This is a genomic window from Microbispora sp. NPDC088329 (assembly GCF_040685655.1).
GTDB lineage: Bacteria > Actinomycetota > Actinomycetes > Streptosporangiales > Streptosporangiaceae > Microbispora.
Window position 1 is genome coordinate 57,089 of sequence record NZ_JBFBIP010000002.1, and the last position, 110,361, is coordinate 167,449.

A 110,361-nucleotide genomic window follows, 5' to 3' on the forward strand; every position below is an offset into this window, starting at 1 on the left:
CACGAAGATGACCGGCTACACCGCCCTGGCCGAACGTTACATCGCCGCCTGGAACGAGCGTGATCCCGAGGCCAGGGCGAAGGCGGTGGCCGCGCTGTGGACCGAGGACGGCGGCTACACCGACCCGCTGGCCACGGTGACCGGCCACGAGGGCGTCGCCGCGGTGATCGCCGGGGTGCAGGAGATGTTCCCCGGTTTCGTGTTCACCCTTGGCGGGCCGGTGGACGGCCACCACGACACGGCGCGCTTCACCTGGCACCTCGGCCCCGAGGGCGCGGCCGAGCCCGTCGTGATCGGTTTCGACGTCGTCGCGATCGCGGAGGACGGCCGGATCGGCAACGTGTACGGCTTCCTCGACAAGGTCCCCGCCTGACCGCTCTCTGCGGGCTCCCGGCCGCCCCTCGCGCCGAGAGCCCGCCCGGCCGGGCTGCCGGCCACCTGTCAGGCGGTGGTGAAATGATCTTGCGGTGGTGGCCGGCCTGGTCGGGGTCGGGGTCGGGGTCGGGGGCAGATTCGATCACGATTCGGTCGTTCACTCGTTGATCTATCCGCGATGGAACGGCGACGTTATGTCACCGCGTGGAGCGAGGTGGGCCGGTGGGACTATGGCGTCACTGTCTCTACTCCAGAGTCAGGGCGTGTCGGGTCCGGTCCCCGATCCAGGCCGCTTCGAGGATCGCGGTCAGACTGGCGGTGTCGGCAGGGCCTGGATGGTTCTGGATCAAGCGGGTGACGCCACTGGCCATCTCCGCGAAGCGCGGGAGGTCGGCGCGTGCCACGCCGATGTCCGCCAAGGTGCGAGGGATGCCGATGTCGGCGAGGAGCCCGTCGAGCCAGGTGAGGAACGCATCCGCGGCCTCGGCGTCCGAGGCGTCGGTCACGTCGAGCCCGCACACCCGGGCGAGGATGGCCAGCCGGTCGCTGATGGCATCCCTGGCCGCGTCCAGCGCGTAGGGCAGCAGCAGCCCGACGCCCAGGCCGTGCGGCGTGTGGGTGGCTGCGCCGATGGGGTATTGGAGGGCGTGCGGAGCCGCGGTGCCCGCGTGGGCAAACGCGAGCCCGGCCAGCATGGACCCATAGGACATGTCCGCGCGCGCGTCCTTGTCGCCCCCGTCCCTGACGGCACGGGGCAGGCTGCGGGCGATCCGCTCCGCGGCCAGGAGCGCGTAGTGATCGGTGATCGCGTTGCGGCCGAGGAAGACCTGCTCCACCGGGTCGCGCGGTCCGTGGGGCCGGGGTCGCGCGGTGTAGCTCTCCACCGCGTGACAGAACGCGTCGATGCCGGAGTGGGCGGTGACGGTCGCAGGGCAGGAGTAGGTGAGCTCGGGGTCGACGATGGCGAAGTCGGGCACGATGTGGACGCTGGAGACCCCCACCTTCAGCTCGCGGTCCGGGTCGGTCAACACCGCGACGGGCGTGAGCTCGGAGCCGGTGCCTGACGTCGTCGGGACCGCGACGAGAGGAAACGTCGGCCCCGGCACCTTCGACTCGCCGTAGAAGTCGCGCGGCGTCCCACCGTGGCGCCGGATCACGCCGACGATTTTGGCGAGGTCGATCACCGTGCCACCCCCGATGGCGAGGATCACGTCGGCGTCCACCTCCGCGGCGGCCGAGACGGCCAGGGCGACATCGGCGAGTGGCACATCCGGAGTCGCGTCGGCGAACACCCCGACGACTGCGACCTTCTCCCGCACGGCGGCCACGATCTCGGCCACACCTGGTTGCCCCAGAAGAAACCGGTCGGTCACGATGAGGACTCGCGAGCCACACTCGGCCACCACTCGTGGGATGTTCTGCGCGACCCCTTCGCCCACTATCAGCTGGCGTGGTCCGCGGACGGTCTCAAGCATGTCAGTGCCTCTCTGGAACGTCGGCGGTGATTTGCTGGGCGGACGTCCAGGTCACCTGCGAGACCGGGACGGCGTCGGCAAGGTTGGCCGCCGGGTGGCGCAGGCGCGCGCCGGGCTTCCGAACTCGGTGGTGCCCGGGCGCCCTCGGGTCCATAACGATGCGGGTCCCGCCCCACGGGTGGAGGCCGGTCAGGTCATGTGTGCACGGGGCGCGGCGGTCCTCGGCGGGCACCCTGAGCAGCAGGCCGGTCATGGCAGGTCGATCGCCGCGTAGGTGACGTCGAGGTACTCGAGGATGCCCTCGTGCGACCCCTCCTTGCCGATCCCGGACTGCTTCACGCCTCCGAACGGAGCAGACGGGTCAGAGATCAGACCACGGTTGATGCCGATCATCCCCGTCTCCAACCCCTCGGCGAACCGGAGCGCCCGCTGGAGGTCACGGGTGAAGACGTAGCCGGCCAGGCCGTGCTCGGTGTCGTTGGCCTTCGCGATCACCTCGTCGTCGGACGTGAACGAGATGATCGGCGCCACCGGGCCGAAGATCTCCTCCTGTAGGATCTGCGCGTCCTCGGGCACGTCGACGAGGACCGTGGGCGGGTAGAAGTGGCCCGGCCCATCCAGCCGCTCGCCGCCCACCAGGGCACGGGCGCCGCGACCGACCGCGTCGGTGACGAGCTCGTCGATCTTGGTCACCGAGGGCTCGTCGATCAACGCGCCGACGTTCACGCCGTCGTCGAGACCATGGCCCACCGAGAGCGCGCCCATCCGCTCGACGAAGCGCGCCGTGAACTCCTCGCGCACCGGCTCCTCGACGTAGATCCGGTTGGCCGCGATGCAGGACTCCCCGATGTTGCGCATCTTGGCCACCATGGCGCCGTCGACCGCGACGTCCAGGTCCGCGTCGGCACACACGATCAAGGCCGCGTTGCCGCCCAGTTCCATGGAGGTGCGCAGCACGTTGTCCGCCGCCTGCCGTAGCAGCACGCGCCCGACCTCGGTCGACCCGGTGAACGAGAGCTTGCGGGTCCGGCGGTCGGCCAGCAGTGCTGAGACCACCTCGCCGGAACGCTTGGTCGTCACGACGTTGACGACGCCCGGGGGAACGCCGACCTCCTCCATGATGCGGGCCAGGAACAGCATGGTGAGCGGCGTCTGGGCGGCCGGCTTGGTGATCGTCGTGCAGCCCGCCGCCAGCGCAGGAGCGATCTTGCGGGTACCCATGGCCAACGGAAAGTTCCAGGGCGTCACGAAGACGCACGGTCCGACCGGCTTCGGCACGGTGAGGACGCGATATCCGCCATTGGGAGCGGTGTTGTAACGCCCCTCGACGCGCACCGCCTCCTCGGCGAACCAGCGGAAGAACTCGGCGCCGTAGGCCACCTCTGCCCGAGCCTCGGCGAGCGGCTTGCCCATCTCGAGCGTTATCAGCCGGGCGACCTCCTCGGATCGCTCGGTCAGCGCCAGGTACGTCGCCCTCAACAACTCTGACCGTTGTCGTGGCGGGGTCGCCGCCCACTCCGCCATCGCCGTGCTCGCCGCGTCCAGAGCGGCGAGCCCGTCGACGACGCCGGCGTCCGCCACCTCGGCGATGGTCTTGCCGGTCGCCGGGTCCTCGACGGGAAAGGTGGCTCCACTGGCGGCGTCGCGCCAGGCGTCGCCGATCCGGAGCCGCCGGTGCTCGGGGGCCAGGACGTTCATCGGGTCACTCATTGCGTCGCCTCCTGAGATGTTCTTGGTGATGTCCGGCGTGACCTCGGCGATCGCGCCACGCGCGTCGACGAACGGGTCACACGACCTCGTCGGGGGCCGGGGTTGCCGAGCAGGCCGGACGTGGCCCTGGCGCCGGCGCAGGGCGACGCCCCGCGCCACCGATCGCCTTCTCGGGCCATGGCTGCGTCAGCGTCGTCAGGGCGTGCTCACCCGTGGCGCCGAGGCTCGATCGCCACGTGCGGGCGCAGTCGACCTCGCCGCCCCGCGCTGTTACCTCCCGGGCGGTTACCTCCCGGCGGTTACCTCCCGGCCTCGGACAGCGCCAGCCCGGTGTCCGCGTCGAACAGGTGCGCACGGTCCAGGTCGACCGTCACCTGCAGCCGCTCGCCCGGCGTACCGGTGAAGCTGGGTCGTGCCTTGACCTTGAGGATCTCCGTCCCCACCTGGACGTCGACCACCGTCCGGTCACCGAGCGGCTCAAGGCCGTAGAGCTCACCCGGCAACGACGCGTCCCCGCGCCGCTCGACGGACAGGTCCTCCGAGCGCAGGCCAAGCAGCAGCGGACGGCCGTTCTCAGCCGTGGTCCAGCGGGGCCGCGGCAGCGTCCAGCCTGCCGCGCCGACCAGACGATCTCCCTCGGCGTGGCAGGCGAGCAGACCGATCCGCGGGCTTCCGACGAATCCCGCGACCCACTGGTTGGCCGGACGCTCGTACACCTCGGTCGGCGTACCGACCTGTTGCACCTTCCCCTCCTTGAGGACCGCGACCTGGTCGGCCATGGACAAGGCCTCGACCTGGTCGTTGGTCACGTAGACGAAGGTCGTGCCGAGGCTCCGGTGGATGCGGGTGAGCTCGGTGCGCATCTCGACGCGGAGCTTGAGGTCGAGGTTCGTCAGCGGCTCGTCCATGAGGAACGCGCGCGGGCTACGGACCAGCGCCCGGGCCAGGGCGACACGCTGCATCTCACCGCCCGACATCTGCGCCGGACGACGCTGCAGCAGACGTTCGATGTGCAGCAGGTTCGACATCCGCTCGACCGCAGTGGCGATCTCGCTCGAAGAACGGCGGCGTGCCCGCAGCGGCGAAGCGATGTTCTCGTACGCCGTGAGTTTCGGGTAGAGGGCGTAGCTCTGGAAGACCATGGCCAGGTCGCGTGCGGCCGGGGGGTCGCCGGTCGCGTCCCTCCCGTCCAGGTACACCGACCCGGCGTCGAGCTTCTCAAGGCCGGCGATCGCTCGCAGGGTCGTCGTCTTGCCTGCCCCGGAGGGTCCCAGCACGACGAAGAACGAGCCGTCCGGCACGTCCAGCGTCACTCCGTCCAGGGCCTGGACCTTGTCGAAGGACTTGCACAGCCCGTGCGCTGCCAGGGTTCCCATCAGGCCACCAGCTCTTCCGTGCTCACGTCGTACACCGGCGGGGGCCCGCCGGTCTGCCGCAGCCCGACCGGTGCGTCAGCGGCGAAACGGACAGTCGGGGGCATCCGAACCCGCACGTCGCGCTGACCGCCGTGGTCGACCACGTAGATGATCTCGTCGCCCAGCCACTCCGCCGAGACCACGCGGGCCGGGACCGAATCTTCCGCCCCTGGTTCCGTGACTTCCAGCGCCTCCGGCCGGACGCCCGCGACCAGGCGACGGTCGCGCGGCAGGCCCGGCGGTGGCATGAGGACCAGTCCGCCCTGACCGCGCAGCTTCCCGTCGGCCACCTCCACCTCGATCAGGTTCATCGGCGGGGAGCCGATGAACGCGGCGCAGAAAAGACTCGCCGGGCGGTCGTAGACCTCCAGCGGCGTGCCGACCTGCTCGACGCGGCCCTTGTTGAGGATGGCGATTCTGTGCCCGAGCGACATCGCCTCGACCTGGTCGTGGGTGACGTAGACCATCGTCGCCCCCAGCTCCCCCTGCAGGTGCTTGATCTCCGTGCGCATGTCCTCCCTCAGCTCCGCGTCCAGGTTGGTGAGGGGTTCGTCCATGAGGAATGCGCGCGGTCGTCGCACCAGGGCGCGAGCAAGCGCGACGCGCTGCTGCTCCCCGCCGGACAGCCGGTGCGGTCGCCGGTCCAGGAGCGGACCGAGCCGCATCAGCCGGGCGGCCTCGTCGACCCGCTCGCGCACCTCCGCCTTGGGCAGTCCCTCGGCCCGCAAGGGGAACGCCAGGTTGTCGCGGGTCTTCAGATGCGGGTAGAGCGCGTAGAACTGGAACACCATGGCGATGTCGCGCTCGGCCGGCGGCAGGTCGTTGACCAGCGTGTCGCCGATGCGGATGTCGCCCGTCGTCTGCCTCTCCAGGCCGGCTATGGCCCGCAGCGTGGTCGTCTTGCCGCAACCCGAAGGGCCGAGCATCACGAACAGCTCGCCGTCGCCGATGGACAGGTCGACGTGTTCGACCGCGACAGTCCCGTCCGGGTAGCGCTTGTGCAGGGCGGTCACCTCGATGCCCGCCATCAGCGTCGCACCGCCCCGAGCGTCACACCGGCGACGAGGTGCTTGCGCACCAGGTAGGCGAAGACGAGCACCGGCAGGGCGAACACCACGGAGGCGGCGGCCACGAGACCCCAGTCCACCGTGGTTCCGCCGATGAGGCCGGCGATGGCGGGTGGGGCCGTCCGCACGTTGTCACTGGAGGTAAGGAAGATGGCGAACACGAACTCGTTCCACGAGAAGATCAGTGCGAAGACCGCCGTCGCGGCGATGCCGGGCAGGAGCAGGGGAAGGGTGAATTTCCAGAACGCCTGCAAGCGGGTGTAGCCGTCGAGCATGGCGGCGTCCTCGTACTCGGCGGGCACCTCGTCGACGAACCCCTTCATCATCCAGATCGTGAACGGGACGTTGAACGCGGCGTAGATGAGGATCAGGCCGAGCTTGCTGTCGATGAGTCCGACCTGGCGGTACATGAGGAAGATCGGGATCACGACCACCACGGGCGGCATGAAGCGGGTGGACAGGATGAAGAACAGTTGGTCCTTCTTGGCCTTCACGGAGAAGCGCGAGTAGGCCCAGGCCGCGGGGACCCCCAGCACGGTGGCCAGCGCCGTGGAGACCCCGGCGACCACGACGGAGTTGAGGAAGGAGACGGACAAGGCCGAGCGACCACTGCCGGAGGCGACGAACACGTCCTTGAAATGGTCCAGAGTGACCTTGAAGTCGAAGAACTTGGCCGGGATGGCGTAGACGTCCCGGTTCTCCTTGATGGACGTCTCGATCATCCATAGCACCGGGAAGAGCATCACGACGGCCAGCACGGCCAGCAGCGCGACCTCCAGCACGGCGCGGCCCCGGCCGCCGGAGCGACGCGCGGAGGGCTTGTTGTCCCGGGCAGGACCCGTGGACACGGCCTCGTCGACGGAGACGGCCATCAGCCCTCCTTGAGCTTGTTCAAGTAGCGCAGGTAGAGCTGCGTCAGGACGATGACGATGAGGACCATGAGGATCCCGTACGCCGAGGCGGTTCCGGTGTTGAAGCCCAGGAACCCGACCTTGTAGACGTGGAACGACAACGTCTCGGTGGAGACTCCGGGACCACCGTTGGTGAGGATGTAGACGAGGTCGAACAGCCGGAATGCCTCGATGGCCCTGAACAACACGGCGATGAGGAGCAGCGGCCACACCAGCGGAAGAGTGATGGTGCGGAACCGGAACCACTCGGACGCCCGGTCGATCGAGGCGGCCTCGTACAGGTACTTGGGAACCGCGGTGAGGCCGGCGAGTGCGATGAGCATGATGAACGGCGTCCACTGCCAGGTGTCGACCACGATCAGGGAGAGCAGTGCCGTCCGCTGCTGGGTGAGCCACTCCACCTGTCCCAGGCCGAGCGAGCCGAGCATGCTGTTGATCACGCCGAACTGCGCGTCGAGCATGAATCGCCAGAACAGCCCGACCACGACCGGCGACAGCATCATCGGGACCAGGAACAGAGTGGTCAGCACTCCTCGCCCGTGCGTGCGCCGCGCGATCAGGTAGGCGATGGAGAAACCCAGCACGGTCTGCAGGGCGACCGCGCCGACCACGTAGACCAACGTCGTCAAGGCCCTCAGGTGGACCTGCGCCGAAGTCAGGATGGCGATGTAGTTCTCGAGCCCGACGAAGTGGGCCGGCCCCCCGCGGGTGGCCGAGTAGTCGGTGAAGGACAGGTACAACGCCCACAGCAACGGGAACACCGACATTGCGAGCAACAGCAGCAGCGCCGGAGAGATGAAGGTTACGGCGAGCCCGCGGTCGCCGAAGCGGCGGCGGGCCCGGCCCGGTGCAGGCGGCGTCGCGGACGCCACCTGCCCGTGGTCGGTCGTCAGAGGGACGGGGTCACTCACAGTCCGCCGCCGCCCTTGCGGTTGCCGGAGTCGAGCACGCTCTGCTGCTGCTTGGCGATCTCGTCGAGCGCGTCCTTCGGATTCTTCGCGCCGTTGAGAGCCGCGTTCACGTTGGTGTTCTCGATGTCGACGAGGCGCGCGTACTCGGGCACGTTCCACATGTCCCGCATCCGCGCGACCGAGTCGGCGTACACCTTGTTGAACGGCCCGGCGTTGAGGAACTCGGGCGACTGCAGGGCGTCCGTACGCGCCGGCACGCCACCGGCGGCGGCCCACTTCTTCTGGATGTCAGCCTGCTCGAACCACTTCATGAAGTTCAGGGCCTCCGCCTGGTTCGCCGTGGGCGAGTAGGCCGACACGTGCATGCCCATGCCGCCGAGAGGCACCAGGTTCGTCTTCTGGCTCGGCAGGGGGGCGAAACCCAGCTTGTCGAGAATCTGCTCCCGCGTGGTGCCGAGCGTCGACTGCTTCGGGTCGAGCAGGCCGCCGCTCGCGGCGATCCAGTTGAACGCGATGCATGCCTTGCCCTGGGCGACCGCCGCGTTCACCTCGTCGATGAACCAGTTGCCGGAGCCCTTGGCGGTCAGCGGCTTCATCTTGTTGACCAGGACGTCCATCGCCTCCTGGCCCGCGGCGTCGTTGATGACGCCGTCGATCTTGCGCGTCTTGGCGTCCCAGAGGTTGCCGCCGTAGATGCCGTTGACCGTGTTGTAGGTGACGGCCGCGGCGTCGGAGCCGTTGGCCTGGTGGAAGGCCAGCCCGCTGACTCCGGGGTGGTCCGCCTGGCACTTCTGGGCGACCGAGATCATCTCGTCCCACGTCTGCGGTGGCTTGTCGCCGATCAGGTCCTTGCGGTAGATCATCGTCCAGGTGTCGCCGAGCAGCGGCAGTCCGTACAAGCTGGCGTTCTCGTCGCGCTTGCCGGTCTCCGCCTGGGGGTACTGGCCGTAGGCCGCCAGGAGGTACGGGTTGTAGGCCTTGACATCGATGTTCTTCTTGACGAAGTCGGTGATGTCGAGGATGTTGCCGTTCGTCACGGCCTCGCCGATGTGCTGCGAGTCCAGGATCGGGATATCGAAGTCGGTCTTGTGCGCTGCGAACTGGGTGAACATCGCGTCGTGCCAGTTCGCGTTCGGCACGGTGTTGACCTTGACGGTGACGTTCGGCCGCACCTTCTTGTACTCCGCGTTCGCGAAGTCCTCCAGCGCGTGGGCGGGCGGCCAGTCGAACCAGATGAACTTGAGGGTCAGCGGGTCCTTGGTGAGCTCGGGGATGGTCGCCGGCGCCTTAGGGGCGCCCGCCTGCGCGCCGTCGTCCTGGCCGCAAGCCGCCATGGTCGTGGCCACCAACATGGCCGCCGTGGCCAGTCGCACCGTTCGACCGGGAACGGACAGTCGTCCTATTCGCTTCGGATACCGCATCCTCTTGCCTGCTTTCTGGGGGTGGGGACGTCTGGAGCCCTGCTGCGTGCTTCGCCGGGCAGTCTGGGGGGTGTTCAGGCGTGTTGCCGGCTGTCGCAGGGGCTGACCCGCAGACCGGCGTCACGAGTACGCCGCGACGTAATCGGGCTTCAAGCAGTCGAGAGGTCCTTCGGTCCTCGTGCGGTCCAGTGACGGATCGAGTAGGACCGACGTCGACATGCTCATAGAAGCTCCAACTGATCGAAGCGGAGCGATGACGGGCGGTTTCGTAATGGGTGGAGGATGGCTGGCATCCGGCACCTTTCCTATACGATCCGCGTGGGGGCGTCAATATCCCGCAGCGTTGCGATTGACGTCAACAGGTTCCCGAAAACCCAAGAAAGGACCTCACGTCACGATGGACGACGAAGTGATGATCGCGCGGCGCCGTGGGGCCATGACGGACGGAACGCCCCCGCGAAGATCTCGCGGCCGGCTTGCCGACGAGGTGTACGACACGCTGCTCGGACAGCTGATGTCACTACGGATCGAGCCTGGCTCCCGCGTCACGATCGACGTCCTGGCGCGGGAGCTGGGGGTCTCGCAGACGCCGATCCGAGACGCTCTCAACCGCATGGAGGCCGAGGGCCTGGTCGTGCGTGTGCCCCATGCCGGCTATCGCATTCCCCCGCAAATCACCCGTCAACGATTTGAGGACATGCTTGAGCTCCGCCTGCTCCTCGAGCCGGCGGCGGCGCGCAGATGCGCCGAACGCGCATCCCCCCAGCAGGTGGCCGGTCTGCGACGAATGCTGGAGGAGATGGCGGAGCTGGAGGGGGGCAACGGGATCATGGCCTATGGCGCCTTCGGGCTACGCGACGCCGCTTTTCACGATCTCGTCGCCCTGAGCGCGGAGAACCAGGTCATCCGCGAAGCGCTCGCTCGCCTGCACACGCACGTGCACCTGTTCCGGCTTCTCCACGACACCCAGGTCACCCACTTGGCCATGGCCGAGCACGAAGAAGTCGTGGCCGCGATCGCCGCACGCGACCCCGACGCCGCCGCCTACGCTATGCGCCGGCACATCCTGCTGTCCGGCGAGCGGTTCCGACGCTTGTTCGACGAGGTCAAGGATACGGACGAATAGCGGTAAAGGCTTGACGGGCGGGCCGGGCCGAGGAATGCTAACCAAATCAGATCGGATCGGATCGGATCGGATCCACCTCACCCGCCTCAGATGCGAGGAGAAGCAGGTGCCCAGAGCACTGCTCCTTACCGGCGACGCCGCCGAGGAGCTCGACACCATGTATCCCTACTATCGCGTACAGGAGGGCGGCTGGGACGTCGACGTCTCGTCACGGACGTTGCGTGACGTTCAGCTGGTCATCCACGAGTTCGACCCCAACTCCGACGCCTACGTGGAGAAGAACGGCCGAAAGCTGCCGGTCGACGTGCCCTGGGCCGAGGTCGACGTCGAGCGCTATGACGCCCTCATCATCCCCGGAGGACGCGCCCCCGAGTGGATCCGGGTCGACCCCGACGTCAGGCGCATCACCGAGCACTTCTTCGCGCGCAACCTCCCGATCGCGCTGGTGTGCCACGGCGCGCAGGTGCCGGCTGTGTACGGGCTGCTGAAGGGTCGCAAGACGGCGTGCTTCCCCCCCATCACCGGTGACATGGAGAACGCGGGCGCGACGGTCATCGACGCTCCCGACGTCGTGGACGGAAACCTCGTCTCCTGCCGCGGCTGGCCCGACATGCCGCAGTTCGGCCGGGTGATGATGGAGGTCTTCTCGAAGTCCGTCAACTCCGCATCGGCATGAGCACCTGAGGTGTCTCGGTGACGACACTTCGGACCGTCACAGTCGACGGCTCCCCCGTCCACGTCATGGAGAGCGGCACCGGGCCCGCGGTGCTGATGCTGCACGGCTCCGGACCCGGTACGACCGGATCCGGAGCCTGGGCGGCGACGGCACAGGCGCTGGGCACGTCCTGGCGCCTGGTGGCTCCTGACCAGGCGGGGTTCGGCCGTACACCGATCCCGGCGGGCTCCAGGGGTGGGCTCCGGCTGTGGACGGAGCAGGCCGCGGGCCTGATGGACGCTCTCGGTGCCGAGCACTACGCCGTGGTGGGCCACTCCATGGGCGGTGCCGTGGCGCTGGCGTTGGCGGCCGCGCGTCCCCAGCAGGTCACCCGTGTCGTGGCGGTCTCGACGATGGGCGCCCCCGGGGCGCCGCTGTCCGCCGATCTCGACGCGCTCTGGGCCGCCCCCGCCGGCCCGGTCGGGGCACGAGACATGTTGAGCCGCCTCGTCCTCGACCAGGCGCTCGTGACCGAGTCGGCCGTCGCGGCCCGTGCGGCCGCAATGGAAGCGGGGGCGGCCGCATACGCGTCGTTGTTCCCGCCACCCAGGGCACGCTGGGCCGAGGATCTCACCCTCTCGGCGCAAACGCTGGCAGGGATCCGCGCGCCCGTGCTGCTCGTCCACGGCGCCGAGGACCGAGTCACCCCGCTCGGGACGGCAGCCCTGCCCCTGCTCGAACACCTGGCCGATGTCCGTCTGCACGTGCTCGGCCGATGCGGGCACGTGCCGGCGCTCGAGCACCCGCACGACTTCAGGCGACTCCTGTCGTGCTTCCTCGGCCGGGAACGAGATCACTGATTGCTGCGACAGGTCCCACCCGATCTGCTGCGTCACGGGCGTGGTATCCGCCACATCCGGAGTGCGGGACGCCCACTTCCGCCCGGGTGAGGCGAAAGTGGCCGTGCCGAGACGCCGGCCACCCCAGGGCTGGGTCCACCCCAGGGCTGGGTTGACCGCGGGCGATCGACGAGGATCGGACCACGGCCTGGCGCGGTCAGGCCGTGTCGCAGACGGCTCCGTTCAGGGTGAAGCCGGCCGGCTTGCCGTTGGTGCTGCCGGCAGTCGTGACGAGGAAGCCGAAGGCGGCGCTGCCGCCGGGGGCGATGCTCCCGTTCCGGCTCGCTTGTCGCGGTGGCCGTGCAACCGCTCTGTGAGAGGTCGGCGTTCCACCCTGGCTGATCTGCTGACCATTGGCGAACGTCCACTTGAGGTTCCACCCGTTCACCGCGCTGCTGCCGGTGTTGCGGATGGTCACGTCAGCCTGGGAACCGCCCGCGCACTCCCGCTGATCGTGCGCCGAGCGACGTCGCCTGATCTGCACACCGCCTCGGCGCACCTGTCACGCCTTCGGCCTGGAAGTGCGTGACGATGCCGGCCAGGTAGGTGGCCCCTTAACCGCAGGTAGCGGACCCGAGACAAGATTCGCGATGGTTGTCCACCGATTCCCGCTTTTGTAATCTTCACGAGTGAGCAATGTCGAGAGGACCGATGGGCGGTTGTGGGGCGTCAGCGACCTGCACGTCGCCTATCCCGACAACCGTGAGATCCTCGAAGGGGTCCGGCCGGCGTCCGACGCCGACTGGCTCCTGGTCGCCGGTGACGTCGGCGAGCTGACGCCCCACATCGAGTGGGCGCTCACCCGCCTCAAGGAACGTTTCGCCACCGTCGTCTGGGTGCCCGGCAACCACGAACTGTGGACGCTGGCCGACGACCCCGTGCAACTGCGTGGCGACCTGCGTTACAAGTACCTCGTCGACATGTGCCGGCGTATTGGTGTGCTCACGCCCGAGGACCCTTATCCCGTGTGGCACGGCCCGGGGGGCCCGGCCAGAATCGCCCCCCTGTTCCTGCTCTACGACTACTCGTTCCGACCGCCGGGGCTCTCCCAGCAGGCGGCGCTCGCATGGGCGGAGGAGGCCGGCATCGTCTGCACCGACGAGTTCTTCCTCCACCCGGATCCGTACCCGAGCAGGCAGGACTGGTGCGCGGCGCGCCTGGCCCTCACCGAGCAGCGCCTGTCGGCACACCAGGACGGTCTGCCGACCGTCCTGGTCAACCATTTCCCGCTGACCCGTGACCCGCTGAAAGTGCTGCACCACCAGGAGTTCGCCCAGTGGTGCGGCACCACACGCACTCACGACTGGCACCGCCGCTTCAACGCGTCGGTCGTCGTCTACGGCCACCTTCACATCCCGCGGACCACCTGGGCCGACGGGGTGCGCTTCGAAGAGGTCTCTCTCGGTTACCCGCGCGAGTGGAAACAGCGGCCGCGCCCGCTGCTGCAGAGCATCCTTCCCGCAGAGGAACCCTTAGGATCGAGCTGATCCTGCCTTCGCACATCGTGGCCGTCGACACCCGCGAGGAGCTCCTGGACGGCGCCTCGTTCGCCGAGGAGGAGGCCGTCATCTCCCGCTCGGTGGACAAGCGCCGCAGGGAGTTCACGACGGCCCGCGTGTGCGCCCGCGAGGCCCTGCGCATGCTGGGCCGTCCCGCCACGGCGATCCTTCCCGGCGTACGCGGCGAGCCGCTGTGGCCGGACGGGGCCATCGGAAGCATCACCCACTGCACCGGCTACCGGGGCGCGGTTCTGGGGACGAGGTCGGTGGTCGTCGCGATCGGCATCGACGCCGAGCAGAATCAGCCGCTGCCTGACGGCGTGCTGGCCGCCATCGGGGTGCCGGAGGAGCGGCGGCTCATTCGCGAGCTGCTGCGCGAGCATCCGTCGATCCGCTGGGACCGGTTGCTGTTCAGCGCCAAATAGTCGGTGTACAAGGCGTGGTTTCCGCTGATGAACAGGTGGCTGAGCTTCGAGGACGCGTCGATCGACATCAACCCACTCACAGCAGTCTTCTCCGCGCAGCTGCTGGTCACCGGGCCGCGCGTGAACGGGCAGCGCATGGACGTGTTCTCCGGACGCCGGCTGGTGCGCGACGGGCTCATCCTGACCGCGATCGTCATTCCCGCCGCCGCGCCCGCGGTATTGACCAGAGGCGGCCGCTCCGGTTACGCCGCGGTCTGAGCGCCCGCGGCAGTCGTTCCGAGACGAGCGAGCCCGGCCCCCTCGACGGACGGCCGGGCGGCACCGGGTCACACGTCCTTGATCTCACAGATGACGGTGCCGGACGTGACACTCTGCCCCACGGCCGAGACGAGCCCGGAGATCACCCCGGTTCTGTGGCCGACGAGCCGCTACTCCATCTTCATCGCCTCCAACACCACGATGGTCCGCCCAGGCGTTCAGTGACGCGGCCGCGAACGGCTTTCCCTCCCTCGCCACTCCGGCGGTGCTTCCGACTGGACCTCGGTCAGTCGATGCCTTCGACGATGCGGAAGTCGCGCTCGACGCCGTCGGAGAGGGCGGCCAGCGCCTCCTGGTAGGCCGCACTCTCGTACGCCGCGACGGCCTGCTCGAAGCTGTCGAACTCGACCAGGACGGTGCGCTCGGCGATTCCGGCGTCATGCGCCACGACCCGACCTCCACGAACGAGGGTCCGACCGCCCCCGGCCCGGACGGCCGGACCGGCCAGCTTGTTGTAAGCAGCCAGCTTCTCAGGGTCTGAAATGGTGCGGTAGACGCTGACCCAGTAGCCCTTGGGCATGGAACCTCCAGTGCTGGGATGAGTGCATCCGACTTACGGATTGGTCTCGGACGAGCGTCGGCGGGCGAGAGCGAGGCTTGTCAGCGTCGTGATCGCCATGGCGCCGATGCCGACCAGCGCCGCGGTGGTGTAGGCGCTGTCGTCGGGGAAGAGGTGGCCGGAGCCGGTGCCCGCGGCGAGGATCAGGCCGCCGATGGCGCTGCCCAGGGAGTATCCGACGCTGCGGACGACGTAGTTGAAGCTCATGGCGCTCGACGTCTCGCTCTTGGGGGTGACAGCCAGGATGACGCCGGGCATCGCGGCCGAGAAGCCGCCGACGCCGAAGCCGAGCACGCCCATCGCCGCGAACAGTTCGGCCAGGTCCGACCGGGCCGCCGCGAACAGGGCGAACCCGCCGCCGACCACGACGGCGCTGCCGGCCAGGAGCAGGGGGTCGGTGATCCGCGTCCGGACCCGCGGCGTGAGCTTGCCGGCGACGAACCCCAGCACCGAGAACGGGATGAGGACCAGCCCGGCGACGAAGGTCGTCAGCCCGAAGCCGTAGCCGGCGCCGTGCGGCGTCTGCGCGTACCGGGTGATGAGCGTGAGCAGGAGGTACATGCCGATCCCGCCGACGAACATGGCGAGGTTCGCCCCGGCGACCGCCGGGTGCCGCACCGCCCGCACATCGACCAGGGGCGTCGTGCTGCGCAGCTCGACGACGGCCCAGACGCAGAGCAGCACCACCGCGACGACCGCGAGGCCCGCCGCCACGGCGAGGTGCCGGCTCCACAGATTCCGTTCGCCGGCGAGGAACAGCACCAGGAGCAGCGCAGCGGCCAGGACGACCGTGCCTGCCACGTCCACGCGGGCGGAGCGGCCTTCGGGGGCTTCGGGCATGGAGCGCCACGCGGTCAGGAGGGCGGCGGCGGTGACGAGCAGGCCGAGGCCGTAGGCGGCCCGTACCCCGCCGAGCTCGGCGAGCAGTGCGGCCAGCGGGTAGCCGACGCCGGCCCCGATGATCGAGACCACCGAGATCAGGGCGATCACGGCCCCGCTGCGCTCCTCGGGGAGGTGGTCCCGGGCCACGCCCATCATCAGCGCCGTCAGCCCGAGCCCGACGCCCTGGGCCGCCCTGCCGGCCAGCAGCCACGCGAACGGCAGCGGCAGCACGGTGAGCGCGCTGCCGGCGACGACGACCGCCAGCGTGGCGAGGATCGTGGCCCGCCGGTGCGGGCCGGCTCCGAGCCGGCCCAGGACGGGCGTGGCGACGGCGCCGCTGAGCAGCGCGACGGTCAGTGTCCACTGCGCGCTGCCGAGCGAGACGTGGAACGAGGTCGCCACGCTGGTGATGAGCGGCGTCCCGAGGCTGGCGACCGCCGCCACGACCAGAGCGATGAAGATCAGGGCGGCGACCAGCAGCCGCGCTTCGGAACGCGCCACCGGGAACGCCTTCACCGCGACCCGCCGACCGGCTGCCCGGTCACTGCTTCGGCCCTTCGCGGTCCTGGCTTTCGAGCTCTGCCAGATGCTTCAGCGCCGGAAGGGCCGCCACCAGCGCCTCGACCTCGTCGCCGGTGAGTTCGCCGATCAACCGCTCGAACGCGTGGACGCCCGCCTGGTGCCGCGTCCGGACATAGGAGGCGCCGGCCTCGGTCAGGCACACCAGCGTGACCCGCTTGTCGGACGCGTCGCCCCGCCGCTCGACCAGGCCCGACTCCTCCATCACCCGGACCAGGGCGGTCATCGCGGGCTGGGTGACGCCCTCGACCGCGGCCAGATCGGTGATGCGCCGCGGGCCGGTCCGGTCCAAAGTGGCCAGGGTGGCGGCGGACGTCAGGCTCATGTCCCGGGGCAGGCGTCTCACGGCCCTGGTAGCCAGGCCGTAGAGGACTGCTCCGATGGCGGCGGACGCGCCAGGAGCGGTGTCTTGACGACTCATGCTCGAAGCATAACATTTTTATATTCACAGTTTATGGAAATCGACCGCTGGGAGGCGTCGGTGATCCGGTTGGCGGTCTTCTGGCCGGTGGTGAGCTTGCGGGCGCGGATGGCCTCCGGGGCTCACATCACCAGCTGGGAGTTACAGCACTCGAGGGACGTCACCTGGCGTCGTCTCGAGAGGTAGGCCTCAGCCCCAGAGATTCTGACAGCGGCCGCCGCTGTGAGGGCACCGCATCCAGGGTGGACAGCACATGCTTTCGCCACCCGGCCGCCACCACATAGCCACGATGAGCCATCGGTGCCGACAAGCTTGATCCGAGGAACCTTGCCCGCCAGGTCGCAACGCTCCGCCGGTTCCAACCAGCGTGATCCGGCTCACCGGGGTGAGGCGGGAGATCCCTCCACGGTGTGATCCGGATGATCGGCGGTCTCCCTAGACTGGCCGGATGGCTTCTCCCCCCGCCCAGCGGGCGCGGCTGCGGCCAGTCGCCCGGCTGGGCCGCGCGCTCACCGCGGCCGTGTGGACCGGCAGGGCCGGTCCGCCGCCCCCCCGCCCCCGGCGGCTGGCCCCCCGCGTGCCGGGGTTTCTGAGTCTGCTGCCGTTCCGCACGATCGACCTGGTCCTCGTCGCCGATCTCGTGCTGGCCTTCATCCTGTTCCGCGCCGTGCAGGCGCTCATGAGGGACGAGTCGCTGTATATGGCGACGCCTCTGGACGAGGGAGAGATCGCGTTCATCGCCGTGACCTCCTCGCTGCCGCTGGCGCTGCGCGACCGCTGGCCGCTGACGGCCTGGCGGCTCGCGGTGGTGCTGATTCCCTGGGGGATCGCCACCCGCGGCCAGGACCTGGAGGCGGCGTTCTCCGCCGACGCCGTGATCATGTACCTGCTGGTGGTCTACGCGGTCGCGGTCCGCTGCGAGCGGCACGTCATCATCGGCGTATGGACGGTCTCGGCTGCCGCCCTGTGGATCCTCGGCATCCAATCCGGCCCCAACCTGCCCGGCGTGATGCTCATCGGCATCGCCATGGTGACCGTCACCGTCCTGTTCGGCTACAACGTCCAGGCCAGGAGGACGGCCGCCGGGCGGCTGGCCGAGGAGGAACGGCGCAGCGAGCAGGCGCTGGCCGGGCAGGCCGTGCTGGAGGAGCGGGCCAGGGTCGCCCGGGAGCTGCACGATGTGGTGGCGCACCACATGTCGGTGATCGCCATCCAGGCGGAGGCCGTACCGCTGAAGGCGCGGGGGGACGCGCGGATGCTGGAGGAGGGGCTCGGCGAGATCCGCGCGCTCTCGCTGGCCGCCATGACCGAGATGCGCCGCGTGCTGGGCGTGCTGCGCGACGGGGACGGGCGTACGGACACCGCGCCGCAGCCGAGCCTGGGCCGCCTGGACGAACTCGCCGCCACCGCGCGCTCCGCCGGGCTCGCCGTGGAACTCAAGCTGGGCGGCGACCTGCTCGAACTGCCCACCGCGGTGGATCTGTCCGCCTACCGGATCGTGCAGGAGTCGCTCAGCAACGCCATGCGGCACGCGCCCGGCTCGGCCGTCACGGTGAAGATCTCCCGATCCGGCGACGAGCTGAACGTCCACGTGGCGGACAACGGCGGGGACCGCGCCGCCGCGGAGGCGGCGAAGGCGGGGCGCGAGAAGCACACGGGACACGGCCTGATCGGGATGCGGGAACGGGCCGCCATGCTCGGCGGGAGCATGTGGGCGGGGCCGGCGGGAAAGGGCTTCGTGGTCACCGCGATACTTCCGATCACTGAGGAAGCATGACGATCCAGGCGATCACGGAGGACGCGTGACGATCAGGGTGCTCATCGCCGACGACCAGGGCATGGTCAGAACCGGCTTCACCGTGTTCCTGGACGCCCAGCCCGACATCGAGGTCGTGGGCGAGGCGGTGAACGGGCGGGAGGCGATCGAGCGCATCGCCGAGCTGCGGCCGGACGTTGTCCTGATGGACGTGCGCATGCCGGTCATGGACGGGCTGGCCGCGACCCGGGAGATCCTCTCCCCCGGCCCGCGCGAGGAGCGCGGGGAGCGGACCGGTTCCGGCGAGGACGACGGGCGCCCGCCGAAGATCCTGATCCTGACCACGTTCGATCTCGACGACTACGTCTACGAGGCGCTGCGGGCCGGGGCCAGCGGGTTCCTGCTCAAGGACGCCTCCGCGCAGCAGCTGGCCGAGGCCGTACGGGTGGTCGCCGCCGGGGAGGCGCTGCTGGCGCCCTCGGTGACCAGGCGGCTCATCGCGGAGTTCGCCCGCGTCGGGCCGCAGCGCCCGCGCGTCCGCCTGGACGGCATCACCGAACGCGAAACCGAGGTGCTCGTCCTCATCGCCAAGGGCCGCTCCAACCAGGAGATCGCCGAGGAGCTCGTACTCTCGGAGCAGACGGTCAAGACCCACATCGGCCGGATCCTGGCCAAGCTGAACCTGCGCGACCGGGCCCAGGCGATCGTGTACGCCTACGAGTCCGGGCTGGTCCGCCCCGGAGAGTGAGGTCCCCAGGGGACCGTCCCACGCCCCGCTCCCCGTGATGGCGCCGCCTCCCTCCGGGGGGTGACGTGAAGGTGAGCACCGCGGTGTGACGCGAGTTACCGATCTTGATTCGTAGCGTCCTGTCTCGTTCCCCCGAACCGGACAGGAGGCCCCCGTGCTCCGCTCCTCGCTCGCCGTCGCCACCGCCGCGGCGCTCACCTACCTGGTCGTCCCCTCACCGCAGGGTGACCGGATCATCCGGGTCTATGGCGATCTCAGTACTGCGGAGCACGTGGCCGTCATCGTCCCCGGCGCCGACACCACGTCCGCCACCTTCGACGGCGGGCGGGCCAAGCCGTACAGCACCCCCGGAGGCGGAGCGCGGGCGGTGCTCGCCCAGGCGCGGGAACTGGATCCGGCAGCCCGGCTGGCCGTGGTCGCCTGGCTCGGGTACGACAGCCCGGCGACCGTCAGCCTGGGGTCCGCCACCGGCTGGGCCGCGGAGAAGGGCGCCCCGGCGTTGCGGCGCTACGTGAACGAGACGCTCCGCGGCAAGCGGGTCAGTCTGCTGTGCCACAGCTACGGGTCGGTGGTGTGCGCCAAGGCCGCGCCGGGGATCCGGGCGGACAACCTGGCCGTGTTCGGCAGCCCCGGGCTCGGCGTCTCCTCGGCGGCCGAGCTGGGCGGGGTCCCGCTCTGGGCGGGCAGCGGCACGGAGGACTGGGCGCGCGACATCCCCAAGATCAAGATCGGCCCGCTGGGCTTCGGCCGCGATCCCGCCGAGCCCGGCTACGGTTCCCGGGTGTTCGCGGCCGGCGCCGCCGGGCACAGCGACTACCTCGCCCCCGGCGGCGAGTCCCTGCGCAACCTCACCCTGATCGCCCTTGGGCGGACCGCCGAGGTCTCCCATGCGTGACCCGGCCGGGCGCGGTACGGCGGCGCGGGTCGAGGCGATGACGCCGCCGGGGCGGGACCGGGGGGTGGACGCGCTGCGGGCGCTGGCGATCGCCGGGGTGGTGCTGGGGCACTGGCTCGTCACGGCGTGGGTGCCCGGGCCCCGGGGGACGGTCGCCGTCTCCAGCCCGCTCGCGTTCATGCCGGAGCTCGCGCCGCTGTCGTGGGTGCTGCAGACGCTGGCGGTGTTCTTCTTCGTGGGCGGGTACGCCGCGGCACGGAGCCTGCGGACTGCGGATGATCGGGCGCGAGCGGAGACGGCGGGTCCGGCGCGGGCGAGAACGGACGGTCCGGCGCGGGCGGCGGCGGGTCCGGCATGGGTGCGGGCCAGGATGGGGCGGCTGCTGCGGCCGGTGGTCCCGCTCCTGCTGGTCTGGGCGGGGATCGCGGCGGGGCTGGCGCTGCACGGTGCGCCGTACGCGACGGTCAGGGCGCTGGCGCTCCCGGCGCTCGGGCCGATCTGGTTCCTGGCGGTCTTCGCGGCGCTCACCGCCGCCGCTCCCCTGCTGCTGAAACTGCGGCCGGGCGTCACCGCCGCCTCGGCGGCCGCGGTGGTGCTCGCGGTGGACGCGGTCAGGTTCGGCCTGGGCGGACCGGCCTGGCTGGGGTGGGTGAACCTCGCGGCCGGGTGGCTGGTGCCGTACATGCTGGGGGTGGGCTGGGCGGGCGGCGGGCTCGCCTCCCGGCGGACGGCGGTGGCGCTGCTGGCCGGAGGGGCGGCCGGGGCGGCGGTCCTGGTGGCCGGGTTCGGCTATTCCGCGAGCATGGTGGGCGTGCCGGGGGCGGGGGTCTCGAACCTCAGCCCGCCCACGCTCGCCGCCGTCGCCTTCGGGCTCGCCCAGGTGGGGCTGGCGCTGCTGGCGCACGGGCCGCTGGGGCGGCTGATGCGCCGGCCCCGGCTCTGGGCCGCGGTGGCGCTGCTCAACCTGTCCGCTATGACGATCTTCCTCTGGCACCTGACAGTGGCTGCCGTGACCGCCCTGGCCGCACTCCGCTTCGGCGCCGTCCCGGGACTGCTCACCCCGCCCGCCCACCTCTCCTGGCTGCCGGAGCGCCTGGGCTGGCTGCCGGTGTTCGGAGGGCTGCTCGCCCTTGGCGGGGGTCTGTCCAATCAACGGGTCTGTCCCATAGTCGGTGGTGGCGCTCAGTGATCTTCAGTGCAGCGGGATGCGGTGGCGCAGGAGGTCGAACCCTGCCCGGCCGTGCATCTGCCGCATGATTCTCTTCGTTCGCGTGTTGACGCCTTCGGTCCGGCCGTTGTGGTGCGGCAGGATGATGCCGGCGTTCACGGCCTCGCGGTCGAGTTCGAGGCCGTTGGCGAAACCATGCAGGTGGGGCAGGTTGGCGGCCCGGGCGTCGGTGAGCCAGGCGGTGAGCTTGGCGTCGTTCCCCGCGGCCGGGGACAGGAGCTCAGCGAAGGAACGGATCAGGGTGGCGAGCTCGGCCAGCTCAGGGCACGCACCCACGAGTTCCTGCAGCAACGCGGTGTCGGCCTCGCGCAGCCTGCCGGGGCGGGTGAGCAGGAGCCGAGCCAGACGGCGAAGGAACCGGCGGGCCAGGCGGCCGACCGGGAATCGAAGCAAGCCGACGATTGACGCAGCCGGCGCCGGTCAAAGGCGGGACGACCTCGCGGCTACACCGGAAGGGCGGTGCGCGACCCGAACAGGCGAGTCATCGCCTGCGCCGACCGGAGCGCACGGAATGATGCGGCGTACCCCGGGATGGCATTCCGCCTTGCCGCCCGATCGCGGCACAGAGGCAGGAAACGCCTATCAGAGACGTCGACAGATGTCAGCCGGCCAGGATGGACACAGGCGGCCCACGTCGGTGGATCGCCGAGACGATCTCCCGCCTGCCGCCGTGCGCCCGCGCACACGCGATCGGCGAGACCTGCTTCACGGGCGTCGTCACCGGCGTGGCGCCGCCGAGCAGCCAGCGCAGAACCGTGACCGAACCCATGGCCAGCAGGCACAGCAGGAGCCAGATCGCGACCTCGCCGCGGTAGAGCCACCAGCCGGAAATCGTCCCGATCACGAGATGCACCAGCGCCATGCCGATGCCGAGATGCCCGTGGTCGGTGTGCGCGCCGTGGGCGAGCTGTTCCGCGCTTGACTGTCGCCGTCCGGGCGAACAGCTCGTGAAGAAGTGCCTGAGTGCCGATACTCGCTGTGAGCAGGACCTCGATCCGGGGCTCACGTCCGCTGAGCGCGTACGCGAGCACCATGGCCACCAGGGCCCCGGCGCCCAGGATCCCCGGCGGCACGGAGCCGCCACCGGCGAAGGCATGGCCGCCCGCGGAGATGACGACGCACAACCGTCGCGAAGACGAGGGCTCGCAGCACGCGCAGCACCGGATGCCGGGGGGACGCGAACATCACCTGTCAGCCTGACGCCCCGCCGAGAAGACCCTCGGCATCGGCGTGGTGAACATCGCCTGTGGACGTACGGACGCATTGAGCCTCGCGGCCCCGTCGCACCGTAGGTTTCCCGGATATCGGCAGGTGGCCGGGGAGCGACCGGAGAGCCGGTCGTTCCCCGGCGAACGGTGCTACCAGGCGACCGGCAGACAGTCGAGACCGTAGACGATGGAGATCTCGCGGAACGCCAGCTGCTCGAACGGCACGGCCAGCCGCAGACCGGGAAAACGCCGTAGCAGCGCGGGGAAGGCGATCCGCATCTCCATCTGTGCCAAAGGAGCCCCGATGCATCTGTGGATGCCGTGTCCGAAGGCGACGTGAGGGCTCACCTTGCGCCCCGGGACGGCCCGGTCCATGTCTGGGCCGAGGGCGGGATCGCGATTGGCGGCGGTCAGCGAGCACAGCACCATCTGCCCCTTGGCGATGGGCTGCCCGGCCACCACGAGATCCTCGCGGGCGAAGCGCGGGAAGGCGACCTGAACGACTGTGAGGTACCGCAGGAGCTCCTCCACGACTTTGTCGACGTGGTCGTCGGTTTCGCGGACCAGGGTGGCCTGCTCGGGATTGCCCAGCAGCCACAGCGTGCCGAGAGCGAGCATGCTGGTGCTGGTGTCGTGCCCGCCGGTCAGCAGGCCGTCGGCCAGACCGGCCAGCTCGCGATCGCTCACCTCGTCACCGTGCTCACGCAGCAGCGTGCCCAGCAGGCCGTCACCGGGGTTCGCGCGTTCCTTGGCGACCAGATCGGTCAGGTAGGTGATCGAGTCGTTGACCGCCTGGATGGACGCTTCGGGACCGGCGGACAGGTCGAACCTGTCTGCACTCATCCGGAGAAAATCGGACCGGTCGCCGTACGGCACACCCAGCAGTTCGCAGACGACGAGCGACGGGATGGGAAGGGCAAACGACCGGACCAGGTCTGCTTCACGCCCGCTCCGCTCCATCGCGTCCAGATAGTCGTTGACGATCTTCTGAATGCCGCCGTCCAGCCGCCGCAGCCGCCGCATGGTGAACTCGGGCGTCAGCAGGCGCCGCAGCCGCGTGTGCTCGGGCGGGTCGCGGAAGCCGAGACCGCCGGGGTCTTCCTGGTTCGCCCCGGCGGCGAGCACGTTCGCGAAGTCGTTGCTGAACCGGGTCGCGTCGCCCAGTACGGCCCGGACGTCGTCATATCGGGTCACCAGCCAGACAGTGGACCCGTCGGGCATCCGCATCGGGAAGACGGGCTGCTCGGATCGAATACGTCCGAGCTCCGCCACAGGATCGAAACCTTGGCGGAGGAACTGCATGAGGGGAAATCCGTCATCGGCCATCGAAGATGATCCTTCTACGAAAGGCGCGCCGGCTGTCACATCGGCCGGAGGCCGGCGCGGAGGATGGGAGGCCGGAGGAAGACGTCGCATCAGCGGCTGTCCGGTCCGGAAACTGGTCTTGGGCAAATGCCGGCGATCAGGAAGGTGTGTTCCCGCCGGCGGGTTTCCTTCTCCGCCGCATCAGCAGTGCCACGGCTCCGGCGAGTGCCAACCCGGCCATGACCGCCCATGTCCAGGCGGGGAGGCCGCCCTGCTCGTCCGTCTCGCCCGTCGCGCTCACGGGTGTGCGGGCCGGAACCGGGCTGGACATGGGGACGCCGGACACCGGGGTGCTGGACACGAGGGTGCTCGGCAGCGGAGCCGACGAGGAACCCACGGTGAAGGGGATCTCTCCTTCGAGGGGGCGGCCATCGGCGGAGACGACCCGCCAGACGACGGTGTAGCTGCCGTGGGGAAGCGGCTCGTCGACGTCCACGAGCACCTTGGCGCCGCGGGTTCGGGGTGTGCCGGAGGGGAAGCGCTGCCCGGCCGCGTCGTGCAGGAGCACGACGGGATAGCGCACGTTGTTGTTGAACTCCAGCTCGATGAGGTCGAGGCTGGAGACCACGGCGTTGCCGGCGGGTGTGCTCGATCGCAGGGTGTCGTGTGCCAGCGCCGGTGCGGCGAATGCTCCCAGGACGGCGCACAGAAGGCCGAGGAGGAGAATCGCTCTGGCTGTTTTCTTTGTCACTCGTGCTCACCGTTCTCGGAACCCGATGGGCGGTCCGCCACGGCGTCCGGGAGCGGCGGCGTCGACGGTTTGCCGCCCCGCGCCACCAGGACGGCGGCCGCTCCGAGAACCGCGACCGCGGCCACGACCGCCCAGATCCAGCCGGGTACGCCGGTCTCCTGATCCGGGCGGTCCGCCATCGCCACCGGGGCGGCGGGCGCCGTCCCTCCGGCCGATGCCGCCGACGAGGATCCGACGACGAACGGTATCTCCCCTTGGATGGGGTGGCCGTCGGAGGAGACGACCCGCCAGGCGATGGTGTAGCTGCCCTGGGGAAGCGGGCCTGCGACCGCTTCCACCACTGTGGAGTCGTCGACGCGTGGAGTTCCAGATTCGAAGCGGCGTCCGGCTGCGTCATGAAGGAGGACCGTGGGAAAACCGACATGCGCGCTGAATTGCAGCTCGATCTTTTCGAGGCCGGAGACGACGGCGTTCGCGGCGGGTGTGCTCTTCTTCAGGCTGTCGTGCGCGGACGCGGGTGCGGCGAACACCACCGCGAACAGGCACGAGATACCGAACAGGAAGACCGCTATGACCGAGGGATGCTTCACGACAGGCTCCAGGGATGCGGGGAGGTCGTGGCCCGGCGTGTGACGGCGGACGGCGGTGTCATCGGTAATCTCCAGTCGTCGTGTGCGGGTACCTGCGGGCGCGCGGGCCGTACGGACCGGCATGGAGGTCCGCGGGTCGTCGAGGCGAGCCGCTGCGGGCAGGCGTGACGTCCAGGCGGGCAGGCCGCGCGAAGAAACCTCAGAAGGGCTCAGAGGAGCTAAAAGAGGATCACAGGAACACGAGAACCGGCGGGCCGCGCCGTACGACGGCGTGTCGCAGGACAGCCTCACGCCGAGGTTCGCGGTCAAGGTTGTACGACGCGAGCCGGGGGCGGGGGCGTATGCGGGCAAGGAACCGGAACAGCGTGAGCAGCGCCCGGAGCCAGTGGATCGCGCCCGTGCCGATCCTGTGCAGGATCGACCACAGCGCCGCTTCGCCCCGCGACAGCCACCACCCCGTGATCAGCGCCGCGGTGAGATGCGCGGTGAGCATCCCGGTGCCCACCCCCAGCCGGTGCGTGTGCGCCACGGCCGTTGTCTCCGTCGAGAGCGCGAGTGACCCGAGGAGTTCGTGCAGGAAGACCTGTGCTGCCAGGAGCAGGCCGATGACGACCAATGGTGACCGCTCCCGGCCCGCCGTCGCCGCGGCGACGGTCATGACGCCTGCTCCGCCGATGAGAAGTGCCTGGGGAGTCGGGGCGGCCCCACCGGCGAACCAGTGCGCGCCCACGGCGAGGAGCACGCAGACGACCGAGAAGGCGGCCGACCGCGCGAGTCGCAGGGGTAAGGCGGCGCGCATGACGAAGACGACTATCGCACAGAGGCCGGTCGGCCCCAAGACCGCCGCCATCCGTTCGCTCGGTCGGGCTCGGTCGGTACACGAAGGGGAGAACCGGTGCCGGGCGACAGGGTGAGCGCCTTGGTTCCTTCGTCCTCATCGACCGCTCGCGCTCCTTCACGAGGCATTCGGCCCGGTTATCACGATTTGCGTCGCATGCACTGAGGGGCGGGGAGGCGGTGTGCGATGATTGCGGCGCCATGACAGCCACCATGCCCTTCCGCGCCGTACGAGCCGCCGCGTTCGCCGCGGTCTCGGTGGCGCTCGGCGTGGGGGCGCATGCTGTCGGCGGCGGGTCGGTCTCCGTGGTCGCCGTTCTCATGGCCCTGCTCATCGCCTTCCTGCCCGCGCACGCCCTCGCGCGGCGTGAGCGGACGCTGGCCGTGATCCTGCCGGCGCTGGTGGCCTCGCAGGCGGCGCTCCACCTGCTGTTCACGTTCGCGCACACCCTGGAACCGAGCGTCGCCGGCTCCGCGATGAGCGGCGGGCACGTCCATTCCGGGTTGGTGCCCGGCCTGGGCATGCTGGTCATGCACGGCTGGGCGGTCGCGCTGACGGCGGTCTGGCTGGCGCATGGTGAGGCGCTGCTTTGGGCCCTGCTGCGCCGGCTGGCCGTCCGGCTGCGGATCGTGTTCGCCGTCTTCCTGAACCCGGCGTACGGCGCGATCGTCGTCCCGGTGATCGAGCCCCGGGTGGTCGCGCGGTCGGTCCTGCTCGGCCATTCGATGGGTCGGCGCGGCCCTCCTGGCACCGTTCGCACTGTTCCCGCCTGACCGGAATCTGGTCGGCGGGCTCTTTCTGATGTGACCGGCACCCCGGTAGTGGCGGGGTGCGTCCGGTGTGCGCTCGCGCGCGCCGAATTCGTTCAGTGCAGCGGTACCAGTACCGGCTCTCAGCCGGGTGAAGGGATCTTCATGTTCTTCCGCGTCATGCTCGTCGTTCTCAGCCTGGGCGCAGTGACGGCCACGGCGGCCTGCGGCTCTGAGGAGGCGCCCTCCGTCTCAGCGACTGCTTCGCCCGTTGCGGTGGCGGCCTCCCCGTCGTCCACCTCTGCCGCGCTCAGCATCACCGACCCGTGGGTCAAGACCGCCAAGAAGGGGATGACCGCCGCTTTTGGCACCCTGGTCAACAACTCCGATTCGGATATCACCGTCATCGCCGGCAGCACTCCCGCGGCACCCATGGTGGAGTTGCACGAGGTCGTGGAGTCGAAGGGGAAGATGGTCATGCGGCCGAAGGAGGGCGGTTTCGTGGTCCCTGCCCACGGCTCCCACGTCCTGCAGCCCGGCGGCGACCACATCATGGTCATGGACGTGCCTTCCGAGATCAAGCCAGGGTCCGAAGTGCCGTTCACGCTGGAGCTTCAGGGGGGCGGCACCTACACTTTCACGGCTCTGGGCAAGGACTTCGCCGGAGCCAAGGAGAACTACCAGCCGGGCGCCGACATGGGCGGCATGAATGAGTGAGCGGCATGATGAAGCGGAGCGTCTCCCTCGCCCGCGTCTGAGCCGCAGGGCGCTGCTGTCCGGCGGCGCCATGGTGGCCGCCGCCGCAACGAGCGGGGCCGTCGTGGCGCGGGCGAGCGCCGACACCGACGACACGCGTACGGCCGGCCGTACCACCGGCTCGGACGTGAACTCGCCCCAGGCGACGGCGGTGGAGCCGTTCTACGGAGCCCACCAGGCCGGTGTCGCGACGCCGCCGCAGGCGCACGCCGCGTTCGTGGCGTTCGACCTGCGGGCGGGCTCGGACCGTGAGAGCGTGGCGCGGCTGATGCGCGTGCTCACCGACGACGCCCGGCGCATCACTCAGGGACAGCCCGCGCTCGCCGACACCGAGCCCCATCTGGCCGTCCTGCCCGCCCGATTGACCGTCACCTTCGGCTTCGGACCGGGTCTGTTCGCGGCCACCAAGACCTCCGATCAGCGGCCGGAGTTCATCGCTCCCCTCCCCGCGTTCGGCATCGACCGGCTGAAGAAGCGGTGGACGGGCGGCGACCTGCTCGTCCAGATCTGCGCGGACGACCCGCTCACCGTTACCCATGCGCTGCGGGTGCTCGTCAAGGACGCCCGGTCGTTCGCAAAGGTCCGCTGGACCCAGCGGGGCTTCCGGCGGGCCGCGCACTCTCAGCAGCCTCACACCACCCAGCGCAACGTGATGGGACAGCTCGACGGGACCGTCAACCCCGTCGCCGGCACACCCGACTTCGATCGGGCGGTCTGGTTTGCCGGGGCGCAGGAGTGGCTGCGCGGCGGGACCACCCTGGTCCTACGGCGCATCCGCGCGGAGATGGAGACCTGGGACGCCGCCGACACCGTGGCCAAGGAGTTCACGATCGGCCGCCGCCTCACCGACGGCGCTCCGCTCACCGGCGCCCGCGAGCACGACGAACCGGACTTCGCGCGGCTCACCCCCGCCGGGCTGCCGGTCATCTCCGAATACGCCCACATCCGGCGAGCACACGTGGCCGACCCCGGCACGCGTATCCTCCGTCGCGTCTACAACTACGACGAGGGCGTTTCGCCCGACGGCACCGCCGACACCGGGCTGCTGTTCGCCTCCTACCAGGCCGACATCGCCCGGCAGTTCATCCCGGTACAGGAGCGACTGGCCGAGGCGGACCTGCTGAACGAGTGGACCACACCGATCGGTTCCGCCGTGTTCGCCATCCCTCCCGGCTGCGACCCCAATGGGTGGATCGGAGAAACCTTGCTGTCATGACGCGGTGCCGGCCAAGGGTCCATCACGTCAGGCAGCGTGATCCCGAGTCCGCACGGACTTCGACCCGTGTCCAGTTCGCTCCTGTGATCCTCGGTACATCACAGACCTATGCCGTTCAAAGGGCTGCTGCGCTCGGCCTCTGTCAGCGGTCCATCAAAGGATCCTGGACCAACAACCGGTCCAACTATCGGATCGGCCAACTGTGCGCGCTCCGCCTGTTCCGGCGGAGATAGCGATCAAGCACGAAACCTGGACACCGTATCCCGAAGATCATTAACGAGGTGTAAAGACACGTCTCAGGCCAGGCTTGCGGTGTCGGGCCTGGTGGTGCCCGGTGCGGGAGGCACCGGGCACCACCGGGTGTCTTACTCCGTTCGGGCTTCACCGGCGCGCATCAGGCGTGGGTCAGGTACGAGCCTGCGGCCTGTGCCGACGGCCGGCCAGGGGCGGGTGCCGTCGCGTGGGGTGCCGGAGCCGGGTGCCGGGGCTCGGTGGTGATCAGCTGTACCACGTGTGCTGGACCACACCCCTGCTGGTGACGAACACGTCCATTCTTCCCAGTCCCCAGGAGAGGGCCGGATAGCCGTCGCCGGGGACGATCAGCCAGTTGGACCAGCTGCCGTTCTCGTACCTCTGGTGCCGGAGCCCGTAGCCGTAGGCCACCGCGACAACGTCCAGCCGGCCGGGTCCCGGGGAGGCGATGGACGGCTGGACGTTTTCCACAACCGGGGCGGTGACCCAGGCGGACCAGCTGCCGTTCTCGTACCACCGGCGGAGTATCGTGCGGCGGAGGCTCCCGGCGACGACGTCGATCCGGCCGGGCCCCCAGGAGACGGCCGCCGGCGGGGACCCCAGCACGCCGCCCAGGTTCTCCCAGGCCGACCATCCGCCGTTGTCGTAGACCCGGTGTCGCAGGGCGTCGTCGGAGCCGCGGATAAACAGGTCGAGGCGGCCGGGGCCCCAGGAGGAGACGGCGGGGGTGTCAAGCGATGACACTCCGCCCAGATCCTCCCAGGCCGACCAGCCGCCGCTGCTGTCGTACCACCGATGGATCAGGCGCCCCCCGGAGCTCACGGCGAAGATGTCGAGGCGGCCGACTCCCCAGGAGACGGCGGCCGGCGAGGACCATAGGTTGCCGCCCAGATTCTCCCAGTCGTGCCGGCGGCCGTTGTCGTACCACCTGTGCTGCAGGGTGCCGTCGGAGCTGCGGGTGAAGAGGTCGAGGCGGCCCGGCTCCTAGGAGGCGGTGGCTGGGGTGTCCCGCAAGTCCTCGCCTCCCAGGTTCTCGTAGCCGGACCAGCAGCTGGTCGCCACCGTGGCGTCGGTGGCCGACTTGAGGCCGGCGGGCTGTGCGGCCTGCGCCGTGGGCGCGATGAGCGTGGCGGTGAGTAACGCGGAGAGGGTGGCGAGGGTGACGGACAGTGGGTGTCTCAGCATGGTGCTCTTCCTTGGATCTGCGGACATTGTCCGCCATCGGGCACGTCGATGGGTCATACAAGTAACCGGCAGTCGTCCGGTAGGCCGACGACTTCCGCAAGCACTGATGCGCGGACCGCGATCTCCCGTTCGCCGGCCTGCTGGAGTGGCCGCTGCTGCGCGACCGAGGCCCAGCAAGCTGGACGATCTCGAGTTGCTCTGAGGCATGTCCGCAGGAGTCTGGGAGACGGCTCAGGTGCGGGCCTGAGGCATGCGCGAGCGGCGTGGGAGTCGGCGTTGTCGTCTCCTGATCGGGTACTCCAGGCCAGGCTCATGATCGCCGGTCCGGAGAAGAGGCATATCGGTCAGTAGGTGGTCCAGTCGCGGTTGAACCAGCGGCGGATGCGGCTGGAGCCGAAGACGGACTTGTCCGCCGCGGACGTCGCGGACGGGTGGTCGAATCGGCCGTGGGGGCGTTCGCCCGTCTTGAAGGTCACTTCGACGCGGGCCACCTGGCCGTGACCGAACTCGATATAGCAGACACCCGTCCCGTTGTAGGCCGCGGCGGACTCGCCGCGGCGGTGCCGGGCGATGATCTGGTCGGCGACGACCGCGGCCTGGCCTTCGGCGAAGACACCGGCCTTGGGGGTGCCGACGCTGGTGACATCGCCGACCGCGTAGACATCGGGGTAGGCGGTCTCCAGGGTGAGGGGGTCTACGGGGATCCAGCCGTCGACGCACATCCCGGAGTTCAGGACGACGTCGGGCGCCCGATGGACGGGCACGCCGAGGAAGAGGTCGAAGGGGATCTCTCCACCGTCGGCGAGTACGGCCACCCGGCGTCGCGGATCGAGGGCGCGGACGAGGCGATCGGGATGCCAGGCGATACCACGTTCGGCGAACGCCGCCAGCAGCGCCTGCGACGCCGCCGGGGACGGCGGGATCGGCGCGCCCAGCGGCATGACCAACGCGATCTCGGAAGTGTCGCGCACGCCGCGTTCCACCAGGAAGTCGTGGACCATCAGCGCGGTCTCGCTCGGCGCGGGCGGGCACTTGAACGGGGTCGAGGTCACCCCCACGACGACCCGGCCGCCGGGGAAGCCGCGCAGGACGTCCCGGACCGCGAACGCGCCCTCCACGGTGTAGAACTCGTGGCCCGCCTCGACGAGTCCCGGCGTCGCCGCGGGATCGAGGGCGGCGCCGAGGGCGACGACCATCACGTCGGCCTCGAAGGGCCCCGCGTCGGTCTCGACGCGCCGCCGCTCGGGGTCGACGGCGCGGATGGTGGTCTGGACGAACCGCACGCCGGGCCGGACGACGTCCGCGTAGGGGTGCCGCACCGCGTCGGCGGTGGTGCGGCCGAACATCACATCGAGCTTGGAGAAGCCGAAAACGAACCCCTCGGACTTGTCGATCAGGACGATGTCGGCGTCGTCCCCCAGTTCCTCCGAGAGCCGGGCCGTCAGCTCCAAGCCACCGAAACCGGCGCCGAGCACGAGGATCCGCATGGTCTGCGCTACTTTCCTGAGATTTCCTCGAATCCGTCAGATCACTTCGGCTGAGGGACGATCCGAAGGTAGGGCTTGGGCTCGTCCCAGTCGCCGAAGAGGTCCTTGGCCTGGTCGTAGGAGACCGATCCCGCGATGACGACGTCCTGGCCCTGCGTCCAGTTCGCCGGCGTGGCCACTTTGTGTCTCGCGGTGAGCTGCAGGGAATCGATCACTCGCAGGATCTCGTCGAAGTTGCGGCCGGTCGTCATCGGATAGAGCAGGATCAACTTGATCTTCTTGTCCGGGCCGATCACGAAGACGCCGCGCACGGTCTGGTTGTCGGCGGCCGTACGGTCCGCCGGGTCCCCGCTGACGTCCGCGCCGAGCATCCCATAGGCCTTGGAGATGGCGAAGTCGGCGTCACCGACCATCGGGTAGTTCGGCGCGGTGCCCTGGGTCTCCTCGATGTCGGCGGCCCAGGCGGCGTGCTTGTCGACCGGGTCGACCGACAGCGCCATGATCTTCACGCCGCGGCGGTCGAACTCACCCTTGATCGCAGCCATGTAGCCGAGTTCGGTCGTGCAGATCGGGGTGAAGTCCTTGGGGTGCGAGAAGAGCACGGCCCAGGAGTCGCCGATCCAGTCGTGGAACCGGATCACGCCGTCCGTGGTGGCGGCGACGAAGTCGGGGGCGGTGTCACCAATGGTCAGGCCCATCGTCGATCTCCATTCGAGAGAAGCGTCCTGCTTCCGGGTGAAGCCGGACGCCCTGTCGTCGACGACACTAGGACGGCCGCGTTCCCTGAACGTTCCTTCGCTGGAGGCCGTCCCGCACGCTGTTCGCCTGAGCCGTCGCCCGGTCGGCCCAGAAGGAATGCCCGACCTCCGCGTAGAGCGCGGCCGCCGACTGGAACCGCTCGCGGGCCGCGTACGGGTCGCCGTCCGCGACCGCGGCGCTCGCCGCCGCAGACTCGGCCATCGCGCTCCAGGCCGAGCTCGCGAAGGAGCCGGCGAACTGGGCGGCCGCCGCGGCGTGGGCGTGCGCGCCCTCCCGATCGCCGACCAGGGCGCACGCCTGGGCGCCGACCGGGTGGAGTAGCGCGCTGCAGGTCGGGCAGTCGCCGTAGCGGGCCGCCGCGCTCTGGGTCGCGCGTACCGCCCGGAGCACCTCCTCCGGCCTGTCCCGCTCCAGGGCGGCGAAGGCCGCGGTCGCATGCAGCCGGGCCCACGCATGGCGCGCCATCGGGGTGACGGTCGCGATCGCCGCCGCGCGCTTCAGATAGATCGCCGCGTCGTCGTGCGCGCCCCCGCAGGTGGCCAGCTCCGCCCGCCGCAGCCACGGCAGCGCGACCGAACGGCTTCCCAGCGGCGCGTACAGCTCGCAGCTCCGTTCCAGGCACGCCTCCGCCTCGTCCCATTGGGCACGCAGCAGCAGCGACTCGCCCAGCAGGCACCAGGCGAACGCCTGCGCCGGGATCGCGTCGGCTCGCTCAGCGATGGCCAGCGTCTCGCGGGCGTACTCCTCGACGTCGCCGGCGAGCCCGTCACCGTAGAGCTGGTATTGGCTGAGACAGTGGTTGAAGTCGCAGAAACGGGCGACCCGGACCCCGAGCGCCACACCGGCGAGCCCTTCGATCTGCGCCTGCAGCCCTGGCCGCCAATCCCCCTGGACGTGCGCGATGAACGCCAGCGCTTCCAGCGCCGCCGCGACGTCGGCCGAGTCTCCGTCGGCGCGGGCGATGGCATGGGCCCGCTCAGCGAGGCGGCGTGCCGTGGCGAAGTCGCCGCGTTCCCAGGCGAGGTTCGCTCTCAGGCAGACGAGCCGCCCATGCTCGGCCTGGTCGGGCGCGAGGCCGTCCGCGGCGGCCAGATGCGGTTCGGCCTCGTCGGGCAGGTGCTGCATCAACCACGCACTCGCGCATTTACGGTGGATGCGACCGGCCTCCGCGGGATCCGCCGAGTCGGCGAGGGCCTGGCCGAACGCCTTGACTGCCCCCGCCGGATCGCCAGACTGCACCCGGAGGTCGCCGACCCGTTCCCACAGGTCCGTTGTCAGCTTCGGATCGGACGTCTGCCCGCTGTTGATCTCCTCGAACTGGCGTTGCGTCTCCGGACGGGGCTCGACGCCGAGTTCCACGTCGAGCAGCTCCCGCAGGCGCGCGTACTGGCGTCGTGCCTCGTCCCGCCGGCCGGCCAGCGCGTACAAGCGCATCAGCCAGGCGTGCGCGTCCTCCCGCAAGGGATCGGCCGCGACCAGCTGCTGCACCGCCCGTGCCGCGCGGTTCAGCTCGCCTCGCGCTTCCAGCAGCGCGGCGAACTCCTCGACGACGCCCAGCCAGTCGAGCCGAAGCTCCTCCCGTGGCGCCGCGGCCCAGTCCTCGTACAGGTCCTCAGGAAGCAGACCGTCTCGATAGACCTCGATCGGGACCTGGTACGCGTCGGGCTCCCTGGACCTGCGGGCCACGGCCACGAGCGACCAGTAGTCGGCCACATCCACCGAGGTCCCATCAGGCAGGCACAGCAGATCCCCGACCGACACGATCAGCTCGTTCCCGTCGTCGGTACCAAGACTGCGCCGTGCGGAATGCAGCGCCTTGCGAAGATTCGCCCCCGCCGCCCGCTGGTCGAGTTCCGGCCACAGCGCCTCCATTATCTGTTCCCGCCGCAGCCGGTGCCCAGGTGCCAGGGCGAGCAGCTTCACCAGCGCCGCGGGCTTCCGCTGAGACCACGCCTCCGGTACGACAGGCACCCCTCCCACCGAGACCCGAAAACCCCCGAACAGCCCGATCCGGAAATCCATTACATCGTTCCAAAGGAGGACGTGATCAGCACGATGCAGATCATTTCACAGACATCCCTGAATCGCGCCCGTACGCACTAGATTCGCCGCTTGACCTGACCGACGCGGCAAGGACGGTGCGCAGCGGCCGGCCGGGGTCCGTCAAGTCTCCAGATCCATCGGGCCGACGGTCAGGTTTCCCTCTCGGGCCGCGGTGGCTCGCTACAGGTGACAACGCACTGCTCCCCCAGCCGCGGCTCGTAGCTTTCCGCGCTACTCGGCGTCGGCGTGGCGAGCGACGGTCACCAAGCCGTAGCCAGGAAGGTTGCCACGGCAGCCATGGGCGTCTGCGATGGCCCCCGCAGAGGATGCGTTGTCGATCAAGATGAATCGCTCAGGAGCGACACCTTTACGGTGTAGATCTGCCAGTCCGTTAGAACACCAGGCGCTCCCCCGGCCAGAGGACCGGCGAATGCGGTGACACGCTGGACATACATCTGTCACCGGGCGGCGCGGTCGGGGAGGGCGACTCTTGATGACACCTGGGTGACACAACAGAAAAGCCACAATCCCCGATCTTGGGAACTGTGGCTCTGACCTGCTACAACAGTGTCGGGACGGCGGGATTTGAACCCACGACCCCTTGACCCCCAGTCAAGTGCGCTGCCAAACTGCGCTACGTCCCGTTGCCCTGGTCTCCCTGGGCACATCCAAACCTTAGCGCAGATTCCGCCCTCGTGCGTACACGAACCGCGCCGGTGGGCCTAGGCTGGCGATCATGGGGAGGAAGGCGCGCATCGACCAGGAAGAACTCGTCCGGCTGGCGGCGGAAGGATGGACCAACGCCCGCCTCGCGGAGCACTTCGGGGTCACGGAGTCGGGCGTCCTGCAGGCGAAGCGCGCGGCCGGTCTGTCCAAGCCGATGACGGACCACAGCCGTGCCCTGCCGTGGAAGCTGCGGCGCGAGCACAGCCAGAGCGGCCCCGCCACCAACCTGCGGAGCCTCTCCGCCGCGGCCCAGGGGCGCCAGGTCCCCAAGGACAAGCTCAACACCGCTCTACGGTGGGCGGGCCGGCTGGTCGACAACGGGCTGGACATCGCCTACGACCCCGAGCAAGGCTTCCACGAGGTGCCGGCCCGGGACGACTCGCACGTCGCCCGGGTCCTCACCGAGGCCCGCGACGCCACCAACGCGGCGGGCACCACTCCCTGACCATACGGCTCACACACCGTCGCGCGGCAGGGGCGTGGTCTCCTCGCGTACGTGCACGTGGCGCTCACCCGGGTGAACGGCGGTGTGCGACTGGGTCTCCTGGACGTGGACGTGCGGTTCGGCCGCCGGGTCCACCGTGTACATCGTGTCCGGCTCGATGGTCTCCACCGTCTCCTCCGTCCGCGGACGGCGGGTGTAGCGACCGGTCAGCACCATTCCGACGACCCCCACGGCCATGAGAATCCAGCCGATCATTTGAAGGTCGATTCCAGGAACGTCCCATTTGACGGCGAACGCGAGGACCGCGCCGACCGCGATGAAGGCGAGACTGGCCCCGAAGCCCATGGCTACCTCCTCTGCTGGTCAACGGCCCTTTACCCCGAGAATTCGCGATTACGCAAGGCGTGAAGGCCGTATTCCCGGGCAGTGCGGATGAACAACGCACTCACCCCTGGAGGCAGATATGAACGCCGCAGCATGGGTGGCCGTGGTGATCGTCGCCGTGCTGGTGATCCTGGCAGTCGGCTACCTTGTGTCGGCACGCAACCGTCGGCGCCACCTGCAGGACCGTTTCGGACCCGAGTACGAGAGGACGGTGCGGGAGAGCGACAGCCGCCGGGAGGCCGAGCAGGACCTGCGCGCCCGTGAGGAGCGCCACGCCAAGCTGGACATCCGTCCGCTCGACCCGCGGACCCGCGACCGGTACGCGAGGAAGTGGACCGAGGTGCAGGAGCGGTTCGTCGACGCTCCCGGCTTCGCCGTGACCGAAGCGGACGCGCTGGTCACCGCCGTCATGGCGGAGCGCGGCTACCCCACCGACGACTTCGAACAGCGTCTGAGCGACCTGTCGGTGGCCCACGCCGCCACGCTCGACCACTACCGCAACGCTCACGACATCAGCAGCCGCGCCGCCCGGCAGGACGCCACCACGGAGGAGCTCCGCCAGGCGATGGTCCACTACCGCGCGCTGTTCGAGGAGCTTCTCGGCGACGGCGCCGACGCCGAGGTGAACGGCCACGTCCACGACACCCTGAACGGCGACACCCACGTGACCGACGGCTATGACGGCGCCTCGATTGGCCGTCACGCGGACGTACGGAAGGCGGGACGATGACGATGCGGACGAACAAGTACGACGAGCGCGGCGAGGTCGCCGAGCAGCCGACTCCCGAGACCCCCGAGCCCCTCGAGGAGGAGGCGCGCAGGGAAAGGGCTCTCGCGGACGCCGAGCGGGACGAGCACGAGGGTCCCGGCCCGGTCTACTCCCCCAGCGACGCGTACACCGCCGGCTACGCGGACGGGACTGCGCAGGACACCGGCGCCCACGACCGTGCGCGCGATGACGCGGTGACGGACGGGACGGCCGACGCGGATGCGGAGGGCCCCCGCTTCCGGGAGCCGTACGGCCAGGCGGGCGACGACGTCCTCACGTCGCCCCGGACCGGCGGCAGGCACACGGAGGAGAGCGACCGCCTCGTCGCGGGCGGCCCTGTGGACGCCGACGACCCCTCCCCCGCTCCCGCCACCGGCGCGTACGAGACCCGCGGAGACGACCCGGACACGGCCGGCACCGGATACGCCCGGGACGACCTGACGGCCTCCGGCACCGCGACCTCCGCCGACGCCACGACCGGCACCGGCACCGATGCCACGGCTGACGCCACCGCCGCTACCACGACCGGTCTCAGCGTGGACGGCCCCGTGGCCTACCCCGTCACGACCACGACCGCCGCCTCGGGCGCGGCGTCCGTGCTGGACGAGGCGCTGGAGGGCCGGTGGCGCGAGATCAAGACGGGCTTCGTCGACGATCCCCGCCGGTCCATCAAGCAGGCGGACGCACTCGTGGAGGAGGCTCTGTCGGCCCTCACCAGCCGCCGGCAGGCGCTGCTCGACAAGTGGAAGGACAACGAGCGGGGCGACACCGAGGCGCTGCGCCTGGCCCTGCACGAGTACCACGCGTTACTGGCCCACCTGACCCGGAAGTGAGGTAACAATGCTCGCCATCGCCGCGGCGGTCGTCTTCGGGATCGCCTTCCTCCTCGATCTCCTCAACGCGAGCATCGGCATCGGCCTGACCGCGCTGCTCGCCCTCGGCCTGTGCCTGCTCTCCCTGCACCAGGCCGGCGTCGGAACCGCCGGGGTGAACTCCTGGCGCGGCGGCTGGCGCGGCGGACGCGTCCGTCGCTGACCCCGGCCACTCCCTCTGCCGAAGACTCACGGGTCTCGCGGGACACCGTCCCGCGAGACCCGTTGTACGCGCGGTCGCGCCACCGCTTGACGGCGTCCGGACGGCCGGATTTCTCGGCGGCGATCGGGCGACGGCCCGTGTTCGCTCCTGCCGAAAATCATGGGTGACCGAGCTAGCTGCTCATATACCGTGTTCCGCATGATTTTGCCCCTCCTGCGACGCGATCCTGGACCGCGGCCATGCTGAGCCGGCTGCTCCGCACGTACCTGCGGCCCTACTCGCCGGCGCTCACATTGGTGGTGCTGTTCCAGCTCGTCGGCACCATCGCCTCCCTGTACCTGCCAAGCCTGAACGCCGACATCATCGACCAGGGCGTCGCCACCGGCGACACCGGCTACATCGTGCGCACCGGCGGCTGGATGCTGACCGTGTCCCTCGTGCAGATCGCCTGCTCGATCGCGGCGGTCTATCACGGCGCCCGGGTGGCGGCGGGGTTCGGCCAGGACGTCCGGTCGGCGGTGTTCCACCGTGTGAGCGGCTTCTCCGCGCGGGAGGTCGCCCACTTCGGAGCGCCCTCGCTGATCACCCGCAACACCAACGACGTGCAGCAGATCCAGATGCTCGTGGTGATGACCTGCACGATGCTGGTCGCCGCGCCCATCATGGGAGTCGGCGGCATCATCATGGCCCTGCGTCAGGACGTCGGGCTGTCCTGGCTCATGCTGGTCTGCGTGCCCGTGCTGCTGATCTCGATCGGGCTGATCGTCTTCCGCATGGTCCCGCAGTTCCGCGCCATGCAGACCCGCATCGACGTGGTGAACCGGGTGCTCCGCGAGCAGCTTTCCGGCATCCGCGTGGTGCGGGCCTTCGTCCGGGAGCGTGAGGAGACCCGCCGGTTCGCCGAGGCGAACGACGCGCTGACCGGGACGGCGCTGCGCGTCGGGCGGCTGACCGCGCTCATCTTCCCCACCGTGATGTTGATCCTCAACGCCTCCAGCGTCGCGGTGCTGTGGTTCGGCGCCGCCCGGGTGGACAGCGGTGAGATGCAGGTGGGCGCCCTCACCGCGTTCCTCATGTACCTGCTGCAGATCCTCATGTCGATGATGATGGCCACCTTCATCTCGATCATGATTCCGCGTGCCGCGGTCTGCGCCGAGCGCATCGCCGAGGTGCTGGACACCGAATCGTCGGTGCGCCCGCCCGGCGATCCCGTACGGCAGGTGGACCGCCGGGCCGACCTGGAGTTGCGTGACGTCGAGTTCCGCTATCCGGGCGCGGCGGCGCCGGTGTTGTCCGGTGTCTCCTTCCGCGTGACCGCGGGACAGACCACCGCCGTCATCGGCAGCACCGGGTCGGGCAAGACGACCCTGGTCTCCCTGGTGCCCCGGCTGTTCGACGCCACGTCGGGCGCCGTCCTGATCGACGGGGTCGACGTACGCGACCTCGACCCCCAGATGCTCTGGACCCGCATCGGCCTGGTGCCGCAGAAGCCGTACCTGTTCACGGGCACCGTCGCGAGCAACCTGCGGTACGGCAACCCGGACGCCACCGACGAGGAGCTGTGGGAGGCACTGGAGATCGCCCAGGCCCGCGACTTCGTCGAGGCGATGCCCGAGGGCCTGCAGGCGCCGATCTCCCAGGGCGGCACGAACGTGTCCGGCGGGCAGCGCCAGCGTCTGTCCATCGCCCGCGCGCTGGTCGCCAAGCCTGAGATCTATCTGTTCGACGACTCGTTCTCGGCCCTCGACCTGACGACCGACGCCCGGCTACGCGCCGCGTTGCGCCCGTACACCGCCGACGCCGCCGTGGTGATCGTCGCCCAGCGGGTCTCCACCATCGCCGACGCCGACCAGATCGTCGTCCTGGACGACGGCGTCGTCGCCGGCATCGGCACCCATGAAGAGCTGCTCGGCTCCTGCCCGACGTACATCGAGATCGTCGAGTCCCAACTGACCGCGGGGAGTGCGGTATGAGCGACCGGCCCACAGCACCGGCACGACCGCGGCCCGCCGGAGGTGGCGGTTTCGGGCCCTTCGGCGGCGGGCAGATGCCGGCGGAGAAGTCGATGAACTTCGGCCCCTCCGCCCGGCGGCTGCTACGGCGGCTGAATCCCGAACGGCCGAGGCTCCTGGCCGTGGTCGGCCTCGCGGTGATCAGCGTCGTGTTCTCCGTCATCGGGCCGAAGCTGCTCGGCCGCGCGACTGATGTGATCTTCAGTGGTGTGATCGGCGGACGGTTGCCCGCGGGAACGACCAAGGAGCAGGCCGTGCAGGCGCTGCGTGCCTCCGGCCACGGCGATTTCGCCGACATGCTCGCGGGGATGGACGTCGTCCCCGGCCACGGCATCGACTTCGGCGAGCTGGGCACCGTCCTGGCGTGGGTCCTCGGGCTCTACCTGGCCGCGTCGCTGTTCATGTGGCTGCAGGGCTACTTGCTCAACGACGTGACGCAGCGTACGGTCTTCCGCCTCCGGGCCGACGTCGAGGACAAGCTGAACCGGCTGCCGCTGAGGTTCTTCGACGGCCAGCCGCGCGGCGAGCTGCTCAGCCGGGTCACCAATGACATCGACAACGTGTCCCAGACGCTGCAGCAGACGCTGAGCCAGCTGCTGAGCTCGCTGCTCACCGTGATCGGCGTGCTGGTCATGATGTTCGTGATCTCGCCGCTGCTCGCGGCGATCGCCCTGGTCACGATCCCGGTCACGATGATCGTCACCGGGCAGATCGCCAAGCGTTCACAGAAGCAGTTCGTCGCGCAGTGGGCCCACACCGGCACGCTGAACGCCCACATCGAGGAGGCGTTCACCGGTCACGAGCTGGTGAAGGTCTTCGGCCGGGGCCCGGAGGTCGAGCAGGTGTTCCGGGAGCGGAACGAGGCGCTGTACAAGGCGAGCTTCGGCGCCCAGTTCATCTCCGGGATCATCATGCCCGCGATGATGTTCATCGGGAACCTCAACTACGTCGCCATCGCGGTCGTCGGCGCCGTACGGGTGGCCGGCGGGTCGATGAGCCTGGGCGACGTCCAGGCGTTCATCCAGTACTCCCGGCAGTTCACCCAGCCGCTGACCCAGGTCGCCTCGATGGCCAACCTGCTGCAGTCGGGGGTGGCCTCCGCCGAACGGGTCTTCGAGCTGCTGGACGCCGAGGAGCAGAAGCCCGACCCCGCCGACCCCGCACTGCCCGCCACCCGGCGAGGGCGCGTCGAATTCGAGCACGTGTCCTTCCGGTACGAGCCCGAGCAGCCCCTCATCGAGGACCTGTCGCTGGTGGCCGAGCCCGGGCACACTATCGCGATCGTCGGCCCGACCGGCGCGGGGAAGACCACGCTGGTCAACCTGATCATGCGCTTCTACGAGCTGGACGCGGGCCGCATCACCCTCGACGGCGTCGACATCACCGCGATGCGCCGCGAGGACCTGCGTTCCCAGATCGGCATGGTGCTCCAGGACACCTGGCTGTTCGGCGGGACGATCCGCGACAACATCGCCTACGGCGACCCCCGGGCGACCGACGAGGAGATCCAGGCCGCGGCGCGGGCGACGTACGTCGACCGGTTCGTCCGCACCCTGCCCGACGGGTACGACACGGTGATCGACGAGGAGGGCGGCAACGTCAGCGCCGGCGAGAAGCAGCTGATCACCATCGCCCGCGCCTTCCTCGCCAACCCGTCCCTGCTCATCCTGGACGAGGCGACCAGCTCGGTCGACACCCGCACAGAGGTCCTGGTGCAGCACGCGATGGCCGCGCTGCGCAGCGACAGGACGAGCTTCGTCATCGCCCACCGGCTGTCCACGATCCGCGACGCCGACCTCATCCTGGTGATGGAGGCGGGGAGCATCGTCGAGCACGGCACCCACGACGAGCTGCTCGCCGCCCGGGGCGCCTACCACCGGCTGTATTCGGCCCAATTCAACGGGGCGCTGGTCGCCGGCGCCCTGGCCGGCGACGACGCGACCACCGCGGCGCAGTGAGCGGTGCCGCGTGACCCCGGGTCACGCGGCACCGCTCGACAGGCCAGGTCACGAACGGGCGGACAGGGTGAACTCCTTGCGCGGTTCCTCGATGGCCCCCATCGCGATGATCTCCCGGGGGAAGAACAGCCCGAGCGTCCAGTCCATGAGGATCCGGGTCTTCTTGTTGAAGGTGGGCATCCGCGTCAGGTGGTAGGTGCGGTGCATGAGCCAGGCGGGGAACCCGCGCAGCTCCCGGCCGTAGATCTGCGCGACGCCCTGGTAGAGCCCCAGGGTCGCCACCGACCCGGCGTACTTGTGCCGGTACGGCCGCTGGGGATGCCCGCGCAGCGCCGCCAGCAGGTTGTCGGCCAGCCTTCTGGCCTGCCGTACGGCGTGCTGGGCGTTGGGCGGGCAGAACTCGCCCGGCCGGGTGAGATCGGGCACGGCGGCTGAGTCGCCCGCGGCGAAGGCGAAGTCGGCGCCGTGCACGCGCAGGTATGGATCGACCCTGATCCTGCCCTTCTTGTCCAGGGGCAGGTCGCCCGCGGCGACCAGCGGGTTCGGCTTGACGCCCGCCGTCCAGACGAGGGTGTCGGCGTCGAACTCCTCGCCGTCGCTCAGCACGATGTGGCAGCCCTCGGCGGACTTCAGCAGTGTGCTCATGCGGATCTCGATGCCGCGCTCGCGCAGCTGCTGGACCGTCCACTTGCCCATGTCGGCGCCCACCTCGGGCAGGATCCGGTCGGTGGCCTCCACGAGGATCCAGCGCATGTCCTCGCGGTTGATCCCCTCGAAGTACTTGAGGGCGTCGGCCGCCATGTCCTCGAGCTCGGCCAGGGCCTCCACGCCGGCGTAGCCGCCGCCCACGAACACGAACGTGAGAGCCCTGCGGCGGACCTCGGGGTCCGGTGTGGACGCCGCGATGTCGAGACGGCCGAGCACGTGGTTGCGCAGGGCGATGGCCTCTTCGATGGTCTTGAAACCGATGCCGTGGTCGGCCAGGCCGGGCACGGGCAGCAGCCGTGAGATCGAGCCCGGCGCCATGACCAGGTAGTCGTAGTCGATGGTGAGGTCGGGCCCCTCGTGCGGGGTGAACTCCGCCCTGCGGTCGGCCAGCCGCACCTGGGTGATCCGTCCGCTGAGGATCTGGCACCTGTTCAGCACCCGCCTGAGCGGGACGACGACGTGCCGGGCCTCGATGTTCCCGGCGGCCGCCTCCGGCAGGAAGGGCTGGTAGGTCATGTAGGAGTCGAGGTCCGCGACGGTCACGAGCGCCTCGCCGCGGCGGAGCCTGCGCTGCAGGCGGAGTGCTGTGTACATGCCGACGTATCCGCCGCCGACGATCAGAATCCGTGGGACAGCCATGGCTGTCCCCTACCCCTACTCAAGGAGGAAACGCATCGTCACCCTGGTTCCCCTGGGGCCGGTGGTGACCTGGAGGTCGTTGCTCAGCAGGCGCGCCACCCACAGCCCCATGCCGCTGGTCGCGTCCTCCGGAGGCGGGTCGTGGCCCGGCTCGCCCTCCAAACGCCACTCCCTGCCGTCGTCGCGGACGGCGACCACCAGGGCCGGCCCCTCCCGCCAGATACCCAGCCGGGCCTTGGTCGACCCGTGGGTGACCGCGTTGGTGGCGACCTCGTTGAGCGCGACGAGGAAGTCGCCTATCGCGTCTTCCCGCATGCCGCGACGCAGCGCCTCGGCGGCGGCGAACTCCCGCAGATCGGGCAGGTCGGCTAAGGAGAAGGCACGCTCCCTGGCCGCTCCGGTGACGTGCGCGGGAACGCCGTCATCTTTCACCCGGTACACGCCTCCCGCCGGAAATGTGGCCGTCTCAGAATCCATGGGCTGTGGGCAGGACGAAGATACCCCGGGACACCGCCGTGGCACAGGCGGTGTCCCGGGCATCGTCGCATCCTCTCATCCCGCGACGAGCTCCGCCCGGAGCTGGTCGAGGGTCTTGCGAAGGATCCGCGAGACGTGCATCTGCGATATGCCGAACTCCGCCGCGATCTCGGCCTGCGTCATGTTGCCGTAGAACCGCAGCAGGAGGATGTTCTTCTCCCGCTCGGGGAGAAGGTCGATGAGAGGCTTCAGCGCCTCGGCGTCCACCAGGGTGTCGAGCGCGTCGTCCTCTTCGGGGATCACGTCGCCGAGGGCGGCGGCGTCGTCGTCGGCGCCGATCGGCGCGTCGAGGGAGAGCGTGCTGTACGCCGCCGAGGCGTCCATGGTGAGGAGCATGTCCTCCTCGGACAGGCCCATCTTCTTGGCGAGCTCGGCGACGGTGGGGAACCGGCCCAGCTCCTGGGTCATGTCGGCGACGTGCCGGTTCAGTTCGGCCCGGCGCTCCTGGTAGAGGCGGGGCACCCGGACGGCCCAGGTGCGGTCCCGGAAGTGCCGCTTGACCTCACCGGTCATGGTGACCATGGCGTACCCGCGGAAGCTGTGGCCCAGGGTGGGGTCGAAGCCGTTGATGGCCTTCATGAGGCCCACGTACGCGGCCTGGAGGAGATCTTCCATCGGCTCACCGCGGTTGAGGTACCGCCGGGCGATGTCCCTCGCCATCGGGCGGTGCATTTCGACGATCTTCTCACGGAGGCGTTCCCGCCGCTCCTCGGACAGTCCGTCCTCGGCCAGCTCGGCCAGGAGCTCTTCGGCGGTCGGATTGCTGACGGTCTCTGCACGGACCTCGGCAGCCATCTGCGCAGTCCCCTCGTATTTTCTCGCGAGGGCGCCTACGCGGTGGGGTCACCAAGCAGAAGGCACGCCTCGCTACAGTGTCGAGACGAGGCCCTCTGCTGGACCTCTGCTTCAGTATATTGCCCCAAAATCAGGAGTATCACCACCCCTTCGGCACCAGTAATGTTGCCGCAGAGGAGGCGCGAGGTGTCTAACAACGGACTGCTGTCCCTGACGTCCAGTATGGCGGGGGACATTGTGGTGATCCACGTGAACGGTGTCCTCGACGCCACGACTCGTGACCAGTTCTCGGACTATCTGGACGCCGCGGCGGACGACCACGGCCCCGACATGATCCTTGACCTGGGCGGCGTCACCTTCATGGACTCCCGGGCGCTGGGCCTGATCGTGCACAACTGGCAGCGCTCGACCACGGCCGGCGGCAACTTCGCGCTGGTCTCGGTGCAGTATCCGAACTCCAAGGTGATGTGGGTGACCGGCCTGTCGGAGCGGCTGCCCCTTTTCGACACCCTCGACGAGGCCCTGGCCGCGTTCGCCGCCTGATCCCCTCGCGGGCGTCGGCCCCACTGCCGCCGCCCCGCTGTCACAACCCGCTTCCGCCGCCCGCGCGTACGGCCCGCTCAGGCCGGGGCGGCCCCGCCGTGCTTCTGCTGGTGCTCGGTGACCAGGAGCTTGGCCAGATCGGCCACCTTGACCTGGTGGTGCTGCGACACCCGCCTGAGCTCCTCGAACGCCTCCTCCGCGGAGCAGCCGCTCTTCGACATGATGATGCCCTTGGCCTGGTCGATCACCGATCGGCCCGCCAGCGCCTCCTGCATCTGCGCGGCGCCGGTGAGGACGTCGTCGAACTCCCAGATGTTGGCCAGCGCCACGGTGACCTGCTCGCGCAGCAGAGCCATGAGCGAGCCGCCGGAGGTGAACACGCCGGGGCGCACGCCATACAGGCCGATGATCGCGACGGCGCCCTCCACGGCGATCGGCACCACGAGGACCGACCGCACCCCGTGCCGCACGGCGGTGGCGGCGTAGCGGGACCAGCGGGACTCGCGCATCACATCGGGGATCGTCACCGGGCGCCCGGTGGACAGCGCCTCCCTCGACGGGCCCTCGCGCAGGCCGCGCTCCCGGTCGATCAGCACGGTGAGCTCGCTGTGGGAGGCGGCCAGCAGCACCCGCTCCTCCATCCACAGTTCGGCCGTGCCGCCGGCGCAGCCGGGCACGCCTCGCGCCACCGCCTCGGTGATGCCGCGCAGCACACTCTCCGCCGACGTGCCCTCCGTCACACGGCCCAAAGCCGCGAGGTCACGCGCGAGAATGGATGTCGTCTCCATGGTAGAAAGACCATTCCCATAGTTTCCGGGTTAATCCAGGCTGGATCGATTAGACCCGGGGTTTGGCGTAGCGTCTACGTCGAGAGAGGGGGGCAGCTTGCCCGACACCGCCGAGCTCGAGCGCGCGTTGAGCGGGCTCGCCGACCGCATCGCCACCCTACGGGACGATCCCGATCCGGGTGCGATGCTACGGGAGCTGGACGCCGCCGAGGAACTGTGCCGCAAGGCCCTGAGTGAGCTGGTGCGCAGTCGCAGGCGCAGGGACGGCGGCAGCCAGCGCGAGCAGAAGCTGCTGCGCCAGGTGTTCCGCGCGCTGCCGATCCCTGTGATCATCATGGACACGGGCGGCACGGTGCGCCGCATCAACAACGAGACCACCCGTCTGCTCGGCAGCCCCGCCGGCTATCTCATCGGCCGCGCCTTCCCGCTGCTCGTCGACGTGACCGCTCGCGCCGCGTTCCGGCAGCGCCTCGCCGCCGTCCTCCACGGCGACGACAGCGCCTCCTTCCAGACCCGGCTGGCTCACCAGGGCCGCGCCCATACCGTACGGCTGGTGCTGAGCCGCCTGCGGATGCCGGGCGAGCCGCAGGAGATGATCGCCGGGGTCGTGCTGCCCACCGAGGTCCAGCTGCCCGAGCCGGCCGCGCGGACGGAGGCGCCCGACGACGCGGCGGTCCTGGCGGCGGCCAGACGGCACGAGCTGCTGTCGCGGCTGACCGGGCTGCTGCTGGACGAGGAGAGCCTGCGCGAGCCGGTCGCCCTGCTGCGGGCGGCCCGCCTGCTGTCCGCCGAGACGGCCGACTGGGTGATCGCGGACGTCGTCAGGGACGGCGACCTGGTCCGGTCGGTCGTGATGGGACCGAGCGACCAGCCGGTCGGGCGGCTGCAGCGGACGGTCGAGGAGGCCCCGCCCGCGCTGGCGCCGGTGGTGGACCAGGTGCTGGCCACCCAGAGCGGCGTCGTCCACGAGATGCTGAGCGACGACTCCCTGCTCGGCGGCGACATGCTCCAGGCGATGCGCGCGGGTTCGCTGCTGAGCGTGCCGATCCGCACCGAGGACGAGGCGCGCGGCGTGCTCACGCTGGTACGGCTGCGCGACCGGCAGCCGTTCGGCCTGGCCGATCTGGGCCTGATGGAGGAGATCGGCCTGCACCTCGGCCTGGCGATGCGGGCGCAGCAGGGGTTCCAGCGCCGGGCGCAGGCCGCCGACACCCTGCAGACCGGCGTGCTCCCCCGCACACTGCCCGACATCCCCGGTTTCGAGATCGCCGCCGCCTACCACCCCGGCTCCGGCATGCGTGCCATCGGCGGCGAGTTCTACGACGTGTTCCCCAGCAAGAACGGGTGGGGCTTCGTGATCGGCAGCGCGGCGGGGCGAGGCGAGGAGGCCGCCGCCGTCACCGCCATGGTCCGCAACGGCCTGCGCGTGCTGAGTGTGTGGGAGGACGACCCGGGACAGGCCCTGCGCAAGGTCAGCGACGCCCTCGTCGCGCAGAACACGGGCCTGTTCGTGATGGCCGCCGCCGGCTTCGTCCGGGGCCGCAAGGTGCGGCTCGCCTCCGCGGGCCATCATCCCGCCGCGCTGATCCAGCCGGGCGGCGGCGTCCGGTTCCACGAGGGCGGCGGCGTCCCGCTGGGCTTCGAGGAGGGTTCGGTGCCGGCGACCGAGGAGCTCACGCTGTCGGCCGGAGAGGCGCTGGTGCTGTACAGCGACGGCCTGGTGGGCGCGCAGAGCCCCGGCGGGGACAACTACGGCGAGCAGCGGCTCACCGAGACCCTCGCCCGCTGCGCCGGGCAGCCCCCCAGCGCGGTCGTCAAGGCCATCGAGGAGGACCACCGTGCCTTCTGCGGCAGCCACGCCGTCGACGAGATCACGCTCCTCTCGCTGCGCCGATCCCGCTGACGGGATTTGCCGCCCCCACCGCGAAGTGGTGGACTGGAGTCGGCGCGATGCGTGGGGGCGATCGCATGAGCGAGCGAATCAACAGGCACAGCGCGATTCGCTCATGCGACTCCGAGCCGTCAGGCGAGGAGGTGGCATGAGCGAGCGAAGCGAGCGAATCAACAGGCACAGCGCGATTCGCTCATGCGACTCCGAGCCGTCAGGCGAGGAGGTGGCATGAGCGCGTTGGTTCACGAGGCCGGTCTGTACGGCTCCGACGACGAGTTCCTCGGGATCGCCGTGCCGTTCGTCCGGGACGGGCTCGACGGCGGCGAGCCGGTGATGGTCACCACGACCGCCGGAAACCTCGAACTCCTCGGCGCCGCCCTCGGTGACGACGCCCGGCGCGTCGACTACGCCGAGAGCGCGTACTTCGGCCGCCGCACCGCGCATCGGGCGACGGCCTTCCTGCGCTATTGGGAGCGGAACGCGGCGCGCGGGCGGGTCCGCATTCTGGCCGAGCCGGTGTGGGCGGGCCGCTCTTCCCGCGACGTCGTGGCCTGGAGACGGATGGAATCGGGCCTCAACATCATCCTCGCCGGCACGGGCGTGTGGATGATCTGCCCCTATGACACCAGGGCGGCCGATCGCGGCCTCGTCGAGGACGCCTTGCGCACCCATCCCTCGATCAGCACCGGCGGCCGGGGGCGGCGGGTGTCCCCCGCGTACGCCGACCCGGCACGGTTCATCGGCGAGTGCGATCGGCAGCCGCTCCCGCAGGCTCCCCCCGGGGCCGCGGCCGCGCGGATCGGCCACCTGCACCGCGTACGGCACTTCGCCGGCCGGCAGGCCCTGCTTCACGGGCTGCCCGAGGACAGGGTCGCGATGCTGTGCGTGGCCGTGCACGAGGCGGCTCGCTACCTGGGCCTGCCCCTGACCGCGCGGGTGTGGGAGACGTTCGGGGCGCTGGTGTGCGACCTGTGGGCAGGCCGGGGGACCCGATGCGATCCGCTCGCCGGTTTCACGCCGCCGGGCGAGGCCGAGCGTCCCGAGGACGGCCTGTGGCTGGCGCGCCAGATCTGCGACTACGTGGACATCCGGCAGGAGGAGGGCGGCCGCCGGATCAGGCTGGAGGTGGCGACGTCGCGGCTGCAGGAGAGTGCGTGATTTTTCCCGATTAGGCGTTTAGCGCGAATCAGAGTAAGGTAAACATCATCTACATCGATCGTGCCTAGGACGCAGGCACACCCTTTCAAGCGCCTTCCTGTCTTGAGGTGTGCCATGGATATCGCGATCGTCTCCGCGCACGAACTGACTCCCGACACTCCCGCCATCGCCCGTGAGCTGGGCAGGGGCCACCGGGTGACCGTCTACACCCGGTCCAAGGTCACGGTGGACGGTGTCGAGCACGTGCCCGCCGGACCCGATGTGGAGCTGTCGGAAAGCGACCTCCTGCCCTACATCTCGGACTTCAGCGACGGCCTGCGGCGCAGGTGGCGGGAGCACCGCCCGGACATCATCCACGCCTACTCGTGGTCGAGCGGCCTGGCCGCCATCGCGGGTTCCGAGGGCCTGGGCGTGCCGGTCACCCAGACCTTCCACAGCCACTACGACGACAGCCGGAGCGCCGCGCCGGTGCGACGGCTGGAGTGCGCGATCGGACGCCGGGCCAGGGCGGTCATCGCCGCCTGCGCCGACGAGGAGTCCGAGCTGATCCGGATGGGCGTCCCCCGCCGTAACATCTCGGTCGTCCCGCACGGTGTGGACATCGAGCGCTTCCGCCGTCAGGGCCCCGCCTTCCCGAGGGGCGAGCGGCCGCGCCTCCTGCACGTGGGGCACGTGGGCGCCGACTACGCCGTGCACGCGCTGCGGGCCGTCCCGGACGCCGAGCTCGTGATCGCCGGTGGCGACGACCAGAGCGTCGAGCGGCTGCGGGCCCTCGCCGGGGAGCACGGCGTGGCGGACCGCGTGGAGATGCTCGGCACGGTTCCGCACACCGCGATGCCCAAGCTCATGCGCAGCGCCGACCTGGTGCTGTCGCTGCCGCCGACCGTCCCCACGGGCACGGCTGCGCTGGAGGCCATGGCCTGCGGGATCCCGGTCATCGCCTCGGCCTCCGGGGCGCACCTCGACTCGGTGGTGGACGGCGTGACCGGATTCCTGACCCGGCCCGACCGCCCGCTGGAGATCGCGCACCGGATCCGCCGCCTGCTCGGCGACGCCACCCTGCGTACGGCCATCGGCTACGCTGCCGCAGACCGCGCCCGTTCCCGTTATTCGGTCGAGCGAATCAGCATGGAACTGCTTCGCGTATACGAGAAGACGTGCGCGTAAAGGCAAGCGATATTACCGGATTTAGGCCGTTATCTGAGTGAAATCATGTGATTAACTCGGCTCATGTCACGTCATGGGCCTGGTTTAGCGGTGGCGGCGGCGATGCTCATCGCCGCCGCCACGGCCTGTTCGAGCGAGGACTCCACGAAGGTGTTCAACGCCGGGAGCGAGTCCACCGCACAGGGGTCCGCGTCCTCCCCGGGTTCGTCCGGCGCGCCGCCGGGCAACGCGAACGCGGCGGGGCTGAGCGCGACGCGGACCGCCGCGGCTGCCGCCGGTTCCGGCGACGAGGCCGCACACAAGACCTCGGGAAAGATCGCGGGCGAGAGCGATGGGGAGGCCGCCGACAGGGTCGCGGAGAAGATCGGCGACATCCCCGCGGCTCCCGCGCCGCGTCCTTCCCCCCTCCTTTCCTCCGTCCCCTCCCCCGGTCTTTCCTCCGGACCGCGGGCGACGCCTTCGCCCACGGCCGCGGCCGAGCCTGCGATGCGGCTCGCGCGGTCCGCGGACGAACCGGTCGTGGTGGACGCCATCCAACCGGAGGACGTGCCCCGGGCGGAGCGCGTGCCCGTCGGGGTGAGTCCCGGAGCCGGGGGCGGGACCGCACGGGAGTCCTCCTCCCCGCCGTCGCGCTCGCCGTCCCCGGTCCCGTCGCGGACACCATCCCCGGTGGCGTCGCGCGCGCCGTCCCCCGCACCTCTCGCCCGCCCCAGCGGCGCCTCCGCGGGCGGCTGGGGCAGCCCGGCCCTGGCCGAGGACTTCGGCGGCGAGGCGCTGCGCCTCGCCGGAGGCGGCGGCGACAAGGACCTGTCCGGCTCGTCGGTCCAGCGGTACGGCCGCTGGGAGGTCCGCGTCCGGGCCGATGAGGGCGCCGCACCCGTCGCGTTGCTGCGGTCCGTCCAGTCGCAGGCCCGGCCGCACGAAAACTCGCGGCACCGCGGCTCCCGGTACGGCGACTCCCGGCACGAGTCGTCGCGGTACGGCAGCTCGCAATACGGCGACTCCCGGTACGGCAGCTCGCAGTACGGCGACTCCCGGTACGGCAGCTCGCAGTACGGCGACTCCCGGTACGGCAGCTCACAGTACGACGAGTCGCAGTACGACGACTCCCGGTATGACGACTCGCGGTACGGCAGCTCGCAGTACGACGACCCGGGATATGGAGACTCGCGGTACGACTCGGGATACGCGGATCCCGGGTACGACAGCCCGGAATCCGGGGGCACCGACGACCGGCAGACGGAAGACGCGGCGATCGGCGTGGCCGCGATCGGCGGGCGCAGCGCGGAGCTGTCCGTGCGGCAGGGCCGGGAACAGGCCCGGGCCGAGATGCCGGCCGACTTCACCCAGTGGCACACGATCGCCGTCGACTGGCTGCCCGGCCGGGTGACCTTCTGGCTGGACGGCAGGCAGGTGTGGAACTACACCGGTCCGTATGTCCCCCGGTCCGAGGGGATGGGCCTGGTGCTGCGCAACTCCGGCGGCGGCACGGTGTACGTCGACTGGGTGAGGATCTACCGGGCTCCGGAGCGGTAACCTGCCGGATGATCTCGGATGCGTGACGGAGACGCGGGGCGGGTGTGAGCGGACAGGACGGCACGGCCGGGCGGCCCACGGCGGAACCGACCGCGGACCCGGATGGGAAACCGACGGCGGAGCCGGCTGTGGAGGCGGTCCGGGCGGGCGACGGTGCCGTGTTCGGGGAGCTCGCCGCGCGTCACCGGCACGAGCTGCGGGTGCACTGCTACCGGATGCTCGGGTCGTTCACCGATGCCGAGGACCTGGTGCAGGAGACGCTGCTGCGGGCCTGGCGCGCGCGGGAGAGCTTCGAGGGGCGCTCGACGTTCCGGGCGTGGCTGTACCGGATCGCCACGAACGCGTGCCTGGATGCGCTGTCCGGCCCGGCCCGCGCCCGCGAGGTGGCGGCGGACACCTCGCGGAGCCCGGGGCGTCCGGCTCCGGCCGACGTCCCCTGGCTCCAGCCCTATCCGGACGGACTGCTCGACCTGGCGGCGCCGGACGACGGCGGGCCGGACGCGGTGGCCATCGCCCGGGAGACCGTCGAGCTGGCGTTCCTGGCGGCGATCCAGCACCTTCCCCCGCGGCAGCGGGCGGTGCTGATCCTGCGTGACGTGGCCGGCTGGCCGGTGACCGAGACCGCCGAGGCGCTGGAGATGAGCGTCGCCTCGGTCAAGAGCGCCCTACAGCGCGCCCGCGCGACGCTGCGCGACCGTCTGCCCAGGCGGCGGGCGGACTGGGCCGCGGCCACCGAGCCCAGCCGGGACGAGCTCGACCTGCTGGAGCGGTACGTCACCGCCTCGAGAAACGCCGACCTGACGGCGCTGGCGGAACTGCTGCGCGAGGACGTCCGGCAGGCCATGCCGCCCGCCGCCTTGGTGTTCGACGGGCGCGCGGCCGTGCTCGACATGTGGCGGCCGGTCCTGGAGGGCGAGGAGCGCTGGGGCGAATGGCACTGCGTCCCGCTCGCGGTGAACCGGCAGCCCGCGGTGGCGAACTACGTGCGGCGGCCCGGTGAGATCTTCTACACCGCGGTCAACATCGACGTCCTGTGTGCCGAGGACGGCCTCGTCGCGGAGATCACCACTTTCGGCCCCGAGCTGCTGCCCCTCTTCGGCCTGCCCCTCTCCATCGGCCCTTCCGCCGCCGACGGGGCCGTTATCGGATCGTGACACCGATCGCCCGTCCGGACCGATTCCCTTCTCCCGGCCGCGCCGTCATACGAGCGCTATCGCACGAACGGGAGAAGGAGAACACCATGCCGGACATCATCGAGACGACGCAGCCGGACGAGCAGGTCAGGGCGCTGGACCGGCTGGTCGGCTCATGGCGCGTGACGGGCGGCGCGGAGGGCACGGTCACCTACCGCTGGATGGAGGGGGGATTCTTCCTCATCCAGGACATCCGGCTGGAGCAGGACGGCCGGCCGATCGTCGGTTTCGAGGTCATCGGCCGCGAGAGGCCCTACGGGGCGGACGCTCCCAGCGAGGACATCAAGTCCCGCTACTACGGCGGCGGGGGCGACACCCTCGACTACGTCTACGAACTCGACGGCGACACACTGACCATCTGGGGCGGCGCCAAGGGGTCTCCGGCGTACTTCCGGGGCACCTTCACCGCCGATGGCGACGCGATGACCGGCGGCTGGCACTACCCGGGCGGCGGGGGCTACGAGTCGAACATGACCCGGATCGGATAGCCCGTCACGAGTGGCTCGGGAGGAGGGCCGCCGCCTTCAGCGACAGGTGGAGCAGCAGGCGGTCCTCCCCGTCGGCGAGGTCGAGCCCGGTGAGGTGACCGGCCTTGCCGAGGCGGTAGTACAGCGTCTGCCGGTGCACGCCCAACGCCGCCGCCGTCTCCTGGACCTGCCCGGCGTGGTCCAGGTAGGCCTCCACGCTCGTGGCGATCCGGGGCGTGAGCGCGGCGGACTCGGCGGCGAGGTCGGCCAGGTCGCGCGGGGACAGCCGGGCCAGCAGCCGGTAGACGCCGAGCCCGCTCCAGTCGGCGACCGGGGCGTGCCGCTCGACGTGCTCGGCCACCCGCAGCGCCAGCAGAGCCTCCCGCCAGCTCTGCCACGCCTCCCCCGGGTCGTCGCGCGGACCCCCGACGCCGGCGGCCATGCCGTACAGGCCGTGCAGGAGGCGCGCGACGTGCGCGGCCTGCGCGGCGGGCGCCAGCACGGCGAGAAGCGGTGCGTCCACGGCCGTCTCGGTCACGTCCGGGTCGGCCAGCACGCCGCGCGGCAGCGTACGGGGCGGTCCCGGCACCTCCGGCGGCGTCCGGACGGCCACCGCCGTCACCGGGCCCTCGACCTCGACGCCGGCGGCGGCGCGGACCGCGGGATCGGCCGAGAAGAACTCGCGCAGCGGGGCGTGCCGCCCGCGGGCCTGCGTGGCCAGCAGCGCGGCCACCCGGCCGACCAGCGGCGCGACGGCGGCCAGGCGTTCGTCGGTGAGCTCCCCGGATTCGAGCGCCCACAGGTAGCCGTAGGTCACTCCGCCGTGCCGCAGCGGCACGCACACGCGGCCGAGCAGGCCGGGCAGCCCGGGGATGCGCACCGGGCCCGTCGCGGTGGCGATGCCGTACGCCTCGAAGTGGGCGCGTACCTCGTCGGAGGCGTGCCTGCGCAGGATCGACTCCTGCCGCACGCGGTCGATGTCCCCGCTCTGCGCGCCGTACGCCAGCAGGTTGAACGAGCGGTCCTCCAGCGTCACGGAGGCGTCCAGCAGGCGGGAGATCTCATCGACGATGTCTTGCATGCTGACATTCTTGTGCATTTGTCGAAAAATGCTGTGGCGGATGTCCGTGGAACTTCCGTGACGTGCGGATTTAGCCTTAAGCCATGCTCGGTTCCCTGCTTCTCGCGGGCTCACGCAGCCCGCTCGCCCGCCGGGCCGTGTCGGGGCTCCCGCTCACGCGCAAGGTCGTCGACCGCTTCGTGGCCGGGGAGTCCGCCGCGGACGCCGTCGCCGCGACGCGCCGCCTGACCGGCTCCGGGCTGTCCGTCACGATCGATCATCTGGGCGAGGAGGTCCGGGACCCCGGGACCGCCGTCGCCGCCGCCAAGGCGTACGTCTCGCTGCTGGAGGAGCTGCGGCCCCTCGGCCTCGGCGCCCGGGCCGAGGTGTCGGTCAAGCTGTCGGCGGTCGGCCAGGCCCTCGACCCGGGCATGGCCCTGGAGAACGCGCGGCAGATCTGCGCGGCGGCCCGGGAGTGCGGCGCCACGGTCACCCTGGACATGGAGGACCACACCACCGTCGACGCGACGCTCGGCGTGCTGCGCACGCTGCGGGAGGACTTCCCGGAGACGGGCGTGGCGATCCAGGCCTACCTGTTCCGCAGCGAGGCCGACTGCCGCGATCTCGCGGGCTCGCGGGTGCGGCTGGTCAAGGGCGCCTACGCCGAACCCGCGTCGGTGGCCTGGCAGAGCAAGGCCGAGGTCGACCGCGCGTACGTGCGGTGCCTGCGCGTGCTCATGAACGGCACGGGCTACCCGATGGTGGCCACGCACGACGACCGGCTGATCGCGATCGCCGAGTCGCTCGCGGTGGGCGCCGGGCGCGGCACCGGCGACTACGAGTTCCAGATGCTCTACGGCATCCGGGCCGACAGGCAGGCGGCGCTGGCCGCGGCCGGGTCGCGGGTGCGGGTCTACGTCCCCTACGGCGACGACTGGTACGGCTACTTCATGCGCCGCCTCGCCGAGCGCCCGGCCAATGTCGCCTTCTTCCTTCGCGCTCTGAGGGGTAAATGATGGATGCGATCACCGAGGTCCCGGTGCCGGCGAACGAGCCGGTGCACGCGTACGGGCCGGGCAGCGCCGAGCGCGCGGCCCTGGAGACCCGGGTCAAGGAGCTGTCGGGGACGTCCCTCGACCTGACGATGACGATCGGCGGCGAGCGGCGCATGGCCGGCGGCGCCCCGATCGACGTCGTGCAGCCGCACAACCACGCCGCCGTGCTCGGCCGTACGGCCGACGCCACCGCGGCCGACGTCCGGGCGGCGGTCGACGCGGCGCTCGAGGCCGCGCCGCGCTGGCGGGCCCTGCCGTTCGAGGAGCGCGCCGCGGTGTTCCTCCGGGCCGCCGAGCTGCTCAGCGGCCCGTGGCGGGCCACGCTGAACGCGGCCACCATCCTCGGCCAGTCGAAGTCGGCGCAGCAGGCCGAGATCGACGCCGCGTGCGAGCTGATCGACTTCTTCCGGTTCAACGTCGCCTACGCCCGGCGGCTGCTCGCCGAGCAGCCGCAGTCGTCGCCCGGCGTGTGGAACCGCATGGAGTTCCGCCCGCTGGAGGGCTTCGTCCTGGCGATCACACCGTTCAACTTCACCTCCATCGCGGCCAACCTGCCGGCGTCGGCGGCGCTGATGGGCAACGTCGTGGTGTGGAAGCCGTCGCCGACCCAGCAGTTCGCGGCGCATTTCACGATGCGGCTGCTGGAGGCGGCCGGGCTGCCGCCCGGCGTGATCAACATGGTCACGGGCAACGGCGCCGCCGTCTCCGAGGTCGCGCTGCCCCACCCCGAGCTGGCCGGGATCCACTTCACCGGCTCGACGGCCACCTTCCAGCACCTGTGGCGCACGGTCGGGGAGAACATCGCGGGCTACCGGGGCTACCCGCGGCTCGTCGGCGAGACCGGCGGCAAGGACTTCATCCTGGCCCACCCCTCCGCGGAGCCCGGCGTGCTGTCGACCGCGCTGCTGCGTGGCGCCTTCGAATACCAGGGCCAGAAGTGCTCGGCGGCCTCCCGGGCGTACGTGCCGCGCTCGCTGTGGACCCGGATGCGCGACGACTTCGTCTCGGCGGCCGAGTCGCTCACCGTGGGCGACGTGTCGGGCGACCTGTCCACGTTCATGGGCGCGGTGATCGACGCACGCGCCTTCGCCAAGCACAGGGACGCGATCGACCGGGCGCGGTCGGCGGACTCCATCGAGGTGCTCACCGGCTCCTACGACGACTCGGCCGGCTACTTCGTGCGGCCGACCGTGCTCGAGTGCGCCGACCCCGCGGACGAGGTCTTCTCGAAGGAGTACTTCGGCCCGATCCTCGCCGTCCACGTCTACGACGACACGTCGTACGACACCGTGCTCGACCAGATGGAGAGCGTCGCGCCGTACGCGCTGACCGGGTCGGTCATCGCGCAGGACCGGTACGCGATCGCCGACGCCACCGAGCGGCTGCGCTTCGCGGCCGGCAACTTCTATGTCAACGACAAGCCCACCGGCGCGGTCGTCGGGCAGCAGCCGTTCGGCGGGGCCCGCGCCTCGGGCACCAACGACAAGGCCGGCTCGATCTTCAACCTGATCCGCTGGGTCAACGCCCGCACGATCAAGGAGACCTTCGTGCCCCCGGTGGTGAGCGGTCCTTACAAGGGCGACGTGCCGCAGGGCGGCTGGCAGCAGCCCGACCTCGGCGACCTCGGCTACTGACGGGCCGCGATGCCCTCGGAACCCGATGCGGGGTTTCGAGGGCATCGCCGTGCATCCCCGCTCACCTCAGCCCCCCATGGCCCTGTTGGCCGACTTGCCGGCCGGAATTCCGGCTAGACGACTACCATGGACGCATGGAGATAATCCCGATCAGTGAGGCCAAGGACCGGCTGACCGAGCTGGCCGATCGGGCCGCCCGTGAGCACGACCACTTCACTCTGACGCGCAACGGCCGCCCGCACGCGATGATCGTGTCAGTGGCTGAGTGGGAATCCCTGCAGGAGACGCTCGAGATCCTCGCCGACCCCGAGATGCGCGCCGATCTCGTCGAGGCCACCGCCGCCGAGGCGAGGGGCGATGTGACGACCGAGGAGGAGATGGCCGCCATCATGGCCGCTCGTCTCGGCAAGGCGAGTGCGTGAGCGACCGATACAGCGTCCTGCTCGCTCCGCCGGCGCGCCGCGCCCTCAGCGGCGGTCTCCCGGAGGAGCTGGCCGCCGCCGCCTGGGAGCTCATCACCGGCGCTGTGGCCCGTGAGCCGTGGCGGGCGGGCAAGCCCCTCCAGGAACCGTACGAAGGGCTGTACGTCGCCCGGCGCGGCACCTACCGGGTGGTCTACCGCATCGACGAGGACAAGCACGCCGTGACGATCCAGACGATCAAACATCGGCGGGACGCCTACCGGTTCTGAGGTCGTCTCAGTCCTCGGCGGGGACGGCCATCTCGCCGAGGAGGGACCAGTCGTCCTGTGGGACCGTGACGTTGACGATCCTCGGGGTCTCGGCGAGGTGGGGCGGCAGCGTACGCCGGGCCGTCCGGAAATGCTCCGACCCCACGTGCGCCGCGCCGGCCTCGTCGTCCCGGAACGCCTCGACGAGGACGTACTCTGCCGGGTCGTCGAGGCTGCGCGACCAGTCGAACCACAGGCAGCCCGGCTCGGCGCGGGTCGCCTCGGTGAACTCACGCGTGATCTCCGGCCACCGGTCGGCGTGCTGCGGCAGCACCCTGAACTTCGCGGTGATGAAAATCATCCGGCGTCTCCTCTCATATGATCGCGGGCAGGACCACGTCCTCCAGGACCGCTCTCGGCGCGGTGTCCTGGCCCGGCCCGTTGTAGTCGCCGGCGGTGACGGCCACGACGAGGCCGAGATCGGGCAGCAGGAACAGCCGCTGGCCGCCGTTGCCCATGGCCGACGCCCGCCCGTCCGGCCCCGCGTACCACAGGTACCCGTAGGAGACGCCCTCCCAGGCGGGCACACGCGGGCGCAGCATCTCCTCTGTCCAGCCGGGGGCGACTGTCCGGTCGAGCACCGCCTGCCCGATCCGGGCGAGACCGCGCGGCGTCAGGCGCAGGCCGGAGGCGGCCAGGGCCCTCCCGTCCGAACCGGCCAGCCATTCGAAGGCCCCCACGCCGAGCGGCTCGAACAGCGCGGTGCGGGCGAACTCCTCAAGGCGGAGGCCGGTGCCCCTCTCCACGATGGCGCCGACGAGGGCCGCGGCGCCGCCGCTGTAGCGCCACCGCTCGCCCGGCTCCTCCACGAACGGGCACTCCAGCACGTAGCGGCAGCGGTCCGGCGCCATCTCCATCGCGATCTCGCTGTTCGCCGGGCTGGTGTAGGGCGCGCTCTCGTCCCATTCCAGGCCCAACGTCATCGTCAGCGCGTGCCCGATCGTCAGCCCGGCCCGGCGGGGATCCGCCGCCAGGTCGGCGTACTCGGGGAAGGCGGTCAGGATCGGCTCGCCGGGCTCCGGCACCAGGCCGGACTCCAGCGCCAGGCCGTACAACAGCGCCACCACGCTCTTGGTGACCGAGCGCACGTCGTGCAGCGTGCCCGGCCCGAAGTCCACGTGGCCGAGCGGGGTGTTCAGCGCGTGGTCGTCGCCGCCGCCGTACCACTCGAGGACGACATGGCCGTGCCGGGCCACCACGACGCCGTGCAGAGCCGGCGCCCCGCCCCGCCGTACGAGGGCTTCCAGGCGGTGGGGCAGGTCCGGCGCGAACCCTGCCTTCTCCGGGGCCTTCTCCGGGGAGATCGACTGCATGCGTTTCCTCCGCTTTCTCGGCGATTCCTCCGTGTCCGAAGCCTCGCATTATTTCCGGGCGGTAGGCCACTGCCAGAGGGGGTACCGAGCCCGAAAGACGCCATCCGAGCGAGCCGAGGTCGACATGCGCAGGATCCTGGCGGCTCTATGCATCGCGGCCGCGGCCGTCACGGCCTGCGGCGACATCAAGCAGGACTACTACACCCAGACGATGCCCCAGAACGACGGGGCGAACGTCAACCTGCCCGGTCTGCTGCTCCGCAACGCCTTCATCATCGGCTCGCAGCAGCCCGCCCCGCCGGGGACCGACATGCCGATGTACATGATGCTGCTCAACGAGAGCGGCCGCACCGACCGCCTGGTGTCGGTGGACACCGGGGACCTGTTCCGGGGGGCCCGCCTGCCCGCCGGCGGCCTGGAGATCCCCGGCGGGAGGTACGTCGGCGGGACGCCCGTCCCTCAGGTGCTGCTCGCCGGCCTCACCCGCCCGCTGGGCAGCGGCGGCACGATCCCCGTGACGTTGCGGTTCCAGAACGCGGGGACGGTGCGGATCGACGTCCCGATCCTGCCGCCCGCGCAGTGGAGGAGCACCTACTCCCCCTGGCCCGGCGCGTCACCCACTCCGTCACCCAGCCCACCGGCCAGTCCGTCGCCCAGCCCGCCGCTCAGTCCGCCGCCCGGTTCCTCGCCGGCCGTCTCGCCGAGCCCGTCATGACCCGTCCCGGATTTCGCGGTGGACGGCAGGGTTCGCCGCGATGATCTCCTCGGCGACCGCGCGCAGGCGGGGCAGGTAGGCGCTCACCTCGCTCGCCCTGCGCCGCAGGTCGTCCGGCGACCCGGCGCCCAGGTCGGCCGCCAGGTCCGCGAACCCGCCGAGGTGGCCGTTCTCCCCCGGCGCGTCCGCGGCGAGGATCTTCAGGCACCGGGCGTACGTCGCGGCGATCCAGAAGACGGCCTCGCGGTGCAGTCCCCGCGCGACGAGGTCGCGGCTGCCGTCGACCGCCACCGGCCGCGCCGCCTCGGTGATGTCGGCCGAGAAGGGGAAGGGCGTTCGGGCCACGGCCGCCGCCGCGTCGAACGCCCTCGTCATCGTCGTGATGTGGGCGGCGACCCGCTCGGGGGTCAGGTGCGCGCAGCCGAGCAGGCCGAGCAGTTCCTCGTAGACGTCCATCCGGCCGTACGCCCGCAGGAGTTCGCGGACGGCCGGGTAGCGCAGCCGTACGGTGGGGTTGCGCAACCCGGCGGTGAGGAGCACGTGGGTCGTGATGCCGGCCGGGAACAGCCAGGCCGTGACCTGATCGTGGAACGGCCGGCGGGCGTCGAGCCTCGCGAGCCCGCCGGTGATGCGGCGCTCGGCGTCCTCGCACCGCAGGCGGACCCAGCGCCGATCGGCGAAGCCCGCCGCCACGGCGGCACGGAGCCGGGCCAGCCGCCCGGTGGGGTCGGCGATCAGGGTGCCGGGGTCGCCGGCGCGGAAGGCGCCGGCCAGGTGGCAGGAGGCCAGCACGTCGCGTGCGGAGGCGAGCCGGTCCCAGGACATGTACGTGACCTCGACGAGCACGCCCTCCCACGGGATCTTGCCGAGCTTGGGCGGCGCGACGGGGTCGGTGACCACGACCGACACGTCGACGTCGGAGGTGGGCGGCAGCACCGCGTCGGGGTCCGCCCAGGCCGTCGAGCCGGTCAGGAAGGCCCCCGCGAAGTTGGGGGCGGCCGCGGCATGGCGGGCGACCCAGCGTGCCGCCGCGGCCCGCGCGTCCCGGACCCGTGTTCCCGGTGTCGTCATCCCGCCATCATGGCGCGGCCGGGCGGCCACGGGGCCGCCCGGCCGGGAAGGAGGCGGTCAGCTGTTGAACAGGTCGCGGATGCCGGACATCGCCTGGACATTGCTCAGGATCGACAGGTGGTCGACGCAGGCGAGGGTGTGGTTGTCCGCGCCGGACAGCCGGGTGCTGGTGTAGGGGATGATGATGCCGTCGCAGGGCGACACCCAGGTGCCGTACTTCGCCGATCCCGGCGTCTCGTCACCGCTCAGCGAGATGATGTACGCCGAGCCGGGCAGCATCTCGATGCACGAGACGTAGACGGTGCAGGCACTGGCGTAGGTCGTGCCGTGGTTGGCGCCGGCCAGTGAGGCGACGTGGTCGACGTTGGCCGCTCCGCCGAGCTTCTGCAGGTAATACCGCGTCACCAGGCCGCCCATCGAGTGGTTGACGATGTCGACCTTGGACGCGCCCGTGCCGGCCTTGATCTGGTTGACGAGGGCGGCCAGGCCCTGGGCGCTGATGATGTTGGACCCTGCCCAGTTGTAGTTGTAGCCGTACAGCCGGTTGCTCTGCCAGCCGTTCGCCACGAGGTACGCCTGGAGAGCGGCGAAGTTGGTGCTGTTGCCCGTGTAGCCGTGCACGAAGACGACGGGGTTGTGGGTCGCCGCCTGGGCGGGGACGGCGGGAGCGAGGAAGCCGAGCAGGGCCAGGATGCCGAGGAGGGGGCCGACGATCCTACGCATGAGATCTCCTTGCCGTGGGGGATGACAGGAGTCTCGCGATCGGTTCGGGTCACGGCATCGGGGAAATCACCAGTCGCCGTCCCCCGTTTTCGCCGCGAGTCGTCGCGGCGGGCGGGGGGAGACGGCCCTCATGCGCGGGGCCGCGACGGCGGCGCGATCAGCCGGGGATCTTCAGCACGACGACGGCGATGTCGTCACGGGGCAGCCCGGACTGGAAGGCGACGACCTCGTTGACGACGGCGTCGGCGATTCCGTCCGCCTCCATGCCGCGGGAGGCGGACAGCAGGTGCCGCAGCCGCGCCTCGCCGTACAGCCCCTCGCCGCCGCGCGCCTCGATGACGCCGTCGGTGTAGAAGAGGACCGCGTCGCCCGGCGCGAGTTCGACCTCGACGTCGGTCAGCCTGACCTTGGGCAGCAGGCCGAGGACGTTGCCCGGTCTCCCGATCTCGCCGACCGCGTCCCCCCTGGCCCGCAGCGGGGGCGGGTGACCGGCCAGGGAGAGCGTGAGCCGGAAGTGGTGATCGGCGGGCACGAGCTGGCCGTACACGGCCGTCACGAAACGGCCCGCCCGCTCGTGCAACAGGGTCCGGTTGAGCGCGGACAGGACCGCGGAAGGGCTCGGCTCACGGATCGGCGCGGCCCGCAGCGTGTAGCGGGCGAGGCTGGTGACGACGGCGGCCTCCACCCCCTTGCCGCACACGTCGCCGAGGGCGAGCGCCCAGCCGGCGTCGGTCTCGTACATGTCGTAGAAGTCGCCGCCCACCAGGTCGCCGTCCCCGGCAGGCCGGAACGCGCCGGCGACCTGCAGGCCCGGGATCCGCGGCAGGGCCGGGGGGATGAAGCTGCGCTGCAGAGTGCGGGCGAGCTCGCGCGCCTCCGCCTCCGACCGCTCGGCGCGCTGGCGGGCACGCAGCAGCTCGCGCTCGTACTCCCGCCGGTCGGTCGCGGCGAAGACGCAGAAGCGGATGACCCTCGGATCGTCCCGCATGACCGCGTTGAGCAGCACCGGCAGCCGGGTGCCGTCGGCGCGGCGCACGTCGACCGCGATCTCGCGGACGACCGACTGCATCGCGAGCAGCGGGGCGAAGTGGGTCTCGTAGAAGATGCGGTCGCCGACGGCCAGCAGGTTCTGGATCCGCATGCCGCCGGTGAGCTCGCCGGGTTCGTACCCGGTGAGTTCGAGCAGCGTCCGATTGACCCGGATGATCGTTCCGTCGGGCAGCGTGGACAGGTGGCCGCAGGGCGCGTGCTCGTAGAGATCCTCGAAGGCCTCCTCGGCGAGGCTCACCTACAGGAACGCCTTGATCGCGGAGATGGTCTCCTCGGGCGCGCTCAGGTTGGGGCAGTGCCCGGTCGCCCGCATCAGCACCAGCTCGCTGCCGGGGATGTTCTCGTGGACGTACTTGCCCACCTCCACGGGGGCGATCACGTCGTCGGAGCACTGCAGGATCAGGCTGCGCACCGGCACCCGGGACAGGTCGGCGCGGTTGTCCGACATGAACGTGACGGTGGCGAACCGCTTGGCGATGTCCGGGTCGGTACGGCAGAAGCTGTTGGTCAGCTCGGTCCCCAGCTCGGGGCGGTCCGGGTTGCCCATGATGACCGGTGCCATGGCGCTGGACCAGCCGAGGTAGTTGCTGTCGAGCGACTCCAGCAGCTCCTCGATGTCGGCCGCGCTGAAACCGCCGACGTAGCTCTCGTCGTCGATGTAGCGGGGCGAGGGCCCGACCATCACCAGCGCCCCGAACCGCGCCGGCTCCCTGATGGCCGCCAGCGCGCCGATCATCGCGCTCACCGAGTGGCCGACGAAGACGGCGTCGCTCAGGTCGAGCTCGGCGCAGATGTCCAGCACGTCCTGCGCGTACCCCTGCAGAGACGAGTAACGCTCGGGCGAGTAGGCCGACAGGTCGGAGTCGCCGGACCCCACGTAGTCGAACAGGACGATCCTGTACTCGTCCTCGAACGCGGGAGCGACGAGGCGCCACATGTTCTGGTCACACCCGAAGCCGTGGGCGAAGACCATCGGGCGGCCGTCCGGCCGGCCGGTGATTCGGACGTTGTTCCGCACCATCACGCTCATGACGCGCAAGCGTACAAAGCATTTCACTTCACGTGTGATTCGGGGCGGTCGTGTATGCCGCGCCTTCGGGGGTAGGCGGCGGGAGATCCCCACTCCCCCGGAGGCGTCATGGGCACCCTTCCCACGCGGACCACCGCACGTTCGTCCGTGCTGGTGGGCGCCGGTTTCCCGGGCCTCGGGATGATCGCTCTCGGTTTCCCGCCGTCCCGCAGGACGGTCGCCGGCAGGGTGTGACGCGGGGTTCCCGACCGTGGCTGTCCGGCCGCGCGCATGACCGCCTGCCCGTCGTCGACGGTCACACGCTGGTGGGCATCGTCGCGCTGGCCGACGTGGCCCGCGCCCTGCCCGATCGCCCGGTGGGCGACCTCGTGGACGCCATCAGCACCGACTGATGCGCGCCGCCACGGCGGGCGTCTTTCCGGGCCCCGGCCTTCCCGGCCGGGGCCCGGCGCCTGTCATCCCGCCTCGCCGTGTCCGATCACCTGACCGGCGGTCCTGCTGCCGGCCAGCTCCGAGAGCTGCACCGTGTCGACGCCGTCGCAGACCAGTTCGGTCGAGGCGATCACCGCACGCACCGCCGGGGAGTCCTCCCCCGGCACGGCCACGGTCGCGGTCTGCAGGTAGGTCCAGTCACGCAGCGCCTGCACCGATGCGGCGGGCAGCCGCGTCGAGTACTCGATCACCAGGGCGTCGTCCTTGACGAGCAGGTGATCGAGGCTCGCCCGGGTGGGGATGTCCTGGTCTGTGGGGCTGTAGAAGGACTGGGCCGGGTGCGTCCAGGAGGTCGCCTCGCCGGGCGGCGTGCGCGGCCGCATGTCACACGTGACCGGGGACGCCGCCGTGCCCGCCCCGGAGCCGGTCGCGGCCGGGGGCACGGCGGAGGACGCGGCCGAGGAGGACGCGGCGGAGGTGGCCCCGCCGCACCCGGCGCAGAACGCGAGCGACGCCACGGCGAGTGCGACCCGGGTGAGGGCCTGGCGCATCGATCCACTCCTGGTCTCGTCGAGAGGCTCCGGCGGCCCGGGCGCGGTGCGCGCCCGGGCCGCCGGAGCGGGGGTCAGCGCCCGCTGACCTTGAGGGACGCCGAACGGGAGACGATCTCGCCGGTCGGGTCGGTCACGCGGACCCGGTACTCGGAGCCGGACAGCTCCGGCGCCGCCGTGACGGCGATCGCGAAGGACGTCTCGCCGGTCATGTCGGTCCACTCGGGCGAGCCCGGCGACTTCACCTGCCACTGGTAGGCGACGTTCCGGCCCTCGGCGGTAGCGGAGAAGACCACGTCCTCACCGTTGTGCACGGCCGTCGTCTTGGGCTGGGACACGAACCTCAGGTGGACGCTCTTGTCGTCGAGCGCCTTCATCCAGTCGACGAGCTCGTGGGCCCGGTCCCGGAGCGTGCTCTGGGCACGTCCGCCCAGGTGGCCGGAGTCGGCCGTCTGACGGAACGCCTTCGCCTGCGCGAGCGCCTCGGCGTAGTCCTTCACCAGGTAGGCGTCGTACGACGCGGTGAGCGCCTGGTTCAGGCGGGCGGCCAGGTCGGCGCCGACGGTCCCGTCCGCCGCACCGGCGGCGACGAGCTTGCGCAGTTCCTCGTGGCTGACGCAGTTCGCCTCGGTCTGTCCGGCGGCCCACTTGATGCCCTCGAGCATGTTCTTCTGGAACAACGGGTCGAGGGTGTTCGCCCAGTTGTGCAGCAGCGCCTGGGAGAACGAGCGCCCGCCGTCGTAGTTCTGGCACCACGAGATCGGGTGGTCGGCGCCCTCCACGCGGCCCGCGGTGGCGCCGATGCTGCCCACGTACGTCGACTCGTTCAGCGTCTGCAGGACGTGCGTCTTCTGGCGCGGCAGGCCGACCCAGTTGTAGAGCTCGTCGACGATCTTCAGCGTCTCGGGGAACTGGCGCGTGGCCGGGTTGGTGCCGTCCTCGGTCACCAGTTCGCCGATGTTGCAGGCCCCGCAGGTGTTCTGGAGACCGCTGCCGTTGGAGCCGTGGTTGTCGAACTCGCCGCCGGCCAGGCCCTTGTACCAGTCCCACCCGTGCATGGAGTCGGTGGCGCCGTGCAGGGCGACGAAGCCGCCGCCGTTGTTGATGTACTGCTTGAGGACGGCCTGCTCGTCGACCTTGACGTTCGGGTCGGCCTGAGTGGGGCGGGCCGTGGAGAACACGCCGTTGCCGACGCTGGAGACGCCGACGACCACGTCGTACTGCGACAGGCGCTCGATGCTCTCGAAGGGGTTCGGCACCGAGACGTCGGGGCTGAGGTAGTCGTACACGTCGACGTCGAAGTTGTTGGCCCGGCCCATGTCCTGGATCACGGCCATGGTGAGCGGGATGTGCTCGTGCCGGAAGGCGCCCGGCTGGTTGCCGAAAAGGAGGACCCGGAACTTCGGCTTCTTGTTGCGCACGGACTCGGTCGGGAGCCGGAACGGGGCACGCTCCATACCGGGCGCCGCGCTCACGGTGACGCCGGTGGCCACCTCGGGGTGCTTGACCCCCCGGAGCTCCTCGACAAGGTAGGCGGCGTCCTTCACGAGGGAGTCACGCATGCGGCCCTCGGGCACGACCTGGCCGGCCAGCGCGCCGAAACGCGTCAGCGCGGTCACGGCGGCGTCGCCGCCGGCGTCGGCCTGGGTGAGCAGCGCCAGCAGGCGGTCGCCGTTCGACGCCGAGACCTTGCCGGCGGTGACGTAGCGCTGGACGAGGGCGCGGAGGTCCGCGACCGAGGTGGTGATCTGGAAGGTCAGGGTGTACTTGGCGCCGTTGCCGGCGGCGTCGCCGAGGGTGACCGCCCACGTGTGCGCGCCGACGGACAGGGTGGCCGGGTCGAGCGGCAGCGGGTAGGTCCACGTGCCGTCGATCCACATGTCCCGCACCGCGGCGCCACCCGATCCGGGGGTGGGGTCGGTCCGCGTCGGCGTGATGGAGGAGGCCGCCGCGCTGTGCGGCACCTTGCCGCCCGAGACGCCCGGCCACGCGGCGACCGGCGGCTTGGTGTCGATCCGCACGCTGATCGTCTTGGCGGCCGAGGCGTTGCCGGCGGCGTCGACCGCGACGTAGCGGACCGTGCTGTTGCGGTCGCCCCTGACGACGTAGGTGGCGGTGCCGCGGGTGCCGCTCCGTACGGCCGGCACCTCGACGGTGGCCTCCGTCCCCACCGTCACGCGGAACGACGCGACGGCGTCGTCGTCCGTGGCGGACAGGTTCAGCGTCACCTCGTCATTGGTGAACCAGCCGTTGGTCCCGGTCGTGGTCGACGGGGTGTACGCGGTGTTCGTCGCACCGTTGTAGTTGGGCTCGGCGACCGGCGACAGCGTGGCCGTGTCGAGAACGGGCGCCGCTCCGGACTCGGCGGCGGCCGCCAGGCCCGGAGAGCCCAGCACCAGGGCCGGCACCGCGAGTACGGCCGAGGCCAGAGCGGATCGCGACCGCAGCCTGGGACGTGTGCGCGAGGATCGCATGTCACTCCTCTTGTCGGGACGAAAAGCGCATCGCGCTCGGACGCCGACCCCACGAGCGCCGACCCAGGTGAGGGGAAGGTCTGACGGATAACGCGATGACTTCCGGAAGTGTGCGGCTCGCCTCGAAACTTTGTCAATCATCTGACAAAGTCTCGTTTGAAACAAAAAAAGTTACTGACAAAAGTGCGAAACATAGGCGGGTTCGTGTCAGAACTTCACCCGCTGTAACCAGAAGTCGGTCCGGCTCGCGTCGATCGCCGGGGCCAGGCGGCGAGGAGCCGGCGGTCGCGCCAGGACGGCGCCGGGCCACCGCGCCCTGTTTGAGCCCGGTCGTGAGGGTATGGCGGCTTTGCGGCGCCCTCCCCGAGCCGGAGGCGGCGCCGCGACGGCGGGGCCCGCAGCGCTCGATCCGCGAGCCCCGGGACCGAGGCGCCGGGAGGGGTAGCGATGACCGACGACACCACCGCGGGCAAACCGGAGCGCTACGCGTTCGACTTCGACCCCCGATTCGCCCCGCTGCTGTCCGTCCTGGGCATCCGCCCGGACACCGCCGGCGTCCTGGTCGGCCCGGGCACCCTGCGGGTCCGCTTCGGGCCGTGGGTGACCGAGACTCCGCTGGCCAACGTCTCGGGAGTCGAGACGACCGGCCCCTACTCCCCGTTCCGGGCGATCGGGGTCCACGTGTCGCTCGCCGACCGGGGCCTGACATTCGCCACCAACGCCCGCAAAGGGTTGTGCGTGCGGTTCCACGAGCCGATCCCGGGCGGCGAGCCGTTCGGGCTGCTGCGCCATCCCGGCCTGACCGTGACGGTCGCCGATCCCGCGGGACTCGCCGAGAAGCTCTCCCGGCGCCTGTAGCAGTCACCTGAAGGGAGAACCTTGATTCGCCAACTCGTACGCGGCGCGGCGGCCGGCGCGCTGTCCACGGTAACGATGAGCGCGGTGATGCTCGCCGGGCGGAAGGCCGGCCTGATGCCGGGCCAGCCGCCCAAGCACATCGTGAGGGCGGCCCTGCCGGGCCACCGGCACCGGCCGAAACCCGGGGAGAACGTCCTCGGCGCCGCCGCGCACCTGGGGTTCGGCGCCGCCTGCGGCGCGGCGTTCGCGCTGCTCACCCGCGGGCGAAGGCCCGGCGTCCCCCTCGGCGTGGGCTACGCGCTGCTGGTCTGGCTCGGCGCCTACGAGGGCTGGGTGCCCGCCCTGAACATCCTGCCGCCCGCCTCGCGCGACCCCGCGCGCGGCCGCCCGGCCGTCATGGCCGCGGCGCACGTGGTGTACGGCGCCACGCTGGCACTCACGGTCCGCGCGACGCACGGAGCGGGCGGACGACACGATTCGAAGGAGGACGGATGACGACGACGGAACGTCCGCTGGCGCTCGTGACGGGCGCCTCCAGCGGCATCGGCTACGAGCTCGCCAGGCAGTTCGCCCAGCACGGCTTCGACGTGGTGGTCACGGCGGAGGACGCGGAGCTCGACGCCGCGGCCGAGTCGCTGAAGGAGTACGGCGGGCAGGTCATCCCGGTGCGCGCCGACCTCACCCGATACGACGAGGTGGAGCGGCTGTGGACCTCGGCCGTCGCGGCCGGCCGCCCGCTGGACGCCGTAGCGATCAACGCCGGCGTCGGGGTGGGCGGCGCCTTCGCCCGCGACACCTCGCTGGCGGCCGAGCTCAAGCTCATCGAGCTCAACGTCACCTCCGCCGTGCACCTGGCCAAGCGCGCCGTGGCCGCCATGACCACCCTCGGCAAGGGGAAGATCCTGTTCACGTCGTCGGTCGCCGCGCTCACACCCGGGCCGTTCGAGGCCGTGTACGCCGCCAGCAAGGCGTTCCTCCACTCGTTCTCCGAGGCGCTGCGCAACGAGCTGAAGGACTCGGGGGTCACCGTCACCTCGCTCCTGCCGGGCCCGACGGACACCGAGTTCTTCGAGCGGGCCGGCATGGAGGACACACGGGTGGGCTCGGGCAAGAAGGACGACCCGGCCGAGGTCGCCCGGCAGGGCTTCGACGCGCTGATGAAGGGCGACGACAAGGTCGTCGCGGGGTCGTTGGCGAACAAGGTGCAGGGCGTGGCGGGCAGGCTCACCCCGGACACGGCCAAGGCCGCCATGCACCGCCGCATGGCCGAGCCCGGCAAGGGCGACACGTCCGAGAAGGACGAATAGGCCCGTCCGGCGAGCGGGGAGCCCGGTCCGCGGTGAGAGCGGTGAGGGGAGGAATCGCCCCTCACCGCTTCTCCGGCGGCCCACGGCGTCGCCCGGCCGAGCGCGAGACGGCTCAGGAAGCGACGTCCTTGAAGGCGACGACCTTGCCGACGCGCAGCCGCACCAGGAACTCCCCCGGGACGCCGTTGCGCCGGCCGTACTCCTCGGCCCGGTCCTTTCCCATGTAACGGCCGCCGAGCACCGTCGCCCAGTGACGCACCTCGTTGAGGTCGTCCGACAGCGTCGCCTCCCCCTCGAGCATCACGTACGAGTACGGCGGCCGCTGGTCGTCGACGCACAGGGTCGCGCGTGGTTCGCGCCGCAGTTCGCGGGCCTTCACGCTGCTCTCGTGGGTGGTGAAGACCACGTCGTCCCCGTCGAGGGCGAACCAGATCGGGGTGACGTGCGGCCGCCCGTCCGCCCTGGTGACGGCGAGTTTGCCGGTCTTGGTGCCGCTCGCCGCGAACTCCCGCCACTCCGCCTCGGTCATCTGTTCCATGGCCTCGAACCTAGGACATGTCCGGGCCGTTCCCGGCACAAGTAGTCGACCCGCACCGCGGTCCCAGGAGGACTGTCATGCCCACGCACAGCATCGCCTTCGGCGAGGTCACACGCGTCGTCGAGTGGTCGGGCCCCGTCCGCACCGCCCGCTTCATCATCCCGGACAGCGACGAGGAGACCTGGCGGCGCAACCAGGAGTGGCTGGCGCCGGACTTCTGGACGGCGAATGGGTGCCCACCTTTCCCAACGCCACGTACCTGATCCCCCGCGCCGACAACCTCTACTTCGACCCGGACACCGCCCACCGCGGCCGGGCTCCGCGCGACGAGCACGAGCGCGTCCGCTGGAGCCGCCGAGGTCCGGCGCGATGGCGACGGCTTCGCCCTCTCCTCTTGGGCCGCCTTTCCCCGCCTCTTATCCGGGTGAGTAGTAGTCGCCGAGTCTCCAGCCTCGTACAGCTCGGTCACCCCGGCCGGCCTGGGCGGCCTGGGCGGCTGCCGAAAGCGGCCGAAAGAGAACCCGTAACGGCATTCCCGGATGCACCATGAGGCGACGGCGAGGTATCGCCCTGCCGAGGAGCATCCGCGAATAGCGGCCCCGCAAGCCCACCGGTCAGACAGGACCGGCCACACAGCGGTGGAGCGAGTTGAGAATCGGGGACTCGGAGCAATGATCTGCCCGGCCGTGGAGTGGCCGAGGCCGCCCACCGAATGACGGAGTCCCTTGACGGGTCCCGCACTCATGGCCCTGTAGAGGGTTCAATCGTTGAATCCGACGGTGAGCCCGACCTTGTGGTCGGATTCGGTACGGGCATGTCCTTGGGCAGGACGTCAACCTCTATAGGAATAGTGTTCTTGAGATGGTCTCCCGGCGCCGGAGCCTGGCCGACGACTATCCAGTCGGCCGGATCTTCGACCTCATCCCCGGTCAGAGATCTGACTTCCAGGTCGAACCCCAGGGCGGCGATGGTGGTTCTGGCCGTCTTCACATCCTGGAACCAGAGTCTTGGCATCTCGGGTAGGGCGGCGGCGGGAGACGGGGCTGCCGATATCGTCGCGAAAACCGGCGTCGAATGCGATACAGAGTAAATCCCGGCCGCGCCGGGCCCGGTAATAACCAGCAGTACGGCCGCAGTGCCGGCAACTCCGATCACGGCGACGAGAACTATGACCAGACGCGCCACGACAGAGCTGTTCATGGACGATAGATACCACAAAAAGGCCAGAGCCCAATAGCCGGACAGCTGAATCCGGGGCTCGAACTCGAGCAATGCCTTCCAGACTCAGCCTCATGCTGTAACGTCCTCAGCGGCGCCGGAGTCCCGGCCGAGGCCACCCGAATTTATTTGATAACGGGGCCGGTGGTGAAGGTGCGTTTGGGCCAGGGCCAGGAGACTTCTGGAATGGGATCCAGTCCGGGCGATGACATGGGTGCGGTAGACGTAGGCGGAGCCGCACAGGGCGCGCGCCTGGCCGTCGGCAGGGGGCGGCAGGGAGCAGAGGCCGGCAGGATCTCGCGAAGGAACCGGTGACCACAGCGCCCGATTCGGTTCCCCTCACGCCCCTTCGAGCCGCCCTCGCCCCCTCCCCCGGCTCACTGGCCGTGGTCTTACGGCATACGCACAAAGCCAGTCGCTTTTCCGTAGATGTACGGATATCGCTACGGATGTTCGTGTCCCGAGCGGGGTTCTAACGTCGCGCACGAGCCGGATTCCCCGGCCGGGTCGGCGAAACGAGGAGCTCCGTGACGTAATACCTCCTTTTCTCCCAGCCGTTTCCGCCATGGGAGAGACGTTCCCGCTTGTGCCGGCCACGACGGGAACACGCGTTTCCGCTCGTGCCCGTCGCAGCGGATACCACCCTCCATTTCTCTCATCACCCCCCGAATCCCACCAGTGTCCGTTGCCCGGGCTCGTGTCCCGGAGGCGCGACCGCCGGTGTCCGCCCACAAGGCGGGACGCCACGTGGGAGGCAGAGAAAGGACGACGCCCATGAGGCGCACAGCACTGCTCGCGGCGGCCGCCGCACTGGCCGTGACCGGCGTGGTGGCACCCTCCACCGCCGCTGTGGCGAAGCCCCCACCCGGCAGTGAGAGCGCGGTGAGATCCCTCGCCGACGACCCGGCGCAGCGGGCCGCTGCCGCCGCCGACCAGGCCGTCGCGAGCGGCATGGACGACCTGCGCGTGTCCCCCGGTGAGACCTACCGGCGCACCGCCGTGACGGCGGGCGGCGGCATGTACTACGTCACCTACGAGCGCTCCTACAAGGGCCTGCCCATGGTGGGCGGCGACGCCGTCGTGGTCACCGACGCGAACGGGCGGGTGCGCGACACCGAGGCGGCGACCGGCGCACTCCCCCTGGGCGTGCCCACCTCGCCGGCGGTCACCGCCGAGGCCGCCACCGCGACGGCCAGGACCGTGCTCTCCCGGGTCGACGACACCGCGGCCCCCCGGCTCGTGGTCCTGGCGTGGGGCGCCCAGCCCCGCCTGGCGTGGGAGGCGGTGGTCTCCGGCATCGCCGGCGGCAAGCCGAGCATCCAGCACGTCTTCGTCGACGCGACGACCGGCGAGATCGCCGACTCCTACGACCAGGTGAAGGCGGGCACCGGCAACGGCTACTACTACGGCACCGTCAGCATCAACACGAGCGGCTCGGGCAGCTCGTACTCGATGACCGACTCCACTCGCAGCGGCATCAGATGCGGCGGGCAGAACGGCTCGGCCTACACCGGCACCGACGACTCCTGGGGCAACGGCAGCGGGACCAACCTGGAGACGGCCTGCGTGGACGTGCTCTACGACGTCCAGCGGGAGTGGGACATGCTGCGCGACTGGCTCGGCCGCAACGGCATCAACGGCAGCGGCGGCGGCTTCCCCGCCCGCGTGGGCCTGGCCGACGTCAACGCGTACTGGAACGGCAGCTACACCAACTTCGGCCACTCGCAGGACAACGCCCGTCAGGCCACGCCGATCGACGTCGTGGCACACGAGTTCGGCCACGCCATCTTCCAGACCACGCCCGGCGCCGCCGGCTCCGGCAACGAGAACGGCGGCATCAACGAGGGCACCGGCGACATCTTCGGCGCGCTCACCGAGGCGTACGCCAACAACCCGAACGACCCGCCGGACTACCAGGTGGGCGAGGAGGTCGACCTCGTCGGCGACGGGCCGATCCGCTACATGTACAACCCGTCCCTCGCAGGCGACCCCAACTGCTACTCCTCCTCGATCCCGCGCACGGAGGTCCACTCCGCGGCCGGCCCGCTCAACCACTGGTTCTACCTGCTCGCCGAGGGCTCGTCGCCGGGCGGCGGCAAGCCGGGCAGCCCGATCTGCTCCGGCGGCCCCTCCTCGGTGACCGGCGTCGGCATCCAGAAGGCCGGCAAGATCTACATGGGCGCGCTGATGCGCAAGACCTCGACCTGGAAGTACGTCAACGTCAGGACCGCGTCGCTCGCGGCGGCGGTCGAGCTGTACGGCGCGAGCAGCGCCGAGTGCGCGGCCACCGCGGCGGCGTGGAGCGCGGCCGGCGTGCCGGCGCAGTCGGGCGAGCCGAGCTGCGGCTCCTCGGGCAACGACTTCTCCCTGTCGCTCAGCCCCACCGGAGGCACGGTGACGCCCGGCCAGTCGGCCACGACCACGGTCGCGACGGCCACCACCTCGGGTAGCGCGCAGACGGTGAGCCTCAGCGCCTCCGGGCTTCCGTCGGGCGCCACCGCGAGCTTCAGCCCGTCGTCGGTGAGCTCCGGCGGCTCCGCCACGCTGACCGTCTCCACCAGCGCGTCCACCCCGGCCGGCACCTACACCGTCACCGTCACGGGCAGCGGGTCGTCGGGCGGCCACACCGCGGCGTACACGCTGACCGTGTCGGGCAGCTCGGGCGGGCGCACGTTCACCAACGGCACCGACTACACGATCAACGACCTGACCACGATCACCAGCCCGATCACCTCGACCGCCACGGGCACCGCGGTCTCCCCGGTCAAGCTCAGCGTGACGATCTCGCACAGCTGCGCCGAGGACCTGCGGATCAGGCTCCAGGGCCCGAACGGCACCTGGTACACGGTCAAGTCCAGCGGCGGCCTGAGCTGCACGTCGTTCGGCACCCGGACCTACTCCGTCCCGGTCACGCAGACGGCGGCGGGCACCTGGACCCTCGAGGTCCGCGACCAGTACACCTACGACACCGGCTACCTCGACTCGTGGAGCGTCACGGTCTGAGCGACGACGGCGGAGATCCCCGGGACCGGACACGGTCCTGGGGATCTTCCGTGTCCACCGCCGGTCAGGCGGGCGGCGCGATCTGGGTCCGCGACCGTACGCCGAGCTTGCGCAGCACGGTGGCGACATGGGTCTCGACCGTGCGTGTGGACAGGAAGAGCACGTCGGCGATCTCGCGGTTGGTCCGGCCGAGCGCGACGAGCCTGGCGACCTCCCGCTCCCGCTGCGACAGCCCGCCCGCGCCCCGCCGCCCGCCGCGCGGAAGCGGGACATCCACCCCGATGTCGCGCAGCGCTCGCCTGCACCGGGCGGCGTCGTGGGTGGCGCCGAGCCTGCCGTACCACTGCGCGGCGTCCCGCAGGCCCGCCGCCGCGGCGCCGTCCCCGAGCGCGAGCCCGGCCCGCGCCTCGCCTTCGGCGGCCCGCGCCGCCGCGTACGGCTGGGGCAGGGCGGCGTACGCCTCCCGGGCCCGGGCGAAGAAGGCGGCGGCGTCGGCGTACCGTGCTCCGGCGGCGGCGAGCGCGCCGCCGGCGGCGTCGAGCGCGGCGTGCGCGGCGGGCGCGATGCGGCCCGCGATCCCGGCGGCGTACTCGTCCACCAGCTCCGCCGCCATCGCGATGCGCCCGGCCCCGGCGAACGCGGCGACGGCGGACGGGACCACGCTCGCGCCCCACACCCACACGCCCTTGCGGCGCAGCCGCACGACCGCCCGCTCGGCCTCCGCGACCGCCTCGTCCACCATCCCGCGGGCGAGATGCAGATCGACGAGCCCTCCGGCGGCCGCCGTCACGATCGGGACGTTCCCGGCGTCCGGCGCGTCGAGCCCCGCGCGCCGGAACTGCCTGACCGCCTCCTCCCATTCACCCGTCGCCAGGGCGAGCAACCCGAGCACCAGCCAGAGGTCCACCGCGATCAGCGGCGTCTCCGTGGCCGACTCCCCCAGGGACGCCGCCCTGTCGCGGAGTCCGTCCCACCGCCCCGTGAGCCACTCCCTGCGGATCACGGAGGCGTCGAGGAGAAAGGCGGGATACTGCGCCCCCGTCTCCAGGGCGAGCCGCCGCCCGTCCCTGGCGAACCGCTCGGCCGCCGCGTAGAGCCCCACGGTCGTCGCGGAGTCGTGGAGGTTGCAGTACGCCCGGGCGACCTCCCGCCGGACCGCCGTACGCGGGTCGGCGACCGGAAGCCGGGCGGCGACGTCGAACGCGCCGGGCGAGCCGGTCGTCATCGCGAAGGAGGCCCGGTTGGCCAGGACCGCGGCCGACAGCTCCGGGTTGTCGGCGGCGGCGACGAGCGCCTCGGCACGGGCCATCCACTCGGCGTGCTCCGCCAGCGACTCGGTGCCCCATTCCGGCATCGCCATACTGGCCCAGCCGCGGGCGGCCAGCGTCGGCCGGTCACTCAGCTCGGCGAGTGCGGCCATGATCTCCGGGCGACCCGCCGCGGCGTCACCCGCCTGGTTGGACAGGACGACGCCGAGATTGAGCCGCACCTCGCCGCGCACGTCCCGCGAGAGGAAGTCGCCCCGAAGCACCTGGCGCAGCAGCCGCACCACCCGCTGGTGCGACAGGCCCGTCGCCGCGAAGCGGCTCAGCATCAGCACCAGCGGGCCCCGGTCCCGCACCGGCAGATCGGGATCGTCGAGCATGCCCTCGATCACCTCGACCGCCAGGGCGGTGTCGCCCAGCGCGGCGGCCTGCTGGGCGGCGGCGGTCCCGTGGCGCACCCAGGCCTCGGTGTCCCCCGCCCGCCGGGCGTGGAAGGCCAGCTGCACCAGCGGCGGCGCGTCCATCGCGGCGAGCGCGGCAGTCGCCCGCACGTGCGCCGACCGGCGTTCCGGGCCCGGGACGGCGTCGTAGACGGCCTGCTGGGCCAGCGCGTGGCGGAAGCCGTACCGGCCTCCGGGATGCTCGTGCAGGACCCCGGCGCGCAGCGCCTCGGCCAGCCCGGCTGAGCCCGTCTCGGTGAAGTCCGTCTCGGCGGAGTCCGGCCCGGCACGGCTCGCACCGGCGCAGCCGCCGCCGACCGCGGTGATCAGATGCTCGCTCGCGGGGAGCCGCAGCACCGCCGCCGCCCGGACCGCTCTCGCCGCTGGCGGGGACAGGCCGGCGATCCGCTCGGCCATCGCCTCGCGCAGCAGCAGCGGCACGCCGGCCCGGTCGACGGCGCGGTCGAGCGCGTCCGGGTCGTCCGCGCCCGGCGGGGAGGCGGGCAGGGAGCGGACCAGCTCCTCCACCACGAAGGGGATGCCCGCCGTCCGCTCGTGCAGCCGCGCGACGAATCCCGGAGACAGGTCGGAGCGCTCCAGCAGCGCGCCGGCCAGGCCGGCCACGCCGGACACGTCCAGCGGCGCCAGCCGTACGACCAGATTGGCCGTGTCCGGCTGATGCCGGTAGGCGCGGCCGAGCGGCGGCCCGGCCGAGCCGTCCCTGCGGTAGGTCGCCACCACCGCCAGTCCCCGCGGCGGCTGACCGGCCAGGAAGCGCAGCAGGTCGAGCGTGCCGTCGTCGGCCCAGTGCAGGTCCTCGACGACGAGCACGGCCGGTCCGACGGCCGCCAGCAGTGCGCGTATCGCGCGGAACACCCGGTGGCGTTCGGCCCGCGGGTCGTCCAGAGGCTGCGGCGACGGCGGCAGCCCGCCGGCCAGTTCGGGGAGGTGACCGCGGAGCGCCCCGGTGACCGGGTTGAGCCGGTTCGCCCCCGGGAGCCGTTCCCCGACATCCCGCAGCGCCTCGAATACCGGCCCGTACGGGAAGGGCTCGCGGATCTGGTGGCAGTAGCCGAGCAGGACGGCCCGGTCGCCCGACGGCAGGCGATCGAGCGCCGCGCGGACGAGCCGGGTCTTGCCGATGCCCGCCTCGCCCTCCACCAGCGCGACCGCCGGCGGGCGGGTCACCGCGTCGATGAGAGCCCGCAGCTCAGCCGCGCGTCCGACCAGCGGGGGCGGGGGCAGGATGCTCATGCACGGCTCCAAGCTACGGACTGCGGGCCCCCGTGTCGGTACGGCTCAGTTATCCCCGCCTCTTGACCCTCGGTCAACCCTCCGGCGTAACGGCCGTGTTGCGGAATCGGACAGACCTCCGCGGCCCCACTCGCGGCCTTCTCAGGAGGAGGGCGTCGGGCGATGCCGCTGGGGCGCGGATGGAGAAGAGCGGCGAAACGGCGCAGGGAGCCGGCGGCGGCTGCGGGTGGCCGGCGGCTACTTCGGGCGCGGCCGGGCAGCGGCGTCGAGGGCGGCGGCCTCCTTGGGGGTGGGCGCCGTGCCGCCGAGGTGGGCCGGCTGCCACCACACGCCCCGCCGCTGGTCGGGGTAGGTCCGCTGGGCCTCGTCGAGCAGGTCCGCCATCCGCCGTCGCAGGTCGCCGGTGAGCGCGGCGATGTCGTCGCCCGGCATCGGGTGCATGGGCTCTCCGACCAGGATCGTGATCGGGACGTGCCGCTGCAGCAGCCTGCGGGGCCGGCCCTTGGTCCACAGCCGCTGGCCGCCCCACAGAGCGATCGGGATCACGGGCACCCCCGCCTCGGCCGCCATGCGGATCGGCCCGCTCTTGATCTCCTTGACCGTGAACGACCTGCTGATCGTCGCCTCGGCGAAGTTGCCGATGATCTCGCCGTCCCTGAGGGCCCGTACGGCGGCGTCGTAGGCTCCCGTCCCGGCCGACCGGTCCACGGGGATGTGATGCATGCCGCGCATCAGCGGGCCCGACACAGGGTGGGCGAAGACCTCCTTCTTCGCCATGAACCGGACCAGCCGCCCGGCGGGGTGGGCGGCGAAGCCGGCGAAGATGAAGTCGAGGTAGCTGACGTGGTTGCTCACCAGGACCGCGCCGCCGCTGCGGGGTATCCGCTCCGTCCCCTCCATGTGGAACTTCAGGTCGAGCAGTTTGAAGGCGGTCAGCGCGGTCCGCAGGACCGGCGGGTACACGATCTCAGCCATGCCTGAAACCGTAACCTACTCAGCCGTAACTTAACCGGGCCGCTCGTGACTCCGCGCGGACTGGGGCGGTGCGCAGCCGGGCAGGCCTGACCGGTGTCAGTCGCCGTCGACGATGAAATCGGCTATGGCGGCAGCGACGGCTTCGGGCTGCTCATCGGGGATGAAGTGTCCAGCGTCGGGCACGACCACTCCGGTGGCGTCGTCGGCCCATGGGCTGATGGAGGCCGCCATGTCCGGGATGGAGCCATGGCTGCTGGAGATTCCGAGGACGGGCACGGTCAGGTGCTGCCGCTTGAGCGCCTCGTGGTTCTTGCGTGCCGACTCGGCGGCGTCTCGGTAGTAGGCAAGGGAAGCGCGGAGGCCACCGTCGACGGCGACGGCCGCTGCGTAGTGGTCGAGCTCGGCGTCGTCGAACGTGTTGGGAGAGAGGGCCTTCGTTCTCAGGAACCAGCCGACGTAGTCCCGTTCGCGGCCGGCAAGCAGCGTCTCGGGCAGGTCGGGCACAAGGTGGAACGCGAAATGCCAGGTCTTCCACGCCCGATCCGGGTCGGTGGGAATCGCGTCGGGGAGGGTGATGCCGGGAATTCCGGCGTCGAGCAGAGCGACCCCGCGCAGCCGGCTCTCGAATTTGAGTGCGAGGGAGAAAGCGACCCAGGCGCCGATGTCGTGGGCGACCAGCCAGTAAGTCGGCACTCCGAGAGCTTTCACCGCGGCGTGGACGTGCGCTGCGACCGTGTGCGTGTCGTAGCTGCGCTCCGGACGCTCGGAGTGGCCCTGACCCGGCAGGTCGATCGCGACGACGCGGAACCGGTCGGCGAGGCTGGGCATGACCTTCCGCCATGCCCACCAGGTCTGCGGGAATCCGGCGAGCAGGACAACGGCCGGGCCGGTCGGCCGGCCGCCTTCGACGGCATGAAGGCGGACGCCGTCGGCGTCGACCCAGCGGTGAGTGAATCCCGCCAGGTCGTGCAGGGGCAGGTCGCGGACAGGATTACTTTCGGAGACATGCCAAGCGCTGGTCGCAGGGTCAGTCACGGGGATCCTCCATCGGTGTCAGGTGTGCTGGGTTCGGTGCTTCGCCCGAGGACGACGGCGGCGGCTGGGACTACCTGGTGTGCTTGTCGCGCTGTCGCGAAGTGTGGGGGACGCCCGGCCATGACCATGCCTGGACGCTAGCACATCTTGAACTGATCGGTTCAGGATAGACTGGTGGCAGCGCAGCCCGAGACAACGACACACCGGCAGGGAAGTGCCACGTGGCAGGCAAGAAGCAATTCGACATGGACACTGCACTTGACGCCGCGATGATCCAGTTTTGGCGCGCCGGCTACGCCGACACATCAGTGGACGATCTGTCCCGGGCAACCGGCCTGAACCGCAGCTCCATCTACTCCTCGCTCGGTGACAAGGACACGCTCTTCCTCCGCTGCCTGGATCGCTATGCCGCGCGCTACGGCGCGAAGTACGACGCCGCCCTGTCGTGTGCAGCCTCGGAGCCCCTTGCAGCCCTTCGTGCGTTCTTCGACGTCACCCTCGAACGCATCGCCGATCCCGAACTGCCGGATGGATGCCTGGTTGCCCAATCGGCCATGGCGATCCCGGTGCTGAGCCCGAAGGTCGCGGCATACGCGAAGGAGGCGCTGGGCTTCCAGCGCTTGCGTCTGCGCGCCGCACTGAAGGCCAGCCGATTGACCGACCAGGACGCCGAGGCCTTCGCTGAACACGTGGCGGCTGTGAACCAGTCTCTCGCCGTCATGAGCAGAGCTGGGGCGAGCCCGGCGCAGCTCCTGGCCATTGTGGGCGTAACCGTCGACGCGCTCTCACAGACGTTGCGCACGCGCACCTAGCCCCCAGGGCAACGGCTTGTGCCGCCGATCAGGGGCGATGCCCCGCACGGCTCGCGGCCGATGTAACCCTGTCTCGGCCGTGTGAGGGCGTGATACCCCCGGCCGTCGTGCCGCCGGACTCGGTGCGGTCAGTGGCCCCGGAACGCCTCCTCCAGCCACCACGACGGGCGGTCGGCGGTCACCTTCGCGTGGACGAGCAGGGGTCTGTCGCGCGGGCCCTTCAGCCATTCGGCGACCCCCGACAGGTCCTCCTCGCGCCGCACGGTCACCGCGTCGAAGCCGAAGCCCGCCGCGATCCGGGCGATGTCGGCGGGCGGGAAGGTGACCGTGCCGAGCGGGAACCCGTGCGGGCCGAAGTGATGGACCTCCGCGCCGTACCCGTCGTCGTCGTAGACCACGACCACCATGGGCAGGCCGAGCCGTACGACCGTCTCCAGTTCGGCCACGCCCATCAGGGCCCCGCCGTCGCCGAGCGCGGCGACCGTCAGCCGGTCGGGCCGCGCGACGGCCGCGCCGATCGCGGTGGCCAGGCCCAGCCCGACCGCCTGGAACGCCTGGGTGAAGCAGAACGCGCCGCCGTCCGGGACCGTGAGGAACATCGACGGATATCCCATGAAGTTTCCGGAGTCGACGGCCACCACCCGCTCCTGCGGAAGCAGGTCGTCGAGCCCGATCGTCAGCGTGCGGGGGTCGATCCGCCCTGCGGCGCTCAGGTCCTCGTACGGCACGTCGCGCCAGCGCCCCTCGCGGGCGATGCGCTCGGCGATCTCCGGGGCGCGGTAGCCCCGCACCTCCGCCTCTCCCCCGGCCGCGGGTTCGCCGAGCAGGGCGGCGACCGCCCGCGCGGTCTCGCGTACGTCGCCGACCACGCCGAGGTCGATCTCGCGGTGCACGCCGAGCGCGTCGGAGTCGAGGTCCACCTGGACGACCCTGGCCCCCGGCCCGATCAGCGCGCCGTGCCGGGTGGTCCACATGGTGAACGAGCAGCCCCAGCCGACGACGAGGTCGGCGCCGCGGATCAGCTCGGCCGCGAGCGGGGTGGCGAAGCCGCCGCTCACGTCGAGGTCCCACGGGCTGCCGTGGAAGTTGCCCTTGGCGACCGCCGAGGTGGCGAACAACGCCCCCACCCGCTCACCGAGCGCCTCCAGCTCCCGCCGTGCGCCCCGGGCTCCCCGACCGGCCACGAAGACCGGCCGCTCCGCCTCCGCCAGCATCCGCGCGAACCGGGTCAGCTCGTCGGACGGCTCCGCCGGGAGCCCCTCCGGCTCCTCCTCGTTCTCGATGGGGAAAGTCAGGCCCCAGGCCGCCGGCACGCGGTTCGCCACGTCGCGGTGCGCGCCGCCACGGCCGGCCAGCAGCTCGCGTACGGCCTCGGCGGCCTCCTCGGGCAGCGTCTCGGCCTGCACGTCGAGGGGCAGGTTGAGCACCACCGTCCGGCGCCCGAGCAGGGCGGCGAGGAAGGCCATCACGGTGTCGTCCACGACCGTGGCGGCCGACCCGACCCTGGCGCAGTGCGCGCCCACGGCCTCGGCGAGCGCGGTCTGATCGATCCGGAAGTTCGAGGTGGGCGAGGTCACCTCGGGAGCGAGCACCAGCATCGGGGTCCGGCTCTTGGCCGCCTCGGTGACGCCGGTCAGCGCGTTGGTCAGGCCCGGCCCCTGGTGGACGGTGAGCACGGCCACGGTGCCGCTCATCCGGGCGTACGCGTCCGCCATCGTCGCGGCCCCGCCCTCGTGCCGCGCGGGGACATACCGCACGCCGTGCTCGATCAGGGCGTTGGTGAGGTGGAAGTTCCCGCTGCCGACGACGCCGAAGGCCGCCCGTACGCCGAGGGCGGCGAGGGCCGCGCCGACGGCCTCCGCGACGTTCACCGCTCCACCAGCGCGAGCACGCGGACCGGGCTGCCGGAGCCGCCGACGATCGGCAGCGGACCGGCGACCACCACCGCGCCCGTCGACGGCAGCCGGTCGAGGTTGCGCAGCTGGGTCAGGCCGTACTTCCCCGCACCGAGCAGGTAGGAGTGGCAGGGGAAGGGAGGGTCGAGCGAGGGGGCGCCGCCCGCGTCGGTGCCCACGGTCTCCACGCCGATGCCCGTGATGGGCGTCTGTTCGGCGAGGTAACGGGCGCAGTCGGCCGACATGCCGGGCGTGTGCGAGCCCGTCTCGTCGGCGTTGAGGAACTCCGCCTGGTCGTGGGCGCGCACGTCCCAGCCGGTGCGGTACAGCAGCCAGCCTCCGTCGGGCAGCGGCCCGTGCTCGGCCTCCCACGCCTTCACGTGGTCGATCTCCAGCAGGAAGTCGGGGTCGGCGGCCGACTCGGCGCTGAAGTCGAGCACCACGGCGGGGGCGATCAGCTTGGCGGGGGCCACCTGCGACACGTCCTCGCCGTCGCGCCCGGTCACCCAGTGGTTGGGGGCGTCGAAGTGCGTGCCGGTGTGCTCGCCGGTGGTGAAGTTGTTCCAGTACCAGGCCGGCCCGCGGTCGTCGTACCGGCTGATCTCCTGCAACGTGAACGGCACCGTCTGGCCGAACGGCTCGGGCAGCAGCAGGATCGGCGTCGTGTCACTCAGCGGCGCGGTGAGGTCGAGCACCTCGATCCCCCCGCTCCGGATGCCGTCCACCAGATCCCGCAACACCGACATCGCGCCTCCCAACGGTCAGGACACCCCTGTGATCCTCCTACACGCCACCTCCGAACGCCACATCGGACGCGGGTGAACCGTACGACGCCCTTGATCGTCCAACCTCACGCGGGCCGTGCCGGACGGACGAGACGAGGTGACCGGTGAGCTTCCGAAGCCCGGGAACGGCCGCGGCGTGGCTCGGCCATCCCGCGACCCTCGCCGCGATCGCCGTGCTCCTCGTCAACGACCACCTGCTCAAACGCCTGTGGCCTGGCGTGGTCACCGGCAAGCTGAGCGACGTCGCGGGCATGCTGGTCGCCCCGCCGCTGGTGGCGCTCGCCGCGGCCCTCCCCTCGGCCCTGGCCGCGACCCTGGCCGTCCGGCGCCCCGCCGCCCCGGCTCCCGGGAGCGCCTCGCGGGGCGCCGCCGTCGCGCCCGGCGAGGCGGGCAGGCGGACCGCCCTGGCGGCGATCGCGCTGACCGGCGCGGTCTTCGCCCTCGTGAAGACCACGCCGTTCGGAGCGCGGGCGGCAGCCGAGGCCTGGTCGCTGTTCACCCCCTCCGCCGGCGTCGTCATGGACCCGGCCGACCTGGTCGCCCTGCCCGCCCTCGGGCTCGCCTGGCTGGTCCGGCTGCGCGCCGTGGGGACCGCCGCGCGGGTCCGGCGTGCCGTACGGCGGGCCCGGCTGCTGGTCGCCCTGCCCGCCGCCGTCCTCGCGGTCACCGCCACGGCGGCGCCCTACGTCCCGCCGTCCGCCGTGCACGTGGAGGCGCACGACGCCGTGATCGTCGTGTACACCAACGGCTACCCACGGTCGGGGGTCGCGACGAGCGATCAGGGCCGGACCTGGCATCGCTGGACCAGCCCACCGGCGGAGAAGTCGTCGCGGACCACCGCCTGCGTCCCCGGCGAGCCGGGGCGCTGCTACCGGGTGGTCCCGCCTCTGCTCCTGGTCGAGCAGTCCGACGACGGGGGAGCCACCTGGACGACGGCCTGGGAGGTCCCCGCCGCCCGGCAGCACTACATGTACCGGAATCTCGACACGAACGAGGGCGAACGTACCGACAGGGCGGAGTCCATGGCCGTGGCGGTCCTGCCGGTGCCCGGGGGGCACCTCGTCGCCGTGGCCAACGGCCGCGACGGCGTGGCGTTGCGCGACGTCGCCGGACGATGGCACCGGCTCGGTCTCCTCGGGTACGAGGACCTGTCCGAGCAGGCGGCCATCCCCCTCTCCGCCCCGGGAGAACACATCGATGCGGAGACGGGGACGGCCTACCTCGTCGCGCTCACCGTGCTGCTGGCCGCTCTGGGGTTCGCCGGGTGCCTCCGCCGGTCGCCGTTCGGGTTCACGGCCGCCGGGTTCCTCTCCTGGGTGGGCCTGTACATGACGGTGAAGGGCCCACCGGGCCTCTACGGCTTGCCCTTCACGCTCATCGGCGTGCCGCTCGTGGCGATCGGGGGCACCGTGCTGGCCTGCATCGCCGCGTACACCCGCACCCGGGGACTGGCGTCGATCGTCGCGGCGCCGCTGACCTTCGCCGCGATCTATCTGCCCTATCGGGGCTGGAGCGCCGGCTGGCCCGGCGACTACGGCACCGCCACGCTGCTGGCGATCGTGCTGTGCGGCGCGGCCGTCACCCTCGGCGCGTATCCCGCGATCCGGGCCAGGGGCGGCTACCGCAGGGTCGCGCGGGCCCTGAGTTCCCGCATGCGCTGACCCCTCGCGGCGGGCGACCCCCCGGCGGGGCCCGCACGGCGCTTGCGACTCGGCGAGGAACGGCGAAGCTTGAGAGCACGACCACCACGGCAGTAGGGAGCGCATCGTGAAGAAGCTCATCAACAGTGCCGACAGCCTCGTCACCGACGCGCTGCGCGGCATCGCCGCGGCGCATCCCTCGCTCCGCGTGGACATCGACAACAGGGTCGTCTTCCGCGCGGACGCTCCCAGACCGGGCAAGGTCGGCCTGGTCTCCGGCGGCGGTTCGGGGCACGAACCGCTCCACGGCGGGTTCGTCGGCTACGGCATGCTCGACGCGGCCTGCCCCGGCGAGGTCTTCACCTCCCCCGTCCCCGACCAGCTCATCGAGGCCACCAAGGGAGTGGACGGCGGCGCGGGCGTGCTGCACGTCGTGAAGAACTACACCGGCGACGTGCTGAACTTCGAGATGGCCGCCGAGCTCGGCGGCGACGAGGGCGTCGAGGTGGCGACCGTGCTCGTCAACGACGACGTGGCGGTGCGGGACTCCCTGTTCACGGCGGGCCGCCGGGGCACGGGGGCCACGGTGTTCGTCGAGAAGATCGCCGGCGCGCTGGCCGAGACCGGCGCGCCCCTGGCCGAGGTGGCGCGGGTCGCCCGGGAGGTCAACGAGCGCAGCCGCTCGTTCGGGGTGGCGCTGACGCCCTGCACGGTCCCGGCCGCGGGCAAGCCCACCTTCGAGCTGGGCGACACGGAGATCGAGCTCGGCGTCGGCATCCACGGGGAGCCCGGCCGCACCCGGGCCCCGCTGCGCGAGGCCCGCGAGATCGTGCGCACCGCGATGGACGCGATCGACGCCGACCTGCCGCTGTCCGGCGAGACGCTCGTCATGGTCAACGGCATGGGCGGCACGCCGCTCATCGAGCTGTACGTCGTCTTCGCCGAAGTGGAGGCGTATCTGCGGGAGAAGGGCGCGACGGCCGTACGCAGCCTCGTCGGCAACTACGTGACCAGCCTCGACATGCAAGGCTTCTCGGTGACGACGTGCTCGCTGACCGGCGAGCTCACCCGGCTCTGGGACGCGCCGGTGGAGACACCCGCACTGCGCTGGGGCCGCTGACCGCACATCGGAAACTCTGGAGTCCCCTGGTGAACACCCGGTTCTTCGCCTCCTGGATCGACGAGATCGCCGCCGCCGTGCGGGCGCGACGCGACCACCTCACCCAACTCGACGCCGCGATCGGCGACGCCGACCACGGCGCCAACCTCGACCGCGGGTTCACCGCGGCGCGGGAGGCGCTGGCCGGCGCCTCCCCGCAGACCCCCGGCGCGCTCCTCGTCCTCGTCGGCTCCACGCTGATCCGCAAGGTCGGCGGCGCCTCCGGCCCCCTGTACGGCACCGCCTTCCGCGAGATGGGCAAGGCGTTCGGCGAGGCCGCCGAGATCTCGCCGGCCGAGCTGAGCGCGGGCCTGGACGCGGCCCTGGCCGGGGTCCGGCGTCTCGGCGCCGCCGCCGAAGGCGACAAGACCATGGTCGACGCCCTCGCCCCGGCCGCGAAGGCGCTGGCGCAGGCCGTACGGGACGGGCTGAAGCAGGAGGAGGCGCTGGAGGCGGCGGCCGCCGCGGCCGGGCAGGGGGCCGAAGCGACGATCCCGCTGCAGGCGCGCAAGGGGCGGGCCAGCTACCTGGGGCCGCGCAGCGTCGGCCACGAAGACCCCGGAGCCGCCTCGACGGCGCTCATCCTCGGCGCGCTGAGAGCCGCCGCCTCCGTATGACCCCGAGCCGGGGCCGGGCCGTGAGGAACGGGGCCCGGCGCACGCCGGCATGTCCGCTGCCGAACGACTTCAGGGATGGCGAATGGTTGGCATCGTACTCATTTCGCACAGCAGCGGCCTGGCCGCCGAGGTGGCCGCGCTGGCCAGGCAGATCGGCGGCGCGCAGGTGCCGCTGTCGGCGGCGGGAGGCACCGAGGACGGCGGCCTCGGCACGAGCCCCGACCGGGTGACCGCCGCCATCGAGGAGGTGGACCGAGGGGACGGCGTCGTACTGATCCCCGACCTCGGCAGCTCCGTGCTCACCGCCCGGCTGCTGGAGTCCCCCGGCGAGATCGTGATCGCCGACGTGCCGTTCGTGGAGGGGGCCGTCTCCGCGGTCGTCGCGGCGGGCGGCGGGGCTTCCTTGGACGGTGTGCTGGCGGCGGCCGAGGAGGCGTGGCACGTACGCAAGCTCTGAGGGAGCCGTCCTGCGGCAGCACCGGTCACGACCTCACGAGGTGAATCCGGGCCCGCCTTCCGGCCCGACGGCGCGCTTCAGGAAGTCGCGGACCTCCTCGGCCTCCGGAACACCGAGCTCCTCGTAGAGGCCGAGAGCCAGCCACCCGTGCTCGCGGGCCCGCTCCGCCCGCCCGAGCGCGAGGTGGGCGCGTGCCAGCCCGTAGTGCGCACGCGCCTGCTCCGGCCGGCTGCGCGCCAGGTCGGCGAGCGCGAGCGCGGCCGTGTGCTCCTCGGCCGCGCGGGACGGATCGCCCGCCGCCTCGGCCAGCCCGTTGAGCGCGGCCGCCTCGTCGGCGGTGTTGCCGAGCGTGCGGTGGACGGCCGCGGCCTGCTCGTGGCGGGTGCGTGCCCGCGCGAGCTCGCCCTGGTGCCGCAGGACGACGCCGAGGTGGTCGAGGACCACCGCCTCTCCGGCCGGGTTGCCCAGTTCGCGGTGGAGCGCCAGCGCCAGGTCGAGATCGCGCCGGGCCTCCTCCGTACGGCCGTCCCGGTCGAGGACGAGGGCGAGGATGGCGAGCACGTCGGCCTCGCCCCAGGCGTCGGCGCCGATGCGGGTGAGGTCGAGTGCCTGCTTGAGATGGCGCTCCGCCTGCGTGTCCCGGCCGAGGCGCAACGCGACGTTCCCCAGGGTGAGCAGCGCCCGTGCCCGTTCGCCGGCGTCCTCACACATGTCGAGGGCCTGGTGGGCATGCTCCTGCGCCCGCTCGTACTCGCCGAGCCGCCAGTAGGTCCACGCCAGGTCGGTGAGCGCCCGCGCCTCGACCTCGCGGTCGCCGAGCATCCGGCTGCGCCGGAGCGCCAGGCTGTGCAGTGTGAGCGCGTCGTCGTGGTGCGCCTGCAGGTCGAGGTAGGGGCGCATCGCCAGGGCCCGCATGCCGAGACAGATCTCGGGCCCGTGGACGGCCGTCGCGATGATGTTGGAGCGCTCGGCGTCGAGCCAGGCGATCGCCTCGGCGGCGCCCGCGGACGGGCGCGATCGGGGCGGCCGGCTGGGGGATGCCCTCCCGCTGGCTCACCGTGTGGGGGAAGAGCCGGTCCATCGCCGCACGGGAGCGGTGCAGGTAGTAGCCGAGCAGCCGCATGAGGGCGCCGTCGTCCTCGGCGAGCGAGCGGGCGTGCTCGCGGAGCAGGTCGTGGAAGGTGTATCGGCCCGGTTCTAGCTGCAGGAGCATGTGGGCGTCGAGGAGACCTTCGAGGAGCTCCTCCGCCTCGTCCTCCGAGATCCCCGCCAGCGCGGCCGCGCCGCAGGCGTCGATGTCGCGGCCGGGCACCAGCCCGAGCAGGCGGAACGTGCGCTGCTCCGCCTCGTGGAGTTGCGCGTAGGAGAGGGCGAAGGCCGCCGACACCCCGTCCAGGAGCCGGCGATGGTCCCGCAGGCGGCCGGCCAGGTAGGACACGGTCCAGCGCGGGCGGTGCTGGAGGCGGGCGGTGCAGATCCTGAGGGCGAGCGGGAGACGCCCGCACAGGCGCAGCACCTCGTGCACGGCCTCCGGCTCGTCGCGGGCGCGTTCGCCCACGATCCGCTGGAACAGCTCGGCGGCGTCCGCCTCGTCCAGCACGTCGACCGACAGCGCCTGGGCGCCGTCCAGGTCGACGAGCCGCCGTCTGCTGGTGATCAGAGCGAGGGTGTCGGAGTGCCCCGGCAGCAGGGGGCGCACGTGCTCCGCGTCGAGAGCGTTGTCCAGCATGGCGAGCACGCGCCGATCGGCCAGTTCGGCGCGCCACAGGGCGCTCCGCTCGGCCAGGGTGACCGGGATACGGCCGGCGGGCACCCCGAGCTGGCGGAGGAGCGCCTCCAGCGCGGCGGCGGCGTCGAGCGGCTCCCGGCCCGCGGTGTGGGCCCGCAGGTCGATGAAGAGCCGGCCGTCCGGATAGCGGGCGGCCAGCCGGTGGGCCACGTGGACGGCGAGCTCGCCCTCCACCAGGCGCTCGTACGCCGACAGACGCCGGTCGTTCCAGAGCTCGCGGACGCCGGTGACGTAATGCGCGTGCACGTCCTCCAGCGCCTCGCCGCTCCACAGGTCCAGGGCCCTGCGCAGCTCACCGGCGGCCACCAGCTCGACGAACTCCTGCGCGTCGACCTGTCCGGGCTCCGGCTGCACGAGGTAGCCGCCGGCGCGCGTCTCGAGGAGCCGTACGGCTCCCGCGGCGCGCAGCACCTTGCGGATCGCGGTGATCGAGGCATGGATCTGCGATCGGGCGGTGTCGGGCCGCTCGTAGCCCCACATCGCCTCGATCAGCCGCTCGATCCCGATCACCCGGCCGGCGTTCAGCAGAAGGTAGGCCAGGACAGCCCGATGACGTGGGGCGATACCCGTCAGAGGCGCGCCGTCGACCGTCACCTGGACGGGGCCGAGAAGGGTGAAGCCCAGCATCGTCCCCCCATAACCCGTGCATCGTGCGCGCATAGCGAATGTATCAATCCGGGCCGCCAGTCTGATCTCACCCGAACAGAGACGGCTCTCTCGGGAGCCGAGACGGAGGAAACACGATGGAAGCCCGGATGAAGAACCCCGCCACGATCATTCCCGCCGCGATGCAGCCCATCATGGAGCTGATGAAGGCCGCCCAGTCGCAGGGCCTCCCCCAGGAGCTCATGGAGATGATCCACCTGCGGGTCCCGACACCTGGCACTGGGAGAGCGGCGAGCAGATGGGCGCGGCGCTCGCCGCCCTGCCCACCTTCCCGGAGGCGCCGCTGACCATGGCCCTGGCCAAGGACGCCACCGCCCTGGACGGCCTGGTCGTCGACGAGCGCTGAGCCCCCGCGACCGTCGCCCGCCGAAGCCCGGGGAGGCCGAAGCCCGTGGGGGCCGGAGCCCGCGGAGGGGCCGGCCGGCCGCGTCAACGGCTCCGCGTACGCCGGGCGCGGGGCGTGCCGGCGAGCTGGTCGCGCCGGATCTCCTCCAGATAGGTCCGCATGAGATCGCCCGCGCGGCTGAACCAGTCGGACAGCACGGCGATCTCCGCGGGCGTGTAGTCGGCGAACAGGTCGTTCAACCGCCGGTAGAAGGGCTCGTAGACGGCCGCGGCGGTGGTGAACGCCGCTTCGTCGGCGACGACGCGCACCCGGCGGCGGTCGGCGGGGTCCGGTTGCCGGTGCGCGTACCCGGCCCGTTCCAGGCGGTTCAGCACGCCGGTCACCGCGCCCGTGGTCAGGCCGGCCTGCTCGGCGAGCGCGCCCGCGCTGATCGGATCGTCTCCCGCCGCCAGGATGAAGCCCAGACAGGTGACGTCGGTGACGTTCAGCCCGAGCCGCTGGGCGATGTCGTGCTGCCCGACCAGGCTGAGCGCGATCAACTGATCCATGCCGGCCAGTGCCTGCTCGGGTGTCGCCTCCGGGCGCGGCTTGCCGTCCATCCCCAATCTCCTTAGTATCTAAGATGTTTAGTTCATGAGATAAGTATCTCGCCGTCAAGGAGAATCATGAGCGGCATGCACGATGACGTCGATCTCGGGCACACGGTCGCGGGCTGGACCGGCTGCGTCGTCGTGCTGTGCGGCTGCGCGACGGTGGGGGTGGCGATGTGCGCCGCCTCGCTCCCCGGCATCTGGCTCGGTCTCGGCGTGATCGCGCTGGGCGGCCTGGTCACCTGGGCGCTCCACCTCGCGGGCTGGGGCAAGCCCAGCGGCCCCCGGCCTCCGGAGCAGTGGGACTGGCGGGTGAAGGACCCGATGACGGGCCACGGCGACTGTCTCGCCTGCCGTCTCACGGGCCAGGCACCCCGCACTGGAGGCGCCGACGATGCCGTCCGCGAGGAACCCGCCCTCTCCGAAATGTCGGTGATCGCGAACCGCTGAGTTTCGCCCTGTCCTAGCATCGTGCGGTGCTCGATCACGTACTCGATCAACGGTGCGACGACCTCTACCGTGCCGCGGAGGCGGAGGACGCCCCCCGCTTCCTGGCGACCCTACAGGACCTGTGGGAGAGGACAGAGGAATCGGACGCGCCCATCGCGAACGCCCTCCTCGTCCGCCTGTGCGGCCTGTTCGACCGGCTGCCTCCCGGACTCGGCGCGCGGCTGTCCGTGATGAGCGGCGCGATGGTCGAGAACGGAGCCGATCCCGCCCCGCTGGTCGACCCCGTGGTCGCGGGACTGTGCGACGCGCTGGAGCACTCCGCCGAGTTCGCCCGCGCCTGGCGCGCGGTCACCGACCGGCGCCTCCCGGAACCCGGTCCGGAGGATCGGGTGGTCCTCGGCGCGGCGCGCGTGCTCTCCGGCCCCTTCGGACTGCCGGGACGGTTCGGACTCGGCCGCCGGCTGCCCTTCGCCCGCGCCCTCGACCTGGCCGCCGGCTGGGCGATCGCCGAGGACTGGAGCGCGGCCGCGACCACCGTGCTCCAGAGGTCGGCGGCCATCCGCACGGACCTCTCCCGGCGCCCGCGACTCGCCGCGGCGGTCGCCGCCACGGAGGAGGACCGCCCTGACCTGTGGTGCCTGCCGAGGCTCCTGGCCGTACTCGACGACGAGCCGCTGATCGTCCTCCATCGGCCGACCGGGCGAGCGTACGCGATGACGATCGGCGGAATCGGGGACAACTTTCAGCTTGCCACGCTGCTGGCGCACGTCCTGAACGGGCACGTGCCGCTGACCGTCCCCCACCCGTCCTGGGTCGCGGCGGCCACGGACGGGCCTGTCGAGCCCGAGACCGGACCGATCGTGGCGCGGTTCGACCTGCGCGACGCGACGGGCGAGTCACTTCCGCCGGCCGGGCGCCCCGCCGCCATCCCACTGCTCGACGGGCACCGCGTGCTGGTCCTGGACGAGCCGTCGCACCGCCATACGTGGAACATCGGCCGTACCTATCCGATGATGCGGCCGTCGATCACGCTCGACCGGGTGCTGCCGGAGGAGGAAGCGCGCATGTGGTCGTCACGGGTGGCTCCCGGTCCATGACCCCCTCCCCCGCAGGCATCGACGGCTCAGCCGGGGGTGGGCGGGCATACCGCCGAGACTCGGGGGTATCGGCTCTCGTCATGCGTCGTCTGACCCGTGTGATCCTGCCGATGGCAGTGGTCCCCGCCGTGGTCTCCGGCTGCGGTACTTACGATCCCCATCTGATCGTCAACGGAACCTCCTACTCGGACGGGCCCGCCGCGATCGTCATGCTGCCGGACACGCTCGCCCACCGGCCGTACTCTCTGGGCGGCTGGAACATGTGCCTGGACCGGCCCGGTTCCGCCACCATCACCAAGGTCGAGCCGATCGAGCCCTACAACGACATCGTGATCCAGGCGTTCTCGTCCCGTCCGCATGCCGGCCCGGGGCTCGGCAACGCCGAAAAGCCGCTGACCGAGCTGGGCTTCCCCGCCCGCAGCCCCGCCGTCACCACGGTCTGCGACGAGAACGACCTCCACACCGAGCTCGCCCTGCAGTACGGGAAGACCCGCGACGACAGCGCGGGGGCCGAGGGCGTCCGCATCACCTACACCTCCGCCGGCCGTCGGCACACGGTCGACTTCCATCTCCGGGTGCTGCTGTGCGCGCCCGACGACCCCGTCGAGCGATGCGGAAAGACGTACGAAGAGCTTCAGACGTCGAGCGACGACGATCAGCGGCGGCCGCGTCGGCGACGTGGCCACCATCGAACAGCGCGTCGCCCCCCGGTCGCTCCTGCACCGTCACGCCCTGGTGAAGCTCTGTCACTCCGGCACGGACGGCTGTCCAGTCGGTTTCCGGCGCATCTCGCAGGGCTCGCGCCAACCATGTCGTTCGATCGGCGTGCTCGGCGCGCAATTGCTCCAAACCAAGGTGAATGCCGTCCGGCGCCCCGGTCCTCTCCAATGCCCTGCGGGAACCTGATCAGTGTGCTCCTCATCGGCTGATTCGTCCCGTCGGAACCATAACCGGCATACCTGTCCTTTGCGCAGCTAAGCTCGTCAAATGATCGACTTCAACAACGGCTCCCTCTTCAAGCTGAATCCGTGCCACCCACAAGAGGTCGGCCCGGCCGTGGCCCCTCTCCTGCTCCACGGCGAACAGATCGTCTCCTCCTACAAAACGGTCCGGGACTTCGTCGTCTTCACCGACAAGCGCATCATCGCGGTCAACGTCCAGGGATTGACCGGCAAGAAACGCGACTTCTCCTCCCTGCCCTACAGCAAGGTCCAGGCATGGTCGGTCGAGACCGCCGGAAACTTCGACCTCGACTCCGAACTGGAGCTCTGGTTCAGCGGCCTGGGCAAGGTCCGTTTCGAGTTCAAGGGCAACTCCGACGTCATCCGCCTCAGCCACATGATCGCCGGCTACGTGCTTTGACGCGCTTCCCGACCTGAAGCCGAAGGCCGGGATTGCGGCCGTGCCTCGCGTCGACGCGGCACCTGTGAGGCCTCCCTTCTCGCGCGCGTCGCTGCGCGGGGCGCTCAGGGAAACCAACGGGGCGGTCGTCTGCGGCACCCCCGCTCGATCGCCTCGCTCCGCTCGTCCGAGCTCTCCATGTCTTCCCGGCTGCGGTGATGGTCGTTCTTGCCATGCGACGGATCCTGCGGTGACGGCTTCTCCACGTTTCCCAGGCGACGCGCTCGCGTCCGGGAGAACATTGACGAATACTCGGAACCCCCGCCACCCGACGAAGGAGCCTCGACCTGCCGGCGAGGGTGGCCGATGTCGCGGTCGACAAGGCCACCTACGGCTCTCAATCGCGATGTGGAGAAGTCGGCAACCAGGGACTGGTCCTCCTGTTCACGTCGGGGTCTCTCATGAGCAGGAGGTCGGACGTGACTTCGATCGGCTCCTCGGCCCCCGGATCGAAGGGCCCTTCACGACCGCCCCAGCGCGCCCGGACCTCCTGGCTCAATCGCATCCACTGGGAGATGGTGAGCGCCCTGGCGGGCATTGCCGGGTTGATCGTCGCTCTTGTCGCACTTCGGCCGGATGGGGAACCTGGATCAGGGATGACGTCGGCGTCACCGACACCGACACCGACGGTGACAGTGACGGTGACCTCCTCGATTCCGGTCACCGGATCGGCGGCCCCGTCGTCCCGCTCTCGTTCCAGCACACACACGAAGCCGACGGCCGAAGAGGACCGGCCGACCGAGCCGACGGCCGAGGAGGACCCGCCGACCGAGCCGACGGGGTCGGCGTGCGTCATGACGCCGGGCGAGTGCCGCCTGGAGGCGATGCTCGGCTCGGCGGACGTGAGGAACTGCCGGCCTGCCGCTCGTCCTCCGGCCGACGCGGTGGCCGCTCTCGACTGCACGGCCGTCCGGCCGGGTCCGGTTCACGACCCGATGATCGTGCTGTTCCGCAGCGACACCGACGCCGAGACGTGGGTGGAGTCGTATTGGTGGGCTCTGCACGATGGCCGGGGAGGCAACTGCGCGACCGGGGCCGAGTACAAGGGCACATGGGTCAGGGGCAAGCTGCTCTGCACCATCAACGGGCCGTACTACGCCATGTCCTGGACGTACAAAGGCCGGTCCGTGGCCGTCACAGCCGAGGCTCCGGCCCCGCAGCCGCTGTACGCCTGGTGGCAGGGCCTTTCACTACTGAGCGACTGAGCGCCGGCCGGACGCCCGACTCGGACCCCTGACAGTCAGGCCTGGCGTAACTCAGCCACTACCGGCACCTTCCGCCAGTGCTCGAGTTGCGCGTCCACCCCTGGTAGAGGCGAGGCGCCTTCACTTCCACTGAAAGTAGACGAACAGACGGCCGTGGTTCTTGGCGTCCTTGTCGATCCGGTGGTAGAGGGCCTTGATCTCCTTCTGCTCCAGGAAGCGCAGCACCTTTTTCTTGAGCTGGCCGGACCCCTTGCCGGGGATGATCTCCACCTGGGTCGCCTTCTTGCGTACGGCCTCCTGGATGATGCCGTGCAGCGCCTTGTCGATCTCGCTGCCCTTGTTGTAGATGTCGTGGAGATCCAGCTTCAGCTTCACGCGACCGAGTCTAGGTCGCCCCGATCCGTGCGGGACAGAAGGAGAACCGCCGAACTCCCCCTTCGCGGCGAACGGGCCGAGCCCCTAATACCCGCGTTCGTCTCCTCCGTCGTCGCCCGGGAAGCCGGAGACGAAAGAAGCGAACTCACGGTCCCAATCGATGTGCTCGCCCTCACGGCCCGGAGGCACCAGGGCGATCGTCTCCGCGAGGAACGCCCCGAGTGGATGACGCGGAAGCCACAGGCACAGCGCGTCCGGGGAGCTCGGATGGACGGTGGCGAGGAGCCAGTCCGGGTCGTCGGACGGAAGGAGATGGAACGAGGCGGACTCCACCGGCAGATTGGCGCCCTCCACCAGGACCGTCCTGGCGACGTCGACGGAGGGGATCCCCGGAACAAGAAGCCGTACGAAGTACGGGTCTCCCGTCCGGTACACCAGAAACGCGGTCAGCGCGGTGTCAGGCCGGTCGACGTGGTGCAGGACAAGACTCGTGCTCGCATTCACGACCACAACACTCCAGAGAAGACTTGGCGGGGGAATTATGGACTGCGGAGTACCGCGCCGGCGCCGCTAAACGTTCCACTTCAGCAGAGGGCGCGCGGCGGACCAGACCTCGCTCGCACCTTCGAGGACACCGCGCTCGTACGCCCTCTCCAGCTCGTAACCGTCCGGGTCCTCCCCTATGTAGGGGTCACACGTGAGCTCCACGATCGTCTCGTCGCTCTGCCAGTGCGCGTTCGGGACCTCTCCCGCCGCCAGTTTCAGCTGGTAGACCGACGCCTCCTTCTTGGCCCACCGGACGCCCACGTCATAGCCCTGTTCGTACTTCTTGCGCACGATCTCCGGCAGGGTGGCCTGGAGGCGTTCGGCGACCGCCTCGATGCCGTCCATGACCTTCTCCTCGAGCCGCGCGCGCCGGACGGCCTCCCCGAGAGCGTCCTGACAGATGCCCGAAATGGGCAGGTCGTATGCCCTGACCTGCTCGGCCAGCTCTTCGGGAACCGAGATGTTCATACGCACGAATGCCAACCTCCGATACACACCGCTTACACAACATCATTACACAACGAGTGTGTATCGCACAACGCGTATGGAGGGACGGACTCCGGCCTGCGAGTCACCCGGTCGCGCCGCAAGCGCGCCATTGACGTCCTGCCGGAGTGCCAGGGCGTACGTCCGGTCCGGCCAGGGCTCCTGTCAGCCGTTGATGTAGCCGACCAGAGCCTCTTTCTCGCTCTCCAGCTCCTGGATGGAGGTCTTGACGACGTCGCCGATGCTGACGATGCCGGCCAGGCGGCCGTCGCGGACCACGGGCACGTGCCTGATCCTGTGGTTGGTCATGGTGCGGCGCAGGTCGTCGACGTTGGCGTCCGGACCGCAGGTGCGCACCTCCGCGGTCATGATCGACGAGACGGGCATGGCGAGCAGCGCGGCGCCGTGCTCGTGCAGCCGCCGCACGACGTCACGCTCCGACACGATGCCGTCGATGGACAGGCCGTCCACCGAGACCACGACCGCGCCGATGTTGAGCTCCGCCAGCCGGGCGAGAAGCTCGGACACCGTGGCGTGCGGAGGAACGGTCGCCACACCTGTTCCCTTACTCTGCAAGATCGTCCCGATGAGCATCGACACCGCCTCTCAGGGGCACCCGGGGGGATGTCCCCGCTTCCGCTCCCGCCGGCCGGCCGGAGCGGCGAATCCTGTTTCCCCAGGCAACAGCGGTCCTCTTACCTCGTCAAGGGTTCCCACCCCTACGATGGCGAAATATCACCGCACCCTGATTCACCGCACCCTGATATCACCTCACCCTGGGGGCACGCCGATGGCCGAGAAGCTCAACACCGGGAGCCACGACCTCCCGATCTCCGACGCGCTCGCGGAATTCATGCGCGACGGGTGGGCCGGCACGCGCGCGGACGTGGCGCCCCTGCCGGTCGCCGCGTACGCGGCCAAGCGGCGCGCGCGACTCGCCGAACGCCTCCCCGGTGAGCGGCTCGTCATCCCCTCGGGCACGCTGCGGGCCCGTAGCAACGACGACGATCACCGGTTCCGTACGCACAGCGCGTTCGCGTACCTGACCGGCGGCCAGCAGCCCGACGACGTCCTGGTCATCGAGCCGTCGGGCGAGGCGCGGCTGTTCCTGCGCCCCCGCCCGTCCCGCGCCGAGTCGCAGGAGTTCTACCGCGACCGGCGGTACGGCGAGTTCTGGGTGGGCCGCCGGTTCGACCTCGCCGAGGCAGAGGCGGCGTACCAGATCGAGTGCGCGCACATCGACACGCTGCCGGCCGCGCTGAGCGGACCGGCGCGCGTGCTGCGCGGGGTGGACGCCGCGGTCGACGCGCTCGTCTCCCCCGCCGGGGACGATCGCGACGCCGAGCTGGCCGCGGTCCTGTCGGAGCTGCGGCTGGTCAAGGACGAGTGGGAGATCGCCGAGCTGCAGCAGGCGGTGGACGCGACCGCGCGCGGATTCGAGGACGTCGTACGCGCGCTGCCGGCGGCCCTCTCGCATCCGCGCGGCGAGCGGTACGTCGAGGGCGTCTTCGGTCTGCGCTCCCGGCTGGAGGGCAACGCGGTGGGCTACCAGTCCATCGTGGCCTCCGGGGCGCATGCCTGCGTGCTGCACTGGATCCGCAACGACGGGCGGCTCGACCCCGCCGAGTTGCTCCTGCTGGACGCCGGGGTCGAGGGCGACAACCTGTACACCGCCGACGTCACCCGGACGCTGCCGCTGTCGGGACGGTTCAGCCCGGTCCAGCGGCAGGTGTACGAGCTGGTCTACGAGGCGCAGACGGCCGCCATCGCCGTGCTGCGGCCGGGGGCGCGCTTCCGCGAGTTCCACGAGACCGCGATGCGCGTCATCTCCGACGGGCTGCGCGAGTGGGGCGTGCTGACGCGGGCGCAGGCGGACGCGGGCCTGCATCGGCGCTACACCCTGTGCAGCAGCGGCCACATGCTGGGCCTGGACGTGCACGACTGCGCCAGGGCGCGGGCGGAGACCTACCTCGACGGCGTGCTCGAGGAGGGCCAGGTGCTGACCGTGGAGCCGGGGCTCTACCTTCAGCCCGACGACCTGACGCTGCCGCCGGAGCTGCGCGGAATCGGCGTCCGCATCGAGGACGACCTCGTGATCACGGCCGACGGCGCGCGGCTGATGTCGGCCGCGCTGCCCCGCCGGCCCGACGAGGTCGAGTCGTGGATGGCCGCCCTGTCGGGGTGAGCGAGCGGGCTCGCCGGGTCACCCCTCCCTGACGGCCGACCGGCCCGGGGTGGGGTCGAGGAAGACCTGCCGGATCTCCGGGAACCGCTCGGTGAGCCGGCGCTCCACCTGGTCGGAGGCGAGTTCCAGCCGCTGCCCCGACGTCTCGTCGCGGAAGTCGATCTTCGCCGCGACCATGACCTGGCCGGGGCCCAGCATGACGGTGACCAGCTCGACGACGGCCTCGACCTCCGGCTGGGCGGCGAGCTCGCCGTGGATCTTCTCCTGCAGTCCGCGCGGCGCCGCCTGGCCGATGAGCAGCGAGGCGTTGTTCCTGATCAGGGTCAGCGCCACGCCGAGCAGCAGCAGCCCGATGACGATCGACGCGACACCGTCCCACACGGCCGAGCCGGTGAGCTGCGACAGCAGCAGGCCGACGCCGGCCGTCGCGATGCCGATCAGCGCGGCGGAGTCCTCCAGCACGACGGCCTTGAGCACGGTGTCGGAGGTGCGCTGGAGCAGCCGCCCGGGGCTCACCCGCCAGCGCCGGGCCTCGCCGCGAAGCTGACGCACAGCCCGCCACAGGGAGATCGACTCGATCCCGAAGGAGACCGCGAGCACGAGGTACGACACACCGATGTCGCCCAGGTTCTCCCCCGCGGTGATCGTGTGCCATCCGTGCGTGAGAGAGAACCCCGCTCCCACGACGAGCGTGAAGCAGGCCGCCACGATCGCCCACAGGTAGGCGGCCCGCCCGTGACCGAGTGGATGACGGGAGTCCGCGGGGCGTTCGCCGTGCCGGATCGCGGCGAACAGCACGACCTCGGTGGCCGTGTCGGCCGCCGAGTGGGCGGCCTCCGACAGCATCGCCGAGGAGGAGCTCATCAGGCCGGCCACGAGCTTGGCCAGCGCGATCGCGAGGTTGGCCGCGCCCGCGATCACGACGGTGCCGAGGCTCTCACCGTTCTCGCTGTCAGGCATTCCGCTCCGTCCGTTGAACTGATCTTATGCTGGTCGTCATGGACGCCCCCCTTTGGCTCACCCCGCAGGAGCAACGCGCCTGGCGGGCACATCTGGCCGCCCATCGCCTGCTCTTCCTTCAGCTCGACCGGGAGTTGCAGGGCACCGGGCTGTCGCTGAACGACTACGAGATCCTCGTCAACCTCTCCGAGAGCCCCGGCCGCCGCATGCGCATGAGCGAGCTGGCCGACGCCACGATCCAGTCGCGCAGCCGGCTGTCTCACCAGATCTCCCGGATGGAGGCCGCGGGCCTCGTGATCCGGCAGGACTGCGAGGACGACCGGCGCGGCACGTTCGCCGTGCTGACCGACCAGGGCTGGGAGAAGATCCAGCGGGTGGCGCCGGACCACGTGGCGAGCGTCCGCCGGCACTTCATCGATCTGATGACCTCCGAGCAGTTGTCCGCCCTGGAGCAGATCTACGCGCCGATCGTGGACCACCTCCAGGCGGTGCGCGGCGCCCGGTGAAAGGGCGCCGCACGGCGGCGGACGGCGCGGGATGAGCACCGGTCCCGACTGCCCCTGACAGATCACGCCAAACCGATTCCCGCGGCGTGCGCGTGCCGCCCCCACGCGCTCGCTACGATCCGGCTGTGCGAACAATCCTGGGGCTCGTCGTGGCCGGCCTGCTGCTCACGACCGCCTGCAGCGCGAAAAACGAGCCGGCTCTGCCGGACGGTCCGGCCTTGCTGAAGCGCTCGGCCGACGCCATGCGGACGGTCAAGACGGTCGCCTTCACCATCGAGACCAAGGACAAGCCCGCCGTACCGGTGCGGCACGCCGAGGGCAGCCTCACCCGGGAGGGCGACGCCAAGGGCACGCTGCAGATCGAGGTCCTCGGGCTGCAGGAGATCGAGTTCGTGCTCGTCGGCGACAAGGTCTACTTCAAGGGCCCCACCGGCGGCTTCCAGACGATGACCCGGCAGCAGCTCACGGCCCTCTACGACCCCTCCGCCGTGCTGACCGGCGTGCCCGACCTGCTGTCCACGGCACAGGACGTCCGGCCGCAGGCCGAGGAGAAGGTGGGCGACGCCGCCGCCTACCGGGTGACGGCCGCGCTGTCGCAGAAGGTGCTGGCGACGCTGGTCCCGGGCGTCCAGCAGAACGTCACCGGCACGGTCTGGGTCGACAAGGCCACCGGCCGATTGCTCAAGCTCGACCTGCCGCTCACCGGGGGCTCCGTGGACGTGAGCCTGGGCGACTACGACGCCCCCGTGACCATCGAGCCTCCCGCGTCGTGACGGACACCACAGGGCAGACGGCGGCGGCCGGGACGACCGGCGGGCCGGCCACGCCTCGCCGGAGGCTCGCGCTCGGCGTCGGCGGAGCCGCCGTGCTGCTCGCCGCGCTCGACGCGTACGTGGTCGTCACCGTGCTCGTGGACGTGGCCGCCGACGTCGGCGTGCCACTGAACCACCTGGAGCGGGCGACCCCGGTCGTGACCGGGTTCCTGCTCGGCTACGTCGCGGCGATGCCGCTGCTCGGCCGCCTGTCCGACCGGTACGGCAGGCGCGCGCTGATCCACGCGTGCCTGGCCGGGTTCGCCGCCGGCTCCCTCGTCACCGCCCTGGCGGCGAGCGTCCCGGCGCTGGTCGCGGGCCGTACGCTCCAGGGCGTCGCGGGCGGCGCGCTGCTGCCGATCACCATGGCCCTCATCGGCGACCTGTGGGACGAGCGCGCCCGGCCGGTGGCGCTCGGCGCGGTCGGCGCGGCGCAGGAGCTCGGCAGCGTGCTCGGCCCGTTGTACGGCGCGGGCCTGGCCGCGGTCGCCGGATGGCGCGGGATCTTCTGGGTCAATCTCCCGCTCGCGCTGCTGGCCGCCGTGGCCGTGCAGGTGGCCGTCCCCGCCGGACGCGAGCCGTACGGCCGGCGCTCCGGCGAGGTGAGCACGGTGAAGACGGACGCGGGCGGCGGCGTCCTGCTCGCGCTGGCGCTCGGCCTGCTGGTCGCCGGACTCTACAACCCCTCCCCCGGCACGGCCGTGCTGCCGCCGTGGGGACTGCCGTGCGTGGTCGCCGGGGCGATCGCGGCCGTGTTGTTCGTGCTGTGGGAGATCCGCTCACCGGTCCGGCTGCTCGACCTGACGGGCGTGCACCGGACGCCGCTGCTCGCCACGCTGGCGGTGAGCCTGCTGGCCGGTGCGGCGCTGCTGGTCACGCTGGTCGACGTGCAACTCGCCGCGCAGACGCTGCTCGCCAGGGACGCGGTGGGCGGCGCCCTGGTGCTCACCCGGTTCCTCGCCGCACTGGCGGTCGCGGCGTTCCTCGGCGGGCTCCTGGTGCGGCGGTTCGGCGAGCGCCCGGTGGCCGTGGCGGGGATGGCGGTGGCCGCCGCGGGCTACTGGATGATCTCCCGGTGGCCGCTCGACCTGGCCTCCGCCGGCGTGCGGATGGACGTCGACCTCGTGGTGGCCGGCCTCGGCCTCGGGGTGGTGATCGCCCCGGTCTCGTCGGCGGTGCTGCGCCTGGTCCCGGCGGCGCGGCACGGCGTGGCGTCGGCGGCGGTCGTGGTGGCCAGGATGATGGGCATGCTGCTGGGCGTGGCCGCGCTGTCGGCCTGGGGCTTCCACCGCTTCCAGTCGCTCACCGCGCACCTCGACACGCCGCTGCCGTTCGGGGTGGACGCGGCCGAGTACGCCCGCAGGCTCGCGGATTACACGGCGAAGGTCCAGGCGGCGCTGCACGCGGAGTACACCGAGATCTTCCTGATCACCTGCGGGCTGTGCGTGCTCGGCGCGGCCGCTTCCCTCGCCCTGCCCCGCCGCCGCGCCTGACCTCACACCGGGACCGGGTCAGGCGCCGAACCAGCCGGGCACGTCGAGGCGGAAGACGTCGGGCGGCGTCACCTTCCTCAGGTCGGTCTCCAGCTCCCTGAGCCGCTCGTCGCCGATGACGGCGGCCCAGCGCGCCCGCAGGTCGTCGAAGATCCGGGCCGAGCGCACCAGCATGTCCACCCCCGACGGCGTGAGCCGCACGATCTTGCGGCGCGTGTCGCGGGGGTCGCGGGCGCGCTCCACGTAGCCGAGGCGCTCCAGCGCCTCGATGGTCTTGCCCGCCGCCTGCTTGCTGACGCCCAGCGTGCGGCCCAGCTCCACCGCGGTGGTGCCCTCGGTGCCGATCGCCTGCATGACGAACCCGTGCATGGGACGGGCATGCGGGTGCCCCTGACGGGCGAGCTCGGCGTGCAGTTCGTCGATCAGGACGCGAAAGCCCAGGAAGAGCCGCAGGGGCAGCTCGAAGCCGGGCGGGTCGTTTGACACAGATAGACAACCAGGTTCACTATTAACGACAACGACGTTGTCTATCTTAGGAGACGCTGGCGATGCCTGTCATCCGTCATGCCCAATGCCGCAGATCCGAGACCCCCGCCGGGGTCATGACCACCTTCGCCTCACCCACCCTCGGCGACGCCACGCGGGCCGTGTGGCGCGTCGAGGCGATCCCCGGGACGAGCGGGCCGCTGCACGACTTCGACGCCGAGCAGGTGTGGACGTTCCTCGGCGGCGCCGCCACCGTCGAACTCGGCGGCGAGACGTTCACGGTCGCGCCCGGGGACACCGTGGTCATGCCGCCCTCGACCCCGCGCCGCGTCACCGCGGGCGCCGGCGAGGGCTTCACCGCCGTCGTCACGGCCCCCGCCGGAGCCAGGGCGATCCTGCCCGACGGCACCGTGCACGGCGTGCCGCCCTGGATCGCCTGACCCCGTCCCTTCTTCCCGCCCCCGGCTCTTCCCATCCCCGGCTCTTCTCGCCCCCGGCCCGGCCCCGCCGCGCCGTCGCCTTCACGGCCGCCCGGCTCCGCGCCCGGGCTCCCTCTTCCACATCAAGGAGTCACCCATGCCCGTCATCCGTTCCGCGGACAGCCGCAGGAGCACCACCCCCAACGGCGTCATGACCACCCTCGCCTCGCCCACGCAGGGAGGCGCGACCCAGGCCGTGTGGCGAGTGGACATGCCCGCGGGCAACAGCGGCCCCTACCACGCCTGCGACGGAGAGCAGGTGTGGACCTTCCTGTCGGGCGAGGCGACCGTCGAGCTCGGCGACGAGACTTTCGCCGCCGCGACGGGCGACACCGTCGTCCTGCCCGCCAACGTGGGCCGTCAGGTGCACGCCGGCACGCAGTCGGGCTTCAGCGCGATCGTGGTCGCGCCGGCCGGATGCGAGGTCTACAACCCCGGGGGCGTCTCCGCCCCCGACGCGTGCGATCTCGCTCCCCGGGGGAGCGACCGGCTCGTGCCGCCCTGGGTCCGCTGACGAGTCCGCACACCGCAACGCGGAGCGGGCGTGGGCCGTACCGGCCGGGCGGGACGCGCACGCTTTTCCCGGGCGGCGAACTTCCCGGTGGACAGGGGCGGATGTCCCGGGTGCCCGGGACACCGCACGGTCCACCATTGCGGGCGTACCGTTCGCGGCTCTCCGCCGCCGCCCCGCAGAACCCCCGGGGCACTTCCCTTCCCGGCCGAGGAGGCCCCAAATGCGCAAGGTGTTCTTCGGGTTCGCCGTTCTGCAGCTCGTCGCCGTGCTCGCCCAGTTCTATCTCGCCACGTTCGGCGCGTTCGAGACGCCGCACCCGGCGCCGGGCGATCCGGACGCCGCCATCGGCTACCACGCCATGAACGGCACGATGATCATGCCGCTCCTGTCGTTGCTGACGACGGTCGTGGCTCTGATCGCCCGTGCGGGCGGCAAGCTGGTGGGCCTGTCGATTCTGCCGTTCGTGCTGGTCGCTGTGCAGCTGTTGGTCATCTTCTCGCTGGCGGAGATCGCGGGGTGGACCGAGAACTCGACCACGACCGGCAGCCTCGTGGTCCTCGGCTTCCACGCCCTCGACGGCGTGGCCATCCTCGCCGTCGCCGTCATCCTGGTCCAGCGAGCCCGCGCCCTGATGAAGGCGACGGCCGGGGCTCCGGTCGCGGAACGCGTCGCGGCCTGATCACCGCGCGTCTGATCGCTCTCGATCAGATCCTGTTCGTCCCGGTCGCGGCCGCGTGGGCGGCGACCGGCACGTACCGGTACGCGGCGAACACCTGGCCTGAGCCCGGCCGGGCGGTTGCCGCCGTTCCGGTGCCCGCCGCTGTGCGGCGGGCACCGGAGACGCCCGGCGACCGATCAGGTCACCTGGCGTTCGCCGCACCCGGCGTCGGCACGGTGGTCGTGATGAAATCGCGGCAGAGACTGTCGGTGTCGTTGCCGTCAGGCCAGCGGGCGTTGCTCCGCCCGGCGCCGGCGGCGGCGCCGGCCACCACCGCGATGCAGCCGCCCCTGCCCTGGTCGGCTTCCATGACGGCGAGCTCGGGGCTCGTGATGGTGCCGTTGCCGCTCGAGCTGCTCTGCTGGGACCCGTAGACGACGGCGTCGACGACCAGGGCGCCGGTGGCGTCCCGCAGCGCGATCGAGCCGGCACTCGTGGACAGCGCGCCCCCGAACCACTGGTCGGGCGCCGGTGACCCCTGGTAGCCCGCCGTCGTGACCAGGGGGTCGACCACGGCCGCGCCGGTCGCGTGGCCCTGGTCCAGCGGACTGTCGAGCGTGATGCCGCCGCCCAGTGCCTGCACCGCCGCGCCGCTGGTGTGCGGCAGGCGCGTCGCCGGTGAGAAGCTGACGCCCGTTCCCGGGTCGGACACGTCGACGCCCGGCTCGTGGGCGAACCGCAGCGGGGCGGCCAGATCGACGCCCGTGCCGTTCGCGCCGGTGGTGCCGACGTTCGTGACCGTGACGACCTCCTCGTTCTCTCCGGTGTCCACCGTCAGCTTGTCACCGGGCGTCATGGCGGAGTCGGCCGCGACCTTGATGTTGGTCGCGCCCGCGGGCGCCGCCGCCGACAGGGTCGTCTGCGTGGCCGCCTTGCCGACCGCGGTGACCGTGGCCTGCTCGTAGGCGGCGCCCGAGTCGATACCGATCTGCTGGCCGACCGTGAAGCCGGTCGCGTTCGTGACGGGCACGTTGGTGGAGCCGGCGGGAATCGTGATCCACGGCCCCGTTGAGACGGGCACGAACAGCGTGGTCGGGGTGCTCGCCGCCGTCCCGACCGCCTGGATCGTGCGGGTCTCCCGCTTGGCGCCGGTGTCGACCTCGATCCGCCGGCCGGCCGCGAAGCCGGTCGTGCTCCTGACGTTCACGGTGGTGGCACCCGGGCTCAACGGAGCCGCCAGCCCCGAGGCGGACAGACCGAGCAGGTAGTAGGCGCCGCTCGCGAGCTTCGTCCCGGCCGGTATCTGCGCCAGCGTGGTGCCGGCCGAGCCGCTGGGGGTGTTGGTCAGGGTCCAGCCGGACAGGTCGACGTCGACGTCGGAGGCGTTGTAGAGCTCGACGAACTGGTCGGTCGTGTTGCTGCTGGTGCGGTAGCGGACCTCGTTGATCCTGACCGGGATGACGTCGCGCACCGCCTGGGCGGTCTCGGTCGACTGCCTGCCCTTGACCGGGCCGGACGGGTTCGTCCACTCGGCCTTGCCGGTCAGGAAACCGGCGCCGGTCGCCGCCGCGGAGGTGACCGTGAAGGTCGCGCTCACGCTCTCACCGGGCGCGACCCGGTCGAACGTCACCGACTTGTCGTCGGTGCCCTTGACCAGGGCGGACCACCCCTTGGGCGCGGACATGCCCAGCTTGACGCCCACGGCGGCCGATCCCGTGGTGTTGGTGAACGTCTCGGTGACATCCTGGGCCGAGCCCCGCGTGAACGTCGTGGCCCGCGACAGGGTCAGCCGCTGTACGTCGTACCTGGCGGCCACGATGTTGGCCTGCACCGCGTCCGTGGTGGCCTCGGCCGGGTAGCCCTTCGTCATCACACCTTCGTAGAAGGTGCCGGACGAACCGTTGCCGTTGTCACCACCGGTGCCGAGGAGGACGGCCCCCTTCTTGTGCATCGGGTAGTAGCTGGCGTTGGTGAGCGACCCGGGACGGATTCCGCTGTAGAAGGTCGTCAGCGCGCCCTCCTGCGCGTTGCCGCCGCGCAGATCCCACTGGTTCCCGCCACCGCCGTCGACGACGGCGGTGACGAACCGCCAGGAGTCGATCGTCGGATCGGCCGGGTTCTGCTTCGCGTTGTAGCCGGAGAACAGGCCCGCCTCCATGTCGGACATGATCCACGGGCCGGGGCCGCTGCCGCTTCCCCAGGCCGTGGCGGTGCCGAAGTAGGTGGTCTCCATGGTGCCGGTGCCCACGGCGCGGCCGTTGGTCGAGGCGTTGCCGTAGTCGAAGCAGCAGCCGCTGTCGTAGTGCGTGCCGTCGATGACGTAGTAGATGCCCTCCGGCTCGTCCCCCTTCGGAAGGCCGGTGGCGTTGTTGTTGCGGTACCCCATGCCCGGCATGATGTAGACGCCGTAGGCCTTGTGGCCGCCGATCGTGATCGGCGCCATGTCCGCGATCGAGAGGGTGTCGAATCCGCCGACGTCCGGGCCGCGGAAGGTGCCGGGGGGCGCCTGGTAGAGGTGGTTGCCCTTCCCGGACTGGTCGTAGATGGTGGTGATCAGGCAGATCGTGCCGGCGCAGAAGGAGTCCTGCTCTGTCGCGTCGGCGTACCCGCCCGCGTCCGGGAACGGCACGGCGGCGGGGCGGACGACGCCGATGTCCTCGACCGCGTTGTCGGATGTGCGCCTGATTCGGTACAGCGGGCCGTCGTAGGAGGCGTACAGCGCCCGCGTGGTGCTGTGGGCGGCCACGCAGGGGGTGCCGCCGTCGGCGTAGATGTCACATGGGCCCTGCGGCCTGGCCGGGGCGGCCGGCTTCGCCGCCTGTGCCGGGGACGTCATCGGCGCCAGCGTGAACGTGGCGCCGACCAGGGTGAGCGCGGTCGCCGTACGAGCGGCGAGCCTGCGTCGGGTGCGTCGGGTGGGGGGTCCGAACATGTTGGATTGACTCCTCCATGTGTGCCGCTCGGCTGAGCCGAGCCTTCCTGGGCCGTGCGCCGGCCGATGCCCGCCTGCGGTCGTCCGGGCGCGCCCCGCGGGACATGGGTGGTTCCGCCCGGGGCGTCTCTGCCGGCGCGTTTCTTGTGTTAGCGCTAACATTTATGGGAGCGCTAACATCACCAGTAATTCGAGATTGGGGGATTTGTGGGGGAATCGGATGGCGTACGCTTGATCGGCCGCCCTGACTATTTCACCGGGCGTGCGTTACGTCAAGGTTGCGAACGGTGATATCGGCCCGCCCCTTTCCGGCCGAACTCACCGCCGGAAACCGGAGCACGACGTCGTCCCGAGACTCCTCACCCCGGCCGCCCGACTGACCTCCCGGCCGGGCCAGGGCGTCCCGGCCCGGCCGTGGGCGGCGAACACCGTCGGACCCGCAGGGCCGGTCAGGAACGCAGATAGGCCAGCACCGCGAGGACGCGGCGGTGCTGGTCGCCGTCGTCGGCGTGCAGGCCGAGCTTGGTGAAGATGCCGCGGATGTGCTTTTCCACCGCGCCCTCGGTGACGACGAGGCGGCGGGCGATCGCGGGGTTCGACCTGCCCTCGGCCATCAGCTCGAGGACCTCCCGTTCGCGTGGCGTCAGCGAGACCAGCGGGTCGTCGCGCCGCCGCCGCACCATCAACTGGGCGACGACCTGCGGGTCGAAGACCGTCCCCCCTGCCGCGACCCGCCGCAGGCCGTCCATGAACTCCTCGACGTCGACCACGCGGTCCTTCAGCAGGTAGCCGACCGCACCGCGGGCGTCGGCCAGCAGGTCGTCGGCGTAGGACACCTCGACGTACTGCGACAGGATCAGCACGGGCGCGCCCGCGACCTTCTCCCGCGCCTCGACGGCGGCGCGCAGGCCCTCGTCGGTGAACGTCGGAGGCATCCGCACGTCGACCACCGACACGTCGGGACGGTGGGCGACGACGGCTTCGACCAGGTCCTCCCCCGTGCCCACGGCCTCGACGACCTCGCAACCGAACTCCTCCAGCAGGCGGACGAGCCCCTCCCGGATGAGGACGGCGTCGTCGGCCACCACTACGCGCACGGAACCTCCGCCGTGATCAGTGTCGGCCCGCCCGCCGGCGACCGCACCGACAGCTCGCCGTCGACGGCCCGCAGCCGGTCGGCCAGGCCGGACAGACCGTGACCCTTGGCGACATGGGCGCCGCCGACCCCATCATCCCCGATCGTGAGCATTAGGGTGTCGCCGATCCTGGTGAACCCGACCGAGCAGGACGTCGCCCTGCTGTGCTTGGCCACGTTGGTGAGCGATTCGGCGGTCACGAAGTAGATCGTGTTCTCGATGAGCGCGGGATACCGCTCGGCCGTCTGGACGTCCAGCTCCACCGGCACCGTGCAGCGGCCGGCCAGAGCGGCGAGCGCCGGGGCGAGGCCGCGGTCGGCGAGGATCGGCGGGGCGATGCCGCGCGACAGCGCCCGCAGCTCGTCCAGGGTCTCCCGGGTGGCGCTGATGGCCTTGCCGATCGTGTCGTGCGCGGCGGTGGCGTCCTTCTGCAGTTCCCGCTGGGCCCGCGACAGCTCCATCGCCAGGTGGACCAGGCGTTGCTGGGGTCCGTCGTGGATGTCGCGCTCCAGGCGGCGCAGCGCGTTCGCCTCGGCGTGCGCGGCGGCGTGACGGCCCTCGGTGAGATCGTCGATGCGCTCCTGCAGCTCGGCGACGCCCGTCAGCAGCGCCCGGCCCAGCGACGCCTTGATCAGCGCACAGGAGCGGACGACCGGGTAGAGCATGAGCGCGAAGACCGCCCCCATGGCGACGTAGAAGACGCTGTTCACGACGTAGCCGCGCCCGAGGCCGAGCAGTTCGGGGAGCTCGTGATTGTCCGGGAAGTTCGACAGGATCCACCCGAACAGCGGGTAGGTCAGCCCGAAGACCGTCACCGCCCACCAGGTGACGGTCACGCAGAACGTCACGATCGCGACCGGGAAGGCCAGCAGCGCGTACAGCGCGTCGAGCCAGGGCTGACCCCCGGCGAGCGGGGTGACGGTCTTGCGGAAGACGCCCGCCCCGGGCGGCGATACGGGATACCGCGGCCGGGGCATGTCCCTGCCCAGCACCGCGCGCATCCGGAGCCGTTCGACATCGCCCATGCCACGGGCGATGAGGAGGGTGAGAGCGAGGACGGGCACGCCCAGCCAGACCACCAGCAGACCGGCTCCGGCCGACAGGCCGGCCACCGTGAGGCAGAACGTGATGACCGCGAGGGGGAACCCGACGAGGATATAGACCGTGTCGCCGCCGAGGCGGGAGAGAAGTCGGCGCATGTCCCCAACGTTATTGAGCCGCCCGCCGGAGATCGATCCGGCGGGCGGCAGTCCCGGGGGTAGGGCATTCCCTACCAAGGGGCCCCGGCGGCCCCGACCAGGATCTTCAGCACGTCGTCCGCCACTGGCTGGCCGAGGCCGCCGCGGTGGCAGGGGACGATCCCCGCGACCAGCTCGCCGCGATGTTCGACGCGCTGCAGGAGTGGTACGCGGACCCTGCCTTCCGCGGCTGCGCGATGCTGAACGCGGCGGCCCAGCACCACGTCGAGGCCGTTCGCGCCATCACCGCGCGCCACCTCGACCGCTACCTCGACCTGCTGACCGGCATCGCCGAGCGCGCCGGAGCCGCCGATCCGCCGTTTCTCGGGCGCCAGTTGCTCATCCTGGTGGAGGGCACCACCGTCGTCGCCGCGCACCACGGCGCGGCCGGCACGGGCGAGCAGGCCCGCCGGGCCGCGCTCGCCCTGCTGTCGGCCGCCGCCCGAGGCGGCGGCGATGACCGACGCCCGGAGCGGCGGCAGGGACCGAAGCGGCAGGCGGCGGAGACCGGCGTTCGGCCGGTGGCCCGGGGATGCCCTCTCTCCGCCCCGCGAAGCCGGGACATCACCGCGCCGACCGGCCGGCCGGAAAGCTCCTGCCCGCTCCGGTCCTCACATCTCGCGGGCCTACTTCTTCTTGCGCTTCTCGCGGATCTTCATCGTGACCTCGATCGGAGAGCCCGCGAAGCCGAACTCCTCGCGGATGCGGCGCTCGATGAAGCGCCTGTAGGTCTCCTCCAGGAACGCCGAGGTGAACAGCACGAACTTCGGCGGCTCGGTCGACGCCTGGGTGGCGAACAGGATCTTCGGCTGCCGGCCACCGCGCACCGGCGGCGGGGTGGCCTGCACCAGTTCGGTGAGGAACTGGTTGAGCCGGGCCGTCGGCACCCGCGTGCCCCACGACTCCAGAGCCCGTTCGATGGCCGGTGCGAGCTTCTCGACGTGACGGCCGGTCTTCGCCGAGATGTTCACCCGCAGCGCCCAGGGCGTGCGGACGAGCTGCCGGTCGATCTCCTTCTCCAGGTAGTACCGCCGGTCCTCGTCGACCAGGTCCCACTTGTTGAACGCGACCACCATCGCCCGGCCCGACTCGATGACCAGGCCGATGATCCGCAGGTCCTGCTCGGTCAGCACCTCGGAGGCGTCGATCAGCACGACCGCCACCTCCGCCCGCTCCAGCGCGGCCCGCGTGCGCATCGCCGCGTAGAAGTCCGCGCCCTTGAGCTCACGGTCACGCCGCCGGATGCCCGCGGTGTCGATGAACCGGTACGTCGTGCCGGCCAGCTCGACCAGCTCGTCCACCGGGTCGCGGGTGGTGCCGGCCATCGGGTCGACGAGCACCCGCTCCTCTCCGGCGAGCTTGTTGAGCAGCGACGACTTGCCCACGTTGGGCTTGCCCAGCAGCGCGATCCTCCGCGGGCCCCGCCGCTCGCCGAACGTCTGCGGCGGCGTCTCCGGCAGCGCGTCGAGCACCACGTCGAGCAGGTCGCCGCTGGCGCGGCCGTGCAGGGCCGAGACGGGGTGCGGCTCGCCCAGCCCGAGCGACCACAGCCCGCTCGCCTCCAGCTCCATCTGCTGGTTGTCGACCTTGTTGGCGGCCAGCACGACCGGCTTGCCCGAGCGGCGCAGGACCGCGCCGACGGTCTCGTCGGAGTCGGTGACCCCGACGCTCGCGTCCACCACGAAGAGGATCACGTCGGCCAGCTCGGCGGCGATCTGCGCCTGCTCGGCGATGCGCAGGGCCATGCCGG

At 71.1% G+C, this 110,361-nt stretch carries 114 protein-coding genes, 1 tRNA gene and 2 pseudogenes (1 of these 117 running past the window's edge); 55 read left to right on the plus strand and 62 right to left on the minus strand.

The genetic code is table 11. The annotated features are described in order from the left end of the window. The first annotated feature begins 7 nt into the window (after positions 1–7). Positions 8–373, plus strand: a complete 366-nt coding sequence (locus AB0O28_RS04675) for a nuclear transport factor 2 family protein (RefSeq protein WP_363636285.1) — start codon at positions 8–10, stop codon at positions 371–373. A 247-nt stretch (positions 374–620) separates the two neighbouring features. Here AB0O28_RS04675 and AB0O28_RS04680 read toward each other — a convergent pair whose 3' ends face one another. From AB0O28_RS04680 to AB0O28_RS04710, 7 genes are all read right to left on the minus strand, one after another. After that, entirely contained in the window at positions 621–1,850 is a 1,230-nt protein-coding gene (locus AB0O28_RS04680; protein ID WP_363636287.1) for an iron-containing alcohol dehydrogenase, read from the minus strand. 249 nt (positions 1,851–2,099) lie between these two features. Further along, positions 2,100–3,560 (minus strand): NAD-dependent succinate-semialdehyde dehydrogenase, encoded by a 1,461-nt coding sequence (locus tag AB0O28_RS04685; RefSeq protein ID WP_363636289.1) that lies wholly within the window; start codon positions 3,558–3,560, stop codon positions 2,100–2,102. A 299-nt stretch (positions 3,561–3,859) separates the two neighbouring features. Next, positions 3,860–4,936, minus strand: coding sequence for an ABC transporter ATP-binding protein (locus tag AB0O28_RS04690; RefSeq protein ID WP_363636291.1), 1,077 nt, complete (start codon positions 4,934–4,936; stop codon positions 3,860–3,862). Next, positions 4,936–6,003: an ABC transporter ATP-binding protein gene (locus tag AB0O28_RS04695; RefSeq protein WP_363636293.1), complete on the minus strand. Its 1,068-nt coding sequence runs from the start codon at positions 6,001–6,003 to the stop codon at positions 4,936–4,938. Before AB0O28_RS04695 ends, AB0O28_RS04690 begins: the two co-directional genes overlap by 1 nt. Then, positions 6,003–6,914 carry a carbohydrate ABC transporter permease gene (locus AB0O28_RS04700; protein ID WP_363636295.1) on the minus strand — a complete coding sequence of 304 codons (912 nt, stop codon included), beginning with the start codon at positions 6,912–6,914 and terminating at the stop codon, positions 6,003–6,005. The genes AB0O28_RS04695 and AB0O28_RS04700 overlap by 1 nt, the downstream gene beginning before the upstream one ends. Further along, a complete protein-coding gene (locus AB0O28_RS04705) occupies positions 6,914–7,864 on the minus strand; it encodes a sugar ABC transporter permease (RefSeq protein ID WP_363636297.1) in 951 nt (316 codons plus the stop codon). Before AB0O28_RS04705 ends, AB0O28_RS04700 begins: the two co-directional genes overlap by 1 nt. Beyond that, positions 7,861–9,237, minus strand: a complete 1,377-nt coding sequence (locus AB0O28_RS04710; protein ID WP_363636299.1) for an extracellular solute-binding protein — start codon at positions 9,235–9,237, stop codon at positions 7,861–7,863. The genes AB0O28_RS04705 and AB0O28_RS04710 overlap by 4 nt, the downstream gene beginning before the upstream one ends. Before the next feature lie 445 nt (positions 9,238–9,682). Between AB0O28_RS04710 and AB0O28_RS04715 the strand changes: the two genes are divergently transcribed. The 3 genes from AB0O28_RS04715 to AB0O28_RS04725 all read left to right on the plus strand — a co-directional run bounded on the left by AB0O28_RS04715 (position 9,683) and on the right by AB0O28_RS04725 (position 11,926). Further along, positions 9,683–10,411 carry a GntR family transcriptional regulator gene (locus AB0O28_RS04715; RefSeq protein WP_363636300.1) on the plus strand — a complete coding sequence of 243 codons (729 nt, stop codon included), beginning with the start codon at positions 9,683–9,685 and terminating at the stop codon, positions 10,409–10,411. A 106-nt stretch (positions 10,412–10,517) separates the two neighbouring features. Continuing rightward, positions 10,518–11,087, plus strand: a complete 570-nt coding sequence (locus AB0O28_RS04720) for a DJ-1/PfpI family protein (RefSeq protein ID WP_363636301.1) — start codon at positions 10,518–10,520, stop codon at positions 11,085–11,087. Between the two features lie 17 nt (positions 11,088–11,104). Then, positions 11,105–11,926, plus strand: a complete 822-nt coding sequence (locus tag AB0O28_RS04725; RefSeq protein ID WP_363636303.1) for an alpha/beta hydrolase — start codon at positions 11,105–11,107, stop codon at positions 11,924–11,926. Between the two features lie 196 nt (positions 11,927–12,122). Here the strand turns inward: AB0O28_RS04725 and AB0O28_RS04730 are convergent, their stop codons facing one another. Beyond that, positions 12,123–12,464, minus strand: coding sequence for a cellulose binding domain-containing protein (locus tag AB0O28_RS04730; protein ID WP_363636305.1), 342 nt, complete (start codon positions 12,462–12,464; stop codon positions 12,123–12,125). 130 nt (positions 12,465–12,594) lie between these two features. On the opposite strand from AB0O28_RS04730, the gene AB0O28_RS04735 reads away from it, so the two are divergent. Genes AB0O28_RS04735 through AB0O28_RS04745 form a run of 3 tightly spaced genes read left to right on the plus strand, consistent with a single transcriptional unit; the run spans position 12,595 to position 14,147 of the window. Further along, positions 12,595–13,452 (plus strand): metallophosphoesterase, encoded by an 858-nt coding sequence (locus tag AB0O28_RS04735; RefSeq protein WP_363636307.1) that lies wholly within the window; start codon positions 12,595–12,597, stop codon positions 13,450–13,452. Positions 13,453–13,469: 17 nt separating this feature from the next. Beyond that, positions 13,470–13,889, plus strand: a complete 420-nt coding sequence (locus tag AB0O28_RS04740; RefSeq protein WP_363636309.1) for a hypothetical protein — start codon at positions 13,470–13,472, stop codon at positions 13,887–13,889. A 27-nt stretch (positions 13,890–13,916) separates the two neighbouring features. After that, a complete protein-coding gene (locus AB0O28_RS04745) occupies positions 13,917–14,147 on the plus strand; it encodes a hypothetical protein (RefSeq protein WP_363636311.1) in 231 nt (76 codons plus the stop codon). Between the two features lie 286 nt (positions 14,148–14,433). Here the strand turns inward: AB0O28_RS04745 and AB0O28_RS04750 are convergent, their stop codons facing one another. Genes AB0O28_RS04750 through AB0O28_RS04760 form a run of 3 tightly spaced genes read right to left on the minus strand, consistent with a single transcriptional unit; the run spans position 14,434 to position 16,648 of the window. Continuing rightward, a complete protein-coding gene (locus AB0O28_RS04750) occupies positions 14,434–14,727 on the minus strand; it encodes a DUF1330 domain-containing protein (RefSeq protein WP_363636313.1) in 294 nt (97 codons plus the stop codon). Positions 14,728–14,760: 33 nt separating this feature from the next. After that, positions 14,761–16,149: an MFS transporter gene (locus tag AB0O28_RS04755; RefSeq protein ID WP_363636315.1), complete on the minus strand. Its 1,389-nt coding sequence runs from the start codon at positions 16,147–16,149 to the stop codon at positions 14,761–14,763. Between the two features lie 40 nt (positions 16,150–16,189). Then, positions 16,190–16,648: a MarR family transcriptional regulator gene (locus tag AB0O28_RS04760; protein ID WP_363636317.1), complete on the minus strand. Its 459-nt coding sequence runs from the start codon at positions 16,646–16,648 to the stop codon at positions 16,190–16,192. A 448-nt stretch (positions 16,649–17,096) separates the two neighbouring features. Between AB0O28_RS04760 and AB0O28_RS04765 the strand changes: the two genes are divergently transcribed. From AB0O28_RS04765 to AB0O28_RS04780, 4 genes are all read left to right on the plus strand, one after another. Next, positions 17,097–18,425 (plus strand): histidine kinase, encoded by a 1,329-nt coding sequence (locus AB0O28_RS04765; protein ID WP_363636319.1) that lies wholly within the window; start codon positions 17,097–17,099, stop codon positions 18,423–18,425. A gap of 25 nt (positions 18,426–18,450) precedes the next feature. Continuing rightward, positions 18,451–19,152, plus strand: a complete 702-nt coding sequence (locus tag AB0O28_RS04770) for a response regulator transcription factor (RefSeq protein ID WP_363636321.1) — start codon at positions 18,451–18,453, stop codon at positions 19,150–19,152. A gap of 154 nt (positions 19,153–19,306) precedes the next feature. Further along, positions 19,307–20,047 carry an alpha/beta hydrolase gene (locus AB0O28_RS04775; protein ID WP_363636323.1) on the plus strand — a complete coding sequence of 247 codons (741 nt, stop codon included), beginning with the start codon at positions 19,307–19,309 and terminating at the stop codon, positions 20,045–20,047. Then, positions 20,040–21,236 carry an acyltransferase family protein gene (locus AB0O28_RS04780; protein ID WP_363636325.1) on the plus strand — a complete coding sequence of 399 codons (1,197 nt, stop codon included), beginning with the start codon at positions 20,040–20,042 and terminating at the stop codon, positions 21,234–21,236. The genes AB0O28_RS04775 and AB0O28_RS04780 overlap by 8 nt, the downstream gene beginning before the upstream one ends. A gap of 3 nt (positions 21,237–21,239) precedes the next feature. On the opposite strand, the pseudogene AB0O28_RS04785 reads toward AB0O28_RS04780, so the two are convergent. The 6 genes and pseudogenes from AB0O28_RS04785 to AB0O28_RS04810 form a co-directional block, all read right to left on the minus strand. Next, a pseudogene (locus AB0O28_RS04785) lies at positions 21,240–21,626 on the minus strand (transposase); the annotation flags it as partial. A gap of 250 nt (positions 21,627–21,876) precedes the next feature. Continuing rightward, positions 21,877–22,137 (minus strand): hypothetical protein, encoded by a 261-nt coding sequence (locus AB0O28_RS04790; RefSeq protein WP_363636327.1) that lies wholly within the window; start codon positions 22,135–22,137, stop codon positions 21,877–21,879. 496 nt (positions 22,138–22,633) lie between these two features. After that, a complete protein-coding gene (locus tag AB0O28_RS04795) occupies positions 22,634–23,809 on the minus strand; it encodes a cytochrome P450 (RefSeq protein ID WP_363636329.1) in 1,176 nt (391 codons plus the stop codon). 136 nt (positions 23,810–23,945) lie between these two features. Next, positions 23,946–24,539, minus strand: a complete 594-nt coding sequence (locus AB0O28_RS04800; protein ID WP_363636331.1) for a copper resistance protein CopC — start codon at positions 24,537–24,539, stop codon at positions 23,946–23,948. Beyond that, entirely contained in the window at positions 24,536–25,438 is a 903-nt protein-coding gene (locus tag AB0O28_RS04805; protein WP_363636333.1) for a copper resistance protein CopC, read from the minus strand. The genes AB0O28_RS04800 and AB0O28_RS04805 overlap by 4 nt, the downstream gene beginning before the upstream one ends. Continuing rightward, positions 25,359–25,979 carry an MFS transporter gene (locus tag AB0O28_RS04810; RefSeq protein ID WP_363636335.1) on the minus strand — a complete coding sequence of 207 codons (621 nt, stop codon included), beginning with the start codon at positions 25,977–25,979 and terminating at the stop codon, positions 25,359–25,361. Before AB0O28_RS04810 ends, AB0O28_RS04805 begins: the two co-directional genes overlap by 80 nt. A gap of 188 nt (positions 25,980–26,167) precedes the next feature. Here AB0O28_RS04810 and AB0O28_RS04815 point away from each other — a divergent pair, with 188 nt between their 5' ends. The 3 genes from AB0O28_RS04815 to AB0O28_RS04825 all read left to right on the plus strand — a co-directional run bounded on the left by AB0O28_RS04815 (position 26,168) and on the right by AB0O28_RS04825 (position 28,688). Beyond that, the gene (locus AB0O28_RS04815; RefSeq protein WP_363636337.1) at positions 26,168–26,740 is read left to right on the plus strand and encodes an MFS transporter; all 573 of its coding nucleotides are present in this window, start codon (positions 26,168–26,170) and stop codon (positions 26,738–26,740) included. Positions 26,741–26,881: 141 nt separating this feature from the next. After that, positions 26,882–27,433 (plus strand): copper chaperone PCu(A)C, encoded by a 552-nt coding sequence (locus AB0O28_RS04820; RefSeq protein WP_363636339.1) that lies wholly within the window; start codon positions 26,882–26,884, stop codon positions 27,431–27,433. Continuing rightward, positions 27,426–28,688 carry a Dyp-type peroxidase gene (locus tag AB0O28_RS04825; protein ID WP_363636341.1) on the plus strand — a complete coding sequence of 421 codons (1,263 nt, stop codon included), beginning with the start codon at positions 27,426–27,428 and terminating at the stop codon, positions 28,686–28,688. Before AB0O28_RS04820 ends, AB0O28_RS04825 begins: the two co-directional genes overlap by 8 nt. A gap of 498 nt (positions 28,689–29,186) precedes the next feature. On the opposite strand, the gene AB0O28_RS04830 is transcribed toward AB0O28_RS04825, so the two are convergent. The 7 genes and pseudogenes from AB0O28_RS04830 to AB0O28_RS04860 all read right to left on the minus strand — a co-directional run bounded on the left by AB0O28_RS04830 (position 29,187) and on the right by AB0O28_RS04860 (position 35,058). Continuing rightward, positions 29,187–29,762, minus strand: a complete 576-nt coding sequence (locus tag AB0O28_RS04830) for a hypothetical protein (RefSeq protein ID WP_363636343.1) — start codon at positions 29,760–29,762, stop codon at positions 29,187–29,189. Positions 29,763–29,810: 48 nt separating this feature from the next. Beyond that, a pseudogene (locus tag AB0O28_RS04835) lies at positions 29,811–29,894 on the minus strand (hypothetical protein); the annotation flags it as partial. 30 nt (positions 29,895–29,924) lie between these two features. Further along, positions 29,925–30,125, minus strand: a complete 201-nt coding sequence (locus AB0O28_RS04840) for a hypothetical protein (RefSeq protein ID WP_363636345.1) — start codon at positions 30,123–30,125, stop codon at positions 29,925–29,927. 344 nt (positions 30,126–30,469) lie between these two features. Then, positions 30,470–31,612 carry an FAD/NAD(P)-binding oxidoreductase gene (locus AB0O28_RS04845; protein WP_363636347.1) on the minus strand — a complete coding sequence of 381 codons (1,143 nt, stop codon included), beginning with the start codon at positions 31,610–31,612 and terminating at the stop codon, positions 30,470–30,472. A gap of 41 nt (positions 31,613–31,653) precedes the next feature. After that, positions 31,654–32,310 (minus strand): peroxiredoxin, encoded by a 657-nt coding sequence (locus AB0O28_RS04850; protein ID WP_363636349.1) that lies wholly within the window; start codon positions 32,308–32,310, stop codon positions 31,654–31,656. A gap of 67 nt (positions 32,311–32,377) precedes the next feature. Then, a complete protein-coding gene (locus tag AB0O28_RS04855; RefSeq protein WP_363636351.1) occupies positions 32,378–34,342 on the minus strand; it encodes a BTAD domain-containing putative transcriptional regulator in 1,965 nt (654 codons plus the stop codon). 642 nt (positions 34,343–34,984) lie between these two features. Beyond that, a tRNA-Pro gene (locus AB0O28_RS04860) sits at positions 34,985–35,058 on the minus strand. Positions 35,059–35,150: 92 nt separating this feature from the next. Between AB0O28_RS04860 and AB0O28_RS04865 the strand changes: the two genes are divergently transcribed. Further along, a complete protein-coding gene (locus AB0O28_RS04865) occupies positions 35,151–35,585 on the plus strand; it encodes a hypothetical protein (protein ID WP_363636353.1) in 435 nt (144 codons plus the stop codon). 9 nt (positions 35,586–35,594) lie between these two features. On the opposite strand, the gene AB0O28_RS04870 is transcribed toward AB0O28_RS04865, so the two are convergent. Then, positions 35,595–35,930: a DUF6458 family protein gene (locus tag AB0O28_RS04870; RefSeq protein WP_363636355.1), complete on the minus strand. Its 336-nt coding sequence runs from the start codon at positions 35,928–35,930 to the stop codon at positions 35,595–35,597. A gap of 118 nt (positions 35,931–36,048) precedes the next feature. Here AB0O28_RS04870 and AB0O28_RS04875 point away from each other — a divergent pair, with 118 nt between their 5' ends. The 5 genes from AB0O28_RS04875 to AB0O28_RS04895 all read left to right on the plus strand — a co-directional run bounded on the left by AB0O28_RS04875 (position 36,049) and on the right by AB0O28_RS04895 (position 41,743). Next, positions 36,049–36,699, plus strand: a complete 651-nt coding sequence (locus AB0O28_RS04875; protein WP_363636357.1) for a hypothetical protein — start codon at positions 36,049–36,051, stop codon at positions 36,697–36,699. Next, a complete protein-coding gene (locus AB0O28_RS04880; RefSeq protein WP_363636359.1) occupies positions 36,696–37,571 on the plus strand; it encodes a hypothetical protein in 876 nt (291 codons plus the stop codon). Before AB0O28_RS04875 ends, AB0O28_RS04880 begins: the two co-directional genes overlap by 4 nt. A gap of 7 nt (positions 37,572–37,578) precedes the next feature. Beyond that, positions 37,579–37,773 carry a hypothetical protein gene (locus AB0O28_RS04885; protein ID WP_030509495.1) on the plus strand — a complete coding sequence of 65 codons (195 nt, stop codon included), beginning with the start codon at positions 37,579–37,581 and terminating at the stop codon, positions 37,771–37,773. A gap of 239 nt (positions 37,774–38,012) precedes the next feature. Next, entirely contained in the window at positions 38,013–39,746 is a 1,734-nt protein-coding gene (locus AB0O28_RS04890) for an ABC transporter ATP-binding protein (protein ID WP_363636361.1), read from the plus strand. Then, positions 39,743–41,743: an ABC transporter ATP-binding protein gene (locus tag AB0O28_RS04895; RefSeq protein ID WP_363636363.1), complete on the plus strand. Its 2,001-nt coding sequence runs from the start codon at positions 39,743–39,745 to the stop codon at positions 41,741–41,743. Before AB0O28_RS04890 ends, AB0O28_RS04895 begins: the two co-directional genes overlap by 4 nt. Positions 41,744–41,791: 48 nt before the next feature. On the opposite strand, the gene AB0O28_RS04900 is transcribed toward AB0O28_RS04895, so the two are convergent. From AB0O28_RS04900 to AB0O28_RS04910, 3 genes are all read right to left on the minus strand, one after another. Continuing rightward, positions 41,792–43,090: an NAD(P)/FAD-dependent oxidoreductase gene (locus AB0O28_RS04900; protein ID WP_363636365.1), complete on the minus strand. Its 1,299-nt coding sequence runs from the start codon at positions 43,088–43,090 to the stop codon at positions 41,792–41,794. Positions 43,091–43,105: 15 nt separating this feature from the next. Continuing rightward, positions 43,106–43,522, minus strand: a complete 417-nt coding sequence (locus AB0O28_RS04905; RefSeq protein WP_363636367.1) for an ATP-binding protein — start codon at positions 43,520–43,522, stop codon at positions 43,106–43,108. A gap of 120 nt (positions 43,523–43,642) precedes the next feature. Continuing rightward, complete coding sequence (locus tag AB0O28_RS04910) at positions 43,643–44,422, minus strand: SigB/SigF/SigG family RNA polymerase sigma factor (RefSeq protein ID WP_139574223.1); 780 nt, start codon at positions 44,420–44,422, stop codon at positions 43,643–43,645. Positions 44,423–44,608: 186 nt separating this feature from the next. Between AB0O28_RS04910 and AB0O28_RS04915 the strand changes: the two genes are divergently transcribed. After that, positions 44,609–44,965, plus strand: a complete 357-nt coding sequence (locus AB0O28_RS04915; protein WP_363636370.1) for an STAS domain-containing protein — start codon at positions 44,609–44,611, stop codon at positions 44,963–44,965. Positions 44,966–45,042: 77 nt separating this feature from the next. Here the strand turns inward: AB0O28_RS04915 and AB0O28_RS04920 are convergent, their stop codons facing one another. Next, a complete protein-coding gene (locus AB0O28_RS04920) occupies positions 45,043–45,753 on the minus strand; it encodes a GAF and ANTAR domain-containing protein (RefSeq protein ID WP_363636372.1) in 711 nt (236 codons plus the stop codon). A 97-nt stretch (positions 45,754–45,850) separates the two neighbouring features. Here AB0O28_RS04920 and AB0O28_RS04925 point away from each other — a divergent pair, with 97 nt between their 5' ends. From AB0O28_RS04925 to AB0O28_RS04950, 6 genes are all read left to right on the plus strand, one after another. Continuing rightward, positions 45,851–47,656: a SpoIIE family protein phosphatase gene (locus AB0O28_RS04925; protein ID WP_363636374.1), complete on the plus strand. Its 1,806-nt coding sequence runs from the start codon at positions 45,851–45,853 to the stop codon at positions 47,654–47,656. 216 nt (positions 47,657–47,872) lie between these two features. After that, the gene (locus AB0O28_RS04930) at positions 47,873–48,802 is read left to right on the plus strand and encodes a sensor histidine kinase (RefSeq protein WP_363636376.1); all 930 of its coding nucleotides are present in this window, start codon (positions 47,873–47,875) and stop codon (positions 48,800–48,802) included. A 114-nt stretch (positions 48,803–48,916) separates the two neighbouring features. Next, on the plus strand, positions 48,917–49,969 hold the full coding sequence (locus AB0O28_RS04935) for a glycosyltransferase (protein WP_363636378.1): 1,053 nt from the start codon (positions 48,917–48,919) through the stop codon (positions 49,967–49,969). 90 nt (positions 49,970–50,059) lie between these two features. After that, positions 50,060–51,505 (plus strand): hypothetical protein, encoded by a 1,446-nt coding sequence (locus tag AB0O28_RS04940; RefSeq protein ID WP_363636380.1) that lies wholly within the window; start codon positions 50,060–50,062, stop codon positions 51,503–51,505. Positions 51,506–51,633: 128 nt separating this feature from the next. Beyond that, on the plus strand, positions 51,634–52,659 hold the full coding sequence (locus AB0O28_RS04945; protein WP_363636382.1) for an RNA polymerase subunit sigma-70: 1,026 nt from the start codon (positions 51,634–51,636) through the stop codon (positions 52,657–52,659). An 86-nt stretch (positions 52,660–52,745) separates the two neighbouring features. Further along, positions 52,746–53,186, plus strand: coding sequence for a hypothetical protein (locus AB0O28_RS04950; protein ID WP_363636384.1), 441 nt, complete (start codon positions 52,746–52,748; stop codon positions 53,184–53,186). Positions 53,187–53,190: 4 nt separating this feature from the next. On the opposite strand, the gene AB0O28_RS04955 is transcribed toward AB0O28_RS04950, so the two are convergent. Next, positions 53,191–54,246 carry a helix-turn-helix domain-containing protein gene (locus tag AB0O28_RS04955; RefSeq protein ID WP_363636386.1) on the minus strand — a complete coding sequence of 352 codons (1,056 nt, stop codon included), beginning with the start codon at positions 54,244–54,246 and terminating at the stop codon, positions 53,191–53,193. Between the two features lie 83 nt (positions 54,247–54,329). Between AB0O28_RS04955 and AB0O28_RS04960 the strand changes: the two genes are divergently transcribed. The 4 genes from AB0O28_RS04960 (at position 54,330) to AB0O28_RS04975 (ending at position 57,605) form a co-directional block, all read left to right on the plus strand. Beyond that, positions 54,330–55,241 (plus strand): proline dehydrogenase family protein, encoded by a 912-nt coding sequence (locus AB0O28_RS04960; protein ID WP_363636388.1) that lies wholly within the window; start codon positions 54,330–54,332, stop codon positions 55,239–55,241. Continuing rightward, positions 55,241–56,914 carry an L-glutamate gamma-semialdehyde dehydrogenase gene (gene pruA, locus AB0O28_RS04965; protein WP_363636390.1) on the plus strand — a complete coding sequence of 558 codons (1,674 nt, stop codon included), beginning with the start codon at positions 55,241–55,243 and terminating at the stop codon, positions 56,912–56,914. Before AB0O28_RS04960 ends, pruA begins: the two co-directional genes overlap by 1 nt. A gap of 134 nt (positions 56,915–57,048) precedes the next feature. Then, positions 57,049–57,336: a type II toxin-antitoxin system Phd/YefM family antitoxin gene (locus AB0O28_RS04970; protein ID WP_363636392.1), complete on the plus strand. Its 288-nt coding sequence runs from the start codon at positions 57,049–57,051 to the stop codon at positions 57,334–57,336. Then, on the plus strand, positions 57,333–57,605 hold the full coding sequence (locus AB0O28_RS04975) for a type II toxin-antitoxin system RelE/ParE family toxin (RefSeq protein WP_363636394.1): 273 nt from the start codon (positions 57,333–57,335) through the stop codon (positions 57,603–57,605). The genes AB0O28_RS04970 and AB0O28_RS04975 overlap by 4 nt, the downstream gene beginning before the upstream one ends. A gap of 7 nt (positions 57,606–57,612) precedes the next feature. Here AB0O28_RS04975 and AB0O28_RS04980 read toward each other — a convergent pair whose 3' ends face one another. Further along, complete coding sequence (locus AB0O28_RS04980) at positions 57,613–57,945, minus strand: putative quinol monooxygenase (RefSeq protein ID WP_363636396.1); 333 nt, start codon at positions 57,943–57,945, stop codon at positions 57,613–57,615. Between the two features lie 13 nt (positions 57,946–57,958). After that, the gene (locus AB0O28_RS04985; RefSeq protein WP_363636398.1) at positions 57,959–58,957 is read right to left on the minus strand and encodes a serine hydrolase domain-containing protein; all 999 of its coding nucleotides are present in this window, start codon (positions 58,955–58,957) and stop codon (positions 57,959–57,961) included. Positions 58,958–59,081: 124 nt separating this feature from the next. Here AB0O28_RS04985 and AB0O28_RS04990 point away from each other — a divergent pair, with 124 nt between their 5' ends. Continuing rightward, positions 59,082–59,672, plus strand: a complete 591-nt coding sequence (locus tag AB0O28_RS04990; protein ID WP_363636400.1) for a copper chaperone PCu(A)C — start codon at positions 59,082–59,084, stop codon at positions 59,670–59,672. On the opposite strand, the gene AB0O28_RS04995 is transcribed toward AB0O28_RS04990, so the two are convergent. The 4 genes from AB0O28_RS04995 to AB0O28_RS05010 form a co-directional block, all read right to left on the minus strand. Further along, complete coding sequence (locus AB0O28_RS04995) at positions 59,667–60,743, minus strand: hypothetical protein (RefSeq protein WP_363636402.1); 1,077 nt, start codon at positions 60,741–60,743, stop codon at positions 59,667–59,669. The two genes, AB0O28_RS04990 and AB0O28_RS04995, sit on opposite strands and share 6 nt — an antisense overlap. Positions 60,744–60,800: 57 nt before the next feature. Then, positions 60,801–61,466 (minus strand): alpha/beta fold hydrolase, encoded by a 666-nt coding sequence (locus tag AB0O28_RS05000; protein ID WP_363636404.1) that lies wholly within the window; start codon positions 61,464–61,466, stop codon positions 60,801–60,803. 157 nt (positions 61,467–61,623) lie between these two features. After that, complete coding sequence (locus AB0O28_RS05005; protein WP_363636406.1) at positions 61,624–62,754, minus strand: SpoIIE family protein phosphatase; 1,131 nt, start codon at positions 62,752–62,754, stop codon at positions 61,624–61,626. Further along, positions 62,755–63,546 carry an alpha/beta hydrolase gene (locus AB0O28_RS05010; RefSeq protein ID WP_363636408.1) on the minus strand — a complete coding sequence of 264 codons (792 nt, stop codon included), beginning with the start codon at positions 63,544–63,546 and terminating at the stop codon, positions 62,755–62,757. Positions 63,547–63,654: 108 nt separating this feature from the next. Between AB0O28_RS05010 and AB0O28_RS05015 the strand changes: the two genes are divergently transcribed. Both AB0O28_RS05015 and AB0O28_RS05020 read left to right on the plus strand, forming a co-directional pair. Beyond that, complete coding sequence (locus tag AB0O28_RS05015; protein WP_363636410.1) at positions 63,655–63,780, plus strand: hypothetical protein; 126 nt, start codon at positions 63,655–63,657, stop codon at positions 63,778–63,780. Beyond that, complete coding sequence (locus AB0O28_RS05020) at positions 63,777–63,938, plus strand: CBS domain-containing protein (RefSeq protein ID WP_363636412.1); 162 nt, start codon at positions 63,777–63,779, stop codon at positions 63,936–63,938. Before AB0O28_RS05015 ends, AB0O28_RS05020 begins: the two co-directional genes overlap by 4 nt. Positions 63,939–64,001: 63 nt before the next feature. Here AB0O28_RS05020 and AB0O28_RS05025 read toward each other — a convergent pair whose 3' ends face one another. Further along, positions 64,002–64,529 carry a hypothetical protein gene (locus AB0O28_RS05025; RefSeq protein WP_363636414.1) on the minus strand — a complete coding sequence of 176 codons (528 nt, stop codon included), beginning with the start codon at positions 64,527–64,529 and terminating at the stop codon, positions 64,002–64,004. 74 nt (positions 64,530–64,603) lie between these two features. Continuing rightward, positions 64,604–67,003, minus strand: a complete 2,400-nt coding sequence (locus tag AB0O28_RS05030; RefSeq protein WP_363636416.1) for a ThuA domain-containing protein — start codon at positions 67,001–67,003, stop codon at positions 64,604–64,606. Positions 67,004–67,450: 447 nt separating this feature from the next. Between AB0O28_RS05030 and AB0O28_RS05035 the strand changes: the two genes are divergently transcribed. Genes AB0O28_RS05035 through AB0O28_RS05045 form a run of 3 tightly spaced genes read left to right on the plus strand, consistent with a single transcriptional unit; the run spans position 67,451 to position 69,168 of the window. Continuing rightward, positions 67,451–67,861, plus strand: a complete 411-nt coding sequence (locus AB0O28_RS05035; RefSeq protein ID WP_363636418.1) for a hypothetical protein — start codon at positions 67,451–67,453, stop codon at positions 67,859–67,861. Positions 67,862–67,882: 21 nt separating this feature from the next. Continuing rightward, a complete protein-coding gene (locus tag AB0O28_RS05040) occupies positions 67,883–68,356 on the plus strand; it encodes a DUF6789 family protein (protein WP_363636420.1) in 474 nt (157 codons plus the stop codon). Next, a complete protein-coding gene (locus tag AB0O28_RS05045) occupies positions 68,353–69,168 on the plus strand; it encodes an SDR family NAD(P)-dependent oxidoreductase (RefSeq protein WP_363636422.1) in 816 nt (271 codons plus the stop codon). The genes AB0O28_RS05040 and AB0O28_RS05045 overlap by 4 nt, the downstream gene beginning before the upstream one ends. 112 nt (positions 69,169–69,280) lie before the next feature. On the opposite strand, the gene AB0O28_RS05050 is transcribed toward AB0O28_RS05045, so the two are convergent. Beyond that, positions 69,281–69,706, minus strand: coding sequence for a PPOX class F420-dependent oxidoreductase (locus AB0O28_RS05050; protein ID WP_363636424.1), 426 nt, complete (start codon positions 69,704–69,706; stop codon positions 69,281–69,283). Positions 69,707–69,783: 77 nt separating this feature from the next. On the opposite strand from AB0O28_RS05050, the gene AB0O28_RS05055 reads away from it, so the two are divergent. Next, on the plus strand, positions 69,784–69,969 hold the full coding sequence (locus AB0O28_RS05055; RefSeq protein WP_363636426.1) for a hypothetical protein: 186 nt from the start codon (positions 69,784–69,786) through the stop codon (positions 69,967–69,969). A gap of 478 nt (positions 69,970–70,447) precedes the next feature. Here the strand turns inward: AB0O28_RS05055 and AB0O28_RS05060 are convergent, their stop codons facing one another. Then, the gene (locus tag AB0O28_RS05060) at positions 70,448–70,906 is read right to left on the minus strand and encodes a hypothetical protein (protein ID WP_363636428.1); all 459 of its coding nucleotides are present in this window, start codon (positions 70,904–70,906) and stop codon (positions 70,448–70,450) included. A 792-nt stretch (positions 70,907–71,698) separates the two neighbouring features. Here AB0O28_RS05060 and AB0O28_RS05065 point away from each other — a divergent pair. Next, the gene (locus tag AB0O28_RS05065) at positions 71,699–73,927 is read left to right on the plus strand and encodes a M4 family metallopeptidase (protein WP_363636430.1); all 2,229 of its coding nucleotides are present in this window, start codon (positions 71,699–71,701) and stop codon (positions 73,925–73,927) included. A gap of 64 nt (positions 73,928–73,991) precedes the next feature. Here AB0O28_RS05065 and AB0O28_RS05070 read toward each other — a convergent pair whose 3' ends face one another. The 3 genes from AB0O28_RS05070 to AB0O28_RS05080 all read right to left on the minus strand — a co-directional run bounded on the left by AB0O28_RS05070 (position 73,992) and on the right by AB0O28_RS05080 (position 78,896). Further along, positions 73,992–76,886, minus strand: a complete 2,895-nt coding sequence (locus tag AB0O28_RS05070; protein ID WP_363636432.1) for an AAA family ATPase — start codon at positions 76,884–76,886, stop codon at positions 73,992–73,994. Positions 76,887–77,123: 237 nt separating this feature from the next. Continuing rightward, entirely contained in the window at positions 77,124–77,861 is a 738-nt protein-coding gene (locus AB0O28_RS05075) for a lysophospholipid acyltransferase family protein (RefSeq protein ID WP_363636434.1), read from the minus strand. Between the two features lie 96 nt (positions 77,862–77,957). Beyond that, a complete protein-coding gene (locus tag AB0O28_RS05080; protein ID WP_363636436.1) occupies positions 77,958–78,896 on the minus strand; it encodes an alpha/beta hydrolase in 939 nt (312 codons plus the stop codon). Positions 78,897–79,117: 221 nt separating this feature from the next. Here AB0O28_RS05080 and AB0O28_RS05085 point away from each other — a divergent pair, with 221 nt between their 5' ends. Continuing rightward, the gene (locus AB0O28_RS05085; protein ID WP_363636438.1) at positions 79,118–79,708 is read left to right on the plus strand and encodes a TetR/AcrR family transcriptional regulator; all 591 of its coding nucleotides are present in this window, start codon (positions 79,118–79,120) and stop codon (positions 79,706–79,708) included. Positions 79,709–79,836: 128 nt separating this feature from the next. Here the strand turns inward: AB0O28_RS05085 and AB0O28_RS05090 are convergent, their stop codons facing one another. Then, positions 79,837–81,579, minus strand: a complete 1,743-nt coding sequence (locus tag AB0O28_RS05090; protein ID WP_363636440.1) for a thiamine pyrophosphate-binding protein — start codon at positions 81,577–81,579, stop codon at positions 79,837–79,839. After that, positions 81,576–82,349: a cyclase family protein gene (locus tag AB0O28_RS05095; protein ID WP_363636442.1), complete on the minus strand. Its 774-nt coding sequence runs from the start codon at positions 82,347–82,349 to the stop codon at positions 81,576–81,578. Before AB0O28_RS05095 ends, AB0O28_RS05090 begins: the two co-directional genes overlap by 4 nt. Before the next feature lie 143 nt (positions 82,350–82,492). Between AB0O28_RS05095 and AB0O28_RS05100 the strand changes: the two genes are divergently transcribed. The 4 genes from AB0O28_RS05100 (at position 82,493) to dhaM (ending at position 86,261) form a co-directional block, all read left to right on the plus strand. After that, complete coding sequence (locus AB0O28_RS05100; protein WP_363636444.1) at positions 82,493–84,049, plus strand: hypothetical protein; 1,557 nt, start codon at positions 82,493–82,495, stop codon at positions 84,047–84,049. 106 nt (positions 84,050–84,155) lie between these two features. Continuing rightward, the gene (gene dhaK / locus AB0O28_RS05105; protein ID WP_363636446.1) at positions 84,156–85,148 is read left to right on the plus strand and encodes a dihydroxyacetone kinase subunit DhaK; all 993 of its coding nucleotides are present in this window, start codon (positions 84,156–84,158) and stop codon (positions 85,146–85,148) included. 29 nt (positions 85,149–85,177) lie between these two features. Further along, positions 85,178–85,804, plus strand: a complete 627-nt coding sequence (dhaL, locus tag AB0O28_RS05110; RefSeq protein WP_363636448.1) for a dihydroxyacetone kinase subunit DhaL — start codon at positions 85,178–85,180, stop codon at positions 85,802–85,804. An 82-nt stretch (positions 85,805–85,886) separates the two neighbouring features. Beyond that, on the plus strand, positions 85,887–86,261 hold the full coding sequence (dhaM, locus tag AB0O28_RS05115; RefSeq protein ID WP_363636450.1) for a dihydroxyacetone kinase phosphoryl donor subunit DhaM: 375 nt from the start codon (positions 85,887–85,889) through the stop codon (positions 86,259–86,261). A 33-nt stretch (positions 86,262–86,294) separates the two neighbouring features. Here the strand turns inward: dhaM and AB0O28_RS05120 are convergent, their stop codons facing one another. From AB0O28_RS05120 to AB0O28_RS05130, 3 genes are all read right to left on the minus strand, one after another. After that, the gene (locus AB0O28_RS05120; protein ID WP_363636452.1) at positions 86,295–87,083 is read right to left on the minus strand and encodes a tetratricopeptide repeat protein; all 789 of its coding nucleotides are present in this window, start codon (positions 87,081–87,083) and stop codon (positions 86,295–86,297) included. Continuing rightward, positions 86,965–88,677: a winged helix-turn-helix domain-containing protein gene (locus tag AB0O28_RS05125; RefSeq protein WP_363636454.1), complete on the minus strand. Its 1,713-nt coding sequence runs from the start codon at positions 88,675–88,677 to the stop codon at positions 86,965–86,967. The genes AB0O28_RS05120 and AB0O28_RS05125 overlap by 119 nt, the downstream gene beginning before the upstream one ends. A 468-nt stretch (positions 88,678–89,145) precedes the next feature. Continuing rightward, positions 89,146–89,661 carry a MarR family transcriptional regulator gene (locus AB0O28_RS05130; protein ID WP_363636456.1) on the minus strand — a complete coding sequence of 172 codons (516 nt, stop codon included), beginning with the start codon at positions 89,659–89,661 and terminating at the stop codon, positions 89,146–89,148. A gap of 66 nt (positions 89,662–89,727) precedes the next feature. Here AB0O28_RS05130 and AB0O28_RS05135 point away from each other — a divergent pair, with 66 nt between their 5' ends. Next, positions 89,728–90,102, plus strand: a complete 375-nt coding sequence (locus AB0O28_RS05135) for an HGxxPAAW family protein (protein ID WP_363636458.1) — start codon at positions 89,728–89,730, stop codon at positions 90,100–90,102. Between the two features lie 26 nt (positions 90,103–90,128). Beyond that, the gene (locus AB0O28_RS05140; protein ID WP_363636460.1) at positions 90,129–91,199 is read left to right on the plus strand and encodes a hypothetical protein; all 1,071 of its coding nucleotides are present in this window, start codon (positions 90,129–90,131) and stop codon (positions 91,197–91,199) included. Between the two features lie 316 nt (positions 91,200–91,515). Here the strand turns inward: AB0O28_RS05140 and AB0O28_RS05145 are convergent, their stop codons facing one another. Together AB0O28_RS05145 and AB0O28_RS05150 are read right to left on the minus strand one after the other, a co-directional pair. After that, positions 91,516–91,725, minus strand: a complete 210-nt coding sequence (locus tag AB0O28_RS05145) for a hypothetical protein (RefSeq protein WP_363636462.1) — start codon at positions 91,723–91,725, stop codon at positions 91,516–91,518. Continuing rightward, positions 91,725–92,087 (minus strand): DUF5984 family protein, encoded by a 363-nt coding sequence (locus tag AB0O28_RS05150; RefSeq protein ID WP_363636464.1) that lies wholly within the window; start codon positions 92,085–92,087, stop codon positions 91,725–91,727. Before AB0O28_RS05150 ends, AB0O28_RS05145 begins: the two co-directional genes overlap by 1 nt. 99 nt (positions 92,088–92,186) lie before the next feature. On the opposite strand from AB0O28_RS05150, the gene AB0O28_RS05155 reads away from it, so the two are divergent. Next, entirely contained in the window at positions 92,187–92,561 is a 375-nt protein-coding gene (locus tag AB0O28_RS05155; protein WP_363636466.1) for a PH domain-containing protein, read from the plus strand. A 376-nt stretch (positions 92,562–92,937) separates the two neighbouring features. Here AB0O28_RS05155 and AB0O28_RS05160 read toward each other — a convergent pair whose 3' ends face one another. Further along, a complete protein-coding gene (locus AB0O28_RS05160) occupies positions 92,938–93,396 on the minus strand; it encodes a hypothetical protein (RefSeq protein ID WP_363636468.1) in 459 nt (152 codons plus the stop codon). Between AB0O28_RS05160 and AB0O28_RS05165 the strand changes: the two genes are divergently transcribed. Beyond that, complete coding sequence (locus AB0O28_RS05165; RefSeq protein WP_363636470.1) at positions 93,395–93,805, plus strand: hypothetical protein; 411 nt, start codon at positions 93,395–93,397, stop codon at positions 93,803–93,805. The two genes, AB0O28_RS05160 and AB0O28_RS05165, sit on opposite strands and share 2 nt — an antisense overlap. A gap of 120 nt (positions 93,806–93,925) precedes the next feature. On the opposite strand, the gene AB0O28_RS05170 is transcribed toward AB0O28_RS05165, so the two are convergent. From AB0O28_RS05170 to AB0O28_RS05185, 4 genes are all read right to left on the minus strand, one after another. Continuing rightward, positions 93,926–94,180: a Smr/MutS family protein gene (locus tag AB0O28_RS05170; RefSeq protein WP_346227803.1), complete on the minus strand. Its 255-nt coding sequence runs from the start codon at positions 94,178–94,180 to the stop codon at positions 93,926–93,928. A gap of 84 nt (positions 94,181–94,264) precedes the next feature. After that, entirely contained in the window at positions 94,265–94,684 is a 420-nt protein-coding gene (locus AB0O28_RS05175; RefSeq protein ID WP_363636472.1) for an SsgA family sporulation/cell division regulator, read from the minus strand. A 66-nt stretch (positions 94,685–94,750) separates the two neighbouring features. Further along, positions 94,751–95,194, minus strand: a complete 444-nt coding sequence (locus AB0O28_RS05180) for a type II toxin-antitoxin system CcdA family antitoxin (RefSeq protein WP_363637240.1) — start codon at positions 95,192–95,194, stop codon at positions 94,751–94,753. Positions 95,195–95,377: 183 nt separating this feature from the next. Next, positions 95,378–95,806, minus strand: a complete 429-nt coding sequence (locus AB0O28_RS05185) for a CBS domain-containing protein (RefSeq protein ID WP_363636474.1) — start codon at positions 95,804–95,806, stop codon at positions 95,378–95,380. Positions 95,807–96,002: 196 nt separating this feature from the next. Here AB0O28_RS05185 and AB0O28_RS05190 point away from each other — a divergent pair, with 196 nt between their 5' ends. After that, positions 96,003–97,397 (plus strand): aminopeptidase P family protein, encoded by a 1,395-nt coding sequence (locus AB0O28_RS05190; protein ID WP_363636476.1) that lies wholly within the window; start codon positions 96,003–96,005, stop codon positions 97,395–97,397. Positions 97,398–97,415: 18 nt separating this feature from the next. On the opposite strand, the gene AB0O28_RS05195 is transcribed toward AB0O28_RS05190, so the two are convergent. Beyond that, the gene (locus AB0O28_RS05195) at positions 97,416–98,357 is read right to left on the minus strand and encodes a cation diffusion facilitator family transporter (protein ID WP_363636478.1); all 942 of its coding nucleotides are present in this window, start codon (positions 98,355–98,357) and stop codon (positions 97,416–97,418) included. A 38-nt stretch (positions 98,358–98,395) separates the two neighbouring features. On the opposite strand from AB0O28_RS05195, the gene AB0O28_RS05200 reads away from it, so the two are divergent. The 3 genes from AB0O28_RS05200 (at position 98,396) to AB0O28_RS05210 (ending at position 101,168) form a co-directional block, all read left to right on the plus strand. Next, positions 98,396–98,863, plus strand: a complete 468-nt coding sequence (locus tag AB0O28_RS05200; protein ID WP_363636480.1) for a MarR family transcriptional regulator — start codon at positions 98,396–98,398, stop codon at positions 98,861–98,863. A gap of 125 nt (positions 98,864–98,988) precedes the next feature. Beyond that, positions 98,989–99,636 (plus strand): LppX_LprAFG lipoprotein, encoded by a 648-nt coding sequence (locus AB0O28_RS05205; RefSeq protein WP_363636483.1) that lies wholly within the window; start codon positions 98,989–98,991, stop codon positions 99,634–99,636. After that, positions 99,633–101,168, plus strand: a complete 1,536-nt coding sequence (locus tag AB0O28_RS05210) for an MFS transporter (protein WP_363636485.1) — start codon at positions 99,633–99,635, stop codon at positions 101,166–101,168. The genes AB0O28_RS05205 and AB0O28_RS05210 overlap by 4 nt, the downstream gene beginning before the upstream one ends. An 18-nt stretch (positions 101,169–101,186) precedes the next feature. Here the strand turns inward: AB0O28_RS05210 and AB0O28_RS05215 are convergent, their stop codons facing one another. Further along, the gene (locus AB0O28_RS05215) at positions 101,187–101,654 is read right to left on the minus strand and encodes a MarR family winged helix-turn-helix transcriptional regulator (protein WP_363636487.1); all 468 of its coding nucleotides are present in this window, start codon (positions 101,652–101,654) and stop codon (positions 101,187–101,189) included. 62 nt (positions 101,655–101,716) lie between these two features. On the opposite strand from AB0O28_RS05215, the gene AB0O28_RS05220 reads away from it, so the two are divergent. The 3 genes from AB0O28_RS05220 to AB0O28_RS05230 all read left to right on the plus strand — a co-directional run bounded on the left by AB0O28_RS05220 (position 101,717) and on the right by AB0O28_RS05230 (position 103,326). Continuing rightward, a complete protein-coding gene (locus AB0O28_RS05220; RefSeq protein WP_363636489.1) occupies positions 101,717–102,094 on the plus strand; it encodes a cupin domain-containing protein in 378 nt (125 codons plus the stop codon). A 136-nt stretch (positions 102,095–102,230) separates the two neighbouring features. Continuing rightward, the gene (locus AB0O28_RS05225) at positions 102,231–102,647 is read left to right on the plus strand and encodes a cupin domain-containing protein (protein ID WP_363636491.1); all 417 of its coding nucleotides are present in this window, start codon (positions 102,231–102,233) and stop codon (positions 102,645–102,647) included. 220 nt (positions 102,648–102,867) lie between these two features. Beyond that, entirely contained in the window at positions 102,868–103,326 is a 459-nt protein-coding gene (locus AB0O28_RS05230) for a DUF6220 domain-containing protein (RefSeq protein WP_363636493.1), read from the plus strand. A gap of 181 nt (positions 103,327–103,507) precedes the next feature. Here AB0O28_RS05230 and AB0O28_RS05235 read toward each other — a convergent pair whose 3' ends face one another. The 5 genes from AB0O28_RS05235 to der form a co-directional block, all read right to left on the minus strand. Then, positions 103,508–106,237, minus strand: a complete 2,730-nt coding sequence (locus tag AB0O28_RS05235; protein ID WP_363636495.1) for an arabinofuranosidase catalytic domain-containing protein — start codon at positions 106,235–106,237, stop codon at positions 103,508–103,510. 449 nt (positions 106,238–106,686) lie between these two features. After that, positions 106,687–107,334 (minus strand): response regulator transcription factor, encoded by a 648-nt coding sequence (locus tag AB0O28_RS05240; protein WP_363636497.1) that lies wholly within the window; start codon positions 107,332–107,334, stop codon positions 106,687–106,689. Further along, a complete protein-coding gene (locus tag AB0O28_RS05245) occupies positions 107,325–108,572 on the minus strand; it encodes a sensor domain-containing protein (protein ID WP_363636499.1) in 1,248 nt (415 codons plus the stop codon). Before AB0O28_RS05245 ends, AB0O28_RS05240 begins: the two co-directional genes overlap by 10 nt. A 71-nt stretch (positions 108,573–108,643) precedes the next feature. Continuing rightward, positions 108,644–108,991: a hypothetical protein gene (locus AB0O28_RS05250; protein ID WP_363636501.1), complete on the minus strand. Its 348-nt coding sequence runs from the start codon at positions 108,989–108,991 to the stop codon at positions 108,644–108,646. Between the two features lie 246 nt (positions 108,992–109,237). After that, positions 109,238–110,361, minus strand: the 3' portion of a protein-coding gene (gene der, locus AB0O28_RS05255; protein WP_363636504.1) for a ribosome biogenesis GTPase Der. The gene runs 307 nt beyond the window's last position; the window shows 1,124 of its 1,431 coding nt (coding positions 308–1,431); its start codon lies beyond the right edge, outside the window; its stop codon occupies positions 109,238–109,240.

Bases quoted from the DNA above. Each gene is read 5' to 3' on its own strand.
- AB0O28_RS04995 (WP_363636402.1), bottom strand. From the start codon at position 60,743: ATGACGACACCGGGAACACGGGTCCGGGACGCGCGGGCCGCGGCGGCA.
- AB0O28_RS04820 (WP_363636339.1), top strand. From the start codon at position 26,882: ATGTTCTTCCGCGTCATGCTCGTCGTTCTCAGCCTGGGCGCAGTGACG.
- AB0O28_RS05050 (WP_363636424.1), bottom strand. From the start codon at position 69,706: ATGGAACAGATGACCGAGGCGGAGTGGCGGGAGTTCGCGGCGAGCGGC.
- AB0O28_RS04845 (WP_363636347.1), bottom strand. From the start codon at position 31,612: ATGCGGATCCTCGTGCTCGGCGCCGGTTTCGGTGGCTTGGAGCTGACG.
- AB0O28_RS04750 (WP_363636313.1), bottom strand. From the start codon at position 14,727: ATGCCCAAGGGCTACTGGGTCAGCGTCTACCGCACCATTTCAGACCCT.
- AB0O28_RS04840 (WP_363636345.1), bottom strand. From the start codon at position 30,125: ATGCTGAGACACCCACTGTCCGTCACCCTCGCCACCCTCTCCGCGTTA.
- AB0O28_RS04950 (WP_363636384.1), top strand. From the start codon at position 52,746: ATGCCGGACATCATCGAGACGACGCAGCCGGACGAGCAGGTCAGGGCG.
- AB0O28_RS05095 (WP_363636442.1), bottom strand. From the start codon at position 82,349: ATGTCGGTGTTGCGGGATCTGGTGGACGGCATCCGGAGCGGGGGGATC.
- AB0O28_RS04795 (WP_363636329.1), bottom strand. From the start codon at position 23,809: ATGGCCGATGACGGATTTCCCCTCATGCAGTTCCTCCGCCAAGGTTTC.
- AB0O28_RS04695 (WP_363636293.1), bottom strand. From the start codon at position 6,003: ATGGCGGGCATCGAGGTGACCGCCCTGCACAAGCGCTACCCGGACGGG.
- AB0O28_RS05180 (WP_363637240.1), bottom strand. From the start codon at position 95,194: ATGAACATCTCGGTTCCCGAAGAGCTGGCCGAGCAGGTCAGGGCATAC.
- AB0O28_RS05060 (WP_363636428.1), bottom strand. From the start codon at position 70,906: ATGAACAGCTCTGTCGTGGCGCGTCTGGTCATAGTTCTCGTCGCCGTG.
- AB0O28_RS04825 (WP_363636341.1), top strand. From the start codon at position 27,426: ATGAGTGAGCGGCATGATGAAGCGGAGCGTCTCCCTCGCCCGCGTCTG.
- AB0O28_RS04745 (WP_363636311.1), top strand. From the start codon at position 13,917: ATGAACAGGTGGCTGAGCTTCGAGGACGCGTCGATCGACATCAACCCA.
- AB0O28_RS04985 (WP_363636398.1), bottom strand. From the start codon at position 58,957: ATGCAGTCGATCTCCCCGGAGAAGGCCCCGGAGAAGGCAGGGTTCGCG.
- AB0O28_RS04895 (WP_363636363.1), top strand. From the start codon at position 39,743: ATGAGCGACCGGCCCACAGCACCGGCACGACCGCGGCCCGCCGGAGGT.
- AB0O28_RS05245 (WP_363636499.1), bottom strand. From the start codon at position 108,572: ATGCGCCGACTTCTCTCCCGCCTCGGCGGCGACACGGTCTATATCCTC.
- AB0O28_RS04690 (WP_363636291.1), bottom strand. From the start codon at position 4,936: ATGGGAACCCTGGCAGCGCACGGGCTGTGCAAGTCCTTCGACAAGGTC.
- AB0O28_RS04815 (WP_363636337.1), top strand. From the start codon at position 26,168: ATGACAGCCACCATGCCCTTCCGCGCCGTACGAGCCGCCGCGTTCGCC.
- AB0O28_RS05190 (WP_363636476.1), top strand. From the start codon at position 96,003: ATGGCCGAGAAGCTCAACACCGGGAGCCACGACCTCCCGATCTCCGAC.
- AB0O28_RS05025 (WP_363636414.1), bottom strand. From the start codon at position 64,529: ATGCGCCAGGCCCTCACCCGGGTCGCACTCGCCGTGGCGTCGCTCGCG.
- AB0O28_RS04900 (WP_363636365.1), bottom strand. From the start codon at position 43,090: ATGGCTGTCCCACGGATTCTGATCGTCGGCGGCGGATACGTCGGCATG.
- AB0O28_RS04850 (WP_363636349.1), bottom strand. From the start codon at position 32,310: ATGGGCCTGACCATTGGTGACACCGCCCCCGACTTCGTCGCCGCCACC.
- AB0O28_RS04865 (WP_363636353.1), top strand. From the start codon at position 35,151: ATGGGGAGGAAGGCGCGCATCGACCAGGAAGAACTCGTCCGGCTGGCG.
- AB0O28_RS04700 (WP_363636295.1), bottom strand. From the start codon at position 6,914: ATGGCCGTCTCCGTCGACGAGGCCGTGTCCACGGGTCCTGCCCGGGAC.
- AB0O28_RS04960 (WP_363636388.1), top strand. From the start codon at position 54,330: ATGCTCGGTTCCCTGCTTCTCGCGGGCTCACGCAGCCCGCTCGCCCGC.
- AB0O28_RS04675 (WP_363636285.1), top strand. From the start codon at position 8: ATGACCGGCTACACCGCCCTGGCCGAACGTTACATCGCCGCCTGGAAC.
- AB0O28_RS04890 (WP_363636361.1), top strand. From the start codon at position 38,013: ATGCTGAGCCGGCTGCTCCGCACGTACCTGCGGCCCTACTCGCCGGCG.
- AB0O28_RS05165 (WP_363636470.1), top strand. From the start codon at position 93,395: ATGACGCCGGGCGAGTGCCGCCTGGAGGCGATGCTCGGCTCGGCGGAC.
- AB0O28_RS05230 (WP_363636493.1), top strand. From the start codon at position 102,868: ATGCGCAAGGTGTTCTTCGGGTTCGCCGTTCTGCAGCTCGTCGCCGTG.
- AB0O28_RS05135 (WP_363636458.1), top strand. From the start codon at position 89,728: ATGAGCGGCATGCACGATGACGTCGATCTCGGGCACACGGTCGCGGGC.
- dhaM (WP_363636450.1), top strand. From the start codon at position 85,887: ATGGTTGGCATCGTACTCATTTCGCACAGCAGCGGCCTGGCCGCCGAG.
- AB0O28_RS04790 (WP_363636327.1), bottom strand. From the start codon at position 22,137: ATGGCGCTGGTGCATCTCGTGATCGGGACGATTTCCGGCTGGTGGCTC.
- AB0O28_RS05185 (WP_363636474.1), bottom strand. From the start codon at position 95,806: ATGCTCATCGGGACGATCTTGCAGAGTAAGGGAACAGGTGTGGCGACC.
- AB0O28_RS05200 (WP_363636480.1), top strand. From the start codon at position 98,396: ATGGACGCCCCCCTTTGGCTCACCCCGCAGGAGCAACGCGCCTGGCGG.
- AB0O28_RS05145 (WP_363636462.1), bottom strand. From the start codon at position 91,725: ATGCGGACGCCCTCGGCCCCCGCGCTGTCGTCGCGGGTCTTCCCGTAC.
- AB0O28_RS04810 (WP_363636335.1), bottom strand. From the start codon at position 25,979: ATGGCGGCGGTCTTGGGGCCGACCGGCCTCTGTGCGATAGTCGTCTTC.
- AB0O28_RS04990 (WP_363636400.1), top strand. From the start codon at position 59,082: ATGCGCAGGATCCTGGCGGCTCTATGCATCGCGGCCGCGGCCGTCACG.
- AB0O28_RS04930 (WP_363636376.1), top strand. From the start codon at position 47,873: ATGAGCGCGTTGGTTCACGAGGCCGGTCTGTACGGCTCCGACGACGAG.
- AB0O28_RS05195 (WP_363636478.1), bottom strand. From the start codon at position 98,357: ATGCCTGACAGCGAGAACGGTGAGAGCCTCGGCACCGTCGTGATCGCG.
- AB0O28_RS04955 (WP_363636386.1), bottom strand. From the start codon at position 54,246: ATGCAAGACATCGTCGATGAGATCTCCCGCCTGCTGGACGCCTCCGTG.
- AB0O28_RS05035 (WP_363636418.1), top strand. From the start codon at position 67,451: ATGACCGACGACACCACCGCGGGCAAACCGGAGCGCTACGCGTTCGAC.
- AB0O28_RS04935 (WP_363636378.1), top strand. From the start codon at position 48,917: ATGGATATCGCGATCGTCTCCGCGCACGAACTGACTCCCGACACTCCC.
- AB0O28_RS05045 (WP_363636422.1), top strand. From the start codon at position 68,353: ATGACGACGACGGAACGTCCGCTGGCGCTCGTGACGGGCGCCTCCAGC.
- AB0O28_RS05130 (WP_363636456.1), bottom strand. From the start codon at position 89,661: ATGGACGGCAAGCCGCGCCCGGAGGCGACACCCGAGCAGGCACTGGCC.
- AB0O28_RS04680 (WP_363636287.1), bottom strand. From the start codon at position 1,850: ATGCTTGAGACCGTCCGCGGACCACGCCAGCTGATAGTGGGCGAAGGG.
- AB0O28_RS05160 (WP_363636468.1), bottom strand. From the start codon at position 93,396: ATGACGCACGCCGACCCCGTCGGCTCGGTCGGCGGGTCCTCCTCGGCC.
- AB0O28_RS05235 (WP_363636495.1), bottom strand. From the start codon at position 106,237: ATGTTCGGACCCCCCACCCGACGCACCCGACGCAGGCTCGCCGCTCGT.
- AB0O28_RS05125 (WP_363636454.1), bottom strand. From the start codon at position 88,677: ATGCTGGGCTTCACCCTTCTCGGCCCCGTCCAGGTGACGGTCGACGGC.
- AB0O28_RS05070 (WP_363636432.1), bottom strand. From the start codon at position 76,886: ATGAGCATCCTGCCCCCGCCCCCGCTGGTCGGACGCGCGGCTGAGCTG.
- AB0O28_RS05225 (WP_363636491.1), top strand. From the start codon at position 102,231: ATGCCCGTCATCCGTTCCGCGGACAGCCGCAGGAGCACCACCCCCAAC.
- AB0O28_RS05120 (WP_363636452.1), bottom strand. From the start codon at position 87,083: ATGCTCGGCGACCGCGAGGTCGAGGCGCGGGCGCTCACCGACCTGGCG.
- AB0O28_RS04870 (WP_363636355.1), bottom strand. From the start codon at position 35,930: ATGGGCTTCGGGGCCAGTCTCGCCTTCATCGCGGTCGGCGCGGTCCTC.
- AB0O28_RS04780 (WP_363636325.1), top strand. From the start codon at position 20,040: ATGCGTGACCCGGCCGGGCGCGGTACGGCGGCGCGGGTCGAGGCGATG.
- AB0O28_RS05030 (WP_363636416.1), bottom strand. From the start codon at position 67,003: ATGCGATCCTCGCGCACACGTCCCAGGCTGCGGTCGCGATCCGCTCTG.
- AB0O28_RS05000 (WP_363636404.1), bottom strand. From the start codon at position 61,466: ATGCGTAGGATCGTCGGCCCCCTCCTCGGCATCCTGGCCCTGCTCGGC.
- AB0O28_RS05155 (WP_363636466.1), top strand. From the start codon at position 92,187: ATGATCGACTTCAACAACGGCTCCCTCTTCAAGCTGAATCCGTGCCAC.
- AB0O28_RS04910 (WP_139574223.1), bottom strand. From the start codon at position 44,422: ATGGCTGCCGAGGTCCGTGCAGAGACCGTCAGCAATCCGACCGCCGAA.
- AB0O28_RS04880 (WP_363636359.1), top strand. From the start codon at position 36,696: ATGACGATGCGGACGAACAAGTACGACGAGCGCGGCGAGGTCGCCGAG.
- AB0O28_RS05010 (WP_363636408.1), bottom strand. From the start codon at position 63,546: ATGAGCGTGATGGTGCGGAACAACGTCCGAATCACCGGCCGGCCGGAC.
- AB0O28_RS04685 (WP_363636289.1), bottom strand. From the start codon at position 3,560: ATGAGTGACCCGATGAACGTCCTGGCCCCCGAGCACCGGCGGCTCCGG.
- AB0O28_RS04760 (WP_363636317.1), bottom strand. From the start codon at position 16,648: ATGAGTCGTCAAGACACCGCTCCTGGCGCGTCCGCCGCCATCGGAGCA.
- AB0O28_RS04980 (WP_363636396.1), bottom strand. From the start codon at position 57,945: ATGATTTTCATCACCGCGAAGTTCAGGGTGCTGCCGCAGCACGCCGAC.
- AB0O28_RS05065 (WP_363636430.1), top strand. From the start codon at position 71,699: ATGAGGCGCACAGCACTGCTCGCGGCGGCCGCCGCACTGGCCGTGACC.
- AB0O28_RS04765 (WP_363636319.1), top strand. From the start codon at position 17,097: ATGGCTTCTCCCCCCGCCCAGCGGGCGCGGCTGCGGCCAGTCGCCCGG.
- AB0O28_RS04715 (WP_363636300.1), top strand. From the start codon at position 9,683: ATGGACGACGAAGTGATGATCGCGCGGCGCCGTGGGGCCATGACGGAC.
- AB0O28_RS05055 (WP_363636426.1), top strand. From the start codon at position 69,784: ATGCCCACGCACAGCATCGCCTTCGGCGAGGTCACACGCGTCGTCGAG.
- AB0O28_RS05075 (WP_363636434.1), bottom strand. From the start codon at position 77,861: ATGGCTGAGATCGTGTACCCGCCGGTCCTGCGGACCGCGCTGACCGCC.
- AB0O28_RS05015 (WP_363636410.1), top strand. From the start codon at position 63,655: ATGGGCACCCTTCCCACGCGGACCACCGCACGTTCGTCCGTGCTGGTG.
- AB0O28_RS05220 (WP_363636489.1), top strand. From the start codon at position 101,717: ATGCCTGTCATCCGTCATGCCCAATGCCGCAGATCCGAGACCCCCGCC.
- pruA (WP_363636390.1), top strand. From the start codon at position 55,241: ATGGATGCGATCACCGAGGTCCCGGTGCCGGCGAACGAGCCGGTGCAC.
- AB0O28_RS04920 (WP_363636372.1), bottom strand. From the start codon at position 45,753: ATGGAGACGACATCCATTCTCGCGCGTGACCTCGCGGCTTTGGGCCGT.
- AB0O28_RS04970 (WP_363636392.1), top strand. From the start codon at position 57,049: ATGGAGATAATCCCGATCAGTGAGGCCAAGGACCGGCTGACCGAGCTG.
- AB0O28_RS04875 (WP_363636357.1), top strand. From the start codon at position 36,049: ATGAACGCCGCAGCATGGGTGGCCGTGGTGATCGTCGCCGTGCTGGTG.
- AB0O28_RS04885 (WP_030509495.1), top strand. From the start codon at position 37,579: ATGCTCGCCATCGCCGCGGCGGTCGTCTTCGGGATCGCCTTCCTCCTC.